Annotated in this window: 93 protein-coding genes; 28 read left to right on the top strand and 65 right to left on the bottom strand. The window is 45.1% G+C overall.

From position 1 onward, the window contains the following. Nucleotides 1-227 precede the first annotated feature (227 nt). The 5 genes from treC to gmhB form a co-directional block, all read right to left on the bottom strand. On the bottom strand, nucleotides 228-1,910 hold the full coding sequence (gene treC / locus ACQEXT_RS11790) for an alpha,alpha-phosphotrehalase (RefSeq protein WP_426952195.1): 1,683 nt from the start codon (nucleotides 1,908-1,910) through the stop codon (nucleotides 228-230). Nucleotides 1,911-1,990: 80 nt separating this feature from the next. Then, nucleotides 1,991-3,415 carry a PTS trehalose transporter subunit IIBC gene (treB, locus tag ACQEXT_RS11795; protein ID WP_331416094.1) on the bottom strand — a complete coding sequence of 475 codons (1,425 nt, stop codon included), beginning with the start codon at nucleotides 3,413-3,415 and terminating at the stop codon, nucleotides 1,991-1,993. A 199-nt stretch (nucleotides 3,416-3,614) separates the two neighbouring features. Next, nucleotides 3,615-4,562 (bottom strand): trehalose operon repressor TreR, encoded by a 948-nt coding sequence (gene treR / locus ACQEXT_RS11800; protein ID WP_138973419.1) that lies wholly within the window; start codon nucleotides 4,560-4,562, stop codon nucleotides 3,615-3,617. A 72-nt stretch (nucleotides 4,563-4,634) separates the two neighbouring features. Continuing rightward, nucleotides 4,635-4,979: an MliC family protein gene (locus ACQEXT_RS11805; protein WP_138973420.1), complete on the bottom strand. Its 345-nt coding sequence runs from the start codon at nucleotides 4,977-4,979 to the stop codon at nucleotides 4,635-4,637. 42 nt (nucleotides 4,980-5,021) lie between these two features. Then, on the bottom strand, nucleotides 5,022-5,573 hold the full coding sequence (gene gmhB / locus ACQEXT_RS11810) for a D-glycero-beta-D-manno-heptose 1,7-bisphosphate 7-phosphatase (RefSeq protein ID WP_331426873.1): 552 nt from the start codon (nucleotides 5,571-5,573) through the stop codon (nucleotides 5,022-5,024). A gap of 223 nt (nucleotides 5,574-5,796) precedes the next feature. Between gmhB and metN the strand changes: the two genes are divergently transcribed. The 3 genes from metN to metQ are packed head-to-tail and all read left to right on the top strand — an operon-like array spanning nucleotide 5,797 to nucleotide 8,355. Further along, nucleotides 5,797-6,831 (top strand): methionine ABC transporter ATP-binding protein MetN, encoded by a 1,035-nt coding sequence (gene metN / locus ACQEXT_RS11815; protein WP_138973422.1) that lies wholly within the window; start codon nucleotides 5,797-5,799, stop codon nucleotides 6,829-6,831. After that, nucleotides 6,821-7,498, top strand: coding sequence for a methionine ABC transporter permease (locus tag ACQEXT_RS11820; protein WP_269376720.1), 678 nt, complete (start codon nucleotides 6,821-6,823; stop codon nucleotides 7,496-7,498). Before metN ends, ACQEXT_RS11820 begins: the two co-directional genes overlap by 11 nt. Nucleotides 7,499-7,545: 47 nt before the next feature. Beyond that, on the top strand, nucleotides 7,546-8,355 hold the full coding sequence (gene metQ / locus ACQEXT_RS11825) for a methionine ABC transporter substrate-binding lipoprotein MetQ (RefSeq protein ID WP_331416098.1): 810 nt from the start codon (nucleotides 7,546-7,548) through the stop codon (nucleotides 8,353-8,355). A 52-nt stretch (nucleotides 8,356-8,407) separates the two neighbouring features. Here metQ and ACQEXT_RS11830 read toward each other — a convergent pair whose 3' ends face one another. The 4 genes from ACQEXT_RS11830 to ACQEXT_RS11845 all read right to left on the bottom strand — a co-directional run bounded on the left by ACQEXT_RS11830 (nucleotide 8,408) and on the right by ACQEXT_RS11845 (nucleotide 11,748). Next, nucleotides 8,408-9,181: a transporter substrate-binding domain-containing protein gene (locus ACQEXT_RS11830; protein ID WP_331426868.1), complete on the bottom strand. Its 774-nt coding sequence runs from the start codon at nucleotides 9,179-9,181 to the stop codon at nucleotides 8,408-8,410. Nucleotides 9,182-9,399: 218 nt separating this feature from the next. Further along, nucleotides 9,400-10,986, bottom strand: a complete 1,587-nt coding sequence (locus ACQEXT_RS11835) for an AbgT family transporter (protein ID WP_331426866.1) — start codon at nucleotides 10,984-10,986, stop codon at nucleotides 9,400-9,402. Between the two features lie 375 nt (nucleotides 10,987-11,361). Next, nucleotides 11,362-11,487: a type B 50S ribosomal protein L36 gene (ykgO, locus tag ACQEXT_RS11840; RefSeq protein ID WP_009847431.1), complete on the bottom strand. Its 126-nt coding sequence runs from the start codon at nucleotides 11,485-11,487 to the stop codon at nucleotides 11,362-11,364. After that, nucleotides 11,488-11,748: a type B 50S ribosomal protein L31 gene (locus ACQEXT_RS11845; protein ID WP_331416100.1), complete on the bottom strand. Its 261-nt coding sequence runs from the start codon at nucleotides 11,746-11,748 to the stop codon at nucleotides 11,488-11,490. Nucleotides 11,749-11,867: 119 nt separating this feature from the next. On the opposite strand from ACQEXT_RS11845, the gene tsaA reads away from it, so the two are divergent. Together tsaA and ACQEXT_RS11855 are read left to right on the top strand one after the other, a co-directional pair. After that, complete coding sequence (gene tsaA / locus ACQEXT_RS11850) at nucleotides 11,868-12,563, top strand: tRNA (N6-threonylcarbamoyladenosine(37)-N6)-methyltransferase TrmO (protein WP_426952199.1); 696 nt, start codon at nucleotides 11,868-11,870, stop codon at nucleotides 12,561-12,563. 110 nt (nucleotides 12,564-12,673) lie between these two features. Further along, nucleotides 12,674-14,389 (top strand): proline--tRNA ligase, encoded by a 1,716-nt coding sequence (locus tag ACQEXT_RS11855; protein ID WP_426952200.1) that lies wholly within the window; start codon nucleotides 12,674-12,676, stop codon nucleotides 14,387-14,389. 82 nt (nucleotides 14,390-14,471) lie between these two features. Here the strand turns inward: ACQEXT_RS11855 and ACQEXT_RS11860 are convergent, their stop codons facing one another. Both ACQEXT_RS11860 and lpcA read right to left on the bottom strand, forming a co-directional pair. Next, entirely contained in the window at nucleotides 14,472-15,317 is an 846-nt protein-coding gene (locus ACQEXT_RS11860) for a class II glutamine amidotransferase (protein WP_426952201.1), read from the bottom strand. Nucleotides 15,318-15,391: 74 nt separating this feature from the next. Further along, nucleotides 15,392-15,970, bottom strand: a complete 579-nt coding sequence (lpcA, locus tag ACQEXT_RS11865) for a D-sedoheptulose 7-phosphate isomerase (protein ID WP_331426859.1) — start codon at nucleotides 15,968-15,970, stop codon at nucleotides 15,392-15,394. A gap of 306 nt (nucleotides 15,971-16,276) precedes the next feature. Between lpcA and fadE the strand changes: the two genes are divergently transcribed. Continuing rightward, nucleotides 16,277-18,730 (top strand): acyl-CoA dehydrogenase FadE, encoded by a 2,454-nt coding sequence (gene fadE / locus ACQEXT_RS11870; RefSeq protein ID WP_426952203.1) that lies wholly within the window; start codon nucleotides 16,277-16,279, stop codon nucleotides 18,728-18,730. Nucleotides 18,731-18,846: 116 nt separating this feature from the next. Here the strand turns inward: fadE and ACQEXT_RS11875 are convergent, their stop codons facing one another. After that, the gene (locus ACQEXT_RS11875; protein WP_426952204.1) at nucleotides 18,847-20,097 is read right to left on the bottom strand and encodes a TIGR03503 family protein; all 1,251 of its coding nucleotides are present in this window, start codon (nucleotides 20,095-20,097) and stop codon (nucleotides 18,847-18,849) included. 8 nt (nucleotides 20,098-20,105) lie between these two features. Beyond that, nucleotides 20,106-20,843, bottom strand: coding sequence for a DNA polymerase III subunit epsilon (gene dnaQ / locus ACQEXT_RS11880; RefSeq protein WP_331426855.1), 738 nt, complete (start codon nucleotides 20,841-20,843; stop codon nucleotides 20,106-20,108). A gap of 56 nt (nucleotides 20,844-20,899) precedes the next feature. Here dnaQ and rnhA point away from each other — a divergent pair, with 56 nt between their 5' ends. Then, complete coding sequence (gene rnhA, locus ACQEXT_RS11885) at nucleotides 20,900-21,364, top strand: ribonuclease HI (protein WP_138973436.1); 465 nt, start codon at nucleotides 20,900-20,902, stop codon at nucleotides 21,362-21,364. On the opposite strand, the gene ACQEXT_RS11890 is transcribed toward rnhA, so the two are convergent. Continuing rightward, nucleotides 21,361-22,104 carry a class I SAM-dependent methyltransferase gene (locus ACQEXT_RS11890; RefSeq protein ID WP_138973437.1) on the bottom strand — a complete coding sequence of 248 codons (744 nt, stop codon included), beginning with the start codon at nucleotides 22,102-22,104 and terminating at the stop codon, nucleotides 21,361-21,363. The two genes, rnhA and ACQEXT_RS11890, sit on opposite strands and share 4 nt — an antisense overlap. Before the next feature lie 38 nt (nucleotides 22,105-22,142). Here ACQEXT_RS11890 and gloB point away from each other — a divergent pair, with 38 nt between their 5' ends. From gloB to ACQEXT_RS11905, 3 genes are all read left to right on the top strand, one after another. Beyond that, on the top strand, nucleotides 22,143-22,901 hold the full coding sequence (gloB, locus tag ACQEXT_RS11895; protein WP_426952207.1) for a hydroxyacylglutathione hydrolase: 759 nt from the start codon (nucleotides 22,143-22,145) through the stop codon (nucleotides 22,899-22,901). 70 nt (nucleotides 22,902-22,971) lie between these two features. Beyond that, nucleotides 22,972-24,534 carry a LysM peptidoglycan-binding domain-containing protein gene (locus tag ACQEXT_RS11900; RefSeq protein ID WP_426952208.1) on the top strand — a complete coding sequence of 521 codons (1,563 nt, stop codon included), beginning with the start codon at nucleotides 22,972-22,974 and terminating at the stop codon, nucleotides 24,532-24,534. After that, nucleotides 24,531-25,217, top strand: coding sequence for a YIP1 family protein (locus ACQEXT_RS11905; RefSeq protein ID WP_269376703.1), 687 nt, complete (start codon nucleotides 24,531-24,533; stop codon nucleotides 25,215-25,217). The genes ACQEXT_RS11900 and ACQEXT_RS11905 overlap by 4 nt, the downstream gene beginning before the upstream one ends. A 4-nt stretch (nucleotides 25,218-25,221) precedes the next feature. On the opposite strand, the gene ACQEXT_RS11910 is transcribed toward ACQEXT_RS11905, so the two are convergent. From ACQEXT_RS11910 to rpsB, 21 genes are all read right to left on the bottom strand, one after another. Further along, a complete protein-coding gene (locus ACQEXT_RS11910) occupies nucleotides 25,222-26,064 on the bottom strand; it encodes an endonuclease/exonuclease/phosphatase family protein (protein WP_426952210.1) in 843 nt (280 codons plus the stop codon). 57 nt (nucleotides 26,065-26,121) lie between these two features. Next, the gene (gene glnB, locus ACQEXT_RS11915) at nucleotides 26,122-26,460 is read right to left on the bottom strand and encodes a nitrogen regulatory protein P-II (RefSeq protein ID WP_004415234.1); all 339 of its coding nucleotides are present in this window, start codon (nucleotides 26,458-26,460) and stop codon (nucleotides 26,122-26,124) included. A 101-nt stretch (nucleotides 26,461-26,561) separates the two neighbouring features. Continuing rightward, nucleotides 26,562-26,876 (bottom strand): c-type cytochrome, encoded by a 315-nt coding sequence (locus ACQEXT_RS11920; protein WP_426952213.1) that lies wholly within the window; start codon nucleotides 26,874-26,876, stop codon nucleotides 26,562-26,564. Nucleotides 26,877-26,926: 50 nt separating this feature from the next. Further along, nucleotides 26,927-28,246 carry a tRNA lysidine(34) synthetase TilS gene (gene tilS, locus ACQEXT_RS11925; RefSeq protein WP_426952215.1) on the bottom strand — a complete coding sequence of 440 codons (1,320 nt, stop codon included), beginning with the start codon at nucleotides 28,244-28,246 and terminating at the stop codon, nucleotides 26,927-26,929. 95 nt (nucleotides 28,247-28,341) lie between these two features. Beyond that, a complete protein-coding gene (gene accA, locus ACQEXT_RS11930) occupies nucleotides 28,342-29,301 on the bottom strand; it encodes an acetyl-CoA carboxylase carboxyl transferase subunit alpha (RefSeq protein ID WP_138973444.1) in 960 nt (319 codons plus the stop codon). A 38-nt stretch (nucleotides 29,302-29,339) separates the two neighbouring features. Next, the gene (gene dnaE, locus ACQEXT_RS11935) at nucleotides 29,340-32,819 is read right to left on the bottom strand and encodes a DNA polymerase III subunit alpha (RefSeq protein WP_331416113.1); all 3,480 of its coding nucleotides are present in this window, start codon (nucleotides 32,817-32,819) and stop codon (nucleotides 29,340-29,342) included. 90 nt (nucleotides 32,820-32,909) lie between these two features. Continuing rightward, nucleotides 32,910-33,527, bottom strand: a complete 618-nt coding sequence (rnhB, locus tag ACQEXT_RS11940; RefSeq protein WP_426952216.1) for a ribonuclease HII — start codon at nucleotides 33,525-33,527, stop codon at nucleotides 32,910-32,912. A 4-nt stretch (nucleotides 33,528-33,531) separates the two neighbouring features. After that, nucleotides 33,532-34,674, bottom strand: a complete 1,143-nt coding sequence (gene lpxB / locus ACQEXT_RS11945; protein ID WP_138973447.1) for a lipid-A-disaccharide synthase — start codon at nucleotides 34,672-34,674, stop codon at nucleotides 33,532-33,534. A 92-nt stretch (nucleotides 34,675-34,766) separates the two neighbouring features. Next, the gene (gene lpxA, locus ACQEXT_RS11950) at nucleotides 34,767-35,555 is read right to left on the bottom strand and encodes an acyl-ACP--UDP-N-acetylglucosamine O-acyltransferase (RefSeq protein WP_138973448.1); all 789 of its coding nucleotides are present in this window, start codon (nucleotides 35,553-35,555) and stop codon (nucleotides 34,767-34,769) included. A 1-nt stretch (nucleotide 35,556) separates the two neighbouring features. Further along, complete coding sequence (fabZ, locus tag ACQEXT_RS11955; protein WP_138973449.1) at nucleotides 35,557-36,009, bottom strand: 3-hydroxyacyl-ACP dehydratase FabZ; 453 nt, start codon at nucleotides 36,007-36,009, stop codon at nucleotides 35,557-35,559. Between the two features lie 95 nt (nucleotides 36,010-36,104). After that, nucleotides 36,105-37,136 carry a UDP-3-O-(3-hydroxymyristoyl)glucosamine N-acyltransferase gene (gene lpxD / locus ACQEXT_RS11960; RefSeq protein WP_426952218.1) on the bottom strand — a complete coding sequence of 344 codons (1,032 nt, stop codon included), beginning with the start codon at nucleotides 37,134-37,136 and terminating at the stop codon, nucleotides 36,105-36,107. A 6-nt stretch (nucleotides 37,137-37,142) separates the two neighbouring features. Next, the gene (locus ACQEXT_RS11965; RefSeq protein WP_426952219.1) at nucleotides 37,143-37,652 is read right to left on the bottom strand and encodes an OmpH family outer membrane protein; all 510 of its coding nucleotides are present in this window, start codon (nucleotides 37,650-37,652) and stop codon (nucleotides 37,143-37,145) included. A gap of 16 nt (nucleotides 37,653-37,668) precedes the next feature. Then, nucleotides 37,669-40,080: an outer membrane protein assembly factor BamA gene (bamA, locus tag ACQEXT_RS11970; protein WP_426952221.1), complete on the bottom strand. Its 2,412-nt coding sequence runs from the start codon at nucleotides 40,078-40,080 to the stop codon at nucleotides 37,669-37,671. A 38-nt stretch (nucleotides 40,081-40,118) separates the two neighbouring features. Then, nucleotides 40,119-41,477 carry a sigma E protease regulator RseP gene (gene rseP, locus ACQEXT_RS11975; protein WP_426952223.1) on the bottom strand — a complete coding sequence of 453 codons (1,359 nt, stop codon included), beginning with the start codon at nucleotides 41,475-41,477 and terminating at the stop codon, nucleotides 40,119-40,121. Then, entirely contained in the window at nucleotides 41,474-42,682 is a 1,209-nt protein-coding gene (gene ispC / locus ACQEXT_RS11980; RefSeq protein ID WP_426952224.1) for a 1-deoxy-D-xylulose-5-phosphate reductoisomerase, read from the bottom strand. The genes rseP and ispC overlap by 4 nt, the downstream gene beginning before the upstream one ends. A gap of 41 nt (nucleotides 42,683-42,723) precedes the next feature. Beyond that, nucleotides 42,724-43,566 carry a phosphatidate cytidylyltransferase gene (locus ACQEXT_RS11985; RefSeq protein WP_138973454.1) on the bottom strand — a complete coding sequence of 281 codons (843 nt, stop codon included), beginning with the start codon at nucleotides 43,564-43,566 and terminating at the stop codon, nucleotides 42,724-42,726. Between the two features lie 11 nt (nucleotides 43,567-43,577). Continuing rightward, the gene (locus ACQEXT_RS11990) at nucleotides 43,578-44,333 is read right to left on the bottom strand and encodes an isoprenyl transferase (protein ID WP_138973455.1); all 756 of its coding nucleotides are present in this window, start codon (nucleotides 44,331-44,333) and stop codon (nucleotides 43,578-43,580) included. 95 nt (nucleotides 44,334-44,428) lie between these two features. Further along, the gene (gene frr, locus ACQEXT_RS11995) at nucleotides 44,429-44,986 is read right to left on the bottom strand and encodes a ribosome recycling factor (protein WP_138973456.1); all 558 of its coding nucleotides are present in this window, start codon (nucleotides 44,984-44,986) and stop codon (nucleotides 44,429-44,431) included. A 97-nt stretch (nucleotides 44,987-45,083) separates the two neighbouring features. Then, the gene (gene pyrH / locus ACQEXT_RS12000; protein ID WP_138973457.1) at nucleotides 45,084-45,815 is read right to left on the bottom strand and encodes a UMP kinase; all 732 of its coding nucleotides are present in this window, start codon (nucleotides 45,813-45,815) and stop codon (nucleotides 45,084-45,086) included. 225 nt (nucleotides 45,816-46,040) lie between these two features. Next, nucleotides 46,041-46,883 carry a translation elongation factor Ts gene (gene tsf, locus ACQEXT_RS12005; RefSeq protein ID WP_269376689.1) on the bottom strand — a complete coding sequence of 281 codons (843 nt, stop codon included), beginning with the start codon at nucleotides 46,881-46,883 and terminating at the stop codon, nucleotides 46,041-46,043. Between the two features lie 131 nt (nucleotides 46,884-47,014). Further along, a complete protein-coding gene (rpsB, locus tag ACQEXT_RS12010) occupies nucleotides 47,015-47,743 on the bottom strand; it encodes a 30S ribosomal protein S2 (protein WP_269376688.1) in 729 nt (242 codons plus the stop codon). A gap of 362 nt (nucleotides 47,744-48,105) precedes the next feature. Between rpsB and map the strand changes: the two genes are divergently transcribed. The 3 genes from map to ACQEXT_RS12025 all read left to right on the top strand — a co-directional run bounded on the left by map (nucleotide 48,106) and on the right by ACQEXT_RS12025 (nucleotide 52,232). Next, on the top strand, nucleotides 48,106-48,984 hold the full coding sequence (gene map, locus ACQEXT_RS12015; RefSeq protein ID WP_138973459.1) for a type I methionyl aminopeptidase: 879 nt from the start codon (nucleotides 48,106-48,108) through the stop codon (nucleotides 48,982-48,984). Between the two features lie 103 nt (nucleotides 48,985-49,087). Next, a complete protein-coding gene (gene glnD / locus ACQEXT_RS12020; protein WP_331416122.1) occupies nucleotides 49,088-51,709 on the top strand; it encodes a bifunctional uridylyltransferase/uridylyl-removing protein GlnD in 2,622 nt (873 codons plus the stop codon). 139 nt (nucleotides 51,710-51,848) lie between these two features. Beyond that, a complete protein-coding gene (locus ACQEXT_RS12025; protein WP_138973461.1) occupies nucleotides 51,849-52,232 on the top strand; it encodes a DUF3461 family protein in 384 nt (127 codons plus the stop codon). A 220-nt stretch (nucleotides 52,233-52,452) separates the two neighbouring features. Here the strand turns inward: ACQEXT_RS12025 and pgpA are convergent, their stop codons facing one another. From pgpA to ACQEXT_RS12095, 14 genes are all read right to left on the bottom strand, one after another. Continuing rightward, nucleotides 52,453-52,959 carry a phosphatidylglycerophosphatase A gene (pgpA, locus tag ACQEXT_RS12030; RefSeq protein WP_426952228.1) on the bottom strand — a complete coding sequence of 169 codons (507 nt, stop codon included), beginning with the start codon at nucleotides 52,957-52,959 and terminating at the stop codon, nucleotides 52,453-52,455. 13 nt (nucleotides 52,960-52,972) lie between these two features. Continuing rightward, a complete protein-coding gene (gene thiL / locus ACQEXT_RS12035) occupies nucleotides 52,973-53,938 on the bottom strand; it encodes a thiamine-phosphate kinase (RefSeq protein ID WP_331416125.1) in 966 nt (321 codons plus the stop codon). Nucleotides 53,939-54,015: 77 nt separating this feature from the next. Next, a complete protein-coding gene (gene nusB, locus ACQEXT_RS12040) occupies nucleotides 54,016-54,483 on the bottom strand; it encodes a transcription antitermination factor NusB (RefSeq protein ID WP_138973464.1) in 468 nt (155 codons plus the stop codon). After that, nucleotides 54,483-54,953 (bottom strand): 6,7-dimethyl-8-ribityllumazine synthase, encoded by a 471-nt coding sequence (gene ribH / locus ACQEXT_RS12045; protein WP_078534915.1) that lies wholly within the window; start codon nucleotides 54,951-54,953, stop codon nucleotides 54,483-54,485. Before ribH ends, nusB begins: the two co-directional genes overlap by 1 nt. A 188-nt stretch (nucleotides 54,954-55,141) precedes the next feature. Next, nucleotides 55,142-56,251, bottom strand: a complete 1,110-nt coding sequence (ribBA, locus tag ACQEXT_RS12050; RefSeq protein ID WP_331416126.1) for a bifunctional 3,4-dihydroxy-2-butanone-4-phosphate synthase/GTP cyclohydrolase II — start codon at nucleotides 56,249-56,251, stop codon at nucleotides 55,142-55,144. 59 nt (nucleotides 56,252-56,310) lie between these two features. Next, on the bottom strand, nucleotides 56,311-56,964 hold the full coding sequence (locus tag ACQEXT_RS12055) for a riboflavin synthase (RefSeq protein ID WP_138973466.1): 654 nt from the start codon (nucleotides 56,962-56,964) through the stop codon (nucleotides 56,311-56,313). A 2-nt stretch (nucleotides 56,965-56,966) separates the two neighbouring features. Continuing rightward, nucleotides 56,967-58,073: a bifunctional diaminohydroxyphosphoribosylaminopyrimidine deaminase/5-amino-6-(5-phosphoribosylamino)uracil reductase RibD gene (ribD, locus tag ACQEXT_RS12060; protein ID WP_426952230.1), complete on the bottom strand. Its 1,107-nt coding sequence runs from the start codon at nucleotides 58,071-58,073 to the stop codon at nucleotides 56,967-56,969. Between the two features lie 12 nt (nucleotides 58,074-58,085). Next, nucleotides 58,086-58,535 carry a transcriptional regulator NrdR gene (gene nrdR, locus ACQEXT_RS12065; RefSeq protein ID WP_138973468.1) on the bottom strand — a complete coding sequence of 150 codons (450 nt, stop codon included), beginning with the start codon at nucleotides 58,533-58,535 and terminating at the stop codon, nucleotides 58,086-58,088. 104 nt (nucleotides 58,536-58,639) lie between these two features. Further along, nucleotides 58,640-59,890 carry a glutamate-5-semialdehyde dehydrogenase gene (locus ACQEXT_RS12070; RefSeq protein WP_331416129.1) on the bottom strand — a complete coding sequence of 417 codons (1,251 nt, stop codon included), beginning with the start codon at nucleotides 59,888-59,890 and terminating at the stop codon, nucleotides 58,640-58,642. An 11-nt stretch (nucleotides 59,891-59,901) separates the two neighbouring features. Beyond that, on the bottom strand, nucleotides 59,902-61,035 hold the full coding sequence (proB, locus tag ACQEXT_RS12075) for a glutamate 5-kinase (RefSeq protein ID WP_269376678.1): 1,134 nt from the start codon (nucleotides 61,033-61,035) through the stop codon (nucleotides 59,902-59,904). Nucleotides 61,036-61,203: 168 nt separating this feature from the next. Then, nucleotides 61,204-61,593, bottom strand: a complete 390-nt coding sequence (gene crl / locus ACQEXT_RS12080) for a sigma factor-binding protein Crl (RefSeq protein ID WP_426952232.1) — start codon at nucleotides 61,591-61,593, stop codon at nucleotides 61,204-61,206. A 103-nt stretch (nucleotides 61,594-61,696) separates the two neighbouring features. Then, nucleotides 61,697-62,944: an esterase FrsA gene (gene frsA, locus ACQEXT_RS12085; RefSeq protein WP_426952233.1), complete on the bottom strand. Its 1,248-nt coding sequence runs from the start codon at nucleotides 62,942-62,944 to the stop codon at nucleotides 61,697-61,699. Between the two features lie 99 nt (nucleotides 62,945-63,043). Continuing rightward, entirely contained in the window at nucleotides 63,044-63,508 is a 465-nt protein-coding gene (gene tet(34) / locus ACQEXT_RS12090; protein WP_138973473.1) for an oxytetracycline resistance phosphoribosyltransferase domain-containing protein Tet(34), read from the bottom strand. A gap of 239 nt (nucleotides 63,509-63,747) precedes the next feature. Beyond that, on the bottom strand, nucleotides 63,748-65,037 hold the full coding sequence (locus ACQEXT_RS12095) for an NCS2 family permease (protein WP_426952234.1): 1,290 nt from the start codon (nucleotides 65,035-65,037) through the stop codon (nucleotides 63,748-63,750). A gap of 1,020 nt (nucleotides 65,038-66,057) precedes the next feature. Between ACQEXT_RS12095 and ACQEXT_RS12100 the strand changes: the two genes are divergently transcribed. The 5 genes from ACQEXT_RS12100 to ACQEXT_RS12120 all read left to right on the top strand — a co-directional run bounded on the left by ACQEXT_RS12100 (nucleotide 66,058) and on the right by ACQEXT_RS12120 (nucleotide 72,209). Continuing rightward, on the top strand, nucleotides 66,058-67,527 hold the full coding sequence (locus ACQEXT_RS12100; protein WP_426952235.1) for an aminoacyl-histidine dipeptidase: 1,470 nt from the start codon (nucleotides 66,058-66,060) through the stop codon (nucleotides 67,525-67,527). A gap of 283 nt (nucleotides 67,528-67,810) precedes the next feature. After that, nucleotides 67,811-68,251: an ATP-dependent zinc protease family protein gene (locus ACQEXT_RS12105; RefSeq protein ID WP_269376670.1), complete on the top strand. Its 441-nt coding sequence runs from the start codon at nucleotides 67,811-67,813 to the stop codon at nucleotides 68,249-68,251. After that, entirely contained in the window at nucleotides 68,251-69,156 is a 906-nt protein-coding gene (gene rimK, locus ACQEXT_RS12110) for a 30S ribosomal protein S6--L-glutamate ligase (RefSeq protein WP_426952237.1), read from the top strand. Before ACQEXT_RS12105 ends, rimK begins: the two co-directional genes overlap by 1 nt. Further along, the gene (locus tag ACQEXT_RS12115; RefSeq protein ID WP_331416135.1) at nucleotides 69,116-70,204 is read left to right on the top strand and encodes a succinylglutamate desuccinylase/aspartoacylase family protein; all 1,089 of its coding nucleotides are present in this window, start codon (nucleotides 69,116-69,118) and stop codon (nucleotides 70,202-70,204) included. Before rimK ends, ACQEXT_RS12115 begins: the two co-directional genes overlap by 41 nt. Nucleotides 70,205-71,225: 1,021 nt before the next feature. Further along, nucleotides 71,226-72,209 carry a hypothetical protein gene (locus ACQEXT_RS12120; protein ID WP_426952239.1) on the top strand — a complete coding sequence of 328 codons (984 nt, stop codon included), beginning with the start codon at nucleotides 71,226-71,228 and terminating at the stop codon, nucleotides 72,207-72,209. 64 nt (nucleotides 72,210-72,273) lie between these two features. Here the strand turns inward: ACQEXT_RS12120 and ACQEXT_RS12125 are convergent, their stop codons facing one another. From ACQEXT_RS12125 to ACQEXT_RS12135, 3 genes are all read right to left on the bottom strand, one after another. After that, nucleotides 72,274-73,638 (bottom strand): sodium-dependent transporter, encoded by a 1,365-nt coding sequence (locus ACQEXT_RS12125; protein ID WP_426952240.1) that lies wholly within the window; start codon nucleotides 73,636-73,638, stop codon nucleotides 72,274-72,276. 220 nt (nucleotides 73,639-73,858) lie between these two features. Further along, nucleotides 73,859-74,602 carry a YggN family protein gene (locus ACQEXT_RS12130; RefSeq protein ID WP_269376655.1) on the bottom strand — a complete coding sequence of 248 codons (744 nt, stop codon included), beginning with the start codon at nucleotides 74,600-74,602 and terminating at the stop codon, nucleotides 73,859-73,861. Nucleotides 74,603-74,658: 56 nt separating this feature from the next. Then, the gene (locus ACQEXT_RS12135; RefSeq protein WP_426952241.1) at nucleotides 74,659-75,135 is read right to left on the bottom strand and encodes a GreA/GreB family elongation factor; all 477 of its coding nucleotides are present in this window, start codon (nucleotides 75,133-75,135) and stop codon (nucleotides 74,659-74,661) included. A gap of 78 nt (nucleotides 75,136-75,213) precedes the next feature. On the opposite strand from ACQEXT_RS12135, the gene ACQEXT_RS12140 reads away from it, so the two are divergent. Further along, complete coding sequence (locus ACQEXT_RS12140) at nucleotides 75,214-77,148, top strand: RecQ family ATP-dependent DNA helicase (RefSeq protein ID WP_426952242.1); 1,935 nt, start codon at nucleotides 75,214-75,216, stop codon at nucleotides 77,146-77,148. Here the strand turns inward: ACQEXT_RS12140 and dinB are convergent. Beyond that, on the bottom strand, nucleotides 77,145-78,236 hold the full coding sequence (dinB, locus tag ACQEXT_RS12145) for a DNA polymerase IV (RefSeq protein ID WP_331416141.1): 1,092 nt from the start codon (nucleotides 78,234-78,236) through the stop codon (nucleotides 77,145-77,147). The genes ACQEXT_RS12140 and dinB overlap by 4 nt on opposite strands. 129 nt (nucleotides 78,237-78,365) lie before the next feature. Here dinB and ACQEXT_RS12150 point away from each other — a divergent pair, with 129 nt between their 5' ends. After that, nucleotides 78,366-79,610, top strand: a complete 1,245-nt coding sequence (locus ACQEXT_RS12150) for a GGDEF domain-containing response regulator (RefSeq protein WP_426952244.1) — start codon at nucleotides 78,366-78,368, stop codon at nucleotides 79,608-79,610. 33 nt (nucleotides 79,611-79,643) lie between these two features. Here the strand turns inward: ACQEXT_RS12150 and nqrM are convergent, their stop codons facing one another. The 9 genes from nqrM to bolA form a co-directional block, all read right to left on the bottom strand. After that, the gene (gene nqrM, locus ACQEXT_RS12155; RefSeq protein WP_138973485.1) at nucleotides 79,644-79,877 is read right to left on the bottom strand and encodes a (Na+)-NQR maturation NqrM; all 234 of its coding nucleotides are present in this window, start codon (nucleotides 79,875-79,877) and stop codon (nucleotides 79,644-79,646) included. Between the two features lie 22 nt (nucleotides 79,878-79,899). Then, the gene (locus ACQEXT_RS12160) at nucleotides 79,900-80,904 is read right to left on the bottom strand and encodes an FAD:protein FMN transferase (RefSeq protein ID WP_426952246.1); all 1,005 of its coding nucleotides are present in this window, start codon (nucleotides 80,902-80,904) and stop codon (nucleotides 79,900-79,902) included. A gap of 132 nt (nucleotides 80,905-81,036) precedes the next feature. After that, nucleotides 81,037-82,260 (bottom strand): NADH:ubiquinone reductase (Na(+)-transporting) subunit F, encoded by a 1,224-nt coding sequence (nqrF, locus tag ACQEXT_RS12165; RefSeq protein ID WP_426952248.1) that lies wholly within the window; start codon nucleotides 82,258-82,260, stop codon nucleotides 81,037-81,039. A 33-nt stretch (nucleotides 82,261-82,293) separates the two neighbouring features. Beyond that, nucleotides 82,294-82,890, bottom strand: a complete 597-nt coding sequence (gene nqrE, locus ACQEXT_RS12170) for an NADH:ubiquinone reductase (Na(+)-transporting) subunit E (RefSeq protein WP_005436652.1) — start codon at nucleotides 82,888-82,890, stop codon at nucleotides 82,294-82,296. A gap of 7 nt (nucleotides 82,891-82,897) precedes the next feature. Then, nucleotides 82,898-83,530 carry an NADH:ubiquinone reductase (Na(+)-transporting) subunit D gene (locus ACQEXT_RS12175; RefSeq protein WP_426952249.1) on the bottom strand — a complete coding sequence of 211 codons (633 nt, stop codon included), beginning with the start codon at nucleotides 83,528-83,530 and terminating at the stop codon, nucleotides 82,898-82,900. Further along, a complete protein-coding gene (locus tag ACQEXT_RS12180; RefSeq protein ID WP_426952250.1) occupies nucleotides 83,530-84,300 on the bottom strand; it encodes a Na(+)-translocating NADH-quinone reductase subunit C in 771 nt (256 codons plus the stop codon). Before ACQEXT_RS12180 ends, ACQEXT_RS12175 begins: the two co-directional genes overlap by 1 nt. Continuing rightward, on the bottom strand, nucleotides 84,290-85,534 hold the full coding sequence (locus tag ACQEXT_RS12185) for an NADH:ubiquinone reductase (Na(+)-transporting) subunit B (RefSeq protein WP_426952251.1): 1,245 nt from the start codon (nucleotides 85,532-85,534) through the stop codon (nucleotides 84,290-84,292). The genes ACQEXT_RS12180 and ACQEXT_RS12185 overlap by 11 nt, the downstream gene beginning before the upstream one ends. A 6-nt stretch (nucleotides 85,535-85,540) precedes the next feature. Beyond that, the gene (locus tag ACQEXT_RS12190) at nucleotides 85,541-86,881 is read right to left on the bottom strand and encodes a Na(+)-translocating NADH-quinone reductase subunit A (protein WP_426952263.1); all 1,341 of its coding nucleotides are present in this window, start codon (nucleotides 86,879-86,881) and stop codon (nucleotides 85,541-85,543) included. A 432-nt stretch (nucleotides 86,882-87,313) separates the two neighbouring features. Then, on the bottom strand, nucleotides 87,314-87,622 hold the full coding sequence (gene bolA, locus ACQEXT_RS12195; protein ID WP_426952252.1) for a transcriptional regulator BolA: 309 nt from the start codon (nucleotides 87,620-87,622) through the stop codon (nucleotides 87,314-87,316). A gap of 137 nt (nucleotides 87,623-87,759) precedes the next feature. Between bolA and ACQEXT_RS12200 the strand changes: the two genes are divergently transcribed. From ACQEXT_RS12200 to ACQEXT_RS12215, 4 genes are all read left to right on the top strand, one after another. Further along, nucleotides 87,760-88,890: a methyltransferase gene (locus tag ACQEXT_RS12200; RefSeq protein ID WP_426952254.1), complete on the top strand. Its 1,131-nt coding sequence runs from the start codon at nucleotides 87,760-87,762 to the stop codon at nucleotides 88,888-88,890. Nucleotides 88,891-88,950: 60 nt separating this feature from the next. Continuing rightward, nucleotides 88,951-89,520, top strand: coding sequence for a YajG family lipoprotein (locus tag ACQEXT_RS12205; RefSeq protein WP_426952255.1), 570 nt, complete (start codon nucleotides 88,951-88,953; stop codon nucleotides 89,518-89,520). Further along, nucleotides 89,520-90,065: a peptidylprolyl isomerase gene (locus tag ACQEXT_RS12210; RefSeq protein WP_426952257.1), complete on the top strand. Its 546-nt coding sequence runs from the start codon at nucleotides 89,520-89,522 to the stop codon at nucleotides 90,063-90,065. The genes ACQEXT_RS12205 and ACQEXT_RS12210 overlap by 1 nt, the downstream gene beginning before the upstream one ends. Nucleotides 90,066-90,136: 71 nt before the next feature. After that, entirely contained in the window at nucleotides 90,137-91,528 is a 1,392-nt protein-coding gene (locus tag ACQEXT_RS12215) for an AmpG family muropeptide MFS transporter (RefSeq protein WP_331416152.1), read from the top strand. A 52-nt stretch (nucleotides 91,529-91,580) separates the two neighbouring features. Here the strand turns inward: ACQEXT_RS12215 and ACQEXT_RS12220 are convergent, their stop codons facing one another. From ACQEXT_RS12220 to ACQEXT_RS12230, 3 genes are all read right to left on the bottom strand, one after another. After that, complete coding sequence (locus ACQEXT_RS12220; RefSeq protein WP_426952258.1) at nucleotides 91,581-92,243, bottom strand: ChrR family anti-sigma-E factor; 663 nt, start codon at nucleotides 92,241-92,243, stop codon at nucleotides 91,581-91,583. Further along, nucleotides 92,240-92,824: a sigma-70 family RNA polymerase sigma factor gene (locus tag ACQEXT_RS12225; RefSeq protein ID WP_331416154.1), complete on the bottom strand. Its 585-nt coding sequence runs from the start codon at nucleotides 92,822-92,824 to the stop codon at nucleotides 92,240-92,242. The genes ACQEXT_RS12220 and ACQEXT_RS12225 overlap by 4 nt, the downstream gene beginning before the upstream one ends. Nucleotides 92,825-92,889: 65 nt before the next feature. Further along, complete coding sequence (locus ACQEXT_RS12230) at nucleotides 92,890-93,462, bottom strand: LON peptidase substrate-binding domain-containing protein (RefSeq protein WP_138973499.1); 573 nt, start codon at nucleotides 93,460-93,462, stop codon at nucleotides 92,890-92,892. A 345-nt stretch (nucleotides 93,463-93,807) separates the two neighbouring features. On the opposite strand from ACQEXT_RS12230, the gene ACQEXT_RS12235 reads away from it, so the two are divergent. The 4 genes from ACQEXT_RS12235 (at nucleotide 93,808) to csdA (ending at nucleotide 97,473) form a co-directional block, all read left to right on the top strand. After that, nucleotides 93,808-94,665: an outer membrane protein OmpK gene (locus ACQEXT_RS12235; protein ID WP_426952260.1), complete on the top strand. Its 858-nt coding sequence runs from the start codon at nucleotides 93,808-93,810 to the stop codon at nucleotides 94,663-94,665. 110 nt (nucleotides 94,666-94,775) lie between these two features. Next, the gene (panE, locus tag ACQEXT_RS12240; protein ID WP_426952261.1) at nucleotides 94,776-95,663 is read left to right on the top strand and encodes a 2-dehydropantoate 2-reductase; all 888 of its coding nucleotides are present in this window, start codon (nucleotides 94,776-94,778) and stop codon (nucleotides 95,661-95,663) included. Further along, entirely contained in the window at nucleotides 95,663-96,262 is a 600-nt protein-coding gene (locus ACQEXT_RS12245; protein ID WP_331418440.1) for a DJ-1 family glyoxalase III, read from the top strand. Before panE ends, ACQEXT_RS12245 begins: the two co-directional genes overlap by 1 nt. Continuing rightward, entirely contained in the window at nucleotides 96,262-97,473 is a 1,212-nt protein-coding gene (gene csdA, locus ACQEXT_RS12250) for a cysteine desulfurase CsdA (protein WP_426952262.1), read from the top strand. The genes ACQEXT_RS12245 and csdA overlap by 1 nt, the downstream gene beginning before the upstream one ends. Nucleotides 97,474-97,548 lie beyond the last annotated feature (75 nt).

Consider the following 97,548-nt stretch of genomic DNA (forward strand, 5'->3'; position numbering starts at 1 on the left):
GAGTGGCCAAAGGGATCAGACTGTAAATCTGCTGGCACTGCCTTCGATGGTTCGAATCCGTCCCCCTCCACCATATTGAAGAAACCAGCTCATCGAGCTGGTTTTTTTTCGTCTCTACAAAGTCACATCCATCTCTATCTATTAAGAGTCCAACAAAAAAGCCCCGACAATGCGGGGCAAGTATCAGAACCAATAGGATCTGATGAAGCAAACACGACTAGGGGGTGTTAGCTTTCCACTAAAATAATACGTGTTTCGTAAGGTCTGAGTTTCTGCACCTTGTCTACCTGCGGTCTAAGCTCAGCATAGTTAGCCAACAGGTACCTAGCACGTGACACATCGAAGTTGTCAGGCAAGATACACTCTGTCTCTTGACCATAATAGTTGTTTAGACAGATCAAAGTGGCGGTTTGGCTTTGGCGTCGATAACCGAATATCGCTTCATGATTCGGGTAAAGGTCCAGATAATCACCTGTCGTGATCACATCCCACTCTTTACGTAACTCAATCAGCTTGTGATAGAAATAAAATACCGAGTTTTCGTCCTCTACGGCCGACTTGGCATTCACTTCACGGTAGTTTTCTGCCACTTCTAGCCACGGTGTCGTTTTGGAGAAACCAGCAAACTTGTCATCATTCCACTGCATCGGTGTGCGGGCATTGTCGCGAGACTTTTGTGCCAGAATAGCCATCATATCGTCGTGTGAGACGCCTTGCTGATTGACCATAATGTCGTACATATTGGTACTTTCAACATCACGGTACTGATCAATGCGGGTATAGCCAGGATTGGTCATTCCAATCTCTTCGCCTTGATAAATATAAGGCGTCCCCTGCATCATGTGTATTGATGCGCCTAACATTTTTGCGGATTCAACCCGATACAGTTGATCATTACCTAAACGGCTTACCACTCGAGGTTGGTCATGGTTACACCAGAATAGTGCCCCCCACCCTTTGCCATTAAGACCCGTTTGCCAGTGGTTGAAAATTTGTTTTAACTGGATAAAGTCAAAAGGCGCCTTGGTCCACTTTTCTCCATTTGGGTAATCCGCTTTCAAATGGTGGAAGTTGAACACCATCGACAACTCTTTGTTATCTAATGACGAGTATTGCTGACAATGCTCCAGTGTTGTCGAAGACATCTCACCAACGGTAACGCTGCCATACTTTTGAAATACCGCTGAACTGATCTCTCGGAGATACTCATGAACACGAGGGCCGTCGGTGTAAAAACGACGTCCATCACCAATATCATCGTTCGGAAAGTCTTGCTGCTTAGAAATCAGGTTAATCACATCAAGACGGAAGCCATCGACCCCTTTTTCAGCCCAGAAGCTGATCACCTGTTTGACTTCAGCGCGAACCTGAGGGTTCTCCCAGTTCAGATCGGCTTGCTGCTGAGCAAATAGATGCAGAAAATACTGTCCCGTTTGTTGATCGAGTTCCCAAGCACTTCCGCCAAATTTTGATTGCCAGTTATTTGGTCGCTCTCCATCAACCGGATCTCGCCAAATATAGTAGTCACGATATGGGCTGTTCTTGTCGCCCAACGCAGACTGGAACCAGTGGTGATCAGTTGAGGTGTGATTCACGACGATATCCATAATGATACGAATACCACGTTGATGGGCTTGCTCAAGCAACTGATAAAAATCGGCCATAGTGCCAAAATCTGAGTTAATGGCGTAGTAATCCGAAATATCATAGCCATTATCAATCATTGGTGACTGGTAAATTGGAGTCAGCCAGATTGCATCGACACCAAGGCGCTTTAGATAGTCGAGCTTAGAAATAATGCCTTGAATATCCCCCGTTCCCTTACTTCCGCTATCACAGAAACTTTTGGGATAAATTTGATAGATCGAAGCGGTTTTCCACCAATTTGGATCTTTAGCCATAGCTGTCATTTCTAAACTCACTTACCAAATAAAAATTGAATCTTTGAAAAGAGGAGCGGTGACTGCCCGCTCCTAAATGTATTGCTGAATTACGCGTTCACAGGCTCCAATTCGCCCTTCATTTGTGCGCGCTTATAGAAGAACAGAGTTAACACTGCTGGAAGAGCGATTGCGACGAGCATCGCGACAGCATAAATGCCCCAAAACTGTGGTTGGATTGAGAGAATGCCAGGTAAGCCACCCACACCAATACCATTTGCCATCACGCCAGCGCTACCACAGATTGCCGCGGCAACTGCGCTACCAATCATGGCACTAAGCATAGGGAATTTGTATTTAAGGTTAATACCGTACATTGCGGGTTCCGTGACACCTAGGTATGCAGAGATTGCTGCTGGTACCGAGATATCACGTTCGCCATGTTTTTTACTGATGATAATGATTCCAACAACTGCTGAGGCCTGAGCGATGTTTGACAGAGCAATCAAAGGCCAGATAGGGGTACCACCAAGATCTTGCATCAACTGAAGATCCACGGCATTGGTCGTATGGTGAATACCCGTGATAACGAGTGGCGCATAGAGGAAACCAAATACCATTGAACCAATGACTGCAAAGTCACCCGTCATTGCTGCTTTTGCGGCAAAAGCCACACCATCACCCAGAACTCGACCAAATGGACCAATTAGCGAGTGCGCCAGAACCACAGATACGATAATGGATACAAATGGGACAACAACTAGGTAGAGGTAAGACGGAACAATACGTTTCAAATTGGTTTCGATAAAGGCGAGTGCAACACCTGCTAACATCGCAGGGATAACCTGAGCTTGATAACCCACCTTCTCAATGACAAAGAGGCCGAAGTCCCATGCTTCTGGTACTTGCTTACCAATCAAATACGCATTCATCAATTGAGGAGAGACAAGCGTCACACCCAATGTGATGCCTAAAATCGGTGTACCCCCCAGCTTTTTCACCGTAGACCAACACACACCAACGGGAAGGAAGAAGAAAATGGCTTCGCCAATTAACCACAAGAAGCTGTGCACCGTTGCCCAAAATTGACTGATTTCAGTCAGAGTCTGGCCATCAAACATCTTGATGTCACCAATGACATTACGGAAGCCTAAAATTAAACCACCCGTAATAATCGCAGGTAGAAGCGGAACAAAAATTTCAGCTAAATGGGAGATTCCACGTTCTAGGATGTTCATGTTTTGGCGAGCCGCGAGTTTAGCCTCATCTTTCGATGCCGCTTTTTGTCCGGTCAGTTCAATCAGAACTTTATACACTTCATCGACTTCAGTACCGATAACCACTTGAAACTGCCCCGCATTGGTAAAGCAACCTTTTACCATTGGCAGCGCTTCTAATGCTTTCTCATCGGCTTGCTCAGTATTGTTTAGTACAAAGCGAAGACGCGTTAAACAGTGGCTTACGCTCGCGATATTATCGCGTCCACCGACTAACTCAATCAGACGCTCAACTTCTTGTTTCGCAATCTTACTCATATCCATGTCCACCCTAATTGGATTCTCATTCATGTCTAAATCAACATCAGACTTACAAACTGACCTGTTTTTATAATTATGGGAATGTTCCCATTTGTGCTTATTATAGTGTCAGATCCAATACTAGATAAAAATGGGAACAGTCCCATTAATTGAATGAGATCACAGTATAATTTTAATTCACTTTGAAAATAACGGCTTAGAGAGCAAGCGGCTGCTGAGTGATATGAACCTGTTTCAGCTCACCATTTATTTGAGAGATCAATAAATTAGCGGCTTTTTCTCCCGCAAGGGAATAACCTGGATCAATGCTAAAGACTTTTGGAAAAAGGAAAGAAAGTAGTTCATTTCCCCCTACCCCTGTCACCACGACATCTTCTCTGTCGAGCTCTTGAAGGCGTTTTATCACACCAAGTGCCAACGTATCACTGGCACAAACAATCGCTTCTGTTCGGGCGTCGAGTACGCTATCAACCAGTAAGTAGGCACTTTCATGATTGAGTTGTCCTGTTTGATAATGGGCTTTAATTGCGTGCTGTTCACACCAATTTAGGTATGCCTCTAAACGTAGCTTTCCCGTTGTTTTATCGCTCGGTGAGACTCCGATAAATGCGATGTGTTGGAGTGACTTTTTCTGCAAATATTCCAGAGCTTTGGTGATCACTTGCGTGTTGTCGTAGTTGATAGAAGAGACTTGATCTGTATCCATGGCAATAACGACTGAGCAGTTTTTCCAGCTCGCCAGCTTGGAAATATCGAAATCGCTAAAGCCAAACACAATAACACCATCTACATTTCGTTTTTTCAGGACATCGAGATGTTCATTGGTTTTCTCGCGATCAAACTGGCTCTCCATAATAACAACATCATAGCCTGCATCGTATAAGGTACTTAGCATGCTGCCGACGGCTTTATTTTCTGATGGCGAATCGAGGCGAGATATGATGACCCCAACCACCTTCTGGCTGCCTCCACGCATGGCTTGTGCAGATTTTGATGGCACATAACCACACTCTTGAATCACCTGCTCAACTTTGGCTCGAGTTTCAGGCTTCACCTTAGGATCATTGGTCAAGACGCGAGACACCGTCGACTTACCGACACCAGACAGCTTAGCTATATCAAGAATGGTTAATTTTTTGCTCATAGGTTATTTATTGGGTCTAATAGTTAAATGTTAAAAGGAGGCGAACGCCTCCTTAATACTATCCGAACACATTTATTGGCTGATACAATTTTTATACACGACACGCCCTAGCTCTAAGCGAGCTTCACTGCCCTTAGTAAAGAGGGTCACTGGGTTGAGGGCCTGCGCCGTGCCATCATCAAGAATGTATTTTGTCCCTGAGCCAGAAGGAACTTGAACCAGTCTATAGTCATGCTCTGGTAACCTCAGTAATGCCAAAGGTTGATTGGGCATAAAGGCGACTTTGAAGGTTTTATCTGCACTGCACTGATAAAACTCGAAATCACCTTGATAGGCACTATCACGCTCTACAGCATTATAAGAACACGCTGTTAAAACGAGTCCAATCATCGCCGTGAGTAACACTCTAGATTTCATGATTCCCTCCTGACAAGATTACAGCGGACAACCTGATTTTGTTTACTTGACGAGATAGTCTGGTACTTGCTTAATGCTATCGAGTACCACTGAGGCTAACGCTTCACCTTTCTCAGTCACTGGTTTGCCAGTACGAACAAGAATCTTAGTTCCGACACCAGCAGCGTCAGCCGCCATCATGTCTTCCGCCTTATCACCAACCATCACTGAGTTGGCCATATCAATGTTTAAAAAGTCACGAGCAGAGATAAACATCCCAGGTTTTGGCTTACGACAATCACAATCTTCCTTATATTTACCCTGACCTTGCTCTGCATGATGAGGGCAGTAATAGATCCCATCTAGCTCAACGCCATTATCAACGAAATTCCAATCCATCCACTGAGTTAGTGATAGAAAACGATCTTCACTGAACATGCCACGTGCAATACCAGACTGGTTAGTCACAAGGACAAGCAGATAGCCCATCTCTTGGAGCTTTTTCGTCGCTTCAAACACACCTTCAATAAACTCAAAATCGTGTTCGTCATGCACATAGCCGTGGTCAACGTTGATTACGCCATCTCGGTCTAGAAAGACTGCAGGTTTTGCCAAAATATGCTTCTCGTTTTTGCTTTGATTAATAAGAATTATTGCACGCTTTATTTCTTTCATCACTATCTAATTACTAAACGATTGGGCAAAAAATACGTTTAGACGTCTAGACGTAAAAATATCTATTGACACCAATCACGCAAACCCATAGCATCCTCTAGTAAATGAGATGTGGCTCAAAATAATCTTCTGCTGCTCATCCAATCTGATAGTGGGTTTCTCGATGATTGAAATTAATCAAGTTAATAAGGTTTTCTTCCAAGGCACTAAGGAAATTCACGCCTTGAAAGAGATAAACCTTCATATTCCTCAAGGAACAATCTTTGGTGTTATTGGCTCATCAGGAGCAGGGAAAAGTACGCTTATTCGTTGTGTCAACATGCTAGAAGCACCAACGACAGGCTCGATCGTGGTTGATGGCGTGGATCTCACTAAGCTGTCTAAATCTCAGTTGAGTGAAGCTCGTCGTAATATTGGGATGATCTTCCAGCATTTTAATCTGCTGTCGTCACGCTCTGTGTATGACAACGTGGCACTGCCGTTAGAGCTCGCGGGCAAAGATAAAGCGCATATCAACCAAAAAGTGACAGAGCTACTTAAGTTGGTAGGCCTAGAAGATAAACACGAAAGCTACCCTGCTAACCTTAGCGGTGGTCAAAAGCAGCGTGTTGCCATCGCTCGCGCACTGGCTTGCGATCCTAAAGTACTTTTATGTGATGAAGCCACCAGTGCACTAGATCCAGCGACAACTCAGTCTATTTTAGAGCTGCTCAGAGAGATTAACCGCAAGCTTAACATCACCATTCTCCTGATCACTCACGAGATGGATGTTGTGAAAAGTATTTGCCACCAAGTAGCTATTATTGGGGGTGGTGAATTGGTAGAGAAAGGCAGTGTTGGTGAGATCTTCGCGCACCCTAAAACCGAGCTAGCTCACCAGTTTATTCGTTCAACATTGGATCTTTCTATTCCTGAAGATTACCAAGCTCGTCTACAGGACACGCGCGTTGAGAACAGCTACCCACTAGTGCGTTTAGAGTTTACTGGCGCGACTGTTGATGCACCACTCATGAGCCAGATTGCTCGTAAATTCAATATTGATGTCAGCATTTTGAGTTCCGATCTCGATTACGCTGGCGGCGTTAAGTTTGGCATGATGGTCGCCGAACTGTTCGGCAACGAACAAGACGATAATGCTGCCATTGAATTCCTGCGCGAACACAACGTAAAAGTAGAGGTACTGGGTTATGTCCTTTAATGAAATTTCACAGTGGCTGAACTTAAACAGCAACCTACTTATTGGCGCAACACTTGAAACTCTCTATATGGTCGCTGTCGCTGGTATTGTCGGCTTTGCAATAGGCATCCCGTTAGGTGTTGTTTTACACACGACTAAAAAAGATGGCCTGCTCGAAAACACTAAGCTCAATAGTGCGCTTGGTGCCATCGTAAACATTGGTCGCTCTGTACCATTTCTTGTCTTGATGGTAGCGATCATTCCAGTCACTAAGTTATTAGTGGGAACCTTTATCGGCACAACAGCGGCAATTGTTCCTTTGACCATAGGTGCGATTCCATTTGTCGCTCGTCTTATCGAAGGCGCATTGCTTGAAGTCCCAACGGGACTTGTCGAAGCTGCGCAGTCTATGGGCGCGACACCGTTGCAGATCATCTCAAAGGTATTACTCCCAGAAGCAATGCCAACTATCGTCAACTCCGTCACTATCACGCTAGTCACTCTAGTGAGTTACTCTGCAATGGCGGGAACGGTCGGAGGTGGAGGTTTAGGTGACGTAGCCATTCGCTACGGATTCCACCGCTACGATGTGGTGATCATGGCAGTGACAGTCGTCATGCTCATCGTACTGGTACAAATTATTCAATCTATTGGTGATGCGATTGTGCGTCGCGTCGATCACCGTTAATAATAAATTAAACATTAATCACAGATTTTATTTATAAGGAGATAGTGATGAAATTCAGTCTTAAAGGTATTTTGGCTATCGCTGCAGCAGCGTCTGCACTGGTTCTGGCAGGTTGTGGCGATAAAGAAGCCGACACAAGCAAAATCAAAGTTGGTGTTATGGCTGGTGCTGAAGCGCAAGTTGCTGAAGTAGCAGCAAAAGTGGCTAAAGAAAAATTCGGCCTAGAGGTTGAGTTAGTGACTTTCACCGATTACGTAACACCAAATGCAGCGTTGGATGACGGTTCAATCGATATCAATGCATTCCAACATAAACCATACCTTGATCAGCAAGTAGCAGACCGCAGTTACAAACTGACAATTGCGGGTAACACCTTTGTTTACCCGATCGCAGGTTACTCTAAGCAAGTAACATCTGTTGAAGAGATCCAAGATGGCGCTCGTATTGCGGTACCAAACGATCCAACAAACCTTGGTCGTTCTTTACTGCTTCTTGAGCAACAAGGTCTTCTGAAACTTCGCGAAGACGTCGGTCTACTAGCAACGGTTCGTGATATCGTTGAAAACCCAAAAAACATCACAATTGTAGAACTTGATGCAGCTCAGCTACCACGTTCACTTGATGACGTTGCACTTTCAGTGATCAACACTACATACGCGAGCTCAATCAATCTGACACCACAAAAAGACGGTATCTTCGTTGAAGACAAAGAGTCTCCATACGTAAACCTTATCGTCGCTCGTGAAGACAATGTCCAAGCTGAAAACGTACAAAACTTCGTTAAGTCTTACCAAACTGAAGAAGTGTACAACGCAGCATCAGACATCTTCCAAGGTGGTGTAGTTAAAGGCTGGTAATCCACAACTCGCTTAAACATTCGCTAAGGGCTGACGAGATTCGTCAGCCCTTTTATTTTTGTTCCGGCTTTTTGATACGTTCAAAATAGTTATCAATAATGGCTTCATAGCGACCATCTTGTTTCATTTCTCGCAATGCCTCGTCGAATCGCTCTCGCAGCCAAGCATGTTCCCTCAACTTAGAAAAAGCGATATAGCTGGGTGTCGCTTCAATAGGAGGAGAGAGGATTTCTAACACCTTATCCATCCCCTCACTAGCAATGATACTTCGAGCCCCAAAACTGTTATTCACCCATATATCTGCCCGTCCGGTTCTCACCAGATGTGCACAGTCGCGAGTATGGTTACGCCTAAAAACCATTTTGAAACGGCTCTCTGCAAGTAAAGCGTCCATTCTTGCGCCGTAACTCACTCGGTTAACAACGCAGATAGTTGAATTGGATAAATCAGAGGTTAAGAATAAGTCACTAGAGATATTACTGTTTGTCTTCACGACTAAGCTGATGTTTTGTGTGAACAATATCTGGTGACTAAAATCGGCAAACTGTTCTCTTTGTGGATTTTTAAATGCTGTAAAAATTGCATCGGCTCGACCAAATTGGACATTACTTAACGCCCTCGCCCATGGCAATACTTCGATAGAAATTGGAACATTGAGTTGTTTAAATACCGCTTCGACTAATTCGACCGCCACCCCGGATAGTTCATCTTCGTGGCTGACAATATACGGTGGGTATTCAAGGGTAACGAGTTGAATTGGCGCTTCACTACGAACGTTAAAAGCGAGCCCAAAAAACAATGCAGATAACGCGATACGTCGAATCATGAACAAAGAAACTCAAAAGAGTTGAGCGATTCTGTTAAGCGCTGTTTAGCCGCAAGAGATACCACTGTCTGATTTTCATTTAACCTCCGAACTCACTGCTATAGAGGTAAGTAAAGTTCACCGCATTCACTTGTCAACTCGAATTGCACGAATCATCATTGACAAAAAAGCCAGAGCGAATGCTCTGGCTTTGAAATTAACCAATATCTGTATCGTGGTTAAGGTGTGTAATACGTTGCCGCACCTGGACCTACAGGTAGACCCAAGACAAATACCCACACATAGAACAGCAGACTCCAACCTACGATGAAACAAATAGAGTAAGGAAGCATAGTTGCGATAAGTGTACCAATACCTAGATTCTTCATGTAGCGAGTCGCTACGGCTAGGATAAGACCAAAGTAGCTCATCATAGGTGTAATGATATTGGTGGTCGAATCACCGATACGGTATGCAGCTTGAATCGTTTCTGGCGCATAACCCACTAGCATTAGCATTGGAACAAAGATAGGTGCTGTTACTGCCCACTGAGCCGACGCTGAGCCGATCATTAGGTTAATGAAGCCACACATCAAGATGAATGCGAAGAACAACATTGGGCCTGTCAGACCAATATCTTGTAGGAAGTTAGCACCTGCAACAGCAAATACCTGACCAAAGTTAGTCCACTTAAAGAATGCAACAAACTGAGCAGCGAAGAACACCAACACAATGTACATACCCATAGAAGACATCGATTTAGCCATCGCATCGATCACGTCGCGATCCGTCTTCATCGTGCCCGTTACTTTGCCGTAAACAAAGCCTGGGATGGCAAAGAAGACAAAGATAAACGCTACGATACTCTTAAGGAATGGCGAACCAGCAACGGTACCCGCATCTGAACGAAGTACACCATCTGCAGGAACAATCGTCCAAGCAAGAAGCGCCGAAACGACAACAACAGCAAGACCAGCTAATTTAAGACCTTTCTTTTCAATATCCGTCAGTTTACCCATAGAGTCGTTTGACAGATCTTCCGAGGCTTCCTCATCATTGTATTTGCCAAGTTTAGGCTCAACAATTTTCTCAGTAACAAACGCACCCATTGCAGCAATAAAGAACGTCGACACAAACATGAAGTACCAGTTAACTTCTGGACCAACTGTATAAGTCGGATCAATCATTTGTGCTGCGGTTTCGGTAATACCAGAAAGTAGCGGGTCAACGGTACCAATCAGTAGGTTCGCAGAGTAACCACCAGAAACACCAGCAAACGCTGCTGCAAGACCAGCTAGAGGGTGACGACCTAAAGAGTGGAATAGCATTGCAGCCAGTGGGATTAGAACCACATAGCCAAGCTCAGACGCGGTATTTGAAATGATACCAGCGAAGACTACCGTTACTGTAACCATGCGCTTTGACGCACCCATTACCATGCCGCGCATTGCAGCTGATAGAAGGCCAGAGTGCTCTGCGATTGCCACACCTAACATAGCAACAAGTACTGTACCTAACGGTGCAAAACCAACAAAGTTTTTAACTAGGTTAGTAACGATCAGTTGGAGACCTTCGGCGTTAAGCAGGCTCACAACATGAATCATACCATCTGCTGCACGGCCCTTAGCGCCTTCCGGGCGAGGGTCCATAACAGAAACTTCAAAGTAACCAGCAATGCCTGATGTAACTAGGATCGCTAAACAGAAGATGGCGAAAAGAGTGATTGGGTGGGGTAAAAGGTTCCCCAAATATTCAACAGTATCAAGAAAGCGTGTAAACAGCGGCTTTTTTGGCGAGTTTTGTTTAATCGAAGCAGATGAACTCATCTGTTCCCTCCTTGTAGTTATTCCTGTGCAAATGTGACAAAAATGTTCCAAATGCCGGCAGAGATTACTCGACAAAACTCTCAATTAGAAATTCAAAATGTTACAAAGTGTGTAACACTCAATTCAATTTAACTAAAAATAAACAAAAAATTAGCAAGCGTGGCTAATTTTAAATCAAAATCCAGAATTATAGTTCAATGCCACGCATTTACTATCAGAATGAAACATAATCTAACCTCTTGATTCGATTCAGGGTGATAGGAAAGCGCCCAAGATGAGAGTGACCTATTGCACACCATCTTGGACGATTAAAACCCTTGTTGAGAAAAAAGAGTCAATTGACGATTTTTAAACCAACCTCAAACATCCGTCGCACTATTTTTGCACTGCTTTAAACCTTGGGTTCGATTTACATATCACATAGAGTCGCCCACGACGTTTTACGATCTGGCAGTCAGGATGACGACTCTTGGCACTCTTTAATGATTTCACTACTTTCATCTATTGGTCTCCTTTTTCAAACTGACCGAAACGACGTCTAAAGTTCGCCACACGACCCTCTTTTTGAATCACTCGTTGCTTACCTGTATAGAAAGGATGAGACTTCGAAGAGACTTCAACGGTGAAATAAGGGTAGGTTTTCCCATCACTCCATTCGATTGTTCGATCTGTTTGTAGCGTAGAACCAATCAGAAAATACTCATCGACACTGGTGTCGTGAAAAACAACTGTTCGATATTGTGGGTGGATATTTGCTTGCATGATAAGCTCTCTCAAATTGTTATGTTATAACATATTAATTAGTAATCATTCTCAACAATCATTGCAAGCTTTTTTTATGATACTTTTGCTATAACCCTATCCACAGAGTAAAGAAGACCATGTATTCCGTAGAGCCGATCGGTTTTATTGAAAGCCCATACAAAGAGAAATTTGCCGTTCCCCGTCAACCAGGTTTAGTGTCCGCTGCCCGCTCTCGTGTCAGATTAACAGGAGCAGCAAACAGCCCTGAATCACTGCGTGGCATTGAGCAGTTCTCTCATGTTTGGTTGCTATTTTTGTTCGATCAGAATCTAGACGCAGGCTGGAAGCCAACCGTTCGTCCACCTCGTCTTGGCGGCAATGAACGAATTGGTGTCTTTGCTTCACGTTCAACTTTTAGACCAAACGGTATAGGTATGTCTGCGGTGAAAATAAAGGGAGTCACCAAACAAGGGGATCAGATCTACTTAGAGCTCGGAAATGTCGATTTGGTTGATGGTACACCTATCATCGATATCAAACCCTACATCCCCTACTCCGATGCGATTACGGCAGCAAGTGAAGGCTATGCTGAAGGAGAACCCGAGACTTATCCCGTCAACTTTTCAGCCGCCGCCTTATCTCAGTTGCAGCAGCACAACGAGACTGAGTATGTTACAGCGGTGATAGAACAGGTTTTGGCACAGGATCCTCGCCCAGCCTACAAAAAAAATAAGCCCGACAGTAAGGAATATGCGGTAAATTTGTTCGATCTTAACGTGAAGTTCATGGTCACCGATAACTTAATAACGGTTACTGCGATTGAAAGCTTTTGACAAAGGCAATTGGCTGATATTATAAGCGGCTAACAATTTTCCCTTGTGGGACTTCCATACTTCAATCCATTGCGGCTTGAGTATCTAACTTTAATAAACGGATAAGTTAAATGCGTACCAGTAATTATCTTCTTTCTACTCTGAAGGAGACTCCAAACGACGCAGAAGTAGTGAGCCACCAGCTCATGCTACGTGCAGGTATGATCCGTAAGCTGGCTTCAGGTCTATACACCTGGCTACCTACCGGTCTACGTGTTCTGCGTAAAGTCGAAAACATCGTTCGTCAAGAGATCGACAATGCAGGCGCTGTCGAAACTTTGATGCCCGTTGTTCAGCCGTTTGAACTATGGGAAGAAACAGGTCGCAGCGAGAAGATGGGCCCTGAGCTATTACGCTTTACTGACCGTCACACTCGTCCGTTTGTACTTAGCCCAACGGCTGAAGAAGTGATCACTAGCCTAGTGCGTAATGAAGTGAGCTCTTACAAGCAGTTACCGCTAAACCTGTACCAAATCCAAACTAAGTTCCGTGATGAACGTCGCCCACGTTTCGGCGTAATGCGTGCTCGTGAATTCTGCATGATGGATGCGTACAGCTTCGATATCGACAAAGCGGGTCTAGAGAAATCTTACCAAGCTATGCATGACGCTTACTGTAAAGCTTTTGACCGCATGGGTCTTGAGTACCGTCCTGTATTGGCAGATTCTGGTGCTATTGGTGGTAGTGGTTCTCAAGAGTTCCACGTGCTGGCTGAAAGCGGCGAAGACCTCATCGCCTTCTCTACTGAGTCTGATTACGCAGCGAACATCGAGAAAGCAGAAGCGGCAGCGCCTGCTGGCGATCGCGCAGAACCAACACAAGAGATGACGCTAGTCGACACTCCAAACGCGAAAACTATCGCTGAACTAGTAGAGCAATTCGATCTACCAATCGAGAAAACGGTTAAAACTCTATTCGTTAAAGCATCTGATGAAGTAGACGCTGAGATCATCGCACTTATCATCCGTGGCGACCACGAACTGAACGAAGTGAAAGCGGAAAACCTACCGCAAGTTGCAGCGCCTCTAGAGATGGCAACCGAAGAGCAAATTCGTGCGCTTATCGGTGCAGGCCCGGGCTCTTTAGGCCCTGTTGGTCTTGAGCTACCATTCATCGTTGACCGCACTGTAGCGGTAATGAGCGACTTTGGTGCTGGTGCGAACATTGATGATAAACACTACTTCGGTATCAACTGGGGTCGTGATGTTGAGCTAGGCCAAGTTGAAGATCTGCGTAACGTTGTTGAAGGTGATCCAAGCCCATGTGGTCAAGGTACCCTAATGCTAAAACGCGGTATCGAAGTCGGTCATATCTTCCAGCTAGGTAACGTTTACTCGGAAGCAATGAACTGTGGCGTTCTTGGTCCTAATGGTAAGAACGTCATCTTAGAGATGGGGTGTTACGGTATTGGTGTATCACGCGTAGTGGCTTCTGCAATCGAGCAAAACCACGACGAATACGGCATCATCTGGCCTGACGCACTTGCTCCTTTCCAAGTTGCTATCGTACCAATGAACATGCACAAATCAGAAGAAGTACAGCAAGCGGCAGAGAAGCTATATGCTGAACTCACAGCAATGGGTATTGAAGTTCTATTCGACGATCGTAAAGAACGCCCAGGTGTGATGTTCTCGGATATGGAACTTATCGGCATTCCTCACACTATCGTCATCGGTGACCGTTCAATGAAAGAAGGCAACTTCGAGTATAAGAACCGCCGCTCAGGTGAGAAAACAGCCGTAGCGATGGCTGATATTGTTGAACACGTAAAAGCTCAGCTAGCATAAGCTTTCGCTAAGATATAAAAAGGCCGATGGAGACATCGGCCTTTTTTTGTTCTGAAGAGTTGGATTATTAGTGCTCGTTACGCTAAACCAAAGGCTCTGTAGGTGCCTGACTGGCGACCTTTTTGGGAGCAAAAGCAACATCCCTTAGCGCCGCAGAATTGCCATCGATAAGTTCACCAAAATGGAAAATACCAAACTCACCTGGTTTCATACGATGCCACTCTTCGTTATCAGTCAATGGTTGCGTCGCAATAACCGAAACGATGTCATTAGGTGTTGTTTCTTCTTGGAAATTGATCTCTACATCTTCATCAATCAGTGACGCTTTACCAAACGGAGCGCGACGCGTTATCCAATAAAGATGGTTGGTACAATATGTCATGACAAACTCACCGTCTGACAGCAGCATATTGAAGACACCTTTCTCTTTCAGTTGTTCGCAACACTCGGCAATAAAACGAAATACGCCGACCATATCTTGTGGAGGTTGTGGATAACGCAGCTCCATTTGATTCAATAACCAGCAAAATGACAGTTCACTATCTGTTTGGCCGACAGGGCGATGACGACCCGAATCTAAGCCTTGATAGTCAGTGAGTTGCCCATTATGGGCAAAAGTCCAGTAACGTCCCCAAAGCTCTCGGGTAAATGGATGGGTGTTTTCAAGGTTCACTGCTCCACGATTCGCTTGGCGAATATGGCTAATCACTGCACAGCTTTTAATTGGATAGTTCTGGACCAGTTCAGCAATTTTTGAATCACAGCTAGGGTTGGGATCTTTAAAATTACGAAAGCCCTTGCCTTCGTAAAAAGTAATGCCCCAACCATCACGATGCGGACCGGTATTGCCACCACGTTGCATAAGACCGGTAAAACTAAAACAGATATCGGTTGGCACATTGGCGCTCATTCCGAGCAGTTCACACATGGTTTTAAAAACTCCCTATACAGCAACCGTATTAGTGCAAAGCACTAATACGGTTTACAACCCTTGATAAAGGGTTACTTTTCCATTTCTTTTTCAATCAGTTGGATCACAATGTGAATAATCTTGATGTGGATCTCTTGGATGCGGTCTGCGTAACCAAAATGAGGGACACGGATTTCAATATCCGCTAGACCTGCCATTTTACCACCATCCTTACCGGTTAGAGCGATGGTCTTCATACCCTTAGCGTGCGCAGCTTCAATCGCTTTAAGGATATTGCCAGAGTTACCTGAAGTCGACAGGCCAAATAGCACGTCACCTTTTGAACCTACCGCTTCTACATAACGAGAGAAGACATACTCATAACCAAAGTCATTGCTGACACAAGATAAATGGCTTGGATCTGAAATCGCAATGCCTGGCAAACCAGGACGATTTTCGCGGTAACGGCCTGTCAGTTCTTCTGCAAAATGCATCGCATCACAGTGTGAACCACCATTACCACATGACAGTACTTTACCGCCTTGCTTAAATGAATCCGCAATCATTTTCGCCGCAGCTTCAATTTGAGCGATGTTATTCTCGTCGCTCAAGAACTTGTTTAGAACATCAGCAGCTTCATTCAATTCGCTTTTAATCAGGTCCTGGTACATAGGTTTTTCTCTAATTTTTGTAATAAATAGTTCTGTGAACAAGACAGAAACGGTTATCTACAGAGTTTACTCAAACAATTCTCACTGTCGATAGCTTGCCGATAACATTTACCGCTTTCTTGCCATTCTCCGCTCACAATTTCCGCACAGCTCGCCATTTTTAGACCTTTGACTCTACTTAGATCACTTTTTGAACAAATACAGGTTTTACATTTCATTAATATTTTGATTACACTTAACTGGTTAGACCTCTTACCCGTCACCGGCGAATAACCAACTATAAATCGCCGCAAAAGGAATATACATATGGACATTTTGCTCTCTATTCTTGGCTTTACCACGGTACTGGCAGTCTGCCTCTATCATCGCACCTCACTGCTAGTATCGATTGCTGCACTGGCTGTAACCATGGTTGCGCTTTCAATTTTCGGTTCTGCTGGTTCACTTAGTTGGATACTGTTTATCGCGGCAATTGCTACCTTAGCGGTTCCATCAATTCGTCAATCTCTGATTAGCAAGAAAGCGTTATCGCTGTTTAAAAAAGTGTTGCCTGCTATGTCTCAAACAGAGAAAGAAGCACTCGATGCAGGTACGGTTTGGTGGGAAGCAGAACTGTTCAAAGGCAAGCCAGATTGGAAAAAGCTTCACGACATCAAAGCCCCTCAATTGAGCGCAGAAGAACAAGCATTCCTAGACGGCCCTGTGAACGAAGTCTGTGCCATGGTCAATGATTACCAAGTCACTCATGAGCTTGCCGATTTGCCACCTGAAGTTTGGCAATACCTAAAAGACAACAAATTCTTCGCGATGATCATTAAGAAAAAATATGGTGGCTTAGAGTTTTCAGCGTATGCACAATCCCTAGTATTGCAGAAACTGACCGGTGTCTCTGGTGTGCTGTCTTCAACGGTTGGCGTTCCTAACTCATTGGGTCCAGGTGAACTGCTGCAACATTACGGTACCACTGAGCAAAAAGAATACTACTTGCCTCGACTTGCAGAAGGTAAAGAGATCCCATGTTTTGCCCTAACTAGCCCTGAAGCGGGTTCAGATGCGGGCTCAATTCCAGATTTTGGTATTGTCTGCAAAGGTGAGTGGCAAGGTAAAGAAGTGCTTGGTATGCGTCTGACGTGGAACAAACGCTACATCACACTGGCGCCAGTTGCGACTGTGTTGGGTCTAGCGTTTAAACTGCGCGACCCAGATGGCCTACTTGGTGATCAACAAGATATTGGCATCACCTGTGCCCTTATTCCAACACATTTAGAAGGTGTTGAAATTGGCAACCGCCATTTCCCACTTAACGTGCCTTTCCAAAATGGTCCAACACGTGGCCAAGACCTGTTTGTTCCTCTTGATTTCATCATCGGCGGTCCAAAAATGGCTGGCCAAGGCTGGCGAATGTTGGTTGAGTGTCTGTCGGTAGGTCGTGGTATCACTCTGCCTTCAAACTCGACGGGTGGCATTAAGTCCGCCGCTTTAGCCACGGGAGCCTACGCTCGTATTCGCCGTCAGTTTAAGCAACCAATCGGCCATATGGAAGGTGTCGAAGAGCCATTGGCACGCCTTGGCGGCAATGCTTATGTCATGGATGCTGCAAGTAACCTAACAGTCGCGGGTATTGACCTTGGTGAGAAACCATCCGTCATCTCTGCGATTGTAAAATACCACTGTACTCACCGTGGTCAGCAAAGCATCATCGACGCTATGGACATTGTCGGCGGAAAAGGCATCTGTCTTGGCCCTTCTAACTTCCTTGCTCGTGGTTACCAAGGTGCGCCCATTGCGGTGACAGTTGAAGGTGCAAACATTCTGACTCGCTCTATGATCATCTTTGGTCAAGGTGCCATTCGTTGTCACCCTTACGTATTGGAAGAGATGAATGCAGCCTACTCAGAAGCCTCAGACGCGCTAGACAAGTTTGACTCTGCGCTGGCTGGACACGTCAGCTTTACCATGAGTAATCTTGTTCGCAGCTTCTGGCTTGGTTTAACAGATGGTCGTTTCTCGGATGCACCAGTCAAAGATGCCACAACGCGTTACTACCAGCAGCTTAACCGATACAGTGCCAACATTGCCTTTCTCTCTGATATTTCAATGGCAGTGCTTGGCGGTTCCCTGAAACGCAAGGAACGTTTATCTGCTCGCTTGGGCGATATTTTGAGCCAGTTGTACTTAAGCTCTGCAACATTAAAACGCTTTGAGAGTGATGGCCGTATTGCAGATGACCTACCTTTAGTACATTGGGGACTACAAGATAGTCTGAAACAAACTGAGTTGGCGATTGATGAGTTTTTAGCAAACTTCCCGAACAAAGTCCTCGGTAAAGCCCTGCGTCTAGTCATCATGCCGTTTGGTCGAGTTCGTAAAGCACCGAGTGATAAGCTGGATAGCCAAGTGGCTCAAATTCTGCAAACACCGAGCGAAACTCGTTCACGTATTGGCCGTAACCAATACTTGGCAGCAACTGAGTTCAACGCGGCAGGTCGTATTGAGCAGGCTCTAGAAGTGATTCTGCAAGCAGAGCCAGTATTCAACAAAATCTGTGAGCAGCTAGGTCAACGTCGCCCATTCTTGCGTCTAGATGAAGTCGCTCAACTGGGCCTCGAAAAAGGCATCATTGATGCTGACGATGCGAAACTACTGACTGAAGCAGAGCAACATCGCTTATACGTTATTAACGTTGATGACTTCAGCCCAGAGGAACTGGCCGCAAAGCCAATGCCTCTGCTTCAACCAGAGATGGATGAAGTGGCGTAACCCAACTTAAAACTGAAACAAAGGGCTGCAATCGCAGCCCTTTATTTATTCTTGTATCAAAGAATGCCTAGAGGAAAGACGGTAGCCCCATTAACGCGGGTCCCATTAACGACTCACTACTTTTTAGGCATATCGAGTTGCATTTCCGGCACTGCTTGTCTGCTTGCCTTTAGCTTACGCATGACAAACCAAACCGCGATACCCAATATCAGTACCACCAAATTACCCACACCAATTAGAATCATGGTACGAGTGCGTTTAGCTTCGCGCATCTCCATCATTTGAATTTCTTCCAGCATTTTTTGCTGCTTGAGACGCTCTTCTTCCTGCAAACGACGGGTTTCGGCAATATCTACCTCTTCTACCACGCTGTATGTGTGTTCACTGATCGGGAAAATCAGTGGTCGCTCAGAGCCCATTTCGGTTGCAAAGGCTTTACCATGCCAAGCATAGAGACCAAGATCGGCACTGTAAGGAATCTCAAGCGTCAGCTTATTGCTCTCTTCGCCCGCACTGCCCTGAACGGTGGTCAACGCACCATTAGGAGAGGTATGCTCAACGTGACCGGCAATCGAGCCTGGTTTAATCATTCCCTGCTCACCTGCAAAGACAATCTGGTTAGGACTCATTTCTTCACGAGACTGAATAAAGGTAGCCAACAGGGGCGATGGGTAGACTAAAACCTCTTGCTCTTGAGCACGCAAGAACACGCCATTACCAGAAGTGATTCTGACACGATACTTGCCTGGCTCACTGGTAATAGGCAAAGCAACGGTGAAAATACCATCGCCAGCAACCTCATCAAGATCCTTACCATCATCAGCGAACTCACCAATTACTTCTGGTAATGGACGTGCCTCCTTCACCAACGACTCTTCATTCTCGACATATTTCGTAAAGGTCACTTTCAGTTTCACACGATCAAGAAAATCTCTTAATACGAGTGGCTGATTGTCTGAGGTCAAGCGGGCATTAAACTTAATCGACTCTCCTTGATACAATCGAGTCGGCAGCGTGTCAGTGGACAGCTCAAGATGAGAAATCAGCTTTATCTTGTTCTTGGGAGTCACTTTACCAATTGCTTGCCAAGGGCCAGGCATAGGATTATCAATGGAAACGATGTCCATTGAAGGTTCTTGGTACCAGCGAACATTGTCTGGACTACGCCAGGCATAATATTTCTTGCCGTCGGGTCTCACTAAGACCACTGGCTGAGAACTTTGCGCTCGGTAGATAACAAAGGTAATTTGCTTAATCGACGGGTCGACTCTAAAGCGATTATCCAACAACGACATTGAGGTTCCTTCGGCAGCATAGCCTAACGAACTAAATACAAAACCTAAAATGGCAATCCAAAACCTCAACATCCTTTCTCCTACTGACGCCAGAGACAGCTACCGCTTTTCTCTACTATGTCTAATCTACTTTGGTGGGCTTCTAATTCATCGGCTGTTGCACGTAAAACCTTTAGCGATTTTCGACCACTTGCCGCACGTTTTATGACTTCGCCCTCTTCACCTCCAGAGCTCCCTGCATTGAACTGCAGCGAAGTCTGTCCACCCGTCATTAGCAGATAAACATCTGCCAGAATCTCGGCATCGAGTAATGCCCCGTGGAGAGTACGGTGAGAGTTATCTATACCGTAACGATCACAAAGTACGTCAAGGTTGTTTCGCTTGCCAGGGAAGATTTTCTTCGCCATAGCCAGCGTATCGGTCACTTTACAATAGTCAATCGTCTTGCCGATGCTAGGGTCAAGCATCCGAAACTCATTATCCATGAAGCCAACGTCGAAGGGCGCATTGTGCGCCACCAGCTCAGCCCCTTTGATGAAGTCTAGAAATTCAGCATGGACATCACGATAGTCTGGTTTGTCGACCAAAAACTCATCGGTAATACCGTGAACTTCTACCGCATCAGGCTGAATTTCACGATCGGGTTTGATGTAGACATGGAAATGACGCCCTGTCAGTTTGCGGTTTATGATCTCCACAGCACCGATTTCAATGATTCGGTGATCCTGATAGTGAGGTCCACCCTCACGGTTCATACCTGTGGTTTCTGTATCGAGTACAACGATACGATGTTGATTAGAATTGTTGCTGGTATTCATAACAATATGTGTGTCAGACTATGCCAATAATGTGCTTAACCCAATAGTATCAAATCATGACGAAACAGGTGGAAATTTTCACTGATGGTTCTTGTTTAGGTAACCCAGGTCCTGGTGGTTACGGAATCGTACTCCGCTATAAACAGGTCGAAAAAACGCTCGCCAAAGGTTTTACCCTTACCACAAACAACCGTATGGAAATGATGGCTACCATTGTCGCCTTGCAAGCTTTAAAAGAGCCATGCGACGTAATTCTAACGACCGACAGTCAATATGTTCGTCAAGGTATTACTCAGTGGATACACAACTGGAAAAAGCGCGGCTGGAAAACAGCAGACAAGAAACCCGTTAAGAATGCCGATCTTTGGCAAGCGCTTGATACAGAAACCCAGCGCCATAGCATCGATTGGCGCTGGGTCAAAGGTCACGCAGGGCATAGAGAAAACGAAATGTGTGATGAATTAGCCCGTACCGCAGCGGAAAACCCAACCGATGAAGATGTCGGTTATCAGCCTAGCTAGTTGGAGCTAGACTGTCGGCTCGACACTTTGTAATTGACGCCAACTGGCGTCAATTTTCGTTTTAACTTCCAGTGAGGCTTAATTAGCTTGAGTGGATAAGTACGTTTTCGTGCCACGATAAAATAGAGACTTCCCGCAGGTGCCGCCCAATCGCCAAGGCTGTTCTCCAACCAAGTCCACATAGTGCGATATTTCTGCATAGGGAACAGTGCGTAACTGTCGCACTCCAACACCTGATAGTTTAATAGCCCAAGCCAATCTTTAACTCGATTGGGCGTAAACATCCGACCGCTCCATGGTAAATTGTTACGTCGCCAAGGCATTAAGCTCGCAAGCCCAGTAAAACTGATTGGGTTGAAACCCGTTATAATCAGGTAACCATCATCAATCATGACTCGGTCAACTTCTCGTAACATACGATGAGGATCGTTACAGTAGTCAAGTTGATGGGACATCAGCACGGCATCGAAACTTTTTTCCAGAAAGGGCAAATCGTAACCATCTGCAATCACATTGTGCAAAGGGTTCTGGATATCTAAGTGAACTTGATGTTGAATGTTACAGTTGAAGCTGGTTAACTCACAGCTCAACCCGCCCAGCTTAAGTAGGTGATATCCGAATAGTTTTGGGCACCATTCGTCAATGCGGGTTTGAATTGAATCACTGACCCACTGGCCATTTTTTAGCTGAGACCATGAATGAGGCTTTTCAAGCTTTTTTCTGCTAAGTGCTGGTTTCATATATAACCTGCTTCACCCTGGTAACTGGAGACACAACCATGTTGAATATCAAAAGCATACCCGCATTTAATGATAATTACATCTGGCTAATTGAAAATAGCGATCGTCGTTGTGCTGTGGTTGATCCAGGTGACGCGACCCCAGTCCTCACTTACCTAAAAGAGCACGAACTGAATTTAGAGGCAATTCTCATTACTCACCACCACAATGACCATATTGGTGGTGTTGCTGAGCTGGTACGACAGTTTCCTAGCGTCGATGTTGTCGGACCCGCCAACGAACCTGTACCCACCTTAACTCATGCCGTCGATGCAGGAGATCAAATAGAGCTATTTGATGAAATCTTTTTTGTTCTAGGTTTAGAAGGCCATACTAGTGGCCATATCGGCTATGTCGGAGATGGAAAGCTATTCTGTGGTGACGTGCTGTTCTCTGCCGGATGTGGGCGCGTATTTGAGGGAACGATGGAACAGATGCATAACTCTCTCAACAAACTCGCAGCCTTGCCAGAAGAGACGGAGGTCTACTGTGCACACGAGTACACCACCAGCAATCTGGCCTTTGCACTGGCCGTTGAACCAGAAAATAGTCAGTTGCAACAATATCGAGACGAAGTAAACCGCTTAAGAGCGCAAAACAAACCGACGTTACCGACTACCATTCGACGAGAAAAGTGGATCAATCCATTTTTGCGTACCGATCAGCCTAGCGTTATCCGCTCCGTATCAAATAGAACCTCTCAAACTGATCCACTCGCGATTTTTACTGCATTACGTGAGTGGAAGAACGAATTTTAACGATTTGCTGCTTGTCACCTACTGAGAGAGGCAAGTATTATCAGCAGCCAAATAGAAAAAGGGCTGTGCAATGCGAGTTAAACACAGCTGGGTATTGGCATTACTCTTAGCAGGTTGTCAGCTTACCCAGCCGACCGATTCTGGAGAAGCCGTCTCTCCAGATACCAACAATCCAACCATAACACCGACTGAGCCTGTAGCTCAGCCAGAAAAACCGGTGGTCAAAGTAGAGCCGGTGGTCACACCGCAAACTCAGCAAGACGTCTGGCAGCGTATCGCGATGCAACTCGATATGCCGATCCCTGATCACCAACTGGTCGATTACTACCGCACATGGTATTTGAAGCATCCAAATCATTTAAAAACGGTTTCGCAACGCGCCGAACCTTTCCTATATTTGATTACAGAGAAGATCGAGCAACGTGGCTTGCCACTGGAACTGGCACTTCTTCCTGTCGTTGAAAGTTCATTTGATGCCTTCGCTTACTCTCATGGGAGTGCCGCTGGTTTATGGCAGTTTGTTCCCGGTACGGGCGAGATGTACGGTCTCAAACAAAACTTCTGGTACGATGGCCGTCGCGATGTCCCTGCTGCGACAGATGCTGCACTCGATTACCTGACTTACCTAAATAAGCGTTTTGATGGCGATTGGACACACGCGATTGCCGCGTACAACAGTGGTGGCGGCCGTGTCTCCAGCGCTATCCGCAAAAACAACAAACTCGGTAAGCCAATCGACTTCTTCTCTCTCGACTTACCAAAAGAAACCAGTGGTTATGTGCCAAAATTACTGGCTCTGGCAGACATTGTCGCCAATCAAGAAAAATACGGCATTGAAATCCCACCTATCGCCAACCGACAGGTTGTGGAATTGGTCAATCCAAAAGAACAGCTCGACCTTGCTATCGCGGCTAACTACGCTGGTATCAGTGTCAAAGAGCTGCAAAGCTTGAATCCAGCATACAACCAATGGGCTACAGCACCAGATGGTCCACACCAGTTGCTGCTACCTATCGACAACGTCGCTCAGTTTAACAGTGCGGCTAGCAAAAACCGTGGTAAAGGGATGAAAGTGGTACGCTACAAAGTGAAATCTGGCGATACTTTGAGTGTTTTGGCTGAGAAATATAACACGACAGCCCAAGTCATCCGCACTGCGAATAATATTAGCGGCAATAACATCCGAGTCGGCCAACACTTAATGATTCCGACCTCAACTCGTGACGACAAAGCGTATGCCCTCAGCGCATCAAACCGCTTAGCTAAAACGCAGTCTGAAAGTCGAGGTCAGTACAAACTGACTCATACGGTACGTTCTGGCGATAGCTTATGGTCCATTGCCAAAGCCAACAAAGTGTCTCACCAATCTGTTGCGAAATGGAATGGAATGGGACCAAGAGATACCCTGCGAGTTGGGCAGAAACTGGTTATTTGGAAAAATAGCTCTGATGGCGCCGTCGTCAGAACCGTCTTCTATAGCGTTCGCTCAGGAGACACGATCAGTGGTATTGCCACCAAATTTAAAGTGAAGTCCAATGACATCGTCAAATGGAATGATCTGAGCAATCAGAAGTACCTCAAACCAGGTCAAAAGCTGAAGCTGTATGTTGATGTAACTAAGGTAAGTGTATGAGCCCCTCAAGTAACCCTATTATTATGCTGGTCGATATCTTCCGTTCGCCTAGCGCCTGTTTTCTCGCTCTCTACCAACGTGGAGCTTGGGGCTGGCAACCATACATTTTCTTAATTCTCTCTCCATTTTTATTTTGGGGAGCGTACTTTGATATGGTCAACTTTGATTGGCTGAGAGAAACGCTTGCGGCTCAGTTGGCGGTCACGAATCCTAAGCAACTTGAGCTTTTAGACGCAAACACCCTTATGGCCAGCGAAATCATCAGCGATATTGCAGGCAGAACTCTGACTATCTTGATGCTAGCATTTTGGTTCAACCTAGCAACGAAGCCAAGCCAGCATCAACATGGCTTTTGGAAGTGGTTCGCCGCGAGTGCAGTCATTACCTTCCCTGCTATCATTGGCGACTTAGCAAGTTACGTAAGTGCGCTACTGAAACATGGTCAGGTGTTAGTTTATGCCGCAGATCTCAATAGCCTTAATGGTTTTCTCAAGCTGCCACTCACCAATCCTTGGTCTCAATTTGCCAGTTCATTCCCAATACTGCTCCCTTGGTACATTGCCTTGGGCTATGCCGCGGTCGGGACTTGGACTGAGTTTGAACGAGGTCAGGCTCTTGCCATTTCAGCGCTTCCATGGCTAGCCTACTACCTGATCTGGGCGCTTTATATTGTCATTTTTTAATCGGTTATAAGTGAAAAGTCACTAAGATTGGATTGTGATCAGAGGCGTCAGAGACTGGCGCCTCTGCTTTTTCCAACGTAAGTCCACGATAGAATACATGATCCAAAGGTAGGCCGGTCATAAACTGAGTCCGGTTATCACTGTCATAGGTCACCTCTTTTAATCCCAATGAACTTAGCGCTTCGGACATCACTCTCAAACGCTCTTGGCTCCAGCTATTAAAATCGCCAGCCACAATTACTGGCCCCTGATGTTCACTGAGTTCCTGTGCCAATACGTTTAACTGACGATGATATTCTTCAGTGCCATAGGTAAAGTTAACCGCATGGATATTCACGACCGCAAGTTGTTGCCCATTTGACAGCGGATAGAGTGCGTAAAGTGCCGATTTAGGTAGACGAAGCCAAGGTTCAAGCTCTGTATATGCACAAGCTTTTAGTGGCGTATTCAAAGATAAATTCAGCACCCCAGCCGTGGTATCAAACGCTTTAAAAGCATCAACTTGGCTACCAAACCACCGCCCTTGCTTCAGCCACTCTCTCAGCTCCCCCGTCATGCTGGCTTCCTGCAGCAAGACCAGTTGTTTACCTTGAGCATAGTTGCTCAAGCTCGAGCTCCAGTTAGATCGATTTTGCTTATAGATATTCCACACTAACAAGCTAATTTGCTGGTTTTGATCAAGCTGTTTGGCCGTTGGGTTTTCGTAGCATGTCAGGGATAGCTGTTCTGAATCATGGTCATATGACGTTATTTGTGCCTGAGAAGGCAAACTAAAAACGCTCTTATATCCAATCAGTGCTGTACCAACGAGAAGCAGAGCAACTACAAACCAACGAGCTTTATTCATTTTTCACTATCCAAAAAATAAAAAAGAGCCATGCGGCTCTTTTTCCAAGGTGTATCTTTAAATTGCGTCTTCGTCTTCTTCGCCAGTTCGGATTCGAACGATACGCTCTACATCGGTGATAAAGATTTTACCGTCGCCAATTTTACCCGTTTGCGCTGTCTCAATAATGGTGTCGACACACTGATCAGCCACTTCGTCAGTGACAACAATTTCAAGCTTTACTTTAGGTAGAAAGTCGACCATATACTCAGCGCCACGGTATAGCTCAGTATGACCTTTCTGACGTCCGAAGCCTTTTACTTCTGATACCGTCATGCCTGTAATGCCTACTTCCGCCAGTGCCTCACGGACATCATCTAATTTGAATGGCTTAATGATGGCTTCAATCTTTTTCATGTTCATCCCTTAAACTATTGTTACTTGCGCCATTATCCCACGATAACTAGGTAATAAAAAGCCCGAGCGAATCATGCTCGGGCTGATTTATCACAACTCGGTTACTTCAAGCTTGCGTAGTATGCAGCAAGGTTAGCTACATCAGCATCACTTAATGCTGCAGCCTGTGCTTGCATCACAGCCGCTAAACCGCCGTTACGCTCTTTATTTTTGTACGCATTGATTGCAGACACAAGGTACTGTTCATTCTGACCTTTTAGATTCGGATAACCAGGGATAATTGCAATACCATCAGCACCATGACACGCAGCACATACCGCGGCTTTTGCTTGCCCTGCCGCTGCATCACCAGCTGCCAACGCCTGACCACTTAGCAACCCCATTCCTAATACCAATCCAATTGCGAATTTCTTCATTGCTCTTCCTTATAATTCCATGTTAGTTGTGCGTTCTTATGTATACAATTTTACATAAACAACAATGGCTTGTCCCAGACGAGTTCACAATCCTGACCTGCAAAATGGCGATCAATAAATAAATCACCCACCGCCACAACTTGCTGATCACAAATTACTATAGGTGTTCTACGTCGTAGCCAGCTAGGTACATCATATTCTTGGAACAATTTTTTGAGCTTTCTGCTGTGCCCACGCTCAACGGGATGCGCACTTAATCCCTGAGGTTCAAAAATTACCTGTAGCTTTCCCTGACTTAGTGCTTGTTTTGATAATTGTCCATGCGACGAACTGCGAAGAACTAAGCGGCCTAAATCTTCTGGTAATACACACGCTTGATCGAATCGAAGATCTTGCCGCCACTTCATCAAAGGTTGCCACTCTCTGACGAAATAGAGCCGATTGGCGTGACGTCTGATTTGTCCGTCAATCAACGCGAGCTGAGGATTTGCATCTTGCTGAGCACAAGCAACCTGTGGCCATACGAGCTTCAACTGTTCACGCGAAGGCATACGAACGTTTTGCCGAGCTAACCACATACGCAATGCTCGAGTTCGAACTAACTCACTATAGGTGGCCAACGTATTGATATCGAGACTCGCATCACTGTGAAGCGCACTGTTCAACTTGTCACTCATCAATTCATCAAGCAATGCCTCTTGCTCCGCACACAGTTCTGCGCTCCGCTGGACAGCTTGATTGAAGTGAGGCCACCGCTCCGTCAGCGGTGGAGAGACAGTATGTCGGATAAAATTACGCTCAAAGCGCTGGTCAAGATTACTCTCATCTTCCACCCAAGTTAGCTGCTTCTGCTCAGCGTAACCTTCTATCTGTTGACGGCTTATCGTCAATAATGGTCTGACAATCTTAGCATGTGCAAATGGCATCGCCTCTGCCATCGCAGACAAGCCTTTAGGTCCACTTCCCCGTTTGAGAGCGAGTAGGAATGTTTCTACTTGGTCATCTGCATGCTGCCCTGTCAGCAATAGATCATCGTTCTCGAGATGGTTAACTAACGCCTGATATCTCGCTTCTCTGGCACTCTCTTCTAAACTACGCCCTTTGCGATCCAGTTGGACTTTTTCAATGACTAAAGGCACATTGAGTTGCTGACACCATTGCTGACACTGTCGCGCCCACTGATCGGCATTGACACTTAATCCGTGATGAACATGCACCGCTAGACACTCAGTCTGCTGACTCCGACTGTACTCGGCCATCAAGTCGAGCATAACCCGTGAATCCAATCCGCCACTTAACCCAAGCACAAGACGACCTTGAGCTTGAGCGTGACGTTCAATAACAGTGGCAAAGTGGGACTTAAGACTCATAAATAGAAAGCATTTGACGATTCAAAACACCAGTTTATCACCGGAAACAAAAAAGGCTGAACCCTAGTTCAGCCTTTAAGCAAAATCCGTATAGATTAACAGTAACCGTAGCTCATTAGGCGTTGGTAACGACGTTCAAGAAGCGTGTCATTATCGAACTGTTCTAACTCTTCAAGCTGACGAACTAACGTATCTTTCATGTTCTTAGCCATCTGAAGGTGATCACGGTGCGCGCCGCCTAGTGGCTCTTCGATGATTTCGTCAATCAATTCAAGCTCTTTTAAGCGAGGAGCGATAAGACCCATTGCTTCTGCAGCTTGTGGCGCTTTGTCAGAATCACGCCATAGGATTGAAGCACAACCTTCTGGAGAAATCACTGAGTAAGTAGAGTACTGAAGCATGTTTACGTAGTCGCCTACACCGATAGCAAGTGCACCACCAGAACCACCTTCACCTACAACGTTACAAATAACAGGCACTTTCAAACCCGCCATCACTTTTAGGTTGGTCGCGATAGCTTCAGATTGACCACGCTCTTCTGCACCAACACCTGGGTACGCGCCCGCGGTATCGATGAAAGTAATGATCGGCATATTAAAACGTTCTGCCGTTTGCATTAGACGTAGCGCTTTGCGGTAACCTTCTGGTTTTGGCATACCAAAGTTACGTTTCACTTTCTCTTTTGTTTCACGACCTTTCTGATGACCAATAACCATGACTGGACGGCCATTTAGGCGAGCCATACCACCTACAATCGCCTTGTCATCAGCGTAGTGACGGTCACCTGCCAACTCATCAAACTCAGTGAAAACATGCTCGATGTAATCAAGTGTGTAAGGACGTAATGGGTGACGAGCAAGCTGGGCAGTTTCCCAAGCACCAAGGTCGCTAAATGTTTTCTTCTTTAGTTCTAAGCTTTTTTTCTCTAGCTGTTCGATCTCTTTATCAAGATCAACACCAGAATCACCACCGTGACGAGAGACATCACGTAGTGCTTCAATTTTTGCTTCTAGCTCTGCGATTGGTTTTTCAAATTCTAAAAAATTCAGGCTCATCTATAGATCCTTTCTTATTCGGTAACCTTCTACCGAACTTAGTTAAATTCGAGTTCTACCTGGCCTTTCCCAAGTAGTTGTTTTAAATCATCTAATAATGCGTCGCTTGGCGTAACTCGCCATTCTGTACCCAACGTTAAACGCGCTCGCGCATCTGAGCGTTGGTAGTATACATGGACAGGAACGCTCCCCGCCCTATGAGGCTCTAGTATTTGACTAAACCGCTCAAAAAATCGGTCATTAATTTGAGATTCATCAATTGAAACCGATAGGCCCCGTGCATATTTTTCACGAGCGGTTCCGAGATCCATGACCTCGCGCGCGGACATTTTAAGACCACCATTGAAATCATCAAAGCTGACCTGTCCTGAAACGACCAATATTTTATCTTTTTCTAACAATTCTGCGTAGCGATCGAGCGCATCAGAAAACAGCATGACCTCCATTCGGCCACTGCGATCATCCAGCGTCATAAGACCGATACGGGTACCACGTTTAGTTGTCATGACACGAGCAGCAATGACCAGACCAGCCAGAGTCACGCTCTGATCGCGCCTTGTTGGTGTTGCATCTTTTAATCGACAACTGGTGTACTTGCCAAGTTCCTTACTATACGCATTTATAGGGTGCCCTGTTAAATAAAGGCCAAGTGTGTCACGTTCTCCCTCTAGCCAGACTTTCTCAGGCCATGGCTCAACTTTGATGTACTTGTGCTCAACTTCTTCAGGAGCCTCTGTCAGAACGCCAAAAAGATCACTTTGCCCAAATGCTTCCGCTTGGTGGTGTTGGCTGGCTGCTTTTACGGCATCCGCAAGTGATGCCATCATCGCAGCTCGGTGCGGCCCAAGGCGATCAAGAGCACCTGCATAGATAAGTTTTTCAATAACTCGCTTATTCACTTTCTTGAGGTCAATACGCGCACAGAAATCAAACAGATCTTTAAAGTAGCCACCTTTATTCCGCGCTTCAAGAATAGCTTCAATCGGGCCTTCACCCACCCCTTTAATTGCGCCGATACCGTAAACGATCGCCCCCGTTTCATCGACATTAAAGCGGTATAGACCCGCATTAATATCGGGTGGAAGCACCTTTAGCTTCATACGGAAACACTCATCAACTAGGCCAACGACCTTCTCTGTGTTATCCATATCAGCAGTCATTACCGCGGCCATAAACTCGGCTGGGTAATGCGTCTTTAACCAAAGCGTCTGGTAAGAGACAAGTGCATAGGCTGCTGAGTGAGATTTGTTAAAGCCGTAGCCCGCGAACTTCTCCACAAGGTCGAAGATCTTCATCGCCAGCTCGCCATCAACTCCGTTCTTCTCCGCGCCCTCTTTGAAGGTGCCGCGCTGCTTGGCCATCTCTTCCGGTTTTTTCTTACCCATCGCACGACGCAGCATGTCTGCGCCACCCAGAGTATAACCCGCAAGGATCTGGGCAATTTGCATTACCTGTTCTTGATACAGGATGATGCCGTAGGTTGGGTCAAGCGTCTCTTTTAAAGACTCGTGCTGCCAAGTTTCATCTGGGTATGAGATTGCCTCTCGACCATGCTTACGGTCAATAAAGTTATCTACCATGCCCGATTGCAACGGACCAGGACGGAACAGGGCTACCAGTGCGATGATATCTTCAAAACAGTCTGGCTGAAGTCGCTTGATCAACTCTTTCATACCGCGTGATTCCAACTGGAATACCGCTGTCGTCTCTGAATTTTGCAGTACGTTAAATGACGCCTGATCGTCAAGAGGGATCGACTCAATGGCGACGGCAGGCTTACCTTCGCGCTCAAGACGAGGGTTGATCAAGCCTAAAGCCCAGTCGATGATGGTCAGTGTCCGCAGACCCAAGAAGTCAAACTTAACCAGACCCGCCGTTTCTACGTCATTCTTGTCAAACTGAGTAACTGGAAAGTTACCTTCTGCATCCGCGTATATCGGAGCAAAGTCAGTAATAGTCGTCGGAGAGATAACTACGCCACCCGCGTGCTTACCAGCATTTCGTGTACACCCTTCTAGAATGCGACACATGTCGATAAGCTCTTTTACCTCTTCGTCGTTTTCATACAACTCAGGTAATGCTGGCTCTGCTTTAAATGCCTTTTCGAGGGTCATGCCCGGATCGGGTGGTACCAGCTTGGAGATTCGATCAACGAAACCAAAGCCATGCCCAAGCACACGACCTACATCGCGGATTACCGCTTTTGCCGCCATCGTACCAAAGGTAATAATCTGAGACACGGCGTCACGACCGTACATTTCTGCGACGTGATCAATCACCTGATCGCGCTTGTCCATACAGAAGTCGACGTCGAAGTCGGGCATGGAGACACGCTCTGGGTTAAGAAATCGTTCGAAAAGTAGGTCATACTCAAGTGGGTCAAGATCGGTGATCTTCAACGCGTAAGCAACGAGAGAGCCCGCACCAGAACCACGGCCAGGCCCTACTGGAATACTGTTATCTTTTGACCACTGGATAAACTCCATTACGATCAAGAAGTAACCTGGGAAGCCCATGTTATTGATAACTTCCAGTTCAACATCAAGGCGCTCATCATACTCAGGTCGTCGTTGTGCACGAACTTGAGGATCAGGGAAAAGGAACTCAAGTCGCTCTTCTAAGCCCTCTTTAGACTTCATGACCAAAAACTCGGTCTCTTTCATCCCTTCAGTTGGGAAGGCGGGTAGGAAGTACTCGCCAAGACGTACCGTGACGTTACAACGCTTAGCAATTTCAACACTGTTTTCAAGCGCTTCAGGAATGTCTGAGAAAAGTTCACACATTTCTTGTTCGCTACGCAAATATTGCTGAGGGCTGTAGTTTTTTGGTCGACGAGGATCTTCTAGAGTGTAGCCATCGTGAATGGCAACACGAATTTCATGGGCATCAAACAGGGACTCATCGAGAATAACCACATCATTGGTCGCAACGACAGGCAGCTCAGCTTGTTCCGCTAGCTCCAACGCGAAGTGAAGATAAGTCTCTTCATCGGCGCGTCCGGTTCTGGTCAGCTCAAGATAAAAGCGATCTGGGAAATGGGTTTGATAAAACTCAACACACTCAGACACTACTTTGTGGTTGCCCTTCAATAACGCCTTACCAATTTCGCCATTTTTACCGCCTGACAGTAAGATAACACCTTCAGACAGTTCAACTAGCCACTCTCTATCAATGACAGGCTGGTGCTGAACATGACCACGCAAATACGCTTTTGAGATAAGCAACGTTAGGTTCTTGTAACCGACATTGTCAGCCGCTAGAACCGTCAACTTTGTTAACTCATCACCAAACCCAGCCGACTGCATCAAGAAATCGGCACCGATGATCGGCTTAACCCCACAACCATGCGCGGTACCGTAAAACTTAACCAAACCACAGAGGTTGGTAAAATCCGTCAACGCCACCGCTGGCATGCCCAATTCAGCCACTTTCTTCACCAATGGCGGTACTTTTGACAAGCCGTCAACCATGGAAAAGTCACTATGAACTCGAAGGTGGATAAACTTAGGGTCTGACATGAATATCGTCCAGAAAGATAACTAATTTGGGATGAGAATAGGGTATTTTAAGTGAAAATCGCGTACTTATATACCCCTTAACAGGGCTTTCTACTCGATGCCAAGAGCCCGTTTAACGGGTTTAAAACTCTTGCGGTGTTGATCGATCACACCATGCTGCTCAATCGCATCAAAATGCGCCTTAGTCGGATAGCCTTTATGTTTTGCAAACCCAAACTCTGGATACTGCTTGTCCAGCTCTTCCATCTCTTGGTCACGAGCCACTTTTGCAATAATGGAAGCAGCACTGATCTCCGCAACTCGTAGGTCACCTTTTACAACCGCCTGTGAGTCCATAGGGAGTTGTGGGCAGCGGTTTCCATCGATAAGCACGAGATCGGGTTGAATTGACAGCCCTGCAATGGCGCGCTGCATGGCAACCATGGTCGCTTGCAAAATGTTTAACTGGTCAATTTCTTGCGGGCTGCAACGGCCAACTGACCATGCTAACGCCTTCTCTTGAATTTCAGGTAATAAGGCGAGGCGTTTTTTCTCTGACAGCTTTTTTGAGTCATTCAAGCCTTCAATTGGATTCTTAGGATCAAGAATAACAGCGGCCGTCACCACATCACCAACCAGAGGACCACGCCCTACTTCGTCAACCCCCGCGATTAACTGATAACCCATTGGGTATTCAAATGGCGGGAGTTCTTTTGTCTGTTTTGTCATTGTCTTACTCTCTGCCGATCAGTTTAAGCACCGCTTGAGCGGCTTGGTTATCGGCATCTTTACGGATCCAGTGATGCATTTCAGTGAACTTTTCAATCATCTTTTCACCACCATTTTCAATTAGACGAGTGACTTCGCGAGAGAGATTCTCCGGTGTGCACTCTTCAAGCAGGTACTCTTTGACTAACTCTTGATCAGCAAGAATATTGGGGAGTGAAACGTATTTGGTCTTGACTAGACGACGAGCAATGAACGCGGTAATCGCATTGACTCGGTAGCCAACTACCATTGGTCGTTTAAGCAGCATACATTCAAGTGCGACCGTTCCTGATGCCAGCATCACAGTATCCGCTGCGGTTATGACGTTTTTCGCCGTGTCATTAACCAATTTAAAATCGAGTTCTGGCGCGATTTGTTGCCAAGCTTGTTCAAATTGCTCACGGCGTTTTTCATTGACCAAGGCAACGACAAAACCTAACTCTGGATATTGCTTATGCAGCAACTGACAAGCTTTGATAAATGGCTCTGCCAGCATCTTAAGTTCACTGCCACGGCTACCTGGCAATACCGCTAGCCATTGCTTATCTTGTTGTAAACCTAATAGCTCGCGTGCTGGTGCCTTAGCCGATTCCATAGGAATGGCATCCGCTAATGTGTGGCCGATAAACTCACATGGAACATTAAACTTGTCATAGAAGGCTTTTTCGAATGGTAAGAAAGCCAGCACTAAGTTGGTTGCAGCTTCAATCTTGAAGATACGCTTTTGACGCCACGCCCAAACCGACGGGCTAACATAATGGACGGTTTTAATTCCCGCTTGCTTTAGATCTAACTCGAGTCGCAAGTTGAAGTCCGGTGCATCAATGCCAACGAATACATCTGGAGGGTTATCGGTGAAGAACTTAACTAACTCAGCTTTGACTTTTAGCAAACGCGGCAGTCGACCTAATACTTCAACCAATCCCATCACCGCGAGCTCTTCCATCTCAAACAGTGATTGGCACCCTTGAGCGATCATCTTCGGCCCGCCGATCCCAACGAATTCTGCATCTGGGTATTTCGCTTTTATCGCTTTGATAAAGCCTTCACCCAACGTGTCCCCTGACAATTCGCCTGCGACAATTCCAATTCGTAATGGTTTTTCCATTGCTGACTGACCTATCTGATTTATTGCTTTAAAACGCAAAAAAGACCGCAGCCGAAAGACTACGATCTTTTACCATTCATTTGACTGCTGGGTTAGCGAATAACACCACGCTCAGACGTTTCCACAAACTCAATGAAGTGCTTGATTGAAGGCCAGTCTTTAGCCATCTCTTCAAGAACGACTTTCGCTTCAGCCTGCGTCTTGCCTGCACGGTAAAACTCTTTGTAAGCATTACGTAGTGCACGCAATTCTGCTTTTTCAAAGCCATTACGCTGCAGACCTACAAGGTTCAGACCAAATGGTGTCGCGTGGTTACCTTGAGCAAGAACGTATGGTGGTACATCTTTCACTACTGCTGAACAACCACCAATGTAGCTGTAGGCACCCACTTTACAGAATGGGTGAATCGCAGAAAGAGCCATAACACCCGCGTAATCTTCAACCGTTACGTGTCCACCAAGGATAGCGTTGTTACCCACGTGTGTGTGGTTACCAACGATAACGTCATGGGCGATGTGTGCATTAACACACAGTAGGTTGTCATTGCCAATCACAGTTGTAGCTTTGTCTTGAGTCGTACCACGGTGAATCTGTACCGCTTCACGAATAACGTTACGATCACCAATCACAACCGTTGTCGCTTCGCCACCATACTTCTTGTCTTGGTTCTCTTCACCAATAACAGCGTGTGGGAAAATACGGTTGTCTTTACCAATGGTAGTATGACCTTTAATGACAACGTGAGACATGATTTCAGTACCTTCACCAATCTCAATATTACCTGAGATATAGGTAAACGGACCAACCGTCACGTTGGCAGCAATCTTTACATCTCCTTCAATCACTGCTGAAGGATGAATTTGAGCCGTTTCATGAATCATATTAAAACTCTCGACGAGCACATTTTAGCTCTGCAGAACAGACAACGTCACCATCCACTTTTGCAATGCCTTTGAATGCAGCAATGCCGCGACGCTCTTTGATAAATTCTACTTCGATCACTAGCTGGTCACCTGGAACAACCGGTTTACGGAATTTCGCACCATCAACACTAGCAAAATAGTAAAGTTCGTTTTCTGAAGGAGCACCAAATGATTTGAATGCGAGTAGACCTGTCGCCTGTGCCATCGCTTCAAGGATCAGTACGCCAGGAAATACAGGTAGTTGAGGGAAATGACCTGTAAACTGAGGTTCATTCACTGAAACGTTTTTGATCGCAGTAAGGTATTTCTCTTCTTGAAAGTCAATAACACGATCAATCAGCAAAAATGGGTAGCGATGAGGGAGTAATTCCTGAATTTCAGTGATGTTCATCGTTTTGTTTTCAGTAGTCAAAGTCATATTCCTATGTTGAATGCTAATTTGTATCTGAGAGGCATTATAGATGAAAAAGACCCGCAATACGCGAGCCTTTTTAGTTTCATCTAGAACTAGGCGTCTTCTTTATTTTCTAGCTGTTTTTCCACAGCTTTCAAGCGCTTGTTCATATCGTCAATTCGATGAACACGTGCCGCAGTTTTTCGCCACTCTTTGTTGGTTTGTAGCGGAATACCTGAAGAGTACATACCTTTCTCTTCAATACCACGCATTACCATCCCCATACCTGTGATAGTAACGCCATCGGCAATGTCAATATGACCATTGATCACAGTGCCGCCGCCGATGATGCAGTATTTTCCGATCTTAGTACTGCCCGCAACAATGGTACCACCAGCCATAGCAGTACCATATCCGATGTGTACGTTATGAGCGATCTGCAACTGGTTATCGAGAATAACATTATCTTCAATCACAGTGTCATCCAGTGCACCACGATCAATCGTCGTACATGAGCCGATTTCAACACGGTTTCCAATACGAACAGTGCCAAGTTGAGGGATCTTAATCCACTCACCTTTTTCATTCGCATATCCAAAACCATCAGCACCGATCACTGTATTGGCTTGCACTAAGCAATCTGAACCTAGCTCAACACTGTGGTAAATGCTCACGTTTGACCAAAGTTTGGTATTGGCACCAATTTTAGCGTTTTTGCCAATAAAGCATCCAGCACCAATCACAACGTTATCGCCCAGTTCCACACCAGATTCAATCACAGCATTGGCACCAACAGACACATTGGTACCCAACTTAGCGTCACTCGCAATCACAGCAGACGGAGCGATTGATTCCGCTGGCATCGGAGTGGTATCTAGCGCTTGAGCGACTCTTGCAAACGCGACATACGGATCGGCGACGACCAGTACATTACCCACGCAAAGTTCACGTTGCGCTTCTTTTACCATCACAACTGTTGCTTGGCAGTCTGATAAGTGTTTTGCATACTTAGGATTAGACAGGAAGGTAACGTGACCTGCCTGTGCTTTATCCATCGGCGCTACCATGGTCACTGTCGCGTTCGCGTCACCATGTAGCTCGCCCCCGGTAATCGTCGCCAATTCGGCTAAAGAAAGTGTCGCCATAATCAATTATTTTAGTTGTTTAATTACTTTTTCTGTCACGTTGAATTCAGGTTTGCCGTATTGCATAGTTTGAATATCAACAATAATGTCGTAGCCTTCTTTTTCAGCCACTTTTTTCACTGCATCCTGAATAGTTATAAACAGTTTTTGCTTCTCTTCTGCTTCACGACGTGCGCTAGCTTGTTCCAAAGCTTGGCCCTTGATCTTGTACTTGCTATCAAGCTGACCAATTTCAATACGTAGTTTCTCTATTTCTTCCTGACCAAGTAGTTCACCATCACGCTGCAACTTCTCAATCTTCGTTTTTGCTTGCGCTTTGATCGCCTTTAGCTCGTCAGCTTTGTCCTTGAACTCTTCTTGCATTTTTTGCAATACGACTTCACGTTGAGGAAGCGCTTGAAATACTTGAGCTGTATTCACATAGCCGATCTTTTGCGCCGCTTCAGCAGCATTTGCAAAAAAAGAAGACGTCATCACAACAAGGCTTAGACCAGCCGCTTTAATCGTTTTATTCACTTTTATTTCCTCTAGATTAGAAGGTTCTGCCGATGGTGAAAGTGAAGAACTCTTCATCATCACCTTCGTAACTTTCAATAGGTTTCGCAATGGAGAAGACTAATGGTCCCATTGGAGACATCCACTGCAACGCCGCACCATAAGACGCACGATAGTTTGTCGGGTCAGAGAAGTCACCATAGTATGGATCATTCGCATACTTAGGATCGTAGACAAACTCAGTGTCCCATACACTCGCGGCATCAATAAACACACTGGTACGGATTTGACTTCTCACTTCTTCAGAAGCGAAAGGCGTTGGTACGATAAGCTCTAGGCTTGCAAGAGCAACTGCGTTACCACCGACTGAATCGTCGGTTGCTGACACACAACTGCTGCTATTACAGGTATCTGGGTTGCCGTTGGTTGTGTAAACCGCTTTAGGACCCGCACTGTTTGAGCCAAAACCACGTAGGGTTGTAAAACCACCCGCATAGTAGTTTTCATAGAACGGGAATAAGTTGTCGTTGCCGTCGGTTTTGCCATAGCCATTACCATAGCCCAAGCGACCACGCATCAGTAACGTAAACTCATGCTTCTTAGTGATCGGCACGTACTGTCTTACATCATACTGGAGTTTGAAGTACTGTGCGTCTGAGCTCGGTACCGTTGCCTTAGCAAATGCACGTTGATAGTTACCAGCAGTCGGGAAGTAACCACGGTTAAGGTTATTTCGCGTCCACGCAATGTTCATATCAAAGTCATTGGTAATGATATCGCCGTCGGCTTGACCGATACTTTGAGCAAAACGTTGGGCTTGGTCGTAGGTCGGAACATTACCAATCTTGTTGTGAGTGTAGCCGACACCAATTTCAAAACGGTTCAGCTCATCGAATGGGAAACCCCAAGTTAAGCTGGCACCATAACTTTCGTTGGTGTAGTCAACGATACCCGCTTCCGATGCTTCAAACTCGTTGTAGAAGATCTTTCCGCCCAAACTAACACCATCAAGGTTCCAGTATGGATCACGGTAATCTAAGCTGATGTTTTTCTGGTAGTCGTTCATCATTGCATTGATACCAACGCGGTTACCACTACCCGCAAAGTTATCTTGCTGAAGACCAACCTGGAAACTCACACCAGACTCGGTACCATAACCGATACCAAAGTTAACGCTGCCTGAGTTCGCTTCTTTTACGCTGTAGACCAAATCCACTTGGTCTTCACTACCGGGTACGCGAACGGTCTGCACATCAACGGTTTCAAAGAAACCTAAACGGCTAAGACGGTTTTTACCCGTTTCAATCGATTTGGAGTTAAGCCAGCTGCCTTCCATTTGACGCATTTCACGACGTAAAACTTCATCTTTCGTCGCATTGTTGCCCACAAAACGGATATCGCGAACATAGATACGGTTACCCGCTTCCACGTTCACCACCAGCGAAACAGATTGGTTTTCATCATCGAATTCAGGAACGGTGCGAACTTGAGGATAAGCATAACCTGCTTCGCCTAGCAGGCGTTTAACGCCTTCTTCCAATCCAGTTACCGCAGAACCGTTGTAGGTTTCACCCGGTTCAAAAGTAACTAGATTTTCAAATTCTTGCTCTTTGCCTAGCAGCTCACCACGGAATTTCACATCTTTTACTGTGTAAGGCAGGCCTTCATTAAGGCCAAGGGTGATATAAACCCCTTTCTTGTCTGGTGAAATAGCAACCTGAGTAGAATCGATCTGGAACTTCAGATAACCACGGTCTAGGTAATAAGATTTCAGCGCCTCAATATCACCAGCAAGCACTTGTTTTTGGTACTTGTCATCAGATAGGAAGTTCCACCAAGCGACATCCACATTAAGTTCAAAGCGGCTTAGGAGCTCTTCATCGGTGTATTGTGTATTACCAATAAAGTTAATCTGCTTGATCTTAGCTGAAACACCTTCAGTAAAGACAAACTTTAAGTCTGAACGGTTACGAGGCAGTGGCGTCACCACAGCTTTAACGTTCGCATTGTACTTACCTACGCTGTAATAGAAGTCTTCAAGACCTTTTTCAATCGTAGATAGCGTTGTGCGGTCAAGCGCTTCACCAACGCGGATACCTGATGCATCGAGGTTCTGCTGTAGTTGCTCTTCTTTGATTGCTTTGTTGCCAGAGAAAGAGATACTTGCAATTGTTGGTCGTTCTTTAACTTGAACCACCAACACATCATTATCTCTTAAAACTTTGATGTCTTCGAAGTTACCAGTGGCATAAAGAGCACGAATCATTTCAGAGACATCTTGGTTATCAACCGTGTCTCCAATACGGACTGGCATTTTTAGTAATGCCGCACCGAGTGCAACACGCTGAAGGCCTTCAATTTTGATATCTTGAACTACAAAGTTCTCGGCACCATTTGCACTCACGCTTGTTGCTAACAAGGTGGCAAACAGAATATTTTTCATCGCCATATTTGTTTTAGTTATTCCTTACTTCAACCTTTACTCAGCTAAAGACGAGCAAAATCATTGAAAATTGCCACTGCCATAAGAGAGAAGATAATAGCTCCGCCTATGCGGAAACCCATTTCCTGTACCTTTTCTGGTACTGGGCGTCTGATTACAGCCTCAATAGCAAAAAACAATAAATGTCCGCCATCTAGCATAGGCAGCGGTACAAGGTTAATAATCCCTAAGTTCACACTGATTAATGCGAGGAACCCCAAGAAATAAACTAAGCCGTAATCGGCCGTCGTTCCGGCTCCTTTCGCGATAGAAATAGGTCCACTTAAGTTATTCAATCCCACATCACCTACTATCAGTTTCTTCAACATACTGATAGTCAGATTGATTACTTGACCTGTTTTCTCAACCGCTTTACCGACTGATTCAATTACACCAAATTGTAAGTCGAAGCGATAATTTTCTGGCCATTCTGCGACTTCAGGTGCGATTCCCGCAAAACCTATTACTTTATCACCTGATAGCTCACGACTATCTGGAATGATGGTCAGTAACAGAGTTTGACCATGGCGTTCAACGACGAGTTCAACCGGAGAGTTAGGGTGCTGCTGAATACTTGTCACCACCTGCTGCCAATCAGTGACTTCAACACCATCCACTTTGGCTAAGCGGTCGCCAATTTCTAGCCCCGCACGTGCACCTGCACCCTCAGGTGAGACACTGGTGAGTCGAGCCGTGATTTCTGGCGTATAAGGTACAAACCCTAACGCTGACATAGCAGACTCTTTCTCGGGGTCAAAGTTCCAATTACGCAGGTCAAAGTGCTTAATTTCTTCGATACCAACACCTTCAACCGGCGCAACGGTTATGGTGAGTTGATCATCGCCAATATGAGAAATCAAACCCATATTAACCGATTCCCAATCCGCAGTTTTGACGCCAGAAACGGCTTTTAGTTCCATACCAGGTTCTAAACCTGCTTGGGCAGCAATAGAATAAGGAGTAACTTGACCAACTACAGGCTTCACAGCGGGAACACCGATCAGAAAAACCAACCAGTATGCAAAGATAGCAAAGAGGAAATTAAATGCAGGTCCAGCGGCGACAATAGCGGTGCGCTTCCACAAAGGCTTTCTGTCGAACGCATATTGCTCGTCACCTTGAGCCAAATCATCGACTCGCCCATCAAGCATCTTCACGTAGCCACCGAGCGGAATAACAGACACACTGTACTCAGTGCCATCTTGTCCCACTTTACTCCATATCGATTTACCAAAACCGATAGAAAACTTTTCGACTTTTACACCACAACGGCGTGCCACCCAAAAGTGACCAAACTCATGGACTGCGACTAAGATGCCTAAAGCAACTATGAAGGAAACAAAGTTCCATAAAATACCGGTCATAGCTTACGCTCTCTTACCCAATTGGCCGCTAATTCTCTTGCCATTCTATCGACCTCGAGAATGCTTTCCAAGTCGCGACAGTGCGACTGGTTAGTATCAGCACAGACTTTGTTCAGTACTTTCTGATTAACCACTGCTATATCAGTAAACGACAACTGTCGACCAAGGAATGCGCTGACCGCAACTTCATTAGCCGCATTGACAGCGGTCGTGGCATGTTGACCTTCATAGCAGGCATCAATCGCCAGCTTCAAGCATGGGTATCGAGCGTAGTCAGGCTCTAGAAACGTTAGCTGACCAACTTTCGTAAAATCAAGAGGTGCTACACCGGCTGATACACGATCAGGGTAAGACAAAGTTAACGCAATTGGCGTCGCCATATCAGGTTCGCCCATTTGCGCTAACACAGAACCATCGCGATATTGCACCATCGAATGAATAACCGATTGAGGATGAATCAGTACTTTCAGCTGTTCGCGTGATGTATTAAACAGCCACTTAGCCTCGATATATTCCAACCCCTTATTCATCATGGTCGCTGAATCTACCGAAATTTTCGGCCCCATTGACCAGTTAGGATGAGCGATCGCCTCTTCAGGTGTAACACGGCTTAGCGTATCAATATCGCTGTAACGGAATGGGCCACCTGAACCAGTAAGCAGGATATTTGAGATACCATGCTGATTTAAATCACAGCGGCCTAAGTTGGTTTGAATCTCGCTCGGTAAACATTGGAATATTGCATTGTGCTCACTGTCAACAGGCATTAGCTCTGCGCCATGCTGCTTGACGGCATCAATAAACAGTTGCCCAGACATGACTAAGGCTTCTTTGTTGGCAAGCAGCACGCGTTTACCCGCTTTCACCGCCGCCATCGTTGGCAATAGACCAGCTGCACCAACGATCGCAGCCATAACGGTATCAACTTCATCAAAGGAAGAGACATGACACATTGCATTAACGCCTGAAAGTACTTCAGTGGCAATGTTCAGTTCTGCCAATTGCTGTTTTAGCGTCATGGCTGCACCGTCGTTTGCCATGACGGCATACTTAGGCTGCCATCTCTGGCACAATTCGCGCATTTTCGCGACGTTGTTACCCGCGGCAAGCGCGACAACAGAAAATTGTTGTGGGTTCTGTTCGATGACTTTAAACGTGCTTGCACCGATCGAACCAGTAGCACCTAAAATTGTTAGCTTACGCATAGCAATAAACCGATTGATGACTTAGGCAAGCCGAAGCTCGCCTAAAAAATGAAGTAAAGAAATGCAAAAACAGGGAATGCCGCTGTCAAGCTATCGATGCGATCCAGCACACCGCCATGGCCTGGGATAATATTACTACTATCCTTTATACCTGATACGCGCTTAAACATGCTTTCGACTAGGTCACCTAATACAGAAATCACTACCGTCACTAAAGTAATTGCAATCATGACCAGTGGACTGGAAAATTCTATATCGAACCAATCAGCTGCTAACCAGCCAATAACCACAGCAGTGATAATACCGCCGATCAGACCTTCAATGGTTTTATTCGGACTCACATGGGGAGCCATCTTGCGTTTACCCAAGCTCTTGCCGGCAAAATAGGCACCGCTATCGGCAGCCCATACGATCAAACATACATACAACACAAGCTTGGCACCATGGTACGCATCACTATCAATGCCTTCAGCGCGCAGCAGTAACACGCTCCAGAAGAAAGGTAATAGTGTCAGAATACCAAATGCGTGTCGGAGTAATGTTGAGTTTTGCCACAACGCCGAAGACTTGGGATAGGTAATCGCTAATAAGCTTGAGACAATCCACCAAACACAGCCCACTGCTAATACCATATAGTGCGGCTCTACAACTTGGTTGAGACTAATGGCATCAAATGGAATAAAGGCCATACTTAGCGCACTAACTAGTACTGCAGGAATAAGTGCCATCCAACGAGATTTCGGTTCTACAAACTGAGTCCACTCCCAATAGCCAATCAACATTACAGCAGCAATGGCTAGTGTAAACAGTGGCAGCGAGAGTTCAAAAATCCCCAAAATCACTAAAGGAGCAAGGATAAGCGCAGTTATAATTCTTTGTTTCAAACTTAGGTCCTTTATTCGCTTTCCATCAATGCCTTGATCTGTTCGCCAGTGCAACCAAAACGTCGCTCACGATTGACAAACCAAGTCACTGCTTCGATCAAGCTGTTTTCATCAAACTCGGGCCAGTATATCGGTGTAAAGTACATTTCTGCGTAAGCCATCTGCCAAAGCATGAAATTACTGATCCTACATTCACCGCTGGTCCGAATCATTAAATCAACTTCAGGTAAATCTGCCATGGTTAAGTGTTGAGTGATCAGCTCTTCGCTAATCTCATCACACGTTAGTTCACCGGCGGCAACCTTAGCTGAAATTGCTTTTGTTGCCTGCATAATATCCCACTTACCGCCATAATTCGCTGCAATGTTAATGACCATTCCTGTATTTGAGGCAGTCATTGCTTCAGCCTGAGCGATTTTCTTTTGCAAGCGGTCATTGAAACGAGAGGTTTCACCAATCACTCGTAGGCGTAAGTTGTTCTTATGCAGTTTTTTCACTTCCGTTGAAAGCACTGTAATGAACAGTTCCATCAAAACGCCAACTTCTTCTTCTGGCCTTCTCCAGTTTTCACTGCTAAACGCAAAAAGAGTAATAGCCTTGATTCCGAGCTTTGCCGAAGTCGCAATGGCTTTTCGTACCGCTGCAACACCATTTTTATGGCCAAACACACGAGGTTTACCTTGTGCCTTTGCCCAACGGCCATTGCCATCCATAATGATTGCGATATGTTTTGGAAGTAAATCAGGGGAGAGTTGTGAATTATGCATAAGACGTTGATAGATAATCGGCAGGGACAAAGAGTAGCATAAAAAAACGCTGTGCTGCGAGCACAGCGCCAATTATGCGTTAAGTTTATGGAGAATTAGACTTCCATCAACTCTTTTTCTTTTGCCGCTAGCACTTCGTCAACAAGTTTAACTGCTGCATCAGTAAGTTTTTGAATCTCTTCCTGACCTTTACGATCTTCATCTTCAGAGATTTCTTTGTCTTTAAGTAGTGCTTTTAGCTCACCGTTTGCATCACGACGGATGTTACGGATCGCAACACGACCACCTTCAGCTTCACCACGAACGATCTTAACAAGGTCTTTACGACGCTCTTCTGTTAGCGGTGGAAGTGGAACGCGAATGATAGTACCCGCAGACATTGGGTTTAAACCCAAATCAGACATCATGATTGCTTTCTCAACTTTTTGAGTCAGCTCTTTATCAAATACCGTGATTGCTAGCGTACGAGCATCTTCTGCAATAACGTTCGCTACTTGGTTAAGAGGTGTTGATGCGCCGTAGTACTCGACCGAGATACCAGATAATAGGCTTGGGTGCGCACGACCTGTGCGAACTTTAGAAAGGTTGTTCTTTAGCGCTTCAACGCTTTTTTCCATGCGCTCTTGAGCGTCTTGTTTGATTTCGTTAATCACAATATCACCTTAATGTGTAAATCTTTCTCGAAGAAAGCCTAATCGGGAGTCTTCAAAAGGCAATACCGCAGCATTAAATCTGCTGCGGCGATTGGAATTACTCTGCGTCGCTGATTAGCGTGCCTTCTGCTTCACCCATAACCACGCGACGTAGTGCGCCTGGCTTATTCATGTTGAATACGCGAATTGGCATTTTGTGGTCACGAGCTAACGTGAACGCTGCCAAATCCATCACTTTCAGTTCTTTATCAAGAACAGCATTGAATGAGAGCTTATCATACAGTTCTGCGTCTGGGTTTGCTACAGGGTCAGCACTAAATACGCCATCCACTTTTGTCGCTTTTAGAACTACGTCCGCTTCAATTTCAATACCGCGCAAACAAGCAGCAGAATCCGTCGTGAAGAATGGGTTACCAGTACCTGCTGAGAAGATAACCACGCGGCCTTGGCGAAGTTCGCGGATAGCATCAGCCCAGTTATAGTCGTCACACACACCTTTCAAAGGAATTGCTGACATTACACGAGCATTCACGTAAGCACGGTGCAGTGCATCGCGCATTGCTAGACCATTCATTACTGTTGCAAGCATACCCATGTGGTCGCCCACAACTCGGTTCATACCCGCTTCAGCTAGACCTGCGCCACGGAAAAGGTTACCACCACCGATTACCACACCCACTTGAACACCAAGTTCAACCAGCTCTTTTACTTCTTGTGCCATACGATCAAGGATCGCAGGATCGATGCCGAAACCTTCATTGCCTTGAAGAGCTTCACCACTCAGTTTTAACAGAATACGTTGATACGCTGGTTTAGGGTTCGTTGTCATGGAGTTTACCTTCCAAAAAGAGAGTTATTGATTAACAGTCATGGATAGAGGAAAGAACCTAGTGATTCGTTCTAAGTCGCTAGAGAAGACCTTGGCACTCTAGGGACTTGACACTGACATCTAGGTGTTGTTTCCCCTATTCATCACGGCTAACCGTTTACTACCGTTATCGTAAAAAGACCGCAGCCAAGGCCACGGTCTAATATTTGCACAATTCGCTAAGGATTAACCTTTTTGAGCTAGTGCTACTTCTTCAGCGAAGCTTAGGCCTTCTGCTTTCTCGATACCTTCACCAACTTCTAGGCGAACGAACGTAGAAACTGAAGCACCTTTTTCTTTCAGCATTTCGCCAACAGTTTTCTTAGGCTCCATGATGAAAGCTTGACCAGTTAGAGAAACTTCGCCAGTGAATTTCTTCATGCGGCCTTCAACCATTTTCTCTGCGATTTCTTTTGGCTTGCCTTCGTTCATAGCGATTTCTACTTGAACTTCACGCTCTTTCGCTACTACTTCAGCTGGTACGTCTTCTGGGTTCACGTATTCTGGACGTGAAGCAGCAACGTGCATTGCAACGTGCTTAAGAGTTTCCGCGTCGCCTTCACCAGCAACAACAACACCGATTTTCTCGCCGTGACGGTAAGAAGCTAGTGCAGCACCTTCAACGTATTGTACGCGACGGATGTTGATGTTTTCACCGATTTTAGCAACTAGAGCTACACGCTCTTCTTCGAACTTAGCTACTAGTTCTTCAACAGATGATTTAGCCGCTAGAGCTTCTAGAGCTACTTTTTCAGCGAATGCTGTGAAGTTACCATCTTTAGCAACGAAGTCAGTTTGGCAGTTAACTTCAAGAAGAACAGCAACACCGTTTTCTTCTTTGATGATGATTGCGCCTTCAGCCGCTACGTTACCTGCTTTCTTAGCAGCTTTAGCAGCACCTGATTTACGCATGTTTTCGATTGCTAGTTCGATGTCAGCGTTTGCTTCAACAAGCGCTTTCTTACATTCCATCATACCTGCGCCAGTACGTTCGCGCAGTTCTTTAACTAGAGCAGCAGTAACAGCCATTCTCTATTCCTCAGTTGATTCTGGATTTGGTAAAAAACAGGGGCCTACATTTTCGGCCCCTGCTGATAACTATAACTCAGTTTATGCTACAACTTGGTTGCACATAGACTAAGTGTGACTCGGAGCCGCTATTATTCAGCTTCTACGAAACCGTCTTTCTCAGCAACAGCAGCTACGTCTTTGTTACGACCTTCAGTTACTGAAGCAGCAGCAGCGTTTAGGTAAAGCTGAACTGCACGGATCGCATCGTCGTTACCTGGGATGATGTAGTCAACGCCGTCTGGGTTAGAGTTAGTATCTACTACAGCGTAAACTGGGATACCTAGGTTGTTAGCTTCTTTAATCGCAATGTGTTCGTGATCAGCATCGATTACGAATAGAGCGTCTGGTAGGCCGCCCATGTCTTTGATACCACCAAGAGATTTCTCTAGCTTCTCCATTTCACGAGTACGCATTAGAGCTTCTTTCTTAGTTAGTTTGTCAAAAGTACCGTCTTGAGCTTGAGCTTCAAGTTCTTTTAGACGCTTGATTGATTGACGAACAGTTTTGTAGTTTGTAAGCATACCGCCTAACCAGCGGTTGTTTACGTAGTACTGGTTGCTTGCGATTGCAGCTTCTTTAACAGCTTCAGATGCAGCGCGCTTAGTACCTACGAATAGAACTTTACCTTTCTTCTCGCCAACTTTAGCTAGTTCAGCTAGAGCTTCGTTGAACATTGGTACAGTTTTTTCTAGGTTGATGATGTGAACGCGGTTACGAGCACCAAAGATGAATGGCTTCATTTTTGGGTTCCAGTAACGAGTTTGGTGACCGAAGTGAACACCAGCTTTCAGCATATCGCGCATTGATACAGTTGCCATTTTAAAATCCTCTATGGGGTTAGGCCTCCACATCCCCCATAACTCCGACTAGGCTTCTGCCCAGCACCCCGGAATATGTGACGGAATGTGTGTGATTTAAAGATATAAGTTAGTCGGAAGTAATCAGTTTCGCCACCTGATAAACGTTCAGCTAGAGAGAACAGACCACATTTCCGGCGCGCTTTATACCATATTTTTGCCTATCATGGCTAGTAAAAAAACGATTGTTAGGGATGAGAGTGCACTATTTTCATTCCCACACGTACTATCGAAAGATGAAGAATAATTCTCATTATGTTGTGTTCCTGATAGAATGCGCCGATTCGCACTCACTTGTGCACAAGAACAAATAGAGAAAGCCGATGTCAATCAAGATTAAAACAGCTGAAGAAATCGAACGTATGCGACTAGCGGGCGCGTTGGCCGCTGAAATCCTAGAAATGATCGAACCGCACATCAAAGAAGGTGTGACAACAGATGAGCTAAACCAAATCTGTCACGATTACGGGATTGAAAAAGGCGCATATTCTGCACCTCTTGATTACCATGGATTCCCTAAATCAATCTGTACGTCCATCAACCACATTGTATGTCACGGTATTCCAGCTTCAGCAGACGAAGTAGGCAGCAATGGGCAACTGAAACCTGCTGTGCTCAAAAATGGCGACATCATTAACGTTGATATTACCGTGATCATCCCTAACGATGCTGACGCTGATTTGTCTGTCCGCCCAGAGGGTTACCATGGTGATACATCGAAGATGTTCTTTGTCGGCGAAGTATCTCCTGCTGACAAACGTCTATGTATGGTCACCCAAGAAGCGCTATACATTGGTATGCGTCAAGTAAAACCAGGCGCAACCGTTGGTGATATTGGTACGGCAATTGAGAAATACATCAAGACTAACAACAAGAACAATCCACGCAATAAGTTCTCTATTGTTAAAGATTTCTGTGGTCACGGTATTGGTAACGAGTTCCACGAAGAGCCTCAAATCGTTCACTACAAAAATAACGACCGCCGAGTACTAAAAGAAGGCATGTGTTTTACCATTGAACCAATGATTAACGAAGGTAAGTTTGGCGTGACTGTTGATGCCGAAGATGATTGGACGGTTTACACTGGTGATGGTAAGAAGTCAGCCCAGTATGAACACACCATCTTGGTGACGAAAAACGGCTGTGAAGTGTTAACGCTGCGTAGCGATGACACCATCCCTCGCCTAATGAACAACGCATAATCACCGCAAGTTCCTCAAATATCCCCGCCCAGTCGGGGATATTTTTTTATCCTTATAAGTCTGATAGATTGGTCATCAGGACTGTTTTGCATGGATTCGCTGTATGCCGTTTCAATCACCACTCACTTTTGACGATCAACAGCTCACAATTGCTGAGTTAAAAAACCAGCTAGAAAAATTTGCTGATTACCAGAAACAAGAGTTTCTTGCCCATCACCCAGTGACCGACTTGGTATTAGGTCGAGCTGAATATATCGACCTACTTCTCAACCGTTTGTGGCAACATTTTGGCTTTACCGCCTTACCTAATATTAGCCTTGTCGCTGTTGGCGGTTATGGTCGAGGTGAACTACACCCACTGTCAGACATCGATATCCTGGTTGTATCGCGTAAGGCATTGCCTGATGCACTTGCCAGCAAAGTGAGTGAGTTCATTACCCTACTTTGGGATTTACGTTTAGAAGTCGGCCACGCGGTACGTAGTGTCGAAGAGTGTGCTGCCATAGGACGTGAAGACCTCACGGTGGCGACGAACTTACAAGAGGCTCGTTTGCTGTGTGGTTGCGAAGATACCTTTCACCAGCTAAAAATGGTGATTCATTCAGAATCATTTTGGCCAAGTGAGATTTTCTACAAGGCCAAGGTTCAAGAGCAGCGCGACCGACATGCTCGCTACCACGATACGACTTACAATCTAGAGCCGGATATTAAGTCTACGCCAGGTGGTTTACGTGATATACACACTCTGAGTTGGGTCGCACGTCGTCACTTTGGTGCAACATCGCTACTCGAAATGAGTCGCTATGGATTTCTAACCGATGCCGAGTACCGAGAACTGGTCGAGTGTCAGGATTTTCTATGGCGCGTTCGCTTCGCGTTGCACATTGAGTTAAAACGCTATGATAACCGCCTCACCTTTGCTCATCAGCCTCAGGTGGCTGAAAGCCTTGGATATACTGGGGAAGGAAATCGAGGCGTTGAGATGATGATGAAAGAGTTCTATCGTACGCTTCGCCGCGTAGCAGAACTCAATAAAATGCTGCTAAAACTCTTCGATCAAGCGATCCTCGACAACGGTATCGAAGATAAGCCAGAAGTTCTCAGCGAGGATTTTCAGCGTCGCGGTCATCTTATTGAAGCGCGTAAACCTGCGTTATTTCAGGCGCGTCCTGAAACTATCTTAGATATGTTCCTGCATATCGCGAATGATTCAACCATTGAAGGTGTCTCGCCACCGACCATGCGCCAACTAAGAACCGCTCGTCGACGCCTGAATAAATTTTTACACACCATTCCAGAAGCTCGTGAAAAGTTCTTAGAGCTTTGTCGTCATCCAAATGCACTGCACAAAGCCTTCAGTCTGATGCACAAACTTGGAGTACTAGCGGCCTATCTGCCTCAATGGAGCCAAATCGTCGGCCAGATGCAGTTTGATTTGTTTCATGTCTATACCGTTGATGAACACAGCGTGCGACTCCTAAAACATATCAACACCTTCGGCTACGCTAAAAACCACGATAAACACCCTATCTGCTGCGAAGTCTATCCGAGAATTCAGAAAAAAGAGTTATTGATCATCGCAGCCATTTTCCATGACATAGGCAAAGGTCGTGGGGGAGATCACTCGGTTATTGGTGAAGGTGAAGCGTACGATTTTTGTATCGAACACGGTTTATCTAAGCCTGAAGCAAAGCTAGTTTCTTGGTTAGTTAGAAACCATCTACTGATGTCTGTGACCGCTCAGCGCCGTGATATCTATGATCCGGAGGTGATTACTGAGTTTGCGAAACAAGTTCGCGATGAAGAGTATTTAGAGTATCTGGTTTGTCTCACGGTCGCGGATATTTGTGCCACCAACCCAGAATTATGGAACAGCTGGAAGCGTACCTTGCTTGCGGAGCTTTTTTACTCAACGCAACGAGCACTGCGCCGCGGCTTGGAAAACCCTGTCGATGTCAGGGAACGTATTCGTCACAACCAACAATTAGCCTCGGCTTTGCTGCGCAAAGAAGGGTTTAGTGCCCGAGAAATTGAAGTATTGTGGCAGCGCTTTAAGGCAGATTATTTTTTACGCCATACACACAAACAGATCGCTTGGCACTGTATGCACTTACTTCGCCATGAAGACCATACCAAGCCACTGATCCTGATGTCTAAAAAAGCCACTCGCGGTGGTACAGAAGTGTTTGTCTATAGTAAAGACCAGCATGCGCTTTTCGCCACTGTGGTCGCAGAACTTGACCGACGTAACTTCAACGTTCATGACGCGCAAGTCATGACCAGCAAGGATGGTTACGTACTCGATACCTTTATGGTTCTAGATCAGCATGGTGAAGTGATTGACGAAAGCCGCCATAAAGCAGTGATTAAACATCTGGCACACGTACTTGAAGATGGTAGACCAACCAAAATCAAGACACGCCGGATTCCGCGTAACCTGCAACATTTTCAGGTCAAGACGACGGTCGATTTCCTACCGACAAAGAGCAAAAAGCGTACCTTACTCGAGTTTGTTGCTCTGGATACTCCTGGATTGCTGGCAACGGTAGGGGCAACCTTTGCCGATTTGGGGATTGATCTGCACGCTGCGAAGATCACAACCATTGGCGAGCGTGCCGAAGACTTGTTCATCATTACTAGCCAAAATGGTGGCAAATTAACAGAGGAAGAACAGCAAGAATTGCGCGAAAACTTGATTAAAAACATCGCTGAACTGGCACCGTAAGCGATCTCGACCACAAGTTATTAACTTGGTTAAAAAAGCGCTGTCTACCACGAATATTGACTGCTACATTAATAGTGAATTGTTTAATCCCTACTCGCTTTGAGTAGGGATCGTCACTGCAACACAATAGAGGTAGCCTATGTATCCACACCTCACTGGTTTAGGTATTCACGATCCTAAACAAATTGAGCGCTATTCCCTTCGTCAAGAAGCGCACAAGGATGTGTTAAAAATCTATTTTCACAAACAAAAAGGTGAGTTGTTTGCGAAAAGCGTCAAGTTCAAATACCCACGACAAGTCAAAAACGTTTTGGTTGATAGCGGAAGCCATCAATACAAAGAAGTGACTGAAATAAACCGCAACTTGACTCTAGTTATTGATGAGCTGAATAAGTTGACCAAGCCGGTTAGCAGCAATGAAGTCGACGTAAAACAGAAGATTCTTACCGACTTACGCCACTTAGAGAAAGTGGTCTCAAGTAAGATTGCAGAGATCGAAGCGGATTTAGAGAAGCTGAAATAGAAGCGAGAAATTTTTGGAAGGTTGACGTGAAAGCGTCAACCTTTTTTTCTGGATTTTAGAACAAAAAACTCTGTATCAGATACCTGCACCTCTCGAAGGGCGCAGCCCGTTCTAAATTCTCGTAGGACGAAGTCCGTTCTCGAAGCGCAGCGCTCTAATTTCTCGACTCTCGGAGCGAAGCGTTCTAGATTCTCGTAGGGCGAAGCCCGGTCTCGAATCTTTAAACAAGCCAACCCGCATATTTGCCAACCAGATAAAGCGCCACACCCGCCATCACACCAGCGACAATATCATCCAGCATAATACCTAACCCGCCATGTACTCGCTTATCCAACCAGCCGATAGGCCATGGTTTTACCATGTCGAAGAATCGGAACAGAACAAAGCCCGTTAACAGCCATTTCCAGTCATATGCCGACAGGTTTAGTACTGGGACCACTAACATGGTAATCCAAAAGCCAGCAAACTCATCCCATACAATTGAGCCATGATCATGAACCCCCATATCATCCGAGGTGACTTGGCAAATTTTTACACCGATGATGCAAGCAACGACGAGTGCAACAAGATACAAAGGCAGAGGTAATTGCACCAGCAGCAAATAGAAGGGGATCGCCGCTAGCGTACCCATCGTACCCGGCACGATGGGCGATAGACCACTACCGAAACCAGTCGCAAGTAGGTGCCATGGATTTTTTAATGAGATAAGAGAAAGAGGATTTGTCATAACTGATTATATCTTACTTAAAGTGATCGTAGCCGCTTAGGTGCCAGTCGATTGGTTGCCCATTACTGTGCAGTTCAAAGGTTCCCTGAGGACGAATCTGGCCGATACATGTTACCTTAGCGCCACAATGTGCGAGTGCACTTTCAATCGATCCCTTGTTCTGCTCAGGGACGGTAAAGCACAGTTCATACTCTTCACCACTTGATAACGCATATTGCAGAGCAAGCTCTGCACTGCCTACAAACTGAGTAAGTTCATTAGAAACAGGAAGTTGTGCTACGTCAAGGCTTACCCCAACGTGTGAGCGATTCAATATATGCTTGATATCAGAAATCAGTCCGTCAGAAATATCGATAGCGGAACTAGCCAAATTGAGTAGTGCTTGCCCCACCAGCACTCTTGGTGTTGCTAGGTAATGACGCTGCTCCAGTTGCTCGGCAAAAGGCTTACGACGCAAACTGTTATCAAGCACTACATCTAAGCCTGCTTTGCTGTCACCGAGCACCCCGGTAACGTAGACCCAATCGCCAACCTGAGCACCATCTCGACGTAATGCTTTATCTGCATCCACTAAACCCTGCACGGTTAAAGTGATACTTAAAGGCCCTTTAGTGGTATCACCACCTATTAACTGGATTCCGTAGTAATCCGCCAACTCAAAGAATGCATCACAGAAGGGCGCCAGCCATAACTCATCTGGGCTCGGCATAGTTAACGCAAGTGATACCCAACTCGGGGTCGCCCCCATTGCGGCAAGATCACTAATATTGGACGCTAATGCCTTGTGCGCAACCCAGCTAGGGTTTGCATCAGCCAGGAAGTGTGTCCCTGCAACTAAAGTATCGGTACTGATCGCCACAGAAAGGTTCTCTGGTACTTTTACCAATGCACAATCGTCACCTGCGGCAAGCACAACGTCTTTCCGTTGCTTCTGACGATTAACAAAATATTTTTCAATCAGATTAAATTCACCAGACATACTATGACCGTTAAATTATTGAATGTTTGGACATAAAAAAGGTCAGCATTTGCTGACCTTTAGATAATCAAAACCGATTATTTCTTACGCACATGAGGTGCCGCTTTATCTAGCACACCATTGACGAATTTGTGGCTATCTTCCGCCGCGAACACTTTTGCAAGTTCAATCGCTTCGTTAATGACCACTTTGTAAGGCACGTCTTCACGACGTGTCATTTCATACATTGCTAAACGAAGAAGCGCTAGCTCCATCATATCCAAATCTTGCATTGGACGAGCAGTGTATGGACGAATCTTACTATCTAGCTCTGTGTGACTTAGCACAACACCTGTTAGTAGGTCACGGAAGTATGCGACATCTGTATCCGGAGTAGATAGTGCAGGTTCTGATGCATGATGTTCTTCTTCATCATACTTGCCACCTGACAAAAACTGCTCCTCAATCGTAGCAACATTTTCTTTAGTAATTTGCCAAGAGTAGATCGCTTGTAGAGCGAATCGACGTGCATTACGACGTGCGGCTGGTTTCACACTGGCCCCCATTAGGAATCGATTTCTGAAAGAACGTTAATCATCTCAAGTGCGCTTAGTGCAGCCTCTGCACCTTTATTACCAGCCTTGGTTCCTGCGCGCTCAATTGCTTGGTCAATTGTATCAACAGTCAGTACACCAAATGCGACTGGAAGACTGTATTCCAGAGACACCTGCGCAAGACCCTTGTTACATTCACTACAAACATAGTCAAAGTGTGGTGTACCACCGCGAATTACTGTACCTAGTGATACGATCGCATCGTACTTACCGGTTTTAGCTACGCGCTGAGCAACAAGTGGAAGCTCTACTGCACCAGGACAGCGAACGATAGTGATATTATCTTCGCTTACTTGACCGTGACGCTTTAAAGTATCGATTGCACCAGACAATAGACTTTCGTTAATAAAACTGTTGAAACGAGAAATAACGATAGCAATTTTTGCGTTTGGCGCTGGGAAGCCACCCTCGATCACTTTCATAAGCCTTCCTTTAACTATGTTCATCAAGTGAGAATCGCCGGATTCTAGCACAAATCTGTGAGCAATATCTAATAGAAATTTAACAGAACTCGTACCCAGCAGCTAAAGCATTTGGCTAGTACAAGTTTTAGGCCTTGCACTAACGACAAGGCCTGATTGAGTAGGTAGAACAAGGTTAGTGACCAAGATTACTCACATACATATTCAACGACGTTCAGGCCAAAACCGCCAAGCGCATGGTACTTTTTGTTGGTTGATGACAATAGACGCATATCATGCACGCCAAGATCCGCAAGAATCTGCGATCCCACCCCCACGCGGCGAGAGGTACCTTGTTTTTTCGCTAATGTTGGTGCTTGACCTTTGTCCTGTGCTTCGAACATTTTAACGCGGTGGATCAACAGTTCCGTTGACTCCTCGTTACCAAGAATAACCAAAACACCGCCCTGTTCACCGATACGTTTCATGGCCGCATCAAGCGTCCAACTGCGCTCAGCATTTCTATCGCTATGCAGTAAGTCAGTAAAAGTATCTTGCAAATGAACACGGACTAACGGTGCATCTGCGGTTAACTCACCTTTGCAAAGTGCATAGTGGATTTGGTTGTCTATGGTGTCACGGTAAGTCACTAAGTTAAATTCACCAAACTCGGTAGGCAATTGACATTCAGCGACACGCTCAATGGTCGTTTCCGTGTTATTGCGGTATTCAATCAGATCCGCAATCGTACCCAGTTTAAGGCCATGCTTTTCAGCAAAAACTTCCAAGTCAGGACGGCGTGCCATAGTGCCATCGTCATTGAGAATCTCGACAATCACACCCGCTGGCTCTAGCCCAGCAAGACGAGCTAAATCACAACCTGCTTCTGTATGCCCGGCACGTGTTAAAACTCCGCCTTCTTGCGCCGCTAAAGGAAAGATGTGGCCTGGCTGAACAAGATCTGCGGCTTTGGCATCTTTCGCAACTGCCGCCTGAACTGTACGCGCGCGGTCTGCGGCAGAAATACCCGTCGTTACGCCTTCCGCAGCTTCGATTGAAACCGTAAAGTTGGTGGTGTACTGAGCATTGTTGTCTTGAACCATAGGAGGCAAACCAAGACGCTCACAACGCGCTTTAGTCATGGTTAAGCAGATCAAGCCACGACCGTGAGTCGCCATGAAGTTAATCGCTTCTGGAGTCACATGCTCAGCAGCCATGATTAAATCGCCTTCATTCTCACGATCTTCGTCATCCATCAGGATAACCATTTTACCTAAACGAATATCATCAATAATTTCTTGTGGCGTACTAATTGGCATCTTTATATTCCTATCTTGGCTTCTAGCGGCTAATTAAATCGGTCAGACCATTGCCTAACCTAGGCAAATCCATTTTGCTGTAAAAATTCCATGGTGATGCTGGATTGTGTTTGTTGCTCTTCTCGACTGGTCAGTAAACGTTCCATATAGCGAGCAAGTACATCAACTTCGAGGTTCACTTTTCGACCCACATGGAAATCGGCAATTGTCGTCTCTTCACCCGTATGCGGAACTATGGTGAGTTTGAACGCGTTCTTGCGTAGAGCGTTCACTGTCAAGCTGATACCATCAACCGTAATCGAACCTTTTTCCGCAACGTATTTCGACAGCTCCTCTGGCATTGATACCCAGAATTCAATAGCACGCCCTATCATATTTCTTTCAACGATTTGGCCGACTCCATCAACATGCCCAGAGACAATGTGCCCGCCAAACCGGGTCGTTGGTAACATTGCCTTTTCTAAGTTAACTTTGTCACCCGCTTGGTAATCAGTAAATCCTGTTTTATCAAGGGTTTCTAGTGACAAGTCTGCGGTATAACTGGTGGAAGTAAAGGCGACGACCGTTAAGCAGACACCATTGGTGGCAATACTATCGCCAAGCTTGACATCACTCATATCAAGCTTGCCAACATCAACCGTCACACTAATGTCTTCGCCCTTTGGCGTGATTGCAGTCAAGGTACCGACTGCTTCTACAATACCTGTAAACATGATTAGGATTCTTTCTTTTCAATTGTGGCAACGATGCGTACATCGCGACCAACGAGTCTGATATCTTTAAAATTAAGATCAATGACATCGGCCATTGACGCCAGCCCAAGTGCGCCGAGCAATCCTCGACCATCACTTCCCATAATCTTAGGAGCCAGATAGAGCACCAGCTCATCAACTAGATTTTGCTGAATAAGACTAGACGCTAATGTCGCTCCAGCTTCGACCCAGAGATGGTTAATGTTATGAGCAGTCGCCAATTGAGAAAATGTCGCGGCTAAATCCACTTGCTGATTTGAGTTTAGCGTTGGCTGCACATCACCTTGTGGTGAAACAATTAAACGCTCCCCTTCAGTATGAAATAACTTTAACTCTGGTGTCAGTTGGCTTTGTCTATCGAGAATAACTCTAACTGGCTGGCGCAATTGCTGATGTGGGTACTTCGTCTGTACTGAAATAGGTAACTCTTCCCAACGCACATTCAATGAAGCATTGTCTTCAATAACGGTTTTGCTGGTTGAGAGTATCGCGCCGCTTTGTGCGCGGTAGTTTTGTACGTCCTGACGCGCTTGCGCAGATGTGATCCACTGACTTTGGCCATTAGACAAGGCTGTCTGACCATCTAAGCTAGCAGCCATTTTTAATTGAACAAACGGCATTCCGCTTTTCATTCGTTTGATAAATGCCGGATTTAGATTGATCGCATCTTGTTCCAGCAGGCCGACTTCAACTTCTATGCCCGCATCGCGCAGCATTTTAATCCCGCGCCCTGCGACTTGGGGGTTGGGGTCTTGCATCGCGCAAATGACTTTAGCCACTTTGGCCTTGATCAGCCCCTCTGCACATGGTGGAGTTCTGCCGTAATGAGAGCAAGGCTCTAACGTCACGTATGCAGTGGCACCCACTGACTTTTCACCTGCCATTCGAAGGGCGTGTACTTCAGCGTGGGGTTCACCAGCGCGCAAGTGAAAGCCTTCACCCACGACTTCACCATCAAGGGTGATAACACAGCCTACATTGGGATTTGGAGCCGTGGTATAGATGCCCCCTTTTGCTAACTCAATAGCGCGGGACATCATGATAAAATCTTGCCGAGTAAAGGTAGTCATAGAGAAACGGCCTTAATCTTCTAACCTTGCAATCTCTTCACCAAATTCTCGAATGTCTTCGAAGCTACGGTAAACAGAAGCAAAGCGAATGTACGCAACCTTATCTAGCTCTTTGAGTTGATCCATCACCAAGTTACCTATCATTTCACTAGGTACTTCGCGTTCACCTGTTGCGCGAAGTTGTGACTTAATCATACTAATCGCAACATCGACTGCGTCGGCACTTACTGGGCGTTTTTCTAATGCCCGCTGAAGGCCACCCACCATTTTGTCTTCATTAAATGGTTCACGATTCCCGTTAGATTTAATCACACGAGGCATCACCAGTTCAGCGGTTTCGAAAGTTGTGAAACGTTCATTACACGCAAGACACTGCCTACGGCGACGAACCTGATGGCCATCAGCAACCAAGCGAGAATCGATCACTTTAGTATCATTCTCAGAGCAAAAAGGACAATGCATATCACCTCCATATAAGTGACAGACAGTTTAGCGGATTAAGTATTCTTAATAAAAGCAAAAGGGGCCCGTTAGCCCCTTTTTCAACCAATGTTAACCGATATTTGTTAACTGCGCGGCAAGTAGTTCGCCTTACCAACCCATTTATAACTGGTTAGCTCTTCTAGACCCATTGGACCACGAGCGTGAAGTTTTTGGGTTGATACCGCAACTTCCGCACCCAGACCAAACTGAGCACCGTCAGTGAAACGCGTAGAGGCATTCACATAAACCGCAGCCGAACCAGCAGAGTTTATAAACAACTCCGAGTTAACAAGACTGTTGGTCATGATGGCATCTGAGTGGCTAGCATTGTGCACACGCATGTGGTTAATCGCTTCTTTAACATCCGCCACTACCTTAACACCCAGAGTGTAGCTCAGCCATTCAGTATCAAAGTCACCCTCTACCGCATCGCGCTGCTGTTTGGCTGCACTCATAAAAGGCTTCGCACTTGCTTCGACAACAAAGGTAACTTGGTCGTTGATTCGCTCGATCAGCATTGGCAAGAATTCGGCCGCCACTTTCTCATGTACTAACAGAGTATCAAGTGCATTACAGGCGGAAGGGCGTTGAACTTTAGCGTTTTCTACCACATCCAGAGACTTCACCAAATCAGCGCTCTCATCCACAAAAATATGGCTGATACCAAAACCACCGATGATCACTGGAATCGTGCTGTTCTCTTTACACATTTTGTGTAGACCAGCACCACCACGAGGAATAATCATATCAACGTAATCGTCCAGTTTTAGTAGCTGAGAAACCAATTCACGATCTGGTTTTTCAATGTACTGTACTGATGCAGCCGGAAGTTCAGCTTTCGCTAGTGCAGATTGAATAACCTTAACCAACTCCATGTTAGAGAAAAAAGTCTCTTTACCGCCACGTAAGATACTGGCGTTACCTGTTTTTAAGCACAATGCAGCAATATCGATGGTCACGTTTGGACGCGCTTCATAGATAACACCCACGACGCCAAGAGGAACACGGCGACGAGACAGCGTCATTCCGTTTTCCAACACTTTGCTATCTAGCTCGCTACCCACTGGATCATTAAGGCTGATAACGTTACGTACGTCATTGGCAATCCCCGATAGACGCTCTTGGTTAAGAAGAAGACGATCAAGTAATGCGTCGCTCAAACCTGCATCGCGGCCTTTGGCGATATCCTTAGCGTTGGCAGCTAGAATAGTGTCTGCATTCGCTTCAAGTTCATCAGCGATGATAGCTAGGGCTTTGTTTTTTTGCGCTGTCGAAGCAGTCGCTAGTTGGAACGCCGCATCTTTTGCCGCGATCCCCATTGAAATCAGTTCCACTTTGTTTTTCCTTATTCTTGGATGACGACCATATCATCACGGTGAAGCACTTCGTTGCCGTAATCGTACCCAAGTATTCCGATTATATCTTTACTATGCTTGCCAACGATCTTCGCCATATCTTGACTGGAGTAGCTCGCGATACCACGTGCAATCAGCTTGCCTTTGACATCAGTTACTCGCACGACGTCTCCGCGAGCAAACTCACCACTTACTTTGGTTAAGCCTTTAGCCAATAGACTGCTGCCCTTTCCGACTACAGCATTCACAGCACCATCATCAATAACAATATCACCAGACGCAGCAGGCCCCGCCAATATCCAGCGCTTACGGTTCTCTAGTGCCTCTTCACAAGGTAGGAATCGAGTTCCTTGTGGATGTTCGCCCAATGAGTCGAATACTACGTTCGGTGCACTACCAGCCGCAATAATGACTTCTATACCAGCTCGGCGTGCAATATCCGCTGCTTGCAGTTTTGTTGCCATACCACCGGTACCGAGTGTCGTACCACTGCCACCTGCAATTTTACGCAGCGTGTCATCAATGGTTTTTACTTCCTTAATCAACTCAGCATTAGGGTCTTTGCGAGGATCCGCAGTAAACAGACCTTTTTGATCGGTAAGAAGTAACAGTTTGTCAGCACCACAAAGAATGCCAACTAAGGCAGACAAATTGTCATTGTCACCCACTTTGATTTCACTGGTTGCCACCGCATCGTTTTCGTTAACAACAGGAATAATATCGTTTTCAACTAACGCATTGATGGTGTCACGCGCATTTAAGAAGCGCTCACGGTCTTCAAGATCGGCACGTGTTAACAGCATTTGTCCGATTTTTAGTCCATAAATAGCGAACAATGACTCCCAAGTCTGAATTAACTGACTTTGTCCAACAGCCGCTAGTAGCTGCTTACTTGCCATTGAGTTGGGCAGTGCGGGGTATCCTAGGTGTTCGCGTCCTGCTGCAATCGCGCCAGACGAGACCATCACGACAGAGTGGCCTTGCTTTTTCAGTTCTGCACATTGACGAACCAACTCAACCATATGAGCTCGGTCCAAAGCCAGAGTGCCACCAGTTAAAACACTTGTACCTAATTTAACCACCACGGTCTGAGACTGTGATGCTTTTCCGCTTTCTTGATTCATTGCCTTTCTACTATGAAATAAATAAAAAACCGTCACGACCCTAGCGCAAGAAGATAGGCTAACAAGATCGATTAGACCTGATGTTTTAGCAATCAAATGGCAAATTCACAAGCAGAAAAGGCGCTAAAAAGCGCCTTTTTGGTGAACAGCAATAATAAGCAACGAAAATTAGACGAATTCTACCGACTCTTTATGCATTGCCACTGGTATTTCGAAATCCTTACTCAGTGTTTCTATCAGTTTCTGATGGAAGGCCTCCTGAGTGCGCGTCACATCTTCGACCGTTTTTTTCGGTAATGCTTTCTCCTGCCACTCACCTGCCACATCATACAATCCAGTTCGATAGCGAGCTTCAAATAGATCGCCGTTTTTCTCGAGCTCTAACCACCAGCCCCAAAACTCCCTTTGTTCAGGAGATTTTTTGTCGTTTACACACACAGACAAGCAATCAAAGATATACATGCCATCCGTGCTCTGTGATTCTCGTAGATAAGGACCAATAGCTCTTAGGGTTGATAACAAGCGGTAGTGCGTTGGACTTTTCGTCGGTTCAGACATAATGAATCTCCATATTCATTGACTTATTATAATCGCCTACTAGAAAGGACTTAAAAGTCTGGGTAGTCGATATGATTAAGTGTTGTCTAAATTAGCTGAAATGTCATCTAATTAGCTCGTCTTCCAACCACTTTATCGCTAAATCGAGGGATTGCTCATAGCCTTGTGTAATTGTTTTAGCACTAATTTTCTTAGCTTTACCGTAATCACTAAAAAGTGCCACTAACTGATTGTCACTATAGGGTGAGACTGGATCATTCTCTAAACTCATGGCGAGAATCGGTACACGAGTTTTACGGCTAGACAAAATCCCCTGAACCTTAAGAGACCATGCCATCAACTGACCTGCGAGACTATTAATATCCACCACACTTTTGCCCAGACGCGATGCCAAGACATCTAAATACATTTTGGGCATCTGCTTTAACTTGGCTGGCGAAGACAAGACATCGTGAATAGGTGCTCCTAATGATACGCACGCTTTGATTTTATCTTGCTCCATAAATGACAAACGCACCATCGCATTGCCGCCAAATCGAAAACCAATCAGACCAACTCTATGATGATCGACCCACGGGATACTGTACAACTCATTCAGCACTGCCTGATGCAAACACGACGTGTCCTCAGTCAGGTTCCAATGGATATTGTGTCCAATCGAAGGCATATCGACAGTGAGCATTGCGATGTTTTTCTTCGCCAAATGATCGCGGAACAAACTCCACAAATCTGTTTGTAGGCTATCTAAGCCAGCACTGACCATCACTACAGGCTGAGGCTTTTCCGTACTGGTCAGATGGAGATGAGCAACGATACTCTTCTTCTGATATGGCACTTCAATCCGCTTAACGATAAATCCGGTCTTTTTAGTGGCTTCAGTATAAGCGCTACTTGCCAGTACCTGCGCTTGAGTCGCAAGGCGGTCATTTTTCAAATGTGGGTAACCAGCGATACTAAAACAGAGCGATGCATTAAATAGCTCATCCGCCGCCATTTCACCCTTTAGCTCGGCCGAACGCTTCTGGTGTAGCATCCCCAATTTCGTCCACTCGTATGTCCAGTTACCACTGTGATATCCCATCACAGTGTCGAGCCACTCATCATGAGTACGAGAATGTTTTGAAGCCGCAATTTTAGCGAGGACAGATTCTATTTCGATAGGATCTAATCCCTGCCACGCCCACTGCATTCTGCGCAAGTTTCGGTACCACTTGTAACCATCTTCCAACTGTTTCTCTTCAAGAAACTTCTCGCTTGTTGGCATGTATTGGGTCAACGCAGAAGTCTCTTTCGCTTGCTTATGGTTAGCGAATAAGGTTTCTGAGAGGTTCTTACTGACTTCCTCGGACATTAGTACAACCTAATTAAAATCATTTTCTAAATAGTAATAAAAAAAATGACCCAATAAAGGGTCATCCATCAATTATTTGCCGAGATATCAATCTAGCGACTACTTTTGCTTACGGTTGATTGGCTCTACGTACTGAATTGACATATCCCAAGGTTGCTCAATCCATGTGTCTTGAGCAATATCGACAACGTAGTCATCCAGCAGTTCAACACCCGCTGGTTTAGCACATACTGCGATCAGTTTGGCTTTTGGGTACATTTCACGCAGTTTACGCGCCGTGTCACCGCTATCGACAAGATCTTCAACAATAAGGAAGCCTTCACCATCGCCTTGAGGTGCTTTAACAACCGTCATATCACGCTGGTGATCATGGTCGTAGCTAGAAATACAGATAGTATCAACATGACGAATACCCAGCTCACGAGCTAGGATTGCACCAGGAACAAGACCACCACGGCTCACAGCCCAAATTCCTTTCCACTGCTCTGCTGGCATCTGTTTTTCAGCAAGTTCGCGACAGAACGTGTGCATTTGGTCCCAAGTGATGATGAATTTTTTACTCATTGTAATAACCTAATAATTTTTAAAATCTGCATCCCAGCAACGCGTCAAGAATCTCAGGACGATTGCACCAGACATATCTGGGGAAAAGCTACGCAAACGATTATTTTAACGGATGCGACATACAATACCAAAGGGGAATTTGTCTCTACTACAAAAATAATCGCCATAACAGAGCAACTGTTATGGCGAAAAATAGCGTATTTGAGGTTAACTAGCGAACTAAATCAATGAGTTAGCGCTTAAGCTACTAGGTATTTAATAATGAATACCGCAGCAAGAACCCAAACACTCATAGAAACATCACGACCTTTGCCACTTAGCAGTTTGATCGCTGCGTAAGAGATAAAGCCAAGAGCAATACCTTCAGCAATGGAGTAAGTCAGTGGCATAAGAAGACAGGTCACAACAACCGGAGCCGCTTCTGTGAGGTCACGCCAGTCAACGCTTACTAAACCTGACATCATTAGAATCGCAACGTAGAATAGAGCTCCAGCCGTTGCGTAGGCAGGGATCATACCAGCCAATGGTGAGAAGAATAACGCCAGTAGGAACAACACACCAACAACCACAGCAGTAAGACCAGTACGGCCACCGGCCGCCACACCTGCTGTTGATTCAACGTACGAAGTCGTGCTTGAAGTACCGATCATTGCACCAACAGACGTAGCCGTTGAGTCAGCCAAAAGCGCTTTGCTCAAACGTGGAAGCTTGCCATCTTCTTTAATAAGGTTTGCTTTGCTTGCAACACCAACGAGTGTTCCCGCCGTATCGAATAGGTCAACGAAAAGGAACGCGAATACAACTGAAATCATGCCTACTTCAAAAACATCAACGATATTCATCTGCATAAATGTTGGTGCAACACTTGGTGGCATAGACATGAAGCCGCCCCACTGAACATCACCCACGATTAGACCCAATGCAGTGATAATAAGAATCGCGATCATAACCGCGCCGCGCACACCGCGGTACACCAAACCAATGGTCAGGAAAAAGCCCAGAGCAGCAAGCGCTGGTTGTAAACCTGTAATATGTCCTAGACCCACAAGTGTTGCAGGGTTATCAACAACGATACCTGAATTTTGTAGACCGATGAAAGCCAAGAAGAGACCGATACCCGCAGAGATACCAGTACGCAGTGACATTGGGATTGAGTTGATAATCCATTCACGGATCTTAAATACGCTCAACGCCATGAAAATCAGACCCGATACAAATACCGCGCCTAAAGCAACTTGCCACGAATGGCCCATGCCTAACACTACGCCGTAGGTAAAGAAGGCATTCAAACCCATGCCCGGAGCCAGTGCGATTGGGTAGTTAGCGACAAAGCCCATGATGAAACAGCCGATCGCAGCTGCAAGACAGGTTGCTACGAACACAGCACCTTTGTCCATACCTGCATCTGCAAGCATTGCTGGGTTGACAAAAATGATGTAAGCCATCGTCAGGAAAGTAGTAATACCAGCGATGATCTCAGTTTTAACGTTGGTGCCGTTTTCACTGAGCTTGAACAGTTTTTCGAACATGATCGAATCCTAAAAGGGTAAAAAGTAAACGGTTGCGTAATCGATTGGCTCGAATTATAAAGTCATCAAATAGTAAATTCCAGATAGAATTATGACTCTAATCAATATTTCTAACTGTAAAACGACATTTCAAACAAACAACAATGAGAGGCAAGCGTGTTTTCTTGTTTTATTTCAGTCAATAAACATCATTGAGTAGAGAGTTTTCAAAAGACACTTTTTTACTCTAACGGAAAACTCTTCTTAGGAAACTCGCGCGAAGAAGCAAACAAATATGTGCCTAAATGCGTAATAACTAGGTAGATAGGTCGATACACCTAAATCAAGAAATATATCGAGTAGAGGAAAAGGATAGATAAAAAAAAACGCCACTCAGATTGAGTGGCGGTTGAATCATGTCAGCTATATAGGAGCCGTAAAGAATTCCAATAATAGGGGTGAACAAACTGTTCGAGAGTGACAAGCTTAGGGTTAGTAACCGAAGCTTGTTGGGTAAGTAAAGCTGCCTGTGTAAACAGAGCTGTTTAGCCAGAACGCTGCACTTGGTAAACCTTTCATAACTATCACCTTCTAAATCAATTAAAACAGATTACAAATATTGATTTCTCGGTTCCTTGGAGGCGACAAATCGGACTCATCCTTTGAGCATTTCTTTCTTCGCTTGGGAAGTTGGTTACAAATATACCTCAAAGAAATTTAATTACAAGCATTAAAGTGATTAAAGTCACAAAAAATTTAAAACTTGATAAAGATCATTATAATTCCGTAATTAAATTACAGAATTATCAGCTTGTTGTTTTATTTTCCTACATTTTATACGAATCTAGCTACATAGCGTAGTCGAGACAATTCCGTATTCTGTGATAGCCACAAGATAATTCAGCTGCGGTTTCACTACACCCGCGACTCTGGGAGTGATATTCTGTGCCTCTACTTAATAGGCCAGATGCAGATTAATTCTCTACATTATTAAGATTACAAATCATATGATCTGGCATTATTCTTAAAAAGGAGTCATCCGTGTCTGAATTCCATTCTGAAATCAGCAACTTATCACCTGCTCCACTTTGGCAGTTTTTCGATAAGATCTGTTCTATTCCTCACCCTTCAAAGCATGAAGAAGCCCTTGCCCAGTACATTGTTAACTGGGCAACAGAGCAAGGCCTAGATGTTCGTCGTGATCCAACAGGTAACGTGTTCATTAAAAAGCCCGCGACACCAGGTATGGAAAACAAGAAAGGTGTAGTTCTCCAAGCACACATCGATATGGTGCCGCAGAAGAACGAAGACACAGATCATGATTTCGCAAAAGATGCTATCCAACCTTATATAGATGGGGAATGGGTTACCGCAAAAGGCACGACGCTAGGTGCTGACAACGGCATTGGTATGGCTTCTTGTTTAGCAGTGCTTGCTTCAACAGAGATCAAACATGGTCCAATCGAAGTTCTGCTTACTATTGATGAAGAAGCAGGAATGACTGGCGCATTTGGTTTGGAAGCGGGTTGGTTGGAAGGCGATATTCTTCTAAACACAGACTCTGAACAAGAAGGTGAAGTCTACATGGGTTGTGCGGGCGGCATCGATGGTGAAATGACGTTCAATATTACTCGTGAAGCGATTCCTGCTGGTCTTGTTACTCGCCAACTGATCCTGAAAGGACTTAAAGGCGGTCACTCTGGTTGTGATATCCACACAGGTCGCGGGAACGCCAACAAATTACTTGCTCGATTCTTAGCGGGTCATGCTCAAGAGTTAGATCTTCGCCTCATTGAGTTCCGTGGTGGTAGCTTACGTAATGCGATCCCTCGTGAAGCATTTGTTACCGTCGCAATTCCAACTGAAAACGAAGCTAAACTGGCTGAACTTTTTGACTTCTATACCAACTTGATAAAAACCGAACTGGGTAAAGTTGAAACTGACATTGTCTCATTTAATCAAGCAATCGAAACTCAGTCAGAAGTGCTTTCCATTGCTGACCAGCAACGTTTTATTGCGGCATTGAACGCTTGCCCGAATGGCGTCATTCGTATGAGTGATGAGATAGAAGGCGTTGTTGAAACGTCGCTAAACGTTGGCGTTGTAACGACAGAACAAGATCACATCAACGTACTATGCCTAGTACGATCGCTGATCGATTCTGGTCGCCAACAAGTTGAAGGTATGTTGACTTCTGTTGCAGACCTCGCCGGTGCAAATATCGAGTTTTCTGGTGCATATCCAGGTTGGAAACCAGATGCTGATTCAGAGATCATGGCTATCTTCCGCGATATGTATGAAGGTATCTACGGACACAAGCCAAACATCATGGTCATTCACGCAGGTCTTGAGTGTGGTTTATTCAAAGAACCTTACCCTAATATGGATATGGTTTCTTTTGGCCCAACCATTAAGTTCCCACACTCTCCAGATGAGAAGGTTAAGATCGATACAGTCGCTCTATTCTGGGACCAAATGGTGGCATTGTTAGAAGCAATTCCGAATAAATAGTATTCACTAATCCATTAGTAAAAGTAATTCAAAAAGCCAGCTCACATTAGCTGGCTTTTTTTGTTTTATATACTACCGTTTAATAAGTATAATTTGTTGTGACGGCAATTTTAATTCGTTAGTCACACCATGGCATGGTTGCTACAGTCGCCGTCCTTGAAGCGCCTTAGGGTAAATTCTCATACCCTCTTCAAGCCATATAATCGGTAGTCAACCGCGTTATGTCGGGGATGCTCACTTCATTAGAGTGTCTTAAATTCTCTCTAAATATATTGTTACTGCGATGAAAGAAAAACTATTAGTAGGTTGGCGAGAAACCCTCAGCCTGCCGGGTTTAGGTATTGAAGAAATTAATGCAAAAATTGATACCGGAGCCAGGACCTCATGCTTACACGCATTCAAAGTAGAGAGCTTTAAAAAGGACGAAGCTCTTTGGGTTAGATTCTGGATCCACCCAATGCAACATAACACGGACTTCGAAACTGTATGTGAAGCGAAAGTTATTGATGAACGTATAGTTCGTGATTCGGGCGGACATGAAGAGTCTCGCTATGTTATCGAGTCAGAAATAAAACTTGGCGGAAAAAGTTGGCCAATAGAAATTACTTTAACTAATCGCGAAAATATGGCTTTTCGCATGTTATTAGGTCGAACAGCAATGCATAATCGTATCATCGTCGACCCTGTAGAATCGTTTTTAGTCCCTTTCGAGGAAAACAAATAATGAAAATTGGTATTCTGTCTCGCAACTCGACTCTTTACTCAACGAAGCGTCTAATTGAAGCGGCAAAAATCCGTGGTCACGAAGTAAAAGTGATTGATGCGCTGCGTTGTTATATGAATATCAACTCAGACAAACCAGAGATTCACTTTAAGGGTGAAGAGCTATCTGGCTTTGATGCTATTATTCCTCGAATTGGTGCTTCAGTTACATTTTATGGCACTGCGGTATTACGTCAGTTTGAGATGATGGGCGTATATCCAGTTAACGAATCGGTCGCAATCACTCGCTCGCGTGACAAATTGCGTTCGATGCAGCTACTATCACGTAGAGGCATTGGTATGCCTATTACTGGCTTTGCAAGCAAACCTGACGATGTAAAAGACCTTTTAGACATGGTTGGTGGTGCTCCAGTAGTGATAAAGCTACTTGAAGGTACTCAAGGTATTGGTGTTGTTTTAGCTGAAACTCGTAAAGCGGCGGAAAGTGTTATTGAAGCCTTTATGGGTCTTAAAGCAAACATCATGGTGCAAGAGTACATAAAAGAAGCCGGCGGTGCTGACATTCGCTGTTTCGTCATTGGCGATAAAGTGATTGCGTCTATGAAACGTCAAGGTGCAGAGGGTGAGTTCCGCTCCAACCTACATCGTGGTGGTAGCGCATCATTAGTAAAAATCACCCCAACTGAGCGCCGTACAGCAGTTGCAGCCGCTAAAATTATGGGTCTAAATGTGGCCGGTGTGGATCTATTAAGATCAGATCGCGGTCCATTAGTCATGGAAGTAAACTCATCTCCAGGTCTTGAAGGTATTGAGACCGCAACTGGTAAAGACATTGCTGGAATGATTGTCGAATTCATAGAGAAAAATGCGGCAAGTAAAAGGACTAAAACTCGTGGCAAAGGCTAAAATAAATAGCGTTTTTGAATTTCTCGGTGAGTCTATCTCACCGGGAGAACGTAAGGTCATAGAGTTAGATGCAGCAAGACTTTATACCCACTCGCCACTATCAATTCCGGTTGAGGTCATCAACGGCAAGCTAGCAGGACCAGTACTGATGGTTAATGCGGCGATCCACGGTGATGAACTCAACGGCGTTGAAATCGTAAGACAACTGATTAACACCATTGATGTTAACAAGCTAAAAGGAACACTCATTGCTGTGCCTATAGTTAACGTTTTTGGTTTTATTCACAAATCACGTTATTTACCTGATAGACGAGATTTAAATCGCTGCTTCCCTGGTAGTGAAAAAGGTTCACTCGCATCACGTATGGCCTACACATTTTTCTCTCAGGTAGCCAAACGTTGTGACTACATACTCGACCTCCACACCGGTGCCATCCATCGAACCAACTTACCTCAACTGCGTGCCGACTTGAGCAATCCTGAAACGCTTCGCATTGCTCAGGCATTTGCCACTCCAGTGATCATTGATGCTCCTCTACGAGATGGCTCTTTACGCAGTGAGGCTGAACGTCTGGGTATCCCTGTTCTTACCTATGAAGCAGGCGAAGCATTACGCTTCGAGCCAATCTGTATCAGTGCTGGATTTATTGGAGTTCAGCGAGTAATGCAGGCTATCGGTATGCTACGCTCAACTCGCAAAAAGCTGCCAACACACGTTATTGCCAAGTCAACCAGTTGGCTGCGTGCGGAAAGTGACGGCATTCTTCGCACTGTGGTGACTCTGGGCGAGAAAGTCGAAAAAGGGCAAGTATTGGCATACATCAGTGCTCCACTAGGACACAGTGAAATCGAACTCATCGCCCGTAAAGGCGGTATTGTTATCGGTCAACAAACACTGCCGCTGGTCAATGAAGGTGATGCCATATTCAACCTAGCCTACTTTGAACAAGATGACGAAGAAGTGGAACAAGTGGTAGAGGAATTCATTGAGAAAGTGAATGATCTGGATGTTGACCCTCTAACAACGGGTCAAATCTCCACGTCATAATTGACTAAGTATCTCAGTCTGTCTACTAGGACTGAGATACTTGTTAGCATCGCCCCCCTATCTTGGTCCAACATCAAATGGACCTTTACAGGTTTCCAACCAAATTTTTAGCCAAATCATTATTATGTTTTTCCATAATGACGTTGTTAGGCGAAACCGTTGCTGACGCGAGTTGTAAATACGCTAACACTGACACTTGCGATACCAGAAAATAGCGCAATGAATAATAGTAAAAACCTACCCATAATTAGTCCTTAAAATTACTCCAGCCTAAGATCGAAAATAATGATGCGTTTTCGAAATTAGTAGTTAGCACATTCATATGATTTTAATATAGCTTTCAAACAAATTGCTTTAGTAAGCATTATTATTAGTGACATTGACTCATAACCAAGCTAAGAATCTAATTAGAGTAATCAACTACATACTGAGTTTCAGCCATACCTAGTCCTGTAAGCTTGATTTAGTTCCATCGATTTAAGCAACAAAGCCATTTTCACTCTCTATCCAAGTGAACATTTGTAATACCCTCCTTAGGAATGGGAAATTACCTTACACAACCCAACCAATTATCTTATTAAAAAAGAGAATAAACACAATTCAAACCAAGAAACAATCCTATAGGGATTAAGTTTATTATCAAAAACAACAATTTATTAATTGATCCCTATTCACATTAGAAAATAAAAACAACATCAATTTAAAAAAGCACTAATTAATAAATTAAATAATGACTAAAATAAACAACCATCAATTAAGTAAATAATAATTGTAAAATTGGCATTATAACCAATAACCATCCTCTTCATCAGTTTACGAAATAACAATTAAGATCAAAGGACAATTATGGACATAATAAAACTACGCAACCACAGGCCAAATTGTAAAACACAAACTCATCTGGTCGCCACAGCAAATCACATATGACACAGCAATTTGCACGCGTCTTAATTAGTCATTGGTATTTGGAGTCGGCAAGTAATTTTCATATGACTTAGCTACCCACTACAAGAGAAAAATAATGAAGCAGTTCATCCTACTATTATTTATTAGTGTTTGTTCTAGCTGGGTACACGCCAGCGAAGTAACGATACAAAACAGGCAAGACATCATGCTTACAGGCATGATCGATCAAGAAATTGCCACCAACTTTGATTCATCTTCAACCTTTCGATCTATCTATTGGCAGACACGTTCTGGCACTATCGTATCGAGTAAGCCTTACTATATCGCCAACAATTCACACTTATCTTCAGTCAGATTTTGTGTGCGTAAAGGCTACCGAGCCCCTGAGTGTTCCGACTATTACAGAACTGCTAGTCCGGCAGGTAGAAACATTCAGGCTAACTCAGGGAATGTTACCGACACCATCAACGGTGGAGAGGACCTAAACGTAGGCGATACATTCTGGGCAACAAGTGAGTTTACTATTTTACAAGGCCAGTTTTCGTTCCTGTACCATCAAGTTGAAGACCAAGACGGTAACGTTTTAAGGGCCAAATTCTCTAATAGTGTAGTGAGCACCCTAAATGGTATCTCTCTGCCCACTGGTACAGATTCTGTGCGCTCTTGCTCGATAGGCGGTTTTGCCCATGGCTTCCCAATATATGTCTCAAACTGCTCTCGGTCCGTAGCGGTTATATACGGGCCAACTCAGCCTGTTTATGAGACGTATCGCCACATGTACTACACACAATGGGGGCCATTCTACAACCGTCAGCAAGGAAGGAATGCATGTTCCAATTCAACCTACGCAGGTTACTCCGACTGGCGACTCATCAGATCGAATGAACGCCCGATGACAAGACCACTAAGACGTGCAAGAGAAGCGCCATATAATCTCTACTACACCGGTTACTCCGAGGTAGGATTTGGCATGGCTGATGATGTGTTTTTTAAATGGAAATACTGGTGGCCAGGAAAAATGATGGAACTCCGCTTTGCTTGGTTTTGGCAATGGTTCCCAATCACCTATCAGACCGCCGTTTGTATCAGATCGAAGTAACGGTGGCGTGACTCACTAACGTAGCCCGCATTACGCGGGCTACGTTAACAAATTGAGCTTTGCTTTAACCAAATGATGCCCAAATGACCGTGGCAACTAAAACTGGGCACACGAACTTCACGTACGCTGGCCATAGCTTGCCGAACCAGCCTTGAGTAAATTCAGGGCAGCCTTGCTCTAACTCTTTAATCTTAGAGTGACGATTCCACACCCAGCCACCAAACAAACAGAACAACAGCGCTGCGGCAGGTTGCAAGTATTGAGTCGCCACCGTTGCTACCGCCCCAAACATAGCGCCAAAATTGTAAACAATAACAATACTGAACAGAGCGATAAGCCCAGCTAAAACCCAGCTTGTTGTCTTGCGTTTGGTGTTGAAGCGCTCACTCACTAACGCCACCGGACATTCCAACATAGAAATTGAAGATGTTAACGCAGCAATCGTCAGCAATAGGAAAAACACAATTGAAAACAGCTGGCCAAGCAGACCTAAGCTATCAAACATCAAAGGTAGAACCGTGAATACTAAGGTATCAGAACTGAGCAAAGAACCATCTTCAGCATAAATCTGCACACCTTTTTGCATTGCGACAAACATCGCAGGCATCACGACCAGTCCGGCAATAAACGCCACGGCTGTATCAACTAAGGTGACATTCATCGCCATCTTTGGCAGGTTTTCTTTCTTGCTGAGGTAAGAACCATAAATCAGCATTGAACAGCCACCAATAGTCAGTGAAAAGAACCCTTGCCCCATTGCCGCTAGAATCAACTTACGATCCATCACCTTCTCAAAATCTGGGATCAGGTAATGCTTTAAACCTTCCATCGCACCATTTTGCGTCATGATATAGATAAACAGCAGACCAAATAAAATGAACAGAGCCGGCATCAAGCGTGTCGACCACTTTTCAATCCCCTGCTTCACTCCACCTTGAACGATTAATACGGTTAGAACATAGAATGCAATCGTACCGAACAAATTGCGCTCTACGCTAAATCCCTTAAACCAAGCGGTTGCCTGCTCAAACCCCAGAACGTCGGTTATTGCTCCCAGTAAAAAGCAAATTAGCCAACCGCCTACAATGCTATAGAATGCCAATACCGCACTTGGCACACTCAATCCAATCCAGCCTACCGTTGCCCCTACTTTTTTACCTAAAGGGTTGCTAGTAAGTGAGCGCATACTATCTACCGGATTTGCCTGACCATATCGACCGATTGCCATTTCAACGACCAACATGGGAAATGCAACCACTAGAATCATCACTAGGTAAACTAGCAGAAATGCACCACCACCATTGCTCGCGGCTTGCGTAGGGAAGCCCCAAATGTTGCCAAGACCTACCGCTGCGCCTGCCGCAGCAAGAATGAAACCGAGACGAGAACCAAAATGCTCACGTGTTTGTGTGTTATTTGTTTGAGCCATACAACCTATTTGCACCAATGAACTAGCTAACTAGTACACAAGTATAAAACACTAGCCAAAACTAAACAATCAACACACACGGGCAGTTCTCAGCGCATTTACAACAAATCAGCCTCAAATGAGCAAAAATCAAACAACAATTCACTATTCCAGTGCTCAAGACATAAAAAAGCGCCATACAGGCGCTCTTTATTCAATACAATCGAAAAAGTAAATCGGATTAGATGGTGAAGATTTGGTAATCCTTCAATTGCGGGATCTTATCGTGAAGTTGCTGCTCTTGTTCAGCCATTTGATCAAGAGAATCACAAAAGTCTTCACTTTGTTGCTCAACTTCAGCCGCATGCTCGGCAAGACGTTTAGCGACTCGTTCTTTAAGTTCCGCCATTGAGTTGGCCATTTCAGTTAAGTTCAGCCCACCCTCTGCCTTCATTTTCGCTGACATTGCATCAAAGGCACTCGTAATGAACTCTTCATTAAACAGTGCTTTGGCTTTTTCTAAATCTTCAGCCCATGTTTCATTTAGCGATCCAAAGCTTTCGGCAGGTAAAACCAAATCACCATTCTTGTAGTATCGAGCTTCAATATCGGCATAAAACTGCTTCATAGCCTCTTTGACGCTATCAAACGCCTCTGGCGCGTCAAAGCTCTCTGCCACATCATCAACAATATCATTCGCGAGTGCTAAGCCATCTTGGGCGATTTGCTTCGCTCTAGGCAAATAGTCATTAATATTCTCTCGATATTGGGCAATAGCTTGTTTCTGGCTATCATCCAACTCAATCTTTTCACCATGAATAGTTAGGCCATTGTCTGCATCGACAACCGCGGTTTCACCACCAACTTGGTGAATTTCAATTCTCTCACCATTCAAGTGAATTTCGTTTTTTAAGTCAACTTTACACTGTGCAGCATAAACTTGGCTGGAAAGTAATAAAGGTAATGTCAGTAATACTTTTTTCATTGTTACCTCTCGAGCAGTTATTGATGCCTACCATAGCAGAAATCGTTTGATGTTTGTCAGCTTATGGTTTCAATCTCGTAACAATGTTCTACACCGGCAACCTTGTAAGTCACTTCCTCTCCAACTTTCTTGGACTTGAGAGCCTGACCTAATGGCGAATCAAACGTTACTAATGTGACACTCTCATCGTCGATTGACACTTTTAAACCACCCGCACATGGTGAGATAAAAAAGCGTTTGATCTGATCGTCATCGTCCAGTAATGAAATCACACATCCAAGTACCACTTTTTCGGGCTCGATAGGCAAAACAAGTTCTTTCATCACGCGAATTTCTTGTTCACATTCCTGTAAGCGCATTGCCTGACCATGGGCAAGATAAGATGCTTCAAGGGCTAAAGTGTCATACTTATGCTCAGGAACCGTTTCTTCGTCCGTCGCCGATTCAATTGCCCTTTGAACTGAGCTTTGCCCGATTTGCCATTTTTGTTCTAGCAAATCCAGAATAATGCGTTTTAGTTCCAACTTATTCATACTAAAACCATGTTCCAATCATTTTAATGCCCTTAGAATAGAGCTCATTGCCCTTTAAAGATACTGGAATCAAGTATTATGTTTAGCCCCAACCAAGAATTCGATCTTCAGCAGACACTCCATCACACCTTTGGTTTCGAATCACTTCGTACAGGGCAGCAAGCGGTTATCGAAAAAGTGATGCAAGGGCAATCATGTGCAGCAATTTTCCCTACCGGTTCAGGCAAATCTCTCTGTTATCAACTTCCCGCTGTCGTCTTGCCTCATCTGACCTTGGTGGTTTCTCCTCTGCTGGCATTGATGAAGGATCAGCTCGCCTTCCTAAGCAGCAAACAAATTCCCGCGGCATCCATTGACTCTAGCCAAACCCGTGAAGAGTCCTTACAGATCATGAATCAGGTAAAACAAGGACATACCAAGGTTTTGATGATATCTGTCGAAAGGCTGAAGAATGAACGCTTTAGGCAGTTTATTTCCCAAGTACCTATATCTTTGCTGGTCGTCGATGAGGCTCACTGTATCTCTGAGTGGGGCCACAATTTCCGCCCGGACTACCTCAAACTGCCGCACTACCTGAAAGAATTAAATATACCTCAAGTCCTATTGCTTACCGCGACAGCCACACAAACGGTTATCGAAGATATGCAGAGCAAGTTCTCCATTGAACCTGATGATGTTGTTGTCACTGGCTTTTATCGTCCTAATCTCGATATTTCTGTCTCACCATGCCTGGACGAAAACAAGCCTGAAGCGTTACTGAGTTTAATTAAATCAAACTACAAACTGCCCACCATTGTCTATGTGACCCTGCAAAATACCGCCGAGCAGGTTGCCCGCCTACTGGCTGATAATAACCTTAACGTCAGTGCCTATCATGCAGGTATGGGCAATGAAACGCGTGAGCAGATTCAAAATCAATTTATGCAGGGGCAGCTAGATTGTATTGTCGCAACCATCGCTTTTGGAATGGGAGTGGACAAATCTGATATTCGCCGAGTCATTCACTTCGATCTGCCTAAATCCATCGAAAACTATGCGCAAGAAATAGGTCGAGCAGGACGAGACGGGCATCCGTCCCAATGCGTATTACTCGCGAACCAAAATAGTATCAGCACCTTAGAGAACTTTATTTTTGGCGACACGCCTGAGACAAGCGAAATAGAGTTTGTCCTCAAACAAGCGATTGACTCATCTCCTCAATGGGAAGTCGTGCTCAGCAGACTCTCGACAGAAAGCAATATTCGTCAGCTTCCTTTGAAAACGTTATTAGTGTACATGGAAATGGAAGGTGTCATCGAGTCACAATACAGCTATTTCGCAGACTATCGTTTTAAGTTTCTCACCGATAAACAAAACATTGTCAATCATTTTGATCCACAACGTCGTGAGTTTATTAGCGCACTATTTAACTGTTCACCCCAAGCTCGCACTTGGTGTCAGGTCGATTTTGAGACCTTATGGCAAGAGTTCCAAGGCGATCGTTCAAGAGCCATAGCCGCACTCAACTATTTCAACGAGAAAGGCTGGATAGAGCTAGAAAGTAAACTGATGACTGAGGTCTATCGAGTTTCGTCAAAAGCCAACACTACCGCTGAACTCGCTGAGAAACTATCCTCTCTGTTTAAAAATAAAGAAACCAATGATGTGAATCGTATTCGCGAACTGCTGGATTTCTTTGAATCAGGTCAATGCCTTAGTGCAAGGTTGGCCAAGTATTTTGGCGATAAACACGCACCTTCCAATTGTAACCACTGTAGTGTCTGTCGTGGCGAAGTCGCACTCTTACCCAAGTTAGTACAACGCGAGACGGATCAACAACAAGTTCGTGAATGGTTGGTTCAATTGGAAACCAAAGCTCGTGCGCCTTTGTCGCTCAATCTAAGAACGAAATTTCTTTGTGGGATCACTACACCTGTATTTACCAAGATCAAAGCACGCTCTTTAGCTGGGTTTGGTCAACTTGAAGCCATCCCCTTCAGTGAGGTTAGGCTGTGGGTAGAAAGCCTAGATTAAAAAAAACTCAGTTGTTTACTCTGTTCCTCGGGTTTAAGCATCACGCTTAGACCCAGTAATCGGATTTCTCGATCTTGTTGACGTTTAAGAATGTCATGCAATAGCTGTTTAAAATATTCCAACTCCAACTGCGAGTGAATATGTTCTATCGTCGTTAATTGAAAATCAGCAAATTTAACTTTAATCCCCTGCTTGATGATCGCCTTGTCTGGCGATGCTCTTTCTAGCCTTTGTTCTAATTCAGGAAATAACTTGTCTTCTATGACACGCCAACATTCATCATATGAAAAAATATTTTCGGCAAATGTACGCTCGACCCCAACCGATTTTCTTTCCCTTTCAACCACGACTTCACGATCATCAACACCATGGCTCTTGTTCCACAACGAGGCTCCAAGCCGGCCGAACTTGAGTAGTAAATCGCGATAGTCACTGTTTTTGACGTCTTGCCCTACATACAACCCAGCTTGATGGAGTTTTTCCAGACTCACTTTGCCAACCCCCGGAATTTTCTCTAACGGCAAATTGTCTATCTCACTTTGAACTCTATCCGGAGGAATCACATACTGACCATTGGGCTTATTCATATCGGAAGCAATCTTGGCGAGAAACTTTACTGGCGCGATACCCGCAGATGCCGTTAGCTGTAGCTCATTCCAAATATCACTACGAATAGCTTCAGCAATCAGGGTTGCCGAGCCTTTATGTAAAGGGCAATCCGTCACATCGAGGTACGCTTCATCAAGAGACAGGGGCTCAATAAGTGCTGTGTAACGCGAAAAGATAGCGTGGATCTGTTTTGAAACCGCTTTGTAGATCTGCATTCTTCCCGGTACGACAAGTAACTGAGGGCATAACTGCAATGCTCTAGAGGTTGGCATTGCACTGCGGATGCCGAACTTTCTCGCTTCATAATTGCAGGTACTTAACACGCCACGTTGTTTTTCATGCCCCCCAACGGCGAGTGGCCGTCCACGATATGAAGGGTTATCACGCATTTCCACTGCCGCGTAAAAACAATCCATGTCTATATGTATGATTTTTCGCGTTTTCTTATCCACTTTCGATGACCGGAATAGACTGTACATATAAACAGTATAATAAATCACATATATATATCAAAGTACAAATTATCTGCAAATTTGTCCTGTTCGACACTCGCAAGTTTGTTGGATGCAGTTATTATTAATTCTATAGGTAACAAAAGAGGCACCGCTTTGAACAATAAAGTCTTGGTTGTAGAGGATAGTCGCGCTTACCAAAATTTCTTAAAACAGCAGCTCACTACTTTAGGCTGTCATGTCTGCTGTGCAGAATCTTTTGCACAGGCCGAAGAGTTATTGCAACGGCACAAGGAGTTTCGCTTCGCTGTTCTTGATTACTGCCTACCCGATGCCCAAGATGGTGAGGTTATTGACCTTGTCCTCTCATACCAGCAAAAAGTCATCGTATTAACAGCGACCTTTAACGACCAAGCACGCGAACGATTTATTGCAAAGGGGGTTCTGGACTACATATTGAAAGACAGCATGGCATCCATCTCCTATCTACTTCCTCTAGCTAAACGGCTTATTAATAACAGCAAACACCATGCCCTCATTGTTGATGACTCAGCGACAGTCCGACGCCATGTGACACAGTTGCTCGAACATCAGTACATTCGCACCACGCAGGCGGAAAACGGTCAAGTTGCACTCGAAAAACTGCAAAGCTGTTCCGATATCACCTTTGTTATCACTGATCACGACATGCCGGTTAAAGATGGCATATCCATGACTCGTGAAATGCGCCAGATGTACGATAAGAACCAACTCGCCATCATAGGGCTATCTGGCAACGAATCGAAAACCCTTACCGCCCAGTTTCTAAAAGCGGGAGCGAATGACTTTCTCACCAAGCCATTTAATCAAGAAGAGTTTTACTGTCGGGTTCACCAGTTGCTTGATATGAAGGAAGCAACCGATGAGTTACACAAACTCGCTAATCAAGACGTTCTCACTGGGTTGTGGAATCGAAGATTTCTCTTTAGTCAGGCTTGCTCTGGTTGTCAGCTACGTAACATTGCAATGATTGATATCGACCTATTCAAACAGGTCAATGACAATTATGGTCATGACGGGGGCGATGCTGCTCTTAAAACAGTCGCAAATATCCTGAAGATATATTTTCCTGATGATATCGTGGTGCGTTTTGGTGGTGAAGAGTTTTGTATTCAATCATGCACGCCATACGATGATTTCATCAATCGCATTGAAAACATGAGACAACGTGTCGAGAAAACCCCCGTAAAGCATAATGGAAATATCATACTTGTTACTGTCAGCATAGGCATAAGTAGTATCAGTGGGGACATTCATGACCAAATTAAGATCGCTGATGATCGCTTATATGTGGCGAAGAAGCTGGGACGTAACCGAACTATTTTCACCGACGAAATGTTAAAAAAAACACCAGTCGAGTGACTGGTGTTTGTGTTTTGTATTAACAGGACGGGACTAAGCGATGCGGTCTTTTTCCCATGCGGCTAGCTTTTCTTGACGGGCCGCCTCACGTGCTTCACGCTTCTTACGTGCATCACATGGTTCAGGACAATTACATACCTTTTCGATACCAACCGCACCTAAGCCACCACAGCTACCTTTAACAACTTTCTTCTGAATGATATAGCCTATGGACATCGCTGCAATCACGGCCATAAACACACCAAATGTAATCAAAAATGTACTCATAATGACATGCTCGCTCGAGTTATTATTTATTCGTATAAGGCTTATAGGCAGAAGAGGCTAGTTCTTTAAAGCCCTCTTCCGTTTTGACGATCATAAGCACAGGAATGTTGTTTTCTTCAGCAATCTGCATGCCTTTATCTTCGCCTAATACCATCAGTCCAGTCGCTAACCCATCCGCCGTCATAGACGATTGGTCAAGAACCGTTACCGATACAACCTTATGGCTAATCGGCTTACCCGTTTCTGGATTGATAATGTGTGAGTATCGAATTCCGTCATGCTCGAAGTAGTTACGGTAATCGCCGGATGTGGCAACAGCCATATCGCCTGGCTCAATAATGTCTTGAATCGTACGCTCTTCAACCGATGGTTTTTCAATGGCAATTCGCCACGCAACACCTTCACGGTTCAAGCCTTTTAGGCGCATTTCACCACCTACTTCAACCATATAATTCTGAATACCTTGCGACTGGATGTAATCAGCAACAACATCGACACCCCAACCTTTTGCAATTGTAGACAAATCTACATACAAGTTAGGAATATTTTTCACTAAAGCATCACCATTCACACTCAGATGCTGGATGCCCGTCATTGCTTTACGCGCCGCGAGCTCTTCAGTTGTTGGAACAACCTCCGGTCTGCCTTCTGGGCCAAAACCCCATAGGTTGACGAGTGGACCAACAGTGACGTCCAATGCACCTAAAGTAAGACCGTTAAGTCGAATCGCTTCTTTCACCACTGTCGCTGTTTGAGGTGAAACGGCAAATGCTTCAGATGACTGACTCTGGTTAAAGCGACTCAACTCTGAATCTTTGCGGTATGTCGACATTTGATCGTTAACTTCTTCAAGCAAACGATCAATTTCTTTCTGAAGAGCTTCTGGTGTTGGCTGCCCTTGTGCTGAAATGTATTTAATATTGTATGTCGTGCCCATCGTTGGGCCACTTAGATGGATCTGCTCAGCTGATTTTTCACAACCAGCTAGTACTAACAGAGAAGCAAATGCAACAAGCCACTTTTTCACTTGTTAGACTCCTGTATATTGAGGAACGGGAATAGCACATACGTTGAGATATAACGTATCGACTATTACCACTCTAAAACAACAATGGCTGGCTCGATTGAGCCAGCCATAAATTACAACTACTTAGGTAGATTAACCACCGAAGTCATCTAGAAGAATGTTTTCATCTTCCACACCTAGATCTTTCAGCATACCGATTACGGCTGCGTTCATCATAGGCGGACCACACATGTAGTATTCACAATCTTCAGGAGCGTCATGATCCCTTAGGTAGTTTTCGTACAATACGTTGTGGATGAAGCCGGTGTAACCATCCCAGTTATCTTCTGGCATTGGATCAGATAGAGCACAGTGCCATACGAAGTTGTCATTTTCTGCTTGTAGGCCATCGAAATCTTCTACGTAGAACATTTCACGCTTAGAGCGCGCACCGTACCAGAACGACATCTTACGAGTAGACTTAAGACGCTTAAGCTGGTCGAAGATATGTGAACGCATTGGCGCCATACCCGCACCACCACCGATGAAGACCATCTCGTTGTCTGTATCTTTCGCAAAGAACTCACCAAATGGACCAGAAATAGTACACTTGTCGCCTTCTTTTAGAGACCAGATGAACGAAGACATGATACCTGGTGGTACATCAGGATTATTAGGCGGCGGCGTAGCGATACGCACGTTCAGCATAATAATGCCTTCTTCTTCAGGGTAGTTAGCCATTGAGTAAGCACGAATTGTCTCTTCGTTTACCTTAGACTCGTAGCGGAACAGGTTGAATTTGTCCCAGTCTTCACGGTATTCCTCTGGAATATCGTAATCAGCGTATTTAACGTGGTGAGCAGGTGCTTCAATCTGGATGTAACCACCAGCACGGAAAGGTACTGATTCGCCATCTGGAATTTGCAGCTTAAGCTCTTTGATGAATGTCGCTTTGTTATCGTTAGAGATAACTGTACATTCCCACTTCTTAACACCGAAGATCTCTTCAGGTAGCTCGATGTCCATGTCAGTTTTCATTGCAACCTGACACGCTAGACGCTCACCTTCGCGCGCTTCACCTTTAGTAATATGGTCAAGCTCGGTTGGTAGAATGTCACCACCGCCTGATTTAATTTTTACGCGACACTGACCACATGAGCCACCGCCACCACAAGCAGAAGATACGAATACACCAGCACCTGCTAGAGCACCCAGAAGCTTACCGCCTGGCTGAGTAACGATCGCCAAAGAAGGGTCATCGTTCACAGAAATTGTAATGTCACCTGTTGGTACAAGCTTAGACTTAGCGAAAAGAATCACTAGAACTAGAGCCAGTACGATCAGAGTAAACATCACGACACCAAGAATAATGTCCATTGACTATTCCTTAATTGTTGCGGTTTACCCGACTTACAGTTGAACACCAGAGAAAGACATAAAGCCTAACGCCATAAGACCTACAGTGATGAACGTGATACCTAGACCACGTAGACCAGGAGGTACGTCCGAATACTTCATCTTCTCACGGATACCTGCAAGCGCAACGATTGCTAGCATCCAACCCACACCAGAGCCAAAGCCGTAAACAACAGATTCAGCAAAGTTGTAGTCACGCTGCACCATGAAAGATACACCACCGAAGATCGCACAGTTTACTGTGATCAGCGGTAGGAAGATGCCAAGCGCGTTGTACAGAGGCGGGAAGAAACGGTCTAGAACCATCTCTAGAATCTGTACGAGTGCCGCAATTACACCGATAAAGGTGATGAAGTTAAGGAAGCTAAGATCCACACCTTCAACTAAAGCGTTCTCTTTAAGTACTAGGTTGTAAACTAGATTGTTTACCGGTACAGCAATGGTTAGTACTACGACTACCGCTACACCTAGACCAAATGAGGTCTTAACTTTCTTAGATACCGCAAGAAACGTACACATACCTAAGAAGAAAGACAGTGCCATGTTTTCGATGAAAATCGATTTAACTAGCAGACTAATGTAATGTTCCATGACGTCCTTACTCCTTCGCTTCTACTTGTTCAGGCTTGAGTATACGAATCGCCCAAATCATAAAGCCGATTAGGAAGAATGCAGATGGTGCTAATAGCATCAGACCGTTTGGCTGGTACCAACCACCATTGCTCACTAGAGGAAGTACTTCCATACCGAACAGTTTGCCAGAGCCAAACAGTTCACGGAAGAAACCAACAGTGATAAGAACGAAACCGTAACCAAGACCGTTACCAATACCATCGATCAGTGATGGAACTGGAGCAGACTTCATTGCGAATGCTTCAGCACGACCCATTACGATACAGTTAGTGATAATCAGACCTACGAATACAGATAGCTGTTTAGAGATATCGTATAGGTAAGCTTTTAGCACTTGGTCTACCACGATTACTAATGATGCGATGATCGCCATCTGAACGATGATACGTACGCTGTTAGGAATGTGGTTACGGATTAGAGATACACAGAAGTTAGACAGAGCAGTTACGAAGGTTACCGCTAGTGTCATAACAAATGCAGTCTCTAGCTTAGTTGTTACTGCAAGAGCAGAACAAACACCGAGAACCTGAAGCGCGATTGGGTTGTTATCCAATACAGGCGCTAGAATGCTCTTTTTAATGTTTTGTGCACTAGACATTAGTTCAGACCTCCGTCACGAACTTTTGCTAGGAATGGACCAAAGCCCATGTCGCCTAACCAGAAGTCAAATGTGTGTTGAACACCGTTACTAGTTAGTGTTGCACCTGATAGGCCATCGACACCGTGCTCAGAACCTGCTGGTGCACCACCTTTAACCACTTTAATCGCTGGCTTGTGGTTGTCATCAAACAACTTCTTGCCTACGAATTGAGCACGCCAAGATGGGTTTTCAACTTCACCACCTAGTCCAGGAGTTTCACCCTGCTCGTAGTATGTGATACCTGATACGGTGTTACCGTCAGTTTCAACAGCAACAAATGCATACATCATTGACCACAGGCCGTTACCGTGAACAGGTAAAATAACCTTAGATACTGCGTTGCCATCTTTAACTAGGTAAACAACACCTGTGTTAGCACGACGTAAGATCTTAGCTTTGTCGTCTTGAGCTGAAAGCTTAATCGACTCTGCTGGATCTTTCGCTGCTTTACGTTGATCGTAAGTCGCAGCGTCGCCATCAACAAACTCACCTGTTTCAAAGTTAACTAGGCGCGGCTCGATGAACTCAGCAAACAGCTCAGGTATTTTTTTACCTTGCGCTTCAATGCCTGCAACTTCAACGATCTTAGTTTGCTTATCTAGTACAGCGTTAGCTTTTTGCTTGTCGCGTAGACCCACGGCTGCTGTTGATACGATGATTGAACAAACAAGGCTCAACCCGATAACAACACCCAGCGTCTTTTTAATGCTGTCGTTATTACTTGCCATAGCGTGCTTGTCTCCGCTTGATGTTCTTCTCGATAACTACATGGTCGAACAGAGGTGCAAACAAGTTCGCAAATAGAATCGCCAGCATCATACCTTCTGGGTATGCAGGGTTAACTACACGAATCATTACACACATCGCGCCGATCAATGCGCCGTACCACCATTTACCTTTGTTAGTAAATGAAGCCGATACTGGGTCGGTTGCCATAAAGAACATACCGAATGCAAAACCACCTAGAACTAGGTGCCAGTGCCATGGCATGTTGAACATTGGGTTAGTATCAGAACCGATTACATTGAACAGAGTTGCTGTTGCAATCATACCAATCATTACACCCGCAATGATGCGCCATGAAGCAATTCTCATGTAAACGATCATCGCTGCACCGATCATAAGTGCTAGTGTTGATACTTCACCAATTGAACCTGGGATGTTACCGATGAAAGCATCCATCCAAGTAATTGGAGCACCTGTTACTGCATTAACTAGAGCGCCGTTACCACCTTGTGCCCATTGGCTTAGTGCAGTTGCACCGGAGAAGCCATCAGCTGCAGTCCATACTACGTCACCTGAGATTTGCGCAGGGTAGGCGAAGAACAGGAACGCACGGCCAGCAAGTGCTGGGTTAAGGAAGTTACGACCTGTACCACCAAAGATCTCTTTAGCAACAACAACACCGAAGGTAATACCTAGTGCAGCTTGCCATAGAGGTAATGTTGGTGGAACGATAAGTGCAAATAGAATAGAAGTAACAAAGAAACCTTCGTTAACTTCATGCTTACGCACCATACAGAACAGTACTTCCCAGAAGCCACCAACGATAAATACCGTTGCATAGATAGGTAGGAAGTAAGTTGCACCAAGAATCATCTTACTGCCAACGCCAGCATCAGCGGCCAATGTGCCACCTAGCATTTCCGTTAGCCAGTAGTGCCAGTTACCAGCAACAACTGCTGCTAGCTGATCACCAGCGTACATGTGATTTAGTGCTGCGATAGCTTGGCCACCCGCGTTGTACATACCCCAGAACATTGCTGGGAATACCGCGAACCAAACCATGATCATGATGCGTTTTAGGTCAACGCTGTCACGAACGTGCGAGCTTTTTTTCGTCACTAGACCTGGCGTGTAGAACAGAGTCGCTGCTGCTTCGTAAAGCGCAAACCACTTCTCATGTTTACCACCTGGTTCAAAGTGATGCTCGATGTCTTCAATAAACTTTTTAAGACCCATGAAAAATTACCCTTCCTTCTCAATGATATCTAGGCATTCACGAAGTAACGCACCGTACTCGTATTTACCAGGACACACAAAGGTACACAATGCTAAGTCTTCTTCGTCTAGTTCAAGAGCACCCAGTGCAATAGCACTGTCAGTATCACCTGCACAAAGATCACGAAGTAGCAGAGTTGGCTCCATATCAAGAGGCATTACGCGTTCGTAGTTGCCAATTGGAACCATTGAACGATCACTACCATTCGTCGTCGTTGTCATATTAAACAACTGACCTTTGAAGATGTGACCTAGGAACGAGCGAGTAACCGAGAACTTATTCTTACCAGGCGTAGCCCAACCGAACAGTTCTTTTTCACGGCCTTCACGTAATACAGAAACCTGTACGTGGTAACGACCAAGGTAAGCGTGAGGACCAGTTGCATGAGTACCTGTAAGTACTGAACCAGAAATCACACGAACTTCACCTGGCATTAACTCGCTATCTGTAATGTCTTCAAGGCTTGCGCCAATAGACGTACGAACTAGACGAGGGTTATTTACCACTGGGCCAGCCAGAGAAATAACACGGTCAGTGTAAAGTTCACCAGTTAGGAACAACTTACCAAACGCAATAACGTCTTGGTAGTTGATACTCCACGCCACATTTTCTGCATTTACTGGGTATAGGAAATGCATGTGGGTGCCAGCCAGACCAGCTGGGTGAGGGCCATCAAATACATGCTCTTCAACATTAGATTGAGAAGAACGAGGAAGACTTGTACCAGATTTACATACGTAAACCTTGCCATCAGTCAGTGTTGAAAGCACATCTAAACCAGCAACAAATGCTTCTTGTTGTTCATTGATGATCAACTCAGGCTGAGCCGCCAATGGATTGGTATCCATAGCAGTTACGAAAATAGCCTTCGTAGAAGATTCGATTGCAGGTACCTTGCTGAACGGACGAGTACGTAAAGCAGTCCAAAGACCTGAATCAACAAGCTGAGTTTTAACCGCTTCACGGTCAAGACCTGCTAGTTGGTCAGCTTCAAACTTATCGAATGTCACCTGCTCTTCGCCTGCAACTTCAATCACAACAGACTGAAGTACACGCTTAGCGCCACGGTTAACCTCGATCACTTTACCAGCTGCTGGTGAAGTAAATTTCACTCCCGGATTCTTCTTATCTTCAAAAAGAACTTGAGCTTTCTTTACTTCATCGCCTACGCGGACATGCATAGTAGGACGCATGCCGACGTACTCTTCGCCAAGCAAGGCGACTTTTTTGATGGTCTTACCATCATTAATCACCTGGGTAGGAGTTCCTGCGATAGGCAGGTCCAAACCCTTCTTTATTGTAATCATACGCACTTGCACTACTTTTATCGGGAAAAAGATTCTTTGATTGCGTAACTTTTAGACACGACACTAGTGTCCGGTTTCGGCGCTGTTTTAAACACCAAAATCGCAACATCCTATTAATAATCTCGTCACAAGAAATCGGCGAGATTTATCAGGTGCGATAGTCTAGCATCTTTTGGGAAGTTGATGCCATGACCAATGCAGGGAATAAGGTACATATTTCGAAGGAATTGAGTTTAAAAGGCTAAGGAATAGTCATAAGTTTGAGCCATCGCACAAACAGAAATAGCCATAAAAAGAGTAATGGCACTACATATTCACATCGTGAAACATTCTTATTTAAAACTAACCACTGTATTTATTTGTTTCTATGTTGTTAACAATACCTCTTTGGGACTAACTAAAAAGGGCAGCCATGCTACCCTTTTTCAGCAGTTATTTGTCACCACCCATACACATAGGACTGTCCGGCGCGATTTGATTGTGTTGCTGCCATTCGTGCTCTGTGTAGGTGTGCATCGATAACGCATGTATGTGGTTTGCCAGTTCCTCAGCCAGTGTTTGGTTCACTTGTCGATGGCGAGCAATCAGCCTTAATCCCTCAAACTTCTCACTCACAATCACCACTTTAAAGTGGCTTTCTGAACCGGCTGGCACATTGTGCATATAGCTCTCGTTCACAACACTTAGGTAGCTAGGTTCAAATGTATCTGTAAGTTTGCTTTCTATTATTTCCTGCAGCATTGCACTTTACCATCAGACTAAACAACATAATGGGCTAGATAATAGTCGCCTTAAGCGGAAAGCTAAAGGTTTTAGTTTTCACAACCGCAGCGTTTTGCGACAATTCCCCCAATGACCGATAACCTTGCGTTGCTATTATGATTACTGAGCTTTCACTGCATGAGCGAACCCTTTCTTTATTCCGATACCCAAAGAGAAACAACGAAACTCTTCAGGCATGGGATGCGGGAGACGAATACCTAATCAACCATGTTGAAGATATGGGACTCGAGCCCAACCAGCATATCTTAATCGTCAACGACAACTTTGGAGCACTCAGTTGCTGGTTTAGTGACAAACATCGTATCACTATGATGAGTGACTCGTTTATTTCTCAGCAAGGTACTCTTGCAAACATACAACACAATCAGTGCCCTAGCGTCGACTTCATAACAACTATGGATGAAGTACCAGCCGATGTAGATTTGGTTTTGCTTCAGTTACCCAAAAGCAATAGGCACCTAATTTGGCAACTCAGTCAGTTGCGTCAAACACTGAACGAGACAATTCCTGTTATTGCGGTCAACAAAGCAAAAGAGATCCACTCCTCGACACTTAAGCTTTTTGAAAAACATCTGGGTGAAACAAAAACCTCACTTGCTTGGAAAAAACACCGTCTAGTCTTTAGTTCAGCAAATAGTGCTAATGCCACCCAAGTCTCTGCCAATACTCAATGGTCAGTAGAAAAAGAGAACATTACGCTAAACAATCTGCCAAATGTCTATTCAGGAGAAAGCTTAGATTTGGGCGCTCGCTTTATGCTTGAGCATTTACCAACAAACCAAAATCTTAAACATGTGGTCGATCTAGGTTGCGGTAACGGTGTCCTTTCCGTAAAAATGGGACAACTAAACCCACAAATTAAATTAACCTGTGTTGATGAGAGCTTTATGGCGGTCGAGTCGGCTCGACACAACCTCCTAACCAATCTTGGTAGTGATAGAGAAATAGAGTGCGTTGCGAATAACTGTTTAGATGGAATGACGGCGAGCGATGTGGATATGGTCATGTGTAATCCCCCATTTCATCAGCAGCAAGCTATCACCGATCATATTGCATGGCAGATGTTCTGTGATGCAAAGCAAATTCTTACTGTTGGTGGGCAATTATTAGTTATCGGTAACCGTCACCTCGGCTACGATGGAAAGCTATCTAGGCTATTTGGTAAGTCAAACGTCAAAGTGGTCGCTGCCAATAAGAAATTTGTTATTTTACAAGCGACTAAATAGTCCTCTATTATCTGTTTACGTTTGTATAAGCTCGCAGAGTTACAAAGAAAGGAAATTACAATGAGAAAACTGGTTCTAGTCGCGTCAATGGCACTACTTACTGCGTGTTCAGCTCCGCAGCAAGAGCAAATTAATTTTATGCCTAAGGCTGTCCTTAGCAACAGCGATCTTGTTCAAGATGCGGCATTTACGCTAACCAGTAAAGACGTGCGTTCTGCACAATACGTTGCTCTTGTCGATAGCGGTCGTTCAAATATTGAACCGATTCATTCTAAACAAAACGTACGTATCTCAATTGAAAATGCGCTATTGGAGCAGTTCCAGTCACAAGGTTTCCGCACTACCGTCAATAGTGAAAACTCAATTGAAGTCGAAGTTCAAGAAGCCTTAGTGTCCGTTCAGCACACTGTGATGGAAAACCAGATGGATGGTAAGGTAGTCATTGAAATCACGGCTGAAACGCCACAAGGTAAACTGGTTAAGACCTACACTGGTACAGCGAAGCGCACCGGGGCGCTCAGTGCTTCTAACGAAGAAATTGAAGTTGTTCTTAATGACGTCATCAACTTAGTTCTTCAAGAAGTGGCCAACGACCGTGAACTTCAGAATTACATGCAGGAGCGTTTCTAATGTTGAAAATGGCATTTGCCTCACTCGCATTAGTCAGTTCACTTGCGCTAGCGGGTCCGAAGGTAGAGTTTGAAACAAACCTAGGCTCTTTTACAGTCGAGCTAAATGAAAACAAAGCACCGATTACCGTTGCTAACTTTATTAAGTATGTCAACGATGGCAGCTACGTCGGTTCTCAGTTCCATCGAGTCATTCCTGGCTTTATGGCTCAGGGAGGAGGTTTTGATGAGAATATGAACCCCCTACCGACATACGCTCCTATCAAAAACGAAGCGTATAACGGGCTTAAAAATGATAGTGCGACCATTGCCATGGCACGTACTAATAACCCGGATTCAGCGACTCGACAGTTTTTTATCAATTATAAAGACAATGGTTTCTTGGATTATGATCAACGCCCACCTGGTTACGCTGTATTTGGCAAAGTGACACAAGGCTTTGACGTGATCCAAACTATGGCGAGCAAGCCCACTACAACCAAAGGGCGCTACCGCGATGTACCAGTAGAACCCATCATTATCACCAAAGCCACACTCATCAAATAATTATATTAGGCTCTACTTTGTTAGAGCCTTCTGTTTTCTTGCTGACCAAACGCTCAAACAAGGATTTGTGTATGTCTTCAGACTCTCCTTCTATGTCTTGGCTAGAGACGATTCGCAGTTATATGGACAAGCGCCTAATGTGGGTATTTATGCTTGGCTGTTCGAGCGGATTTCCTTGGGTTCTGATCGGTTCTAATATGTCAGGTTGGTTAAAAGACGCCGGACTCACACGTGCAGCAATAGGCTACTTTGGCAGCGTATTTGCCGTTTACGCCATTAATTTCCTGTGGGCACCACTCGTTGACCGAGTCCGTATTCCTCTTCTACATGCAATGCTCGGACAACGAAGAAGTTGGGTCTTTGTTTGTCAGTCAATTGTGCTAGTTTGTACCCTATTAATAGCCGGTGTCGACCCATCACAAAACCTAATGCTCACTTCAATGCTTGCTCTGGGTATCGCTATCTCGTCGGCAACTCAGGACATCGCCATTGATGCCTTTCGTATCGATACATTCCCTAAATCAGAGCCCTCTAAATTGCCACAAGCGTCAGCGATGGCGGTTATCGGTTGGTGGACGGGCTATTCGGTGCCAGGTTACTTAGCTTTTATCAACGCTGACTCTATTGGCTGGAATGGGGTTTACTATGGAATGGCGGCGATTGTCGTCCTACTAATGATTTTCACGCTCTTAGTTGGTGAGCCCAAAACTCAACGTGACGCGTTGCAAGCACAAGCCGAACAACGTCACAGCAAAGTCGTTGGTAACCGTATCGTCGCGTGGATCACGGTCACTGTCGTTGAACCTTTCCTCGATTTCTTCAGAAGTAACGGATTTAGAGTCGCAATCACCCTACTACTGTTTGTTTTCCTCTTTAAGATTGGAGAAGCTTTCTTAGGTCGAATGTCGATTACCTTCTATAAAGAAGTAGGCTTTACTAACGAGCAGATTGGTTACTATTCAAAACTGATTGGTTGGGGGCTCACAATTGTGTTCACCTTGATCGGCAGTATGGTTAACGTGAAGTTCGGTATCGTACGTGGCTTAATGATCGGTGGTATTGCCATGGCATCAAGTAACCTCATGTTTGCTTGGATAGCAAAAGTTGGGCCGAGCGAACAATTATTCTTAGCCACTTTGGTTGTCGATAACTTCACTTCTGCATTCTCAACCGTTGCCTTTGTGTCATTCTTGACAGTGGTCACAGGTCAAGCGTTCTCTGCTACTCAGTACGCTTTACTCGCCTCTTTAGGCAACTTCGGTAGAACAACACTCGCCTCTTTCTCGGGAGAACTGGTTGACTACCTCAACGACTGGTCAACCTTCTTCGTCCTGACGGCACTGATGGTAATACCGAGTTTGATTATGCTCTATTCGTTGCGCCATTATTTCACGGATATGTTAAACAGAGCTCAGCAGAGAGATTCTCAACAGGCAGATCAACAGGACACAGCACAACAATAGAAATAAAGGCTTGGTTTCTCACCAAGCCTTTTTTCTCGCATCAATTTTCTGACTAGGGATAAAGCCCCTTACCAAATAAGTTGAATACTCTGGCGACACCTTGAGTGAATATCATCGGCTGTGTGAGTACAGTCAAACACAAACAATCTTCACCCTGTTTAGTGTATGGGCTGTGTTTTACTGTTCCATCTTTGAACAAGAAGTCCCCCACTCCATAGTGCCCATCTTCATCGCTAAAGCTACCGTGAAGAACCAAGGTCGACTCCGTGCCTTTATGAGTGTGCTGGGGAATAGCCACATTTTCGCTAATGTACATCAGGTTAATTCTAGCATCTGGCGAGATGTCTATTGCCGCGCTAAATACCTTGCCTCCATAGCTCTTCCAATCACTGATCCGGTCTCTAAAACGCGATAGCGACAGAGGAAGACGAAAAGACTTGCCATTCACTTCAACAAACGTCGGCATGCGAGGAAGCCTCATAGGGTCACTGTTTTGCTCAAGAGCGACAATTTTGTCGAACATAGCATCGAAGTCATCTTTGACGCTAATATCGCTCGCCATTAGCTCTTCGCCGTATAGCTGTTCAAACCCGTTAACTTGGCTTCGACAGCGTGGACAACTTTCGATGTGGGTGGCTATCGTAAAAGCGCTCACATCATCCAACGTGCCTTGAGCGTATGCTTGCAAAACGGATTCATTTGGATGGTAACTCATAGTGTATCTGCCTCTATCGAAATTCGAAGTTTCTCTACTGCTAAGCGCAACCGTGACTTAACCGTTCCAAGGGGAATATCAAACATCTCTGCGACTTGCTGATGCGGTAACTCTTCCAAGTAAACTGCCTGTACGACTTTGCGTTGCGATTCCGGCAGCAAATCCAAATATTTAACCACCTGTTGTTTAAGTAGTTCGGCCTCAGGAGAATAATGTTCCACCATATCTGGCGGACAATAATCATTAGGCCAAAGGTCCTCAGAATGTATATGCGCATCCCTACCTTTCTGTTTACGCAAAATGTCAAAACAAAGGTTACGCGCTATCGTAAAAATCCATGTAGAAAGCGAACTCTTACTGCTATCAAATAACGCGCTTTTTTGCCATACGGTTGTCATCGCTTCTTGAACGACTTCTACGGCAATCTGCTCATTGCCCATATGCCTAAATGCAAATTGCTTGAGACGTGGAGAAAAATGACTAAAAACCAATGCAAACGCATGTTTGTCCTGCTGTTTCACTTTTTCCATACACTCAGCCCAATCTGCTTTGGTGAAAGCTTGGCTATCTGAATTGGCCATTTCGATATCCTTAAACGGTGCCCTTAGACAGTATATACGCTTCAATTCATGGAAAGATCATTGAGCTATTGGCTAAAGAGCGCTTTATTTAAAAACTGTATCGCCTCACGGCAATCACGCGCAGCAGCAAGATGATCAAACTGGCCTTTGGACAGCGGCAATATCTCAAGCCATCTTTGACTAACCCAGCTTGCATCATCCAGAAACTTTTGGTCATACAAGTTGCTCACTTCGGGGAAACGCTCATAAACCTGCGCGAGATGCTGAGCGACAGACTCCGTCTCGATACTAAGCTGTTCAACTTGCCAGTTGGGTAGCTTAGTCACTTTCGCATAGCGAAGACCATCATATTCAACACGCACCTGATCTATCTCGAATCTTTCTAATCCTGTCACTGTGATTCCTAACAGACCCGCGTCTAGCACTTCAAAATCGACGATTTGTGCCAGCGTCCCAATCTTAGATAGCTCATTTTCACCAGACTCTTTCGCCTTTTCAAACATACAGATGCCAAAAGTGCCATCCGCACGCATCGCTTGAGAGACTAAACGTTTATATCTCGACTCAAAAATTCTTAGTCGCATTTTTCCCTCAGGGAGAACTATTGAACTTAGAGGGAAAAGCATTACTTCGGCCATATAAAATCACTCCCAACCATTTTATTAACAGTTACGTTACAGGTCGCAAAAGCGATCATTAACCGAATGTGTTGAATAGTTGATAGACATTAAATTTAGAGTAAACGCTTGCGTAATCGATACCTGTTTCACTTTTTGTGCAACGGGATGAAAGTTCCATTGGAACGTTATTTTTTGCTTGCCAATGAGATGTAGATCACCTGTTTTATGTTTTTTTACATCGGTTGCACATGGTTTTTGAGATTTTTATCGATATTATTCACATCCATAAAGCACAGCTAAGATTGTGCAACTAAGTAAATATCGAACGAATATTGAAATTAACAAACATAGAGAGTTCCCACTATGCGTAAATCACTTTTAGCTCTAGGTGTTGTAGCAGCAATGTCTGCACCTGCAATGGCTGCTGACTATTCAGACGGCGACATTCACAAAAACGACTACAAATGGATGCAGTTCAACCTAATGGGTGCATTCAATGAAAAAGGTGTATCTGAATCAACTCACGATTACCTAGAGATGGAATTTGGTGGCCGTTCAGGCATCTTCGACCTTTACGGCTATGTTGATGTTTTCAACCTGACTTCTGAATCTGGTAGCGATAAAGCGAAATCAGAAAAAATCTTTATGAAGTTTGCACCTCGTATGTCTTTAGATGGCCTAACAGGCAAAGACCTATCATTTGGTCCTGTAAAAGAGCTTTACGTAGCTTCTATCATGGAATGGGGTGGCGGCGGCGCAACCAACTGCAATGCAACTGGTTGCATTGATGGTAGCCCAGGTGTTAACACACAAAAAATCGGTCTAGGTTCTGATGTAGAACTGCCTTGGTTTGGTAAAGTAGGCTTGAACCTATACGGTACATACGATTCAAACAAGAAAGACTGGAACGGTTACCAAATCTCGACTAACTGGTTTAAACCTTTCTACTTCTTTGAGAACGGATCATTCATCTCTTACCAAGGTTACATCGATTTCCAGTTTGGTATGGATACAGACAAAAAATACGCTACATCAAGTACTGGTGGTGGTATGTTTAACGGTATCTACTGGCACTCTGACCGCTTTGCGGTTGGTTACGGTCTAAAACTATACAATGATGTTTACGGTTTTGCAGACAACGAAGGTCTTCCTTGGAACTCAAGTCAGAAAGCAGAATCGTCAGGTGTAGGTCACTACCTAGCAGTTACTTACAAGTTCTAATTGAACTCATAAGTAAAAGAATCATAAATGGCACCTTAGGGTGCCATTTTTATTTGCTTTCTCTCTGTATAGCCTTATCCTTTTTGCCAAACCCACCAACTTGCGAACAGATGAATATTGTAGTTCTCGGCCCCGGCGCAATTGGCTCTCTTTGGACGTCTCATTTGCATACCGCCGGACACTCGGTCTCCGTTTGGTCCAGACAAACGACCCCAACGCTGTCTATTCAACTCGAACAGAATTCTCCCGTTCGTTTTGCTAACAACGTCATCGACTCACTAAGCAATGCTGATCTCATACTGGTGACACTTAAAGCACCTCAAGTAGCAAAGAGTTTAGCCTCCTTGGCGCAACACATTGCCGGAGAGGCCATGATCGTACTCATGCACAACGGGATGGGAACCGCAGAGAAAATATTGACCTTGCTGCCAAATAACCCACTGCTTATCGCCACAACGACTCACGGTGCGCTTCGAGATAGTCACGGCACTGTCCGCCATACTGGCCACGGCAATACCCAAATAGGCGGATATAATATCGCAGGCAAACGCTGCGAATTCCTCGCCGAAGTGCTTCAACACAGCTTGCCGGAAGTCAGATGGAATCCAAATATTCTTAGCGCATTGTGGAACAAATTGGCGATTAACTGTGCCATCAATCCCCTATCGGCGATAAATCAAGTTCCAAATGGGAGACTTGCTGACCCGCAGTTTGCACTAACCATAGATGCAGTGGTGGAAGAAGTCGCCCAAGTCATGTCGGCAGAAGGGGTAGAAACCACCAAAGAGGAAGTTGCAGCCAACGTTCTCAAAGTGATACAAGCGACGGCAAATAACTTATCGTCGATGAATCAGGATATTGTTCATAAACGCCAAAGCGAGATAGACTTTATCACAGGATACTTGCTCGAAAGGGCACAGTGTCATGGTATCCCTACACCAGTAAATCGTACTCTCTATGACGAAATCAAAAACATAGAACAAAGTTGGAATCAATAATGACAAAGAAAGTCCTCGTCCCTATCGCACCCGGCACAGAAGAAATGGAAGCCGTTACCATCATCGATACGATGGTCAGGGCTGGCTATGAAACCATTGTTGCGAGTGCAGATTTCGATGGTCAGTTAACCATGAAAGCATCACGAGGAGTAACGCTGACCGCTGATTGCAAGTTGGTTGATATCGCTGACGATGAATTTGATGCGGTGATCCTGCCAGGCGGAGTGCAAGGCGCAGAAACATTCCGTGACAGTACGGTGCTGGTTGAAATCGTTCGACAACAAATGTACGAAGGCAAGCTCGTCGCTGCGATTTGTGCTGCACCCGCTTTAGTCCTTGCTCACCATGGTCTTTATCCCGACGCACTGATGACTTGCCACCCTAGTTTTGAAAGCCACATCCCCGCTCAAAACTGGCGTGTAAAGCGCGTGACTTACGATACCAATCATAACCTTTTAACCAGCCAAGGACCGGGGACCGCACTTGAGTTCGCGATGGAAGTAATCATAAATCTCTCAGGTAAAGCACACGCATGGAGTGTCGCAGAACCAATGGTCACTATGCCTACCTTGCAGTACCACAATCTAGGTGAAGAGTAATGTTTGATGTCCAGCAAATCGCGGCGCAGTTTCCTGCACTGAAGCAGCAGATCAATCAACAAAGGCTGGTTTATCTAGATAGTGCAGCGACTACACAAAAACCTCAATGTGTCATAGACGCCATCTCTCACTATTACAGCCAGCAAAATGCCAACGTTCACCGCGGCAGCCACAGCTTGACCGCTCAAGCCACCAGCCAATTTGAGAGTGCTCGTGAAACAGTGGCCCGCTTTATCGGAGCGAACTCCAGTAAAGAGATAATCTGGACTCGTGGGGCAACTGAAGCGCTCAATCTCATCGCTCAAACTTATGCGCGAAGCACACTCAAGCCTGGTGATGAAATACTGGTTGGTGAGATGGAACATCACGCCAACATAGTACCTTGGCAAATCGTGGCACAACAGACTGGCGCCAAAGTCGTTAAAATTCCCATGACAGCACAGTGTCAACTGGATCTCTCCGCATTTGATTCTTTGCTAAGCGCTAAGAGCAAAATCGTCGCTGTGGCTCATATCACCAACGTAACAGGGACTCGACAACCAATCGAAGAGATCATCACGCGCTCTCACACAGCAGGAGCTGTGGTGGTGGTTGATGGTGCTCAGGGAATTGTCCATGAGTCTGTCGATGTGTCAAAACTGGGTGCCGACTTTTACGTTTTCTCTGGTCATAAGCTCTATGCACCAGCAGGGATCGGAGTGCTATTTGGAAAGCAGGCTCTGTTAGAGGCGATGCCACCTTGGCATGGTGGCGGAAAAATGGTTGAACGTGTCTCTTTTGAAGGTACGACATTTAGCGAACTACCAGGTAAATTTGAAGCTGGCACGCCTAATGTAGCAGGTGCGATCGCACTGTCCACCGCCATCGATTGGTATCAAGGATTAGATCATCAAAAACTTGAGGGGCATATTCATCACTTAGTGACTCTGGCTAAATCAGGGTTACAACAACTTGATGATGTCCGTATCCTCGGCTACCAAGACCATTCATCGGTGATCTCGTTTATTATCGAGGGAGTCCACCATCAAGACGTTGCCACTCTACTCGATCAGCAAGCTATCGCGGTAAGAGCAGGTAATCACTGTGCTCATCCGCTTATGGATGCCCTCGGAGTTAAAGGCACCATTCGCGCTTCTTTTGCCGCCTACAACACAGTTGAAGATGTCGAGAGACTCGTTGCAGCTGTAGCGAAAGCGGTAGATATGTTGTAGCGAGAAGCGAGAAGCGAGAAGCGAGAAGCGAGAAGCGAGAAGCGAGAAGCGAGAAGCGAGAAGCGAGAAGCGAGA

Source organism: Vibrio sp. TRT 29B02, assembly GCF_050113655.1.
GTDB lineage: Bacteria > Pseudomonadota > Gammaproteobacteria > Enterobacterales > Vibrionaceae > Vibrio.

What these genes read in the sequence shown, in the direction of transcription:
- treC (WP_426952195.1), bottom strand. Translation starts at nt 1,910, where the DNA reads ATGACAGCTATGGCTAAAGATCCAAATTGGTGGAAAACCGCTTCGATC.
- treB (WP_331416094.1), bottom strand. Translation starts at nt 3,415, where the DNA reads ATGAGTAAGATTGCGAAACAAGAAGTTGAGCGTCTGATTGAGTTAGTC.
- treR (WP_138973419.1), bottom strand. Translation starts at nt 4,562, where the DNA reads ATGAGCAAAAAATTAACCATTCTTGATATAGCTAAGCTGTCTGGTGTC.
- ACQEXT_RS11805 (WP_138973420.1), bottom strand. Translation starts at nt 4,979, where the DNA reads ATGAAATCTAGAGTGTTACTCACGGCGATGATTGGACTCGTTTTAACA.
- metN (WP_138973422.1), top strand. Translation starts at nt 5,797, where the DNA reads ATGATTGAAATTAATCAAGTTAATAAGGTTTTCTTCCAAGGCACTAAG.
- ACQEXT_RS11820 (WP_269376720.1), top strand. Translation starts at nt 6,821, where the DNA reads ATGTCCTTTAATGAAATTTCACAGTGGCTGAACTTAAACAGCAACCTA.
- metQ (WP_331416098.1), top strand. Translation starts at nt 7,546, where the DNA reads ATGAAATTCAGTCTTAAAGGTATTTTGGCTATCGCTGCAGCAGCGTCT.
- ACQEXT_RS11830 (WP_331426868.1), bottom strand. Translation starts at nt 9,181, where the DNA reads ATGATTCGACGTATCGCGTTATCTGCATTGTTTTTTGGGCTCGCTTTT.
- ACQEXT_RS11835 (WP_331426866.1), bottom strand. Translation starts at nt 10,986, where the DNA reads ATGAGTTCATCTGCTTCGATTAAACAAAACTCGCCAAAAAAGCCGCTG.
- ykgO (WP_009847431.1), bottom strand. Translation starts at nt 11,487, where the DNA reads ATGAAAGTAGTGAAATCATTAAAGAGTGCCAAGAGTCGTCATCCTGAC.
- ACQEXT_RS11845 (WP_331416100.1), bottom strand. Translation starts at nt 11,748, where the DNA reads ATGCAAGCAAATATCCACCCACAATATCGAACAGTTGTTTTTCACGAC.
- tsaA (WP_426952199.1), top strand. Translation starts at nt 11,868, where the DNA reads ATGTATTCCGTAGAGCCGATCGGTTTTATTGAAAGCCCATACAAAGAG.
- ACQEXT_RS11855 (WP_426952200.1), top strand. Translation starts at nt 12,674, where the DNA reads ATGCGTACCAGTAATTATCTTCTTTCTACTCTGAAGGAGACTCCAAAC.
- ACQEXT_RS11860 (WP_426952201.1), bottom strand. Translation starts at nt 15,317, where the DNA reads ATGTGTGAACTGCTCGGAATGAGCGCCAATGTGCCAACCGATATCTGT.
- lpcA (WP_331426859.1), bottom strand. Translation starts at nt 15,970, where the DNA reads ATGTACCAGGACCTGATTAAAAGCGAATTGAATGAAGCTGCTGATGTT.
- fadE (WP_426952203.1), top strand. Translation starts at nt 16,277, where the DNA reads ATGGACATTTTGCTCTCTATTCTTGGCTTTACCACGGTACTGGCAGTC.
- ACQEXT_RS11875 (WP_426952204.1), bottom strand. Translation starts at nt 20,097, where the DNA reads ATGTTGAGGTTTTGGATTGCCATTTTAGGTTTTGTATTTAGTTCGTTA.
- dnaQ (WP_331426855.1), bottom strand. Translation starts at nt 20,843, where the DNA reads ATGAATACCAGCAACAATTCTAATCAACATCGTATCGTTGTACTCGAT.
- rnhA (WP_138973436.1), top strand. Translation starts at nt 20,900, where the DNA reads ATGACGAAACAGGTGGAAATTTTCACTGATGGTTCTTGTTTAGGTAAC.
- ACQEXT_RS11890 (WP_138973437.1), bottom strand. Translation starts at nt 22,104, where the DNA reads ATGAAACCAGCACTTAGCAGAAAAAAGCTTGAAAAGCCTCATTCATGG.
- gloB (WP_426952207.1), top strand. Translation starts at nt 22,143, where the DNA reads ATGTTGAATATCAAAAGCATACCCGCATTTAATGATAATTACATCTGG.
- ACQEXT_RS11900 (WP_426952208.1), top strand. Translation starts at nt 22,972, where the DNA reads ATGCGAGTTAAACACAGCTGGGTATTGGCATTACTCTTAGCAGGTTGT.
- ACQEXT_RS11905 (WP_269376703.1), top strand. Translation starts at nt 24,531, where the DNA reads ATGAGCCCCTCAAGTAACCCTATTATTATGCTGGTCGATATCTTCCGT.
- ACQEXT_RS11910 (WP_426952210.1), bottom strand. Translation starts at nt 26,064, where the DNA reads ATGAATAAAGCTCGTTGGTTTGTAGTTGCTCTGCTTCTCGTTGGTACA.
- glnB (WP_004415234.1), bottom strand. Translation starts at nt 26,460, where the DNA reads ATGAAAAAGATTGAAGCCATCATTAAGCCATTCAAATTAGATGATGTC.
- ACQEXT_RS11920 (WP_426952213.1), bottom strand. Translation starts at nt 26,876, where the DNA reads ATGAAGAAATTCGCAATTGGATTGGTATTAGGAATGGGGTTGCTAAGT.
- tilS (WP_426952215.1), bottom strand. Translation starts at nt 28,246, where the DNA reads ATGAGTCTTAAGTCCCACTTTGCCACTGTTATTGAACGTCACGCTCAA.
- accA (WP_138973444.1), bottom strand. Translation starts at nt 29,301, where the DNA reads ATGAGCCTGAATTTTTTAGAATTTGAAAAACCAATCGCAGAGCTAGAA.
- dnaE (WP_331416113.1), bottom strand. Translation starts at nt 32,819, where the DNA reads ATGTCAGACCCTAAGTTTATCCACCTTCGAGTTCATAGTGACTTTTCC.
- rnhB (WP_426952216.1), bottom strand. Translation starts at nt 33,527, where the DNA reads ATGACAAAACAGACAAAAGAACTCCCGCCATTTGAATACCCAATGGGT.
- lpxB (WP_138973447.1), bottom strand. Translation starts at nt 34,674, where the DNA reads ATGGAAAAACCATTACGAATTGGAATTGTCGCAGGCGAATTGTCAGGG.
- lpxA (WP_138973448.1), bottom strand. Translation starts at nt 35,555, where the DNA reads ATGATTCATGAAACGGCTCAAATTCATCCTTCAGCAGTGATTGAAGGA.
- lpxD (WP_426952218.1), bottom strand. Translation starts at nt 37,136, where the DNA reads ATGGCGACACTTTCTTTAGCCGAATTGGCGACGATTACCGGGGGCGAG.
- bamA (WP_426952221.1), bottom strand. Translation starts at nt 40,080, where the DNA reads ATGGCGATGAAAAATATTCTGTTTGCCACCTTGTTAGCAACAAGCGTG.
- rseP (WP_426952223.1), bottom strand. Translation starts at nt 41,477, where the DNA reads ATGACCGGTATTTTATGGAACTTTGTTTCCTTCATAGTTGCTTTAGGC.
- ispC (WP_426952224.1), bottom strand. Translation starts at nt 42,682, where the DNA reads ATGCGTAAGCTAACAATTTTAGGTGCTACTGGTTCGATCGGTGCAAGC.
- ACQEXT_RS11990 (WP_138973455.1), bottom strand. Translation starts at nt 44,333, where the DNA reads ATGCATAATTCACAACTCTCCCCTGATTTACTTCCAAAACATATCGCA.
- pyrH (WP_138973457.1), bottom strand. Translation starts at nt 45,815, where the DNA reads ATGACAACGAACCCTAAACCAGCGTATCAACGTATTCTGTTAAAACTG.
- tsf (WP_269376689.1), bottom strand. Translation starts at nt 46,883, where the DNA reads ATGGCTGTTACTGCTGCTCTAGTTAAAGAACTGCGCGAACGTACTGGC.
- rpsB (WP_269376688.1), bottom strand. Translation starts at nt 47,743, where the DNA reads ATGGCAACTGTATCAATGCGCGATATGCTGAAAGCTGGTGTTCACTTC.
- map (WP_138973459.1), top strand. Translation starts at nt 48,106, where the DNA reads ATGTCAATCAAGATTAAAACAGCTGAAGAAATCGAACGTATGCGACTA.
- glnD (WP_331416122.1), top strand. Translation starts at nt 49,088, where the DNA reads ATGCCGTTTCAATCACCACTCACTTTTGACGATCAACAGCTCACAATT.
- ACQEXT_RS12025 (WP_138973461.1), top strand. Translation starts at nt 51,849, where the DNA reads ATGTATCCACACCTCACTGGTTTAGGTATTCACGATCCTAAACAAATT.
- pgpA (WP_426952228.1), bottom strand. Translation starts at nt 52,959, where the DNA reads ATGACAAATCCTCTTTCTCTTATCTCATTAAAAAATCCATGGCACCTA.
- thiL (WP_331416125.1), bottom strand. Translation starts at nt 53,938, where the DNA reads ATGTCTGGTGAATTTAATCTGATTGAAAAATATTTTGTTAATCGTCAG.
- nusB (WP_138973464.1), bottom strand. Translation starts at nt 54,483, where the DNA reads ATGGGGGCCAGTGTGAAACCAGCCGCACGTCGTAATGCACGTCGATTC.
- ribH (WP_078534915.1), bottom strand. Translation starts at nt 54,953, where the DNA reads ATGAAAGTGATCGAGGGTGGCTTCCCAGCGCCAAACGCAAAAATTGCT.
- ribBA (WP_331416126.1), bottom strand. Translation starts at nt 56,251, where the DNA reads ATGCCAATTAGTACGCCACAAGAAATTATTGATGATATTCGTTTAGGT.
- ACQEXT_RS12055 (WP_138973466.1), bottom strand. Translation starts at nt 56,964, where the DNA reads ATGTTTACAGGTATTGTAGAAGCAGTCGGTACCTTGACTGCAATCACG.
- ribD (WP_426952230.1), bottom strand. Translation starts at nt 58,073, where the DNA reads ATGACTACCTTTACTCGGCAAGATTTTATCATGATGTCCCGCGCTATT.
- nrdR (WP_138973468.1), bottom strand. Translation starts at nt 58,535, where the DNA reads ATGCATTGTCCTTTTTGCTCTGAGAATGATACTAAAGTGATCGATTCT.
- proB (WP_269376678.1), bottom strand. Translation starts at nt 61,035, where the DNA reads ATGAATCAAGAAAGCGGAAAAGCATCACAGTCTCAGACCGTGGTGGTT.
- crl (WP_426952232.1), bottom strand. Translation starts at nt 61,593, where the DNA reads ATGTCTGAACCGACGAAAAGTCCAACGCACTACCGCTTGTTATCAACC.
- frsA (WP_426952233.1), bottom strand. Translation starts at nt 62,944, where the DNA reads ATGTCCGAGGAAGTCAGTAAGAACCTCTCAGAAACCTTATTCGCTAAC.
- ACQEXT_RS12095 (WP_426952234.1), bottom strand. Translation starts at nt 65,037, where the DNA reads ATGTTCGAAAAACTGTTCAAGCTCAGTGAAAACGGCACCAACGTTAAA.
- ACQEXT_RS12105 (WP_269376670.1), top strand. Translation starts at nt 67,811, where the DNA reads ATGAAAGAAAAACTATTAGTAGGTTGGCGAGAAACCCTCAGCCTGCCG.
- rimK (WP_426952237.1), top strand. Translation starts at nt 68,251, where the DNA reads ATGAAAATTGGTATTCTGTCTCGCAACTCGACTCTTTACTCAACGAAG.
- ACQEXT_RS12115 (WP_331416135.1), top strand. Translation starts at nt 69,116, where the DNA reads ATGCGGCAAGTAAAAGGACTAAAACTCGTGGCAAAGGCTAAAATAAAT.
- ACQEXT_RS12120 (WP_426952239.1), top strand. Translation starts at nt 71,226, where the DNA reads ATGAAGCAGTTCATCCTACTATTATTTATTAGTGTTTGTTCTAGCTGG.
- ACQEXT_RS12125 (WP_426952240.1), bottom strand. Translation starts at nt 73,638, where the DNA reads ATGGCTCAAACAAATAACACACAAACACGTGAGCATTTTGGTTCTCGT.
- ACQEXT_RS12130 (WP_269376655.1), bottom strand. Translation starts at nt 74,602, where the DNA reads ATGAAAAAAGTATTACTGACATTACCTTTATTACTTTCCAGCCAAGTT.
- ACQEXT_RS12135 (WP_426952241.1), bottom strand. Translation starts at nt 75,135, where the DNA reads ATGAATAAGTTGGAACTAAAACGCATTATTCTGGATTTGCTAGAACAA.
- ACQEXT_RS12140 (WP_426952242.1), top strand. Translation starts at nt 75,214, where the DNA reads ATGTTTAGCCCCAACCAAGAATTCGATCTTCAGCAGACACTCCATCAC.
- dinB (WP_331416141.1), bottom strand. Translation starts at nt 78,236, where the DNA reads ATGTACAGTCTATTCCGGTCATCGAAAGTGGATAAGAAAACGCGAAAA.
- nqrM (WP_138973485.1), bottom strand. Translation starts at nt 79,877, where the DNA reads ATGAGTACATTTTTGATTACATTTGGTGTGTTTATGGCCGTGATTGCA.
- nqrF (WP_426952248.1), bottom strand. Translation starts at nt 82,260, where the DNA reads ATGGACATTATTCTTGGTGTCGTGATGTTTACTCTGATCGTACTGGCT.
- nqrE (WP_005436652.1), bottom strand. Translation starts at nt 82,890, where the DNA reads ATGGAACATTACATTAGTCTGCTAGTTAAATCGATTTTCATCGAAAAC.
- ACQEXT_RS12175 (WP_426952249.1), bottom strand. Translation starts at nt 83,530, where the DNA reads ATGTCTAGTGCACAAAACATTAAAAAGAGCATTCTAGCGCCTGTATTG.
- ACQEXT_RS12180 (WP_426952250.1), bottom strand. Translation starts at nt 84,300, where the DNA reads ATGGCAAGTAATAACGACAGCATTAAAAAGACGCTGGGTGTTGTTATC.
- ACQEXT_RS12185 (WP_426952251.1), bottom strand. Translation starts at nt 85,534, where the DNA reads ATGGGTCTTAAAAAGTTTATTGAAGACATCGAGCATCACTTTGAACCA.
- ACQEXT_RS12190 (WP_426952263.1), bottom strand. Translation starts at nt 86,881, where the DNA reads ATGATTACAATAAAGAAGGGTTTGGACCTGCCTATCGCAGGAACTCCT.
- bolA (WP_426952252.1), bottom strand. Translation starts at nt 87,622, where the DNA reads ATGCTGCAGGAAATAATAGAAAGCAAACTTACAGATACATTTGAACCT.
- ACQEXT_RS12200 (WP_426952254.1), top strand. Translation starts at nt 87,760, where the DNA reads ATGATTACTGAGCTTTCACTGCATGAGCGAACCCTTTCTTTATTCCGA.
- ACQEXT_RS12205 (WP_426952255.1), top strand. Translation starts at nt 88,951, where the DNA reads ATGAGAAAACTGGTTCTAGTCGCGTCAATGGCACTACTTACTGCGTGT.
- ACQEXT_RS12210 (WP_426952257.1), top strand. Translation starts at nt 89,520, where the DNA reads ATGTTGAAAATGGCATTTGCCTCACTCGCATTAGTCAGTTCACTTGCG.
- ACQEXT_RS12215 (WP_331416152.1), top strand. Translation starts at nt 90,137, where the DNA reads ATGTCTTCAGACTCTCCTTCTATGTCTTGGCTAGAGACGATTCGCAGT.
- ACQEXT_RS12220 (WP_426952258.1), bottom strand. Translation starts at nt 92,243, where the DNA reads ATGAGTTACCATCCAAATGAATCCGTTTTGCAAGCATACGCTCAAGGC.
- ACQEXT_RS12225 (WP_331416154.1), bottom strand. Translation starts at nt 92,824, where the DNA reads ATGGCCAATTCAGATAGCCAAGCTTTCACCAAAGCAGATTGGGCTGAG.
- ACQEXT_RS12230 (WP_138973499.1), bottom strand. Translation starts at nt 93,462, where the DNA reads ATGGCCGAAGTAATGCTTTTCCCTCTAAGTTCAATAGTTCTCCCTGAG.
- ACQEXT_RS12235 (WP_426952260.1), top strand. Translation starts at nt 93,808, where the DNA reads ATGCGTAAATCACTTTTAGCTCTAGGTGTTGTAGCAGCAATGTCTGCA.
- panE (WP_426952261.1), top strand. Translation starts at nt 94,776, where the DNA reads ATGAATATTGTAGTTCTCGGCCCCGGCGCAATTGGCTCTCTTTGGACG.
- ACQEXT_RS12245 (WP_331418440.1), top strand. Translation starts at nt 95,663, where the DNA reads ATGACAAAGAAAGTCCTCGTCCCTATCGCACCCGGCACAGAAGAAATG.
- csdA (WP_426952262.1), top strand. Translation starts at nt 96,262, where the DNA reads ATGTTTGATGTCCAGCAAATCGCGGCGCAGTTTCCTGCACTGAAGCAG.